We start from the raw sequence: 113808 nt of genomic DNA, 5'->3' as shown, positions 1-113808 counted from the left end.
TGCGCTGCGCATCGCCCTGGCTGGCGTGGCGCTGATGGCCGGCACCGCGCTGGTCAATCTGACGCCACCGAACCCCTACTCGGCAGCGGCGCTGGCGACCTGGCAGCAAGGGCACTTCCTCAACTTCAATGGCTTGACGCGCTGGGTCGCCAGTCTCTGGCCGTTCATCGCCCTGCCCTATCTAACCGCCCTCGGTCGCCGCCTCTAGACGGCAAGCCGGCGCTGCGCCGTGCGCGCCGATCATCGGCCAGCTTTCGCAGGTCAGCCCGGCTGGCGGCGCGCGCGCAGCTGCTTTTGCCACGCCGCCAGCGGCGGCGCCCGCTGCTCGAGATCAGCCGCCAGGCGTCCTTCCAGTTGCTCGAACAACTCGACATCGCTGGCCCCGACCCCGGTCGGGTAGACGCGCTGCAGCTGCAACACCAGGTCGCCGGCGGCACGCCGACCTTGACCGGGAAAGCCCTGCCCAGGCAGCCGATACTCGAGCGGATGTTGCGGGTAGGGCGAGAGTTCGAGCGTGCTCGTGCCGCGCAAGCTCGGCACTTCGATGCCGCCACCGCACAGCAGGCGGTAGATGCTCACCGGCACCTGGCAATGCACATCGCGCCCATGCAGGACGAACAAGGGATGCTTGGCGAAGCTGATTTCGAGGTACAGATCACCCGCCGCTCGCTCTTCGTCGCCTGGCGGCAGCGGCGCCTGACCGGCCAGGCGCAGGCGCTCGCCATCGAGCAGGCCGGGCGGTACAGTGACGGCCAGGGTGCGTGAGCGCTCAAGCCAGCCACTGCCGGCGCAGGCCGGACAAGCGCTCTCGCGCAAATAGCCGCGGCCGCCGCAACCGGGACAAATGCTCGTTCCGCCAGCGCCGCCGCGGCCGACCCGACCGCAGCCGCTGCAGCCTTGGCAGGGAATCGAATTGCGGTGCTGCACCCGGCCACTGCGAGCACAGCTGGCGCAGCCGACACGCTGCCCGAGATCGACCGTCTTGCGGCATCCCAGCGCCGCCTCTTCGAGCGTCAGCGTCAGGCTCTGCGTCAGGTCGTCGCCAGCACGTCCGCCGGGACGCTCAGCGCTCGCCTTGCCGGAACTTGCCGCCGGGCGGCCGTCGGTCGGCGCACTGGCGGCGTGCGCCTGCCGCCATTCGGCCAGGCGCTGCGGATCGAGAAACAGCTCGTAAGCGGCGTGGATACGCTTGAACTCGGCTTCGGCAGTCGCCGACGCGTTGCGATCGGGATGCCAGCGCATCGCCAGCCGGCGGTAGGCTTTCTTGACTTCGGCCGGCGAGGCGTCGCTGGCAACGCCAAGAATGGCGTAAGGGTCGTCACGGATGCGCATGAAATGGTCGGTGCTGGCGCTTGGTGAATCGCCGGAAAGGGCGCCGCAGAACCGACAACAGCGGTGTCAAAAGCGAGCATTCTACCCGATCGGCGAGCACCGCCCCGAGGTCTTGCCGGCAAAGCAGCGGCGCGCCGCCCTGCCGCGCCATCTCCGGCTGGCCGAATCGGCGTTAAAATCGTCCGCCGTAGCCAGCAAACCCGAGAAGGAGCCCCTTCGTATGAGCTATTTCAAGCATCACGTTTTCTTCTGCTGCAACCAGCGCGCACCAGGTGAGACCTGCTGCAACAACCTTGGCGCGACGACGGCGCAGACCTACGCCAAGGAGCGGATCGGCGAATTGAAGCTCAAGGGCGTCGGTAAGGTACGGATCAACAAGGCCGGCTGCATGGACCGTTGTGACAGCGGGCCAGTGCTGGTCGTCTATCCGGAGGAAGTCTGGTACACCTACGTCGACTGCGAAGACATCGAGGAAATCATCCAGGAACACCTGGTGCACGGACGCGTCGTCGACCGGCTACGCATCTGAACGTGAATTCCCCCGCACACCGCGCAGCCCTCAAGATCCAGCACGCCGCGCCGGCAATTGCCGCTGGCGAAATCGTCAACGCGACTTACCCGCCAGGAAAGGCCAAACGATGAAAGTTCAGGCAGAGCAGCTGCTGATCGACGGACCGGTCGGCAAGATCGACGTGCTCATCGAAAATCCCGGCGCGCCACGCGGTATTGCCCTAATCGGCCACCCGCACCCCTTGTTCGGCGGCGGCAATACCAACAAGGTCGTACAGACGCTGGCGCGCACCTTCAACCATCTCGACTACGTCGCGCTGCGGCCGAATTTCCGCGGCATCGGCGACACCGAGGGAACGCACGACGACGGCCGCGGCGAGACCGAAGACCTGCTCGCCGTGCTCGCCGAAGCCAAGTGCCGCTTCGGCAATCTACCGGTCGCCCTGGCCGGATTTTCCTTCGGCGCCTACGTCCAGACGCGCGTCGCCGAAGCGCTGCACGACGCCGGCCATCCGGCGCAACGACTGGTGCTGGTCGGCACCGCGTCGGGTTTCGTCGAAGGCGCGCGCCGCTACCACACCAAGGCCGTGCCGGCCGACACCATCGTCATCCACGGCTCCGAAGACAGCACCGTACCGCTGGCCAACGTCATCGAATGGGCCAAGCCGCTGGAGCTGCCAGTGATCGTCGTCCCCGGTGCCGACCACTTCTTTCACCGTCGCCTGCACGTCATCCGCGAAATCATCACTCGCTCCTGGCGGCACTGAGCGCCGCTGCCGCAGCCACCGCCACGACACCCACCGGCGGCGGCGTCGGCTGGCGCTGAAGGAGTAGAATGCGCGCTGTGACCATTCTGCTCGTCCTCACCACTCTCCCGGATCGATCGTCTGCCGAAGCGCTGGCTCGGGAACTCGTCGAAACGCGGCTGGCGGCGTGCGTCAATATCCTCTCCCCGTGCCGCTCGGTCTACCGCTGGCACGAGGCCATCGAGACCGCCGAAGAGGTGCCGCTGTTGATCAAAACCAGCAGCGAGCGCTACGCCGCTCTGGCCGCGGCGATTCGCCGCCAGCACCCTTACGAGCTGCCGGAAATCATCGCCCTGCCGGTGGTCGACGGGCTGCCCGACTACCTGGCCTGGGTAGCCGACGCGACGCACGCGCCAGACGAGAGGCAGGACACGAACTCATGACGCGCTGGCTGTTTCGCCTGTTGTTGCTGATGGCGATCGCCTGGCCGGCGCACGCCGAAGAGTTCCTCGATCCGGCGGTGGCCTTCAAGGCCAGTGCGCGCGCGCTCGACGGACAGACCATCGAAGTCCGCGTCGAGATCGCCAAGGGCTACTACCTGTACCGCAACAACTTCCGTTTCGCCGCCGAACCGGCGAGCGTCCAACTCGGCACGCCGGTCTTGCCACCGGGAAAAGTAAAGGAGGACCCGACCTTTGGCAAGGTCGAGGTGTACTACCGGCAAGCGCTGATCCGCATCCCGGTCGAACGCAACAGCTCGGGGCCACTGCCGCTGACGCTGAAAGTCACGTCGCAGGGCTGCGCCGACGCCGGCATCTGCTATCCACCGCAAACGCAAAAACTCGGCGTCGAACTACCCGACGCGACCAGCACGCCGCTCACCGCGCCGCCGAGCCCGGGCTTCAGCGCCGACGAATCGGGGCGAATCGCGCAACTGTTCAAGAACGCCAGCTTCTGGCTGCTGGTCGCCAGTTTCTTCGGTTTTGGCTTGCTGCTGGCGCTGACGCCGTGCTGCTTCCCGATGATCCCGATTCTCTCGAGCATCATCGTCGGCTCGGGCCGCAACGGCGCTGCCGTTTCGCACGCGCGTGGCTTCTCGCTCTCGCTGGCCTACGTCGTGGGCATGGCGATCACCTACGCGGCGGCCGGCGTCGCCGCCGGGATGACCGGCACGCTGCTCTCGGCGGCGCTGCAGAATGCCTGGGTTCTGGGTGGCTTTGCGCTGGTTTTCGTGCTCCTGTCGCTGTCGATGTTCGGCTTCTACGAGCTGCAACTGCCGACTTTCCTGCAAAGCAAGGTGTCGGACGAGGCACGCCACCTGCGCGGCGGCTCGCTGCCCGGCGTCGCGGCGATGGGCGCGCTGTCGGCGATCATCGTCGGCCCCTGCGTCGCCGCACCGCTGGCCGGCGCGCTGCTGTATATCGGCCAGAGCGGCGACGCGCTCCTTGGTGGCGCGGCACTGTTCGCGATGGGCATCGGCATGGGCGCGCCGCTGCTCGCCGTCGGCGTCTCGGCCGGCACGCTGCTGCCGCGCTCGGGGCCGTGGATGGAAGCGATCAAGAAGGCCTTCGGCGTGCTCCTGCTGGCGACCGCCGTGTGGCTGCTGTCGCCGGTCATCCCCGAGGTCGCGCAGATGATCGCCTGGGCCTTGCTGCTGATCGTACCGGCGATCTACCTGCACGCGCTCGACCCTTTGCCGGCACACGCCCGCGGCTGGCAACGCTTCTGGAAGGGCATCGGTATCTTCATGCTGATTGGCGGTGCGGCGATGTTGCTCGGCGCGCTGGCTGGCTCGCGCGACCCGCTGCAACCGCTGTCGGTCCTGCGCAGCAGCGCGGCCAGCGCCGAAGCCAGGCACTTGCCCTTCACCCGCGTCCGCACGCTGGCCGAACTCGAAGGCCGGATCAAGAGCGCCGGCCAGCCGGTGCTGCTCGATTTCTACGCCGACTGGTGCGTGTCGTGCAAGGAGATGGAACGTTTCACCTTCTCCGACGCACGCGTTCGCGCCAAGCTGGCGGGCTGGACGCTGCTGCAGGCCGACGTCACCGCCAACTCGGATGACGACAAGGCGCTGCTGCAGCGCTTCAAGCTCTACGGCCCGCCGGGAATCCTTTTCTTCGACGGCAAGGGCCAGGAGATCGCCGGCGTACGCGTCGTCGGCTTCATGAACGCCGACGACTTTCTCGGCGTGTTGTCGGGCTTGAGCCTGTAGGCCGTCAGCCGCGGCGACCCGTGCCGAGACGAGCATTGACCAGCAACAAGCAAGTCATGGCGTTCGCGATTGGCCGGCGACAATCGGCGCGGCACCTTGCGCGCAGGGAAGTTTCTCGGCCAATCGTAGCCAGTCAACATTGACTCTTCGCGAGTCTTCGCCGGCATACCTTATCTTGAGCAGCGCCAGACGCCCCTCGAATTCGATCGCCGAGTAGCCATTTACAACGGCCTCGGCAATAAGAAAAAAGATGTCACGAAATCTCGAAACGGCGTCTTCTTCAACGACACTTGCCAATTCGTCGAAGTGGCCCCAGGTCTCGCCGAAATCTTCGGCATAAATCAGATGAACTTTCGGGCTGCCGAGGATCTCTTCCCGAAGCCCGCTGACATTCGGCCTCAGGAGCGAGTACTCGGCGGACAGAACGATAAACACCTGGCCGAGATGAGCCACATCCAGGTCGAGCAGCGTATTGAATTGCTCGATATCGAAAGGATCGACGAGAACAGGATAGTAAACAAAATCTTTTGCGCCCTCGCGCCTGGTCTGCGCGACGCTCGCCAAGGTAGCGGCTACGAGTGCTGGTTGACCGCCCAAGCTGTAGTGCAGACCAATGAAGCGTGTGCCCGGGTCTTTCTGCATCAGCTCGCCAATTTTTTCCGGATTGCGGTCGCACAGCTCGTAAAAATTATTTGCGTAGCCATTCTTTATTAATATCCTGGCGCTGTCGACGGTGATGCTTTTGCCGCAATCGGAGTCGAACCACAGCATCCCCGGATGCACGAAAACGGTATTTATATTGGACGGATCCAGGTTTGCATGCGGCGTTTCGCATGCTTTGACCACAGCACGGGCAAGCACCAGGGAAATATCCTTCTGCCCGATTTGTGGGGGCGGGCCTTGTTCTGCGGCTTTGTAATACCGACCTGTCGAACACCCATTGAGCAAAATGAGTAGCAGCAAGCGAGCAATAATATTCAAGCACGGCTCCATTGAATAATAGTTCGTTTGCGCCGGGCCCGAGGCCCCGGCTCGGTGTCGTCGAGCGGCGAGGGTGGCGAGCAGGCCGAAGGCGACCAACGCGGCCCCGACGGGGGGATGATTATCGCTCACCTGCGCCCTCGCGCCAGCGCGGAATGGCATCATGGCAGCCGCGTTGCCGCCAACCATCGGCCGCTAGCGGCAGCGACACGGTTTCACAGTCCAACAAATCTCACAGAAGGCAGGCAATGATCAGACACGAACTCGAGTACTTCTTCGGCGCGCTACGCTTTTTCACGCGCTTGCCGGTACCGGCGTGGGTCGGTCACAGCAGCGAGGCGCTGGACCGGGCGGCGCGCTACTTTCCGGCGGTCGGCGTGCTGGTCGGCGCGATTGCCGCGCTGGTGTTCATGGTCTGCGAGCGCTTCTGGCCGACGTCACTGGCGGTGCTGGCGGCGATGGCCAGCTCGATCTACCTCACCGGCGCCTTTCACGAAGACGGCTGGAGCGACATGGTCGACGGTTTCGGTGGCGGCTGGGAGAAGGCGCAGATTCTGACGATCATGAAGGACTCGCGCATCGGCAGTTTCGGTGCTGTCGCGCTGTTGATGCTCGTGCTGACGCGTTTCTACGCGCTGTTCGAGCTCGATCCACGGCTCATTCCGGCGGCCTTGCTCGCCGGCCATGCGCTGTCGCGCTTCGCGTCGACGACGCTGTTGCGGACGCTCGATTACGTCCGCGACGAAGGCAAGGCGAAGCCGCTGGCCACCCGTATCGGCTACCGCGAACTGGCCTTCGCCGGGTCCACCGCCGTGCTGCCGCTGCTCCTGCTGCCGCCCGCGCAGGCGGCAATCGGCTGCCTGTTGGCGGCGCTGGCGACGCTGTGGCTGGCGCGCCTGTTCCGCCGCCAGATCGGCGGCTACACCGGCGATTGCCTGGGCGCCGTGCAGCAGCTCGCGGAAGTCGCTTTCTACCTGGGTCTGCTGTGCAGCTTTTCCTGATCCGCCATCCGCGGCCGCTGCTCGACGCCGGCATCTGCTACGGCCAACTCGACGTCGAGGCCGAGGATCCGCAGCCTCTGGCCGAGCGCCTGCGGCCGCTGCTGCCGGCCGAGACGCCGCTAATCGCCAGCCCTTTGCGGCGTGCGCGCGGCCTCGCCGACGCCTTGCAGCGGCCGCCGCTGCTCGATAGCCGATTGATGGAAATCAACTTCGGTCAATGGGAGGGGCAGCGCTGGGAGCAGATCGACCGCCGCTTGCTCGATGCCTGGGCGGCCGACGTGCTGCACTTCGTACCGCCCGACGGCGAGTCGGTGGCGGCGCTGCAAGCGCGCGTCGTCGATTGCCTGGCAAGCCTGCGCGGCGAACGCGTGGCGCTGGTCACGCACGCCGGCGTGATCCGTTGCGCCCTCGGTCACTGGCTGCAGCTGCCGCTTGCCGAGTGGAGCCGACTGACGCTCGACTTCGGCAGCCTGACGCTGCTTGAAATCGCTCGCGCTGGCAACCAGCAAGCAGCGACCGACGCGCCAATTCCTGCCGCCATCCTGCACTACCACAATCGCTAAAAAAAGCAGCGCGCGCCTGGCCGCCGATCAGCCGCGCGGATGGTGCTGCGCGTGCAGCGTCTTGAGCCGTTCGCGGGCGACGTGCGTGTAAATTTGTGTCGTCGAGATGTCCGAATGGCCCAGCAGCAACTGCACCACGCGCAGGTCGGCACCGTGGTTCAGCAGATGCGTCGCAAAGGCGTGGCGCAGCACGTGCGGTGACAGGCGCGCGGGGTCCATGCCGGCGTGCACGGCGTAGCGTTTGAGCAGTTGCCAAAACGCCTGCCTGGTCATCGCCGAGCCGCGCGCGGTCGGGAACAGGTCGTCGCTCTGGCGCCCGCCGAGCAGCGCCGGCCGGCCCTCAACCAGGTAGCGCCGCAAGCAGTCGCCGGCGACTTCGCCCAGCGGCACGATGCGCTCCTTGGCTCCCTTACCGAAAACACGCAGCACGGCCATGTCGAGATTGACCTCGAAGACCTTCAGTCCGACCAGTTCGGAAACCCGCAGGCCGGTCGCGTAGAGCGTTTCGAGCATCGCCCGGTCGCGCTGGCCGAGCGTCGTCGCCGCCGGGGGCGCCGCCAGCAAGCGATCGACCTGCACTTCGGAGAGCACTTTCGGCAGGCGCGACGGTTTCACCGGCATGGCGATCTTGAGCGTCGGATCGTCGCTGCGCTGGCCGCGCGCCAGCAGGTAGCGATAGAAACGGCGCAGCGTCGACAGGTAGCGCGCCTGTGACGAGGCGCGCAACGTTTGCGACAGCGCCGCGACAAAGCGCATCAGCGTCGCCTGGTCGATCGCGCACAGCGAGCCCAGCTGCTGCGCGGCGAGCCAGGCAGCGAGCTGCATCAAGTCGCTGCGGTAACTGGTCAGAGACGCCTTGGCCAGCCCGTCTTCCAGCCACAGCGTGTCGCAAAAGACGTCGATGGCGGCCAGATCGCCGCGATCGATGAGCTCGCTCGCCTCGTTCGAGAGCGTCTCAGCAGCCTTCATGCGCCAGTAGCCAGCGCTTGACGTCGAGCAGGAAACCACCGTTCTGGCGAGCGAAACCGCCCAGCCCTCCACCGCTGGCGAGGACGCGATGGCAGGGAACGACGACCGGAAACGGGTTGGCACCGCAGGCTTGGCCGACCGCCCGCGGCGCGTTGTGCAGCGCCTTGGCAATGTCGCCGTAGGCGCACGTCTGGTGCGTCGGAATGGCCGCGATCTGCTGCCAGACGCGGCGCTGAAAAGGCGTTCCCGAGGGACGCAGCGGCAGACCGAAGACAAATTCGGCGTCGGCCAGGTAAGCCATCAGCTGGCGCACGCTTTCGCCAGCCAGGGCGTTGCTCGGGGCGACCGCGGCGACCGCCGGCAGAAAGACGATGCGCTCGATCTCGTCATCGTCACAACGCACGCCGAGCGAAAATCCCGGCGCCGCAACCACCGCCTGGTAGTCGGCCGCAGCGCTCGGGGTTGTCAGCTGCCGGAGCGCGTTCAAGACGCCTTGCCGAGCAGCGCCTGCTTCAGGTCATCCTGCGCCGGCTTGTTGCCCAGCCAGATCTTGAGCAGCGCCTGGTAGAAGTCCTCGCCGGCGATGTCCTTGCCGGTCACCTGGCCGTTCACCGTCAGACGAGTACCGCTGTCGGGCAGCCAGTCGATGACGATCGTCGTGCCGCTCCTGGCTTCGCCGATCGCCAGCATGGTCTCGGAGAGTTGCTTCAGACGATCCTTGAGCGCGGCCATTTCGGCTTCGGAATGGTTATTGGCCATGCCTTCCTCGAAGGCGTCGACGAACTGCTTGGCGGTGAGGTCGCGCAGCAAGCTGATGGCGATCCGCTTGGCCCCCCTGGTGGCCAGCACGGCTTCGGCGTCGCCCTGCTTTCTGGGCAGGTAGAGGGCCATCGCGTAGACCTTGAAGAACGCTTTCTTGCGCAAGCCGGCGCCGTTGACCACCAGCTCGGCGCTGCCCACTCGGGTCTGCTCGTCGAACTTGACGCCAGCGACTTCAACAGCGTTCGCCAGCTGGCACGACACGGCGGTAAGGACCGCCATCAGTAAGTGCTTCATCTGCTCTCCTTTCAGTGAAAGTCGCGCGGGCGACTGACAAATCGCACTTCTCCCCCGTAGGGCGGGAAGCAGCGCGCGTCAAGCGACAGCAGGCTGGCGACACCGACCATCCGGGACCAGCCGGCTAGGCGCGCACCTCGCCGTTGCCGAGGACGATCCACTTCAGGCTGGTCAGACCTTCGAGGCCGACCGGGCCGCGCGCGTGAATCTTGTCGGTCGAGATACCGATTTCGGCGCCGAGACCGTACTCGAAGCCATCGGCGAAGCGCGTCGAGGCGTTGACCATCACCGACGCCGAATCGACTTCGCGCAGGAAACGCATCGCCGACGTGTAATTCTCGCTGACGATGGCGTCGGTGTGGTGCGAACCATAGTGATTGATGTGCGCGATCGCTTCGTCGACGTCGGCGACGATCTTCACCGAAATGATCGGCGCCAGGAACTCGGTCGCATAGTCTTCTTCGCTCGCCGCTCGCGCCGCCGCGACGAGATCCATGGTTTCCGGGCAGCCACGAATCTCGACGCCCTGCTGGCCGAGCATCGCGGCGATCGGTGGCAACAGCTGCGCGGCGACTGAACGCGCCAGCAACAACGATTCGGCGGTGTTGCAGGTGCCGTAGCGCTGCGTCTTGGCGTTCTCGACGATCTGCAGCGCTTTCTCCGGGTCGGCGGCGGCGTCGATGAAGACGTGGCAGTTGCCGTCGAGATGCTGGATCATCGGCACGCGCGACTCGGCCAGTAGGCGCGCGATCAGCCCCTTGCCGCCACGCGGGACGATCACGTCGACGTATTCGCGCATCGTGATCAGCTGCCCGACGGCGGCGCGGTCGGTGGTCTCGATGACCTGCACGGTGGTCGGCGGCAAACCAGCGCTGGCCAGCCCCTCCTGGACCAGCGCGGCAATCGCCCGGTTGCTGCGGATCGCCTCGGAGCCACCCCGCAGGATCGCCGCGTTGCCCGACTTCAGGCACAGCGCGGCGGCGTCGGCGGTGACGTTCGGGCGCGCCTCGTAGATGATGCCGATGACCCCCAGCGGTACGCGCATGCGGCCGACCTGAATACCGCTTGGGCGAAACTTCAGGTCGCTGATTTCGCCGACCGGATCGGCCAGCGCGGCGACCTGGTCGACGCCCTCGGCCATCGCCGCAACGCCCTTCGCGGAGAGCGTCAGGCGATCGAGTAGGGCCGGCTCGAGGCCGGCAGCGAGCGCCGCCGCGAGGTCGTCGCGATTGGCCGCCAGCAGCGCCTCGCTGTGGCGTCGGATCGCTGCGGCAATCGCCCGCAGCGCGTGATTTTTGGCGCTGCTGTCGGCGCGGGCAATGGCCCGCGACGCGGCGCGCGCCTGCTGGCCGACGGTCTGCATGTACTGCTCGATGGTCATGACGATATCCTGGATTCCATTTCCCCTGCGCCCGCCCCCTGCGCCGCTGGCACAGCTACTGCGCGCACCGGGCAGGCATCGTCGACGCTCGATCCGGCCCGAAAACACTGGTGTAGACGGGGTAATTCGCGCGACAATAAGCGCTATGCTGCAGTGCGTCGAACGCGGGCTGTGCTGATTATAGCGATCGACCGAATGCACGGGTCAACGGAACCTAGGAAAAGAAATGGACTCACAAGGCTATTCCTCTTTGTCACCTCAGGCGCCCAGGTCAACCATGGAACGAAAACTGATTCTGCCAGCGGAATTGAGAGTCTGCGCAACCTGCAGTTACTGGGACGGCGAGCGCAAGGTCGATAGCGAGTTGCAGGTGGTGGTGGTCGCCGACTGCTGCGAAGGCGAGTGCCTGGTCCAGACCAAAACCTCGCATGGCCTCAAGCACGTCCGCGGCGAAGCCGAGGATTGCCTCTGGGAGCATCTCGCGCCCGACCAGCCGACAGCCGAACTCGTCGGACTCAACGACAGCAAGAGCGCCTGAGGCGACGGCGGCAGGCGCTGCACGCGCCTCAGGCGACGGCGATATTCAAACCCAACCGCCGAAACTCGTTCCACACGTCGCCAGCCGCAAGTCCCTTGATCATCCGGTCGATGCGCGCCGCCTGCGCCAGCGCCGCCCTTGCCCGCCGGCCATCGACGCGCTGCAAAGCGCGTCGCAGTTGCGCCTGCCGAGGACCCCAGACACGCGCCTCCTTGAGCAGCATATCGAGCGGCTGGCGCCGCTCCAGACCGGCGTTGACCTGCGCCAGCGCGCGCACTTCCTCGGTCATCGCCCAGAGCACCAGTGGTGGCGCCTCGCCCTCCTGCTGCAGACCGTCGATGGTGCGCGTCAGGCGCGCCACGTCGCCGGCCAGCAGCGCTTCGCGCAGGCCATCGAGATCGTAGCGCGCGACGTTGAGCACCGCCTCGCGGATCTGCTCGAGGCGCAGCGCGCCCGGCGGGTACAGCACGCCCAGCTTGAGAATCTCCTGATGAGCAGCCAGCAAATTGCCCTCGACGCGCTCGGCGATGAAACGCAGGCTGGCGGCGTCGGCGCTTTGCTGCTGGCGGCCAAGGCGGCCAGCGATCCACGCCGGCAAGGCGGCAAGATCCGGCGCAAGCAACTTGACGGCCACCCCGGCCGTCGCCAGCGAAGCGACCCAGGCGGCCTTCTCCTCGCGCCAGTCGGCGCCGATCATCGTCACCAGCAGCAGCGAATCGGGCGACGGGCGCGCGCAGTAGGCCTGCAGCGCGGCGCCACCATCACGCCCGGGTTTGCCGGTCGGCAAACGCAGGTCGATCAGCTTGCGGCCACCAAACAAGGACATGCTGCCAGCCGCATGGTAGAGTTCGTGCCAGTTGAAACCGGCGATCGCCGCCAGCACTTCGCGCTCGTCGAAGCCGCGCCGGCGTGCCGCGGCACGAATTGCGTCGGCGGCTTCGATGACCAGCAGCGGCTCGTCGCCATGGACCAGATAGACCGGCTTGAGCTCGCGCTCGAGATGCGCCGCGAGCTGCTCGCCCTTGAGCTGCATGGTTGGCGCGCTTAGCCGGCGGCGGCGGCTGGCGGCGGCACCGGCTTACCGGCAGCCAGCCGGCGCATCAACTGGTGCACCAGGTCATTCTCCATATCTCGCCAGAGCAGCGTTTCCTCCTGCTGCTTGGCGAGCACGTTGGAGTCGTCGTAGGTCAGATCGCGGATCAGCTCGATGGTCCCCGGCGGCGCCAGATCAAGTCCCTTGCCGTCGATCACCCGGTAGGTATAGAGATAACGCAGGCGCAACTCGCTGACCCGGCCGGTACCCGAGACCGAGAGAATGATCCGGTCGCGATACTCGGCACCGGGCAGCAGAGTCACCTGGGCGTCGCTGGCGGTGAGCGCCAGACGCGTCGTTCCCGACGAACGAATGGCGCGCTTGAGGTCGGCGCCTACCACCGAATAGTCCGGCATCGCCAGGTAGATGCTCTCGTAGGGCAACGAGTACGAGCCCCGCAACTGGAAGCCACAGCCGGCCAGCAGCACCAGCAACATGGCTAGAGCAAGGGCAGGCAGGGAAGGCTGGGCGGGCGGCAGCGCGACGCGCATCGGAGTAGTCCTTGAAGGTCAGGCGACGATATTGACCAGGCGGCCGGGAACGACCACCAGCTTTCTCGGCACGGCACCGGCGAGGTGCTTGCGAGCTGCTTCGCAGGCCAGCGCAGCGACTTCGATGCTCGCCCGGTCGGCACCCGCCGGCACCCGCAGACTGCCGCGCAGCTTGCCGTTGATCTGCAGCATCAGCTCGATTTCGTCCTGCACCAGCGCCGCCGCATCGACCTTCGGGAAGGACTGCTGGCTGATCGTCTGAGCGGGTCTGAGCGCCGCGTAAAGCGCTTCACAAACGTGCGGCACGATCGGGTTGAGCATCAGCACGACGGCTTCCAGCGTTTCCTGCCTGAGCGCGCGAACGGCGGCGTCGTCGCCGGCGACCCGGGAATACGAATTGAGCAGTTCCATCACTGCCGCGATGGCGGTATTGAACTGCTTGCGCCGGCCATAATCGTCGGCGACCTTGCCAATCGTCTGATGCAGTTGGCGGCGCAGCGCTTGCAGTTCTGGCGGCAGCTCGCCTGCGGTAGACGCCGCGACCGGGCCCGCCGAGACGTGCTCGAAAACGATTCGCCAGAGGCGCTTGAGGAAGCGGAAGCCACCCTCGACGCCAGCGTCGGACCACTCCAGCGACTGCTCCGGCGGGCTGGCAAACATGATGAACAGGCGCGCCGTGTCGGCGCCGAACTGGTCGATCAGCGACTGCGGATCGACGCCGTTGTTCTTCGACTTCGACATCTTCTCGATGCCGCCGACGTGCACCGCCAGACCGTCGGCGCGCAGGCTGGCGCCGACCGCCCGCCCACGCTCGTCGTGGACGGCGTCGACGTCGGCCGGATTGAGCCACTGCTTCTTGCCGTGGCTGTCCTCCCGGTAGAAGGTCGGCGCGACGACCATGCCCTGCGTCAGCAGATGCGCGAAAGGTTCGCCGAGCGGCTGCTCGCCGAACAGACCGAGGTCGCGCATCAGCTTGGTCCAGAAACGCGAGTACAACAGGTGCAGGATGGCGTGCTCGATACCGCCGATGTACTGGTCGATACCGCCCGCGCACCAGTAGGCGACGCGCTCATCGACCATCGCCTGGTGGTTGTCGGAGCAGCAATAGCGCAGGAAGTACCACGAGGACTCGACGAAGGTGTCCATGGTGTCGGTTTCGCGCCGCGCCGGCTGGCCGCATTTCGGGCAACTGCACTCGTAGAACTCGGGCATCCGGCTCAGCGGCGAACCGGCGCCGGTAATCGTGACGTTCTCCGGCAGGACCACCGGCAGGTCGGCGTCGGGGACTGGCACCTGCCCGCAGCTCGGGCAATGAATGATCGGGATCGGACAGCCCCAGTAGCGCTGCCGCGAAATGCCCCAGTCACGCAGGCGGAACTGGACCTTCTTCTCGCCGAGGCCCGCGGCGGCCAGGTCAGCGGCGATGGCGTCGATCGCCGCGCCGCAAGCGAGGCCATCGTAGCGGCCTGAATTGACGCAAGCGCCGCGTTGCTTGTCGGCGTACCACTCCTGCCAGCCGTCGAGCGAAAAAGCCTCACCGGGCACAGCGATCACCGGCTTGATCGGCAAGCCGTATTTCAGGGCAAAGGCGAAATCGCGTTCGTCGTGCGCGGGAACGGCCATCACCGCGCCGTCGCCGTAGCTCATCAGCACGTAATTGCCGATCCACACCTCGACCTGCTCGCCGCTCAGCGGATGGCTGACGAAGATGCCGGTTGGCATGCCCTTCTTGTCCATCGTCGCCAGGTCGGCCTCGGCGACGCCGCCCTGCTTGCATTCGTCGACGAAGGCGGCGATTTGCGGGTCACGCGCGGCGGCGTAGCTGGCCAGCGGATGCTCGGCGGCGACGGCACAGAAGGTGACGCCCATGATCGTGTCGGCGCGGGTGGTGAACACCCACAGCTGGCCGGCTTCGCCGTCAAGCTGGTAGGGGAAGGCGAAACGAACACCGGTGCTCTTGCCGATCCAGTTCTTCTGCATCAGCCGCACCTGCTCGGGCCAGCCGTCGAGCTGCTCGAGGTCAGCGAGCAGTTCCTCGGCGTAGGCGGTGATCTGCATGTAGTACATCGGGATCTCGCGCTTCTCGATCAGCGCTCCCGAACGCCAGCCGCGACCGTCGATCACCTGCTCGTTGGCGAGCACCGTCTGGTCGACCGGATCCCAATTGACGCTTCCCAGCCGCTGGTAGATCAGCCCCTTTTCGTACAAGCGGGTGAACAGCCATTGCTCCCAGCGGTAATACTCCGGCGTGCAGGTGGCGATTTCGCGCTGCCAGTCGATGGCGAAGCCGAGCCGCTTGAGCTGGGTCCGCATGTAGTCGATATTGGCGTAGGTCCACTGCGCCGGTGGAACGTTGTTCTGAATCGCCGCATTCTCGGCGGGCATTCCGAAAGCGTCCCAGCCCATCGGCTGCATGACGTTGTAGCCGAGCATGCCGTGAAAGCGCGCCAGGACGTCGCCGATGGTGTAGTTACGCACGTGTCCCATGTGCAGCTTGCCTGAGGGATAGGGGAACATCGACAGGCAGTAGTACTTCGGCCGGCTAGCGTCCTCGACGGCGCGCGCCGCGCCGCTATCGTTCCAGAGTTGCTGAGCGGCGAGTTCAACGTCCGCGGGCTGATACTTTTCCTGCATGGCCAGTAAGCGTCCAGAAGTGAGCTGAAGCGCGAATTATACGCACCGCCCGCGCCGCTGGCTCGCCGGCGCTTGCCGGCCTCGGGCAGGCGCGGCCAATTGCCCGCTCAGCTGCGTGGATCGGGGGTAAAGGCAGCCGGGAACGCGTCCGGCCGGGGGTCGGGGGTCCAGCGCGGTGCCGGGCGCGGAATGATCCCCTGCGCAAGCAGATTGGCGCGACTGTCGTAACGGATCGTCAGCACCTCGGACGGCGCGTCGCTGGCGCGACGAAACGCCGTGTAGCGGGTCGGCGCGCTGAGGCGTTCGCCGTGACCGGTGCCCAGGCGGCTGTCGGCGAGCTCGCTCTGCGCCTCGTCGGCAGTCGGCGCGGCGGCCTTGGCGGCCGCCTTTGGCGCGGCCTGCCCGGCAGCGCCGCGTTCGCCCGGCGCAACAGGAGCAGCGGCCTCGTTGGCCGCGCCGCGCTGTCGCGGCGCCATCGTCACCGCCGGCTCCGGAGTCGGCACGGCTTCGTGATAGACGGCGACGCCGATGACGCCGACGTTCTGCGGACGGTCGCTGCGGCCGGCGTAGCTGTCGGCGACGCTGGTAAAGTAAAAGGCAGCGACCTCGTCCATGCTCTTGCGCCAACCGGCAATCTCGGCCGATTGCCACGCTGCCAGGACGTAGCCCGACTGTGCCGGGCTGGCGGTCTGGCCATTCAGGGCGTTGACGCCGTCTACCGAAAGCACGGTCAACACCCGGCCAGCGCTCTTGTTGTGCAGCAGCACGGCGTAACGCGTGCCGGGAGTGCCGGCGACGTAAAGCTGACCATGGTGGCGGTAGACTTCCAGTTGCTGGCCGCTACGGCGATCGATGACACTGGCGTCTACCAGTGCGCCGGCGTCGGCGAGGCTCATGCAGCCGGCCAGCGGCAGGGCGGTTAACAGGGCGGCGAGTTTTCTCATGACGGTCTCCTTGAACGAGTAGAAGTGGTGACCGTGTAAACGCCGACGCCAGGCAAATGGGGTTAAGTGACTGGCGAAATTCCTTCGCTGGCGCGCCGCCGGGCAGTCCGGCCGTCAAGCGACCGCCCCGGCAAAAGCAAGTTGGCGGCAGCAAACGGCCGCGAAGTCAGACCCCTACGGGGAGTTGTGCACGCCAAGCGGGGCTGGAAGCCTGCAAAAGGTCCAACCCCGCGGGGCAGGTGAAAGCTGCCCGAGATTCTTCAATGATCAGACGGCGCGCGTTTCGATACGCAACATCCGGTTCACCCCCGACTGCCATAGCTTGGCGACGTTCTGCGCGGCGATAAGGTGCAAGCTCGAGACCCGGCTCTGGTGACGCCATAGCCAGAAAACACAGCTCACGCTCGGCGCGTCACGTACCAGCGAGCAAGCGCCTTCGCTTTCTGCGAGATCAATGAAACGCTCTACCGACAAGCGGTAGTAGTCCGAACTGTCACGGCAGCCAGTCATTCCTTCCGCTTCCCCGGCCGCACGACGCCATAGCTTGAGAGCCAATTCTTCGCTGATGCCGGTTTTGTGGGCGACCCACGGTAGAATTTTTGGTGCTTTCATGATGTTGCTCCTGAGAGTTTGGCGATGCCGAGCGCTGTGACCTACCGACCGAAACCTCATGAGTCCAGTCGTGTTGCAGCGCAGCATCATTATAAGCAATCCCCGACCAAAAGTTGGGGGTTTTCTTCTAGTTTTTTTCTCTCAGGCCATCGGGAAGTGCTCCAGTGGGATCAAACGCTGCGCTTCCGTAGCCTCATTCAGCTTGCGTGCAAACTGTGACGCGACGCGAATTTACAGCCGCTATCTTGGCTAACGGCCTGCAGTAGAACAACTTGAAGCAGCATTAAAACAATCTACTGCGCCGCAACATCTGCTGAGCCTTGATCTGCCACCAGCTTATCAGTAGGGCGTGCCGGACACCGTGCACAATTCCACACCATGCGTGCTGTCGGGATCAGCCACCGCGCAGGTGCCGCGCCGACGATCGCGCTGGCCACGCAATCCAGTCGACTTTGCCGTACGGCAGCGGCCAGCTTCTCCGCCTTTGGCCGGCACCCCAACGATACTGCCAGGCGATGCCGATCAGGTCGGAATTGTTGCCGGTACACGCCACCACGCCGCTACTGCCGTGGAGCTTGATTGGTTTGTGGAAATCAACTGGAAACCCCTAGGGAGCCGCCGAACAGCCAGCTCTGCTGCAGTTCGGAACACTGCCTACCCGCCAGCGTCCACCGCGCTTGAATCCGTAGCCGAAAACCCGGAAATCCAAACCACCGGGTGCGTTGGAGTACCAGCGCGGCTTGGGGTCCTGCGCGTGCGCAAGCGAAAAAGTGCCGGCAAGGGTGCCGACGGCCAGCCCGATGCCGGCGACCGCCGCCATGGCACGGCCGAGACGTCTGCGTCGCTGCCCGAAGCGACGGCTAGAACCCGCAACCCTCGGCAACAAGCGGCAGCAAGAGAACGGTAGGCGCATCCTGGCCACGCCGCCGGATCAAAACGGCGAGCAAAGCATTGTTTCCGCGGTCGACCGCCTGGCGGAAGGTCTACCGGCCAGGCTCTGCAAGAAGTCAGTGCTCGGCGAGCCCGCTCCCTGCCCAGCGAACGATTCCGGCGTGCAAGCCGGCATGCGCACGGCAAGTAAGAGAGGGGTGCTCATGACTTTCATGAGCTTGGGCATCTCGACAGGCCATGATCCTTACGCCAACAAACGCTGCAACTCGGCGACGATCCGCTCGGCCGCTCGCCCATCCCACTTTTCCGGCACGGCGCCCTTCTTCCATTGCCCCGCCATCAGACGCGCCAGCGCAGGCCCCAGCCTGGCCGGGTCGGTACCGATCAATTCATTGGTCCCCACACTCACCGTCTCTGGCCGCTCGGTGTTGTCACGCAGCGTCAGGCACGGCACGCCCATCACCGTGGTTTCCTCGGTGATCCCGCCGGAATCGGTGATAACGCCTTTGGCGTGTTTCACCAGATAGTTGAATTCCAGGTAGGCCTGCGGATCGACATAGTGCAACCCCGGGATCTGGCCTGCCAGCTCGCGCATGTTCTTCGCCGTACGCGGATGCACCGGAAAGACCACCGGCAGCCCCCCCGTACCGTCGGCAATCGCCTGCAACAAGCGCAACAATTGCTGCTCGCCATCGACGTTCGCCGGGCGGTGCAGGGTCACGACGAAATACTCTCCCGGCTGCAAGCCCAGAGCCTCCCAGAAAGCCGGCGGCTGCAAACGCGGCAGCTGTTTGAGCAGCGTGTCGATCATCGTGTTGCCGACGAAAAAAATCCGCTCATCGGCAATCCCGGCGCGGCGCAGGTGCTCGTTGGCCGTCGCGCTGGTCGTAAAAAACCAGTTGCTGATCGAATCGGTCACCACCCGGTTGATCTCTTCCGGCATGCTCCAGTCGCCGGAGCGGATGCCGCCTTCGACATGCGCCACCGGCACGCCCAACTTACGGGCGACGATCGAACACGCCATCGTCGACGTGACGTCGCCAACTACCAGACACAGATCACTGCGCTGCGCGATCAGGGCTTTCTCGTAACGCACCATGATCGCCGCGGTCTGCTCGGCCTGCGTGCCCGAACCTACTTCCAGATTGATATCGGGTTCAGGAATCCCGAGCTGCTCGAAAAAACCGCCGGACATCGCTTTATCGTAATGCTGGCCGGTGTGGATCAGGCGATAGCGCAGCAAGCCCCCCTGGGCCGCAGCTGCCTTAAGCGCACTGATGATCGGCGCGATCTTCATGAAGTTGGGCCGTGCGCCGGCGATGATGTCGATGGTTTTCATGGCTGATCCTTAAATCGTCTGCAAGCGCAGACACAAAACGAAACGTCACTGCAAGCAGCAAAACAATGCGGCAGTCTACCAGTAGTCCACTCCGACCACCCCACCGCCCGGTCGCCACAACCCACTGGATTGCTTCACTGCGTTCGCCATGACGACGACCCAAGTGAGCGACAGGATCGATGCGGACGTGGCCGACGACCAGCGCACGGACGCCATTGATCGCGCCGTGGTGGCTGATTGTTGGAGCCCGCTTGATCGGGCGATCAGCGTCGCATTACGCTCGCTGCATCACGCCAGCTGCAGGTGCGCGGCCGGTACGGCCACAGGCTTTTCACGACCGAGCAGCGTGAGCATGACGGTCACCCGTTCCGTCGCGACGGTGGAAACGATTCCGGACATGCCCTTGAGCGGGCCAGCCGCGATGTCGACGCTGTCGCCGGCCTGAAAAGGGAATTTTTCCTCGTCCATTGCCCGAGCCTGTCGCTCAGTCAGCGAACGAATCGCTGCCAGCGTCGCATCGTCCAGCGTGGCGGGAACCGTACCGAAACTCACCAGTCCGGTGACGCCGGGGGTACTGCGAATCGGCGCGATACTCTGCTCTGGGCGACCGCAGCGGACGAAACAGTAACGGGGAAACATCACCTCTTGCTGCTTCTTCCAGCCACCCCTGGCCTTTTCCCAGCGCGTGAGCATCGGCAGGAAAACCTCATAGCCCTGTTCCTCAAGCTTGCGCACCGCGACCGCCTCGCGCCGCGGCTTGCTCAGGCAGACATACCACGGATTGACAGGAAGGGGCAGGATGGCAGGCACTGGGCGACGGTGGCAGAGCCACCAGGAGGTGGAATGGCAAAGGGACTTCTCGCAGAAGGGTGAGTATCTCCGGATCCCTTATCGATCGTCAATCGCTGTCTTTTCGCGCGGCTGATTCCCGGGCCGCCGATTTACCGATGTGCCCCGAGAAAACGATCGTGATTTTCATTTTTGCGGCGAGCCTCGGCTGCTCTCTTAACGCTCGATGAAATCGGGCTCCCATATGGCGGTTGCCGGGTGCGCATGGCCGAGTCCGACTCATCGGGCAAACGCGGCCTGCTGGCCACCTGGCTGTACAAAGCGACGGCGGCCCAGAGCGCCTTCGGGCAGCACCGCGGTGAATGAACCACAGCATCGCCGCCAGCACGATTGCCGCCAGGATCACCAGCGCGGCGACGGTGTAGGTCGTCTCCTCGGTCACGCCGAGCGCCGGCAGACCACCTGGAGTCGTCAGCAGGTTCCAGACGAAGGCTTTGAAGTGGTATTCGTAAATCCGGAACAGCTGCAAATCGGTGAACAGCACCAGCACGACGACCAGGCTGAGCAGCCAAACGGCCCCGCAGACCAGCGCCAACTGCCACCGCGACACGTCGGCGGCGCGCGGCCGAACGACCATTTCCAGAAGCTGCCCGACGACCACGACCGGCGCCAAGAAGAGCGCCGCCGGCACGCGACCTTGCCCTGCCCTTGAGCTTGTCGTTATGATAACTCGACGACGCATCCCGGTCGGCGCAACACGCCGGCGTCCACCCCGTGACGCCGAGCCATCCATCTTCCGGACAAGGAGTGATTCATGAAACGTTCAATTGCTGTTGTGGCCTGTGTGGTCTTCCCCGCCCTGGCGTGTGCTGCCGAAACCGAGACTACGGTCACCCTGAATCTGGTTAACGGCCAGGGTGTCGGCGCGACCGTCGGCACGGTGCGCATCGTCGAAACGCCGTACGGTCTGGCTTTCTACCCCAATCTCAAGGGCTTGCCGCCGGGTCTGCACGGATTTCATGTGCACCAGAATCCGTCGTGCGAGCCGGCAGAAAAAGACGGCACGGCGATTGCCGCACTGGCCGCCGGTGGGCATTTTGATCCACAGGCAACGAAGCACCACGGCGAGCCGTGGGGTGACGGCCATCTCGGCGACCTGCCGGCGCTGTACGTTGCCGCCGACGGCAGCGCCAGCAACCCGGTGCTGGCGCCAAGGATGAAGAAACTGTCGGAGGTCGCGAATCGTTCGCTGATGCTGCACGCTGGCGGCGACAATCACTCTGATCAGCCGGCGGCGCTCGGCGGCGGTGGCGCCCGCGTCGTCTGCGGGCTGATCGGCGGCTAGCCGGTCCTACCCCACCCCAGGGCCTTCGTCGAATCGACGAAGGCCTTGCTGCGTCAGACGAGCAGCAGGAACTCGCGTACGACGTCGATCTGGGTGGCGTCGAGAAACATCGGTGCGTGCCCGGCGCCCGGGATTTCCACGGTCTGCGGGCGTGGCCCGCGCAAGGCCATCTCGTGCAGCGTGGCGCACGTCAGCACCGTCGACTCGGCGCCGCGAACGACCAGTGTCGGGCAGCGGATGCGGTCGTAGATCGGCCATAGATTGACGTCGCCCAAACTCAGCTCGTGCCGGAACGGGTCGCCGATAGCCGGGTCGTAACGCATCTCGAGACGTCCGTCGGCGGCGTGCTGCAGGCTGACTTCGGTGAGGTGTCGCCACTGCGCGTCGGTCAAGCGGCCAAAAGGCTCGCTGACCAGGCGGACGTACTTCTCGGCGTCGTCATAGGTTTCGAACTTCGGTGCCCGACCGACGTACTCGCCAATCAGCCGCAAGGAGTCTACGGGAATCAGCGGGCCAACGTCGTTGAGCACCAGGCGAGCAATCGGCGAGTCGTCCTGACTGGCGATCCACATGCCTATCAAGCCGCCCATCGAGGTGCCCAGCCAGTGCACCGAGTCGACGTCGAGGCGCGCCAGCAGCACCAGCAGATCGGCCACGTACTGCGGAAAGACGTAGCTCGACGGATCGCGCAGCCAGTCGCTGCGCCCACGCCCGACGACATCCGGGCAGATCACGCGATAGTCGGCAGCCATCGACCGGGCCAGGTCGTCGAAGTCGCGACCGTTGCGCGTCAAGCCGTGTACGCAGACCAGAACTTTCGGATTGTCGGGCTCGCCCCATTGCGTATAGGCCATGCGGTGCAAACCCGACGCCGACGCACAACGTACGTCGCGTTCGACGCATCCCGGCGCTTCGCCGATCAGCCAGCGTGAGACCTCGGCGCGGACGCTCATCGGCCATTTCTCCCTGCAAAGTGCATTTTCTTCAGCCATTCGGCGCTACGGAAAGCGTGCAACTCTAGCACAAGCCCGAGCGCCGAGCGCCGAGGCGGCGCCGAGCCGGCTCGCAGGCAAGCCCCGGAAGGAAACGCACAGCGCCGGCAGCGAGCGCTGGCCACCCGCCGCGAACTTCGATTGGCGCTCCATGGCGATCAGCGACCGCTCGAGGAGTGTGGCCGTTTTACATCGGTGCTCACGAAAAAAACTCGCCAGGGCCTCATCGGTATTGACAACCCCCCCCTGACGTGGAAAACAATAGCTTGAGCTTACAGCACGTTAGCTCAATTAGTTAAAGTTGCTTGTCACTGTCATCGTCGGCGACTTCGTGCAGTTCAGCGTCAAGGCCACCGCAAGAACCGCAGCAGGGTGGCGATTGCCAGACGATCCGCATGAGCACCGCCGCAGACACTGCCATCAAGGAGCGCAACGTATGAACCTGCCAGATCACTCCGCAATTCGGTTCTTTCGTCGTCTTGTCGTGCACGTCGCGAAGCCGCGTTTCTCCGAAACAGACTTTCTCCAACAGCAACTCGCCGTGCTCGAAGCGTATCTGGAACCTTTTCCTTCCGACGAGCGTGACGGCCGCGCGCTGGCATGGATCGAGGCCAATGCCCAGCAATATCGCCAGCAGTGGCAAACGAGACACCCCGCGCAAACGGCTTTCTGGGGCTGACGACAGCGCCAAACAGCGCCAGCTCCCGGTGTGCGGACACGCGACACAGGCGGCACGCACCTACACCGTCACTTTCCCTGCCAGTAGCGGCGATATTCAGCTCGATACGACGAGACAGTGATGCCGTCGGCCAACTTGACGAGAACGGCACCGTCGGCATCGCTGCGCCACAGCCGGCTGCCGGCGTAACGGTCGACGACGTCGGACCGTGGATGCTGGTAGCGGTTTCGGTAGCCCACCGGAATGATCACTTCGCGGGCGCCAACCGCGGCAATGAAGTCGGCGGTCGACGACGTGCCGCTGCCATGGTGCGGCACCAACAGCACGTCGCTGTGCAGCAGCGACGGCCCGCGCGCCATCAGCGCGTGTTCGTCGCGGGCCTCGATGTCGGAAGTCAGCAAGACGCTGCCAAAAGCGTTCGCGACGCGCAGCACGCAGCTCATATTGTTGGTCTTGACGGCCTTGCGCTGGTAGTCGTCGGCGGCCGGGTGCAGGATCGTAAAGCGCACGCCGTCCCACTCCCAGGTCTGACCCGCCACACAGCGCTCACCCGGCAGTTCGGGCAGCGAGCTCAGCGTGCGGGCAATCGGCAGCGCTTCCTGGACGGCGACCAGTCCACCCGAATGATCCTTGTCGCGATGCGTAATGATCAGCGCGTCGAGCCGCTCGACGCCGGTCGCGCGCAGATACGGCACGACGATGCGCTGTCCGGCGTCGGACTCGGCGCTGTACAGCGGGCCGGTATCGTAGAGCAGCGTGTGTTCGGCGGTGCGCACGACGACCGCCAGTCCCTGGCCAACGTCGAGCACTTCGACCCAGGCGTCGCCCGCTGCCGGCCGTGCCGCTGGCCAAAATAGCGCCGGCAACAGCAGGCACAGTCCGAACCACCGCGCCGGAAAACCACGCGGCAACAGCAACCAGACGACGCCGAGCAGCGCCAGCAGCGTCGCCGCCAGCGGCGGTGCCGGTTGTTGCCACAGCGGCCAGCGCGCCAGCCATTCGAGAAAGCCCATCAGGCCGAACAGCAGCCAGTGGTCGACGTACAGCAGTGGCGGCCAGGGGACGATCGCGAAGAGCAGCGCCAGCGGCGTGATCAGGAAGCTGACAACAGGAATCGCCACGGCATTGGCCAGCGGTGCGACCAGCGAGAACTGCTGGAACAGGAGCAGCAGCAGCGGCAGCGTGCCGACGCTCACCGCCCACTGCGTCGCCCCCCAGCGGGCGAGCGCCGCGCGCCAGCCGCGGCGCAAACCGAGCCGCGCCGTACCGACGAAGAAGAGTAGGCCGACGGCCGCGAAGGATAGCCAGAAGCCCGGGGCCAGGACCGCCCAGGGGTCCAACAGCAGGACCACCAGCAGCGCCAGCAAGAGGCTGCGGCTGGCGCCCAGGTTGCGCCCCGACCACAGTGCCAGCGCGACGACGCTGAGCATGTACAGCGTCCGTTGCGTCGGCACCGCAAAACCGGCGAGCAGCGAATAGACGACCGCCGCCAGCCAGCCGGCGGCGATCGCCGCTTTCGGCGCCGGCAGCCAGAGCATCAGCCGCTCGCTGCGCCGCCACAGCCAGCCGACCAGGGCCGCCAGGAGCGCCGCGACCATGGTCACGTGCAAACCTGAAATAGACATCAGGTGTGTGACCCCGGTCTGCCGGAACAAACGCCACTGCGCGGCCGAAATGGCCTGCTGGTCGCCGATCGCCAGCGCCGCCAGGATGCCGACATTTGGCGCCTCGGGCAGAACCGCGAAAAAGGAAGCGCGAATCGCTTCGCGCAGGCGCTCGATGGCGTAGGCCGGCCGCCAGACGAAATCGTCCAGGCGCTGCGCGCCGGCGCCCGGGCGCACGTAGCCGGTGGCCCGCAGATCGCGCTCGAGCAGCCACGCCTCGTAGTCGAAACCATGCGGGTTGGCGTTGCCATGCGGCCTTTTCAGACGCACCGTAAGCCGCCAGCGCTCGGCCGGGCGCAGCGCCAGCGCTTCACGCCACTCGTCGTACTGACGACCCTGGTACCACGCGAGCATGATCCGCCGCGGCACCAGGGCGGCCGCCCCGTCGGCCGACACCGCTGACTCGACGACGAAGGCGAAGCGCTCGCCACTCTCGAAGCGATGCGGCAAGCCGGCGACCACCCCGACCAGCTGCACATCGCGGCCTTCCCATTCTTCCGGCAAGCCGTCGTGCAAGCGCTGGCCGGCGAGCAGCGCCGCCCAGGCGACGCCCAACAGCGCGCAAGTTAACGCCGACCGCGCGCGCTGCGGCAGCTGCGGAGCTGACCGGCCAACCCACAACAATACGCACAGCGCGCCGATCAGCAGGACCAGCAGCGGCCAGTTCGGCAGACTCTCCCGGGTCTGCAGAAAACCGACACCCATAGCGAAGGCAAGAATGTTGACGCGCATGCGGCATTAAACCGGAAAAGCACCGGCGCGCGCTGCTTTCCTAAGCCCTGGCGGGGAACGCGATTGACACGAAAGCGATCGAGGTGGCGTGCGACAGAGCATTGCCGAGCGGCCTCCAGCTCTTTACCTGCGGCGAAATAGCCATCCACCCTCACCTCGTCGGCGGGCGCCGCGCCTTCGCTGATTTCTGGATGGCAATCGACAATCCGTGAAGTGAAGTGATTGTCCGTGGGCGACGTCGGCACCTAGACTGCGCTGTCGACTTTCAATGATTCTCGGCTTGACTGTTGCGCAAGGCAAGGAAGGACGATTGGGCGTGCCCAGCGCGGGCGACGTGACAAGCGAACCGCATCAGCAAGCGGAGAACTCCGTGAAATCCATATTGCGCAGCGTGTTTACGACGGGCCTGCTGGCTCTGCTTGGGCTTGGGCTTGCTCAAGCCCTGACGGTTCACGCGCAGGGCGAAACCCTGCCCGCTGCCCAACGCGAGCCCTTTCGAATCCTGCACGTGATGAGCTTCGACTCGCCGTGGCGATGGACCGATGGCCAATTCGCCGGTTTCAAGGAAGGGCTGGGCAGCGACGTTCGCGCCGAGTACCAGGTGTTCCAGATGGACGTCAAGCGCAACGGCAGCCGCGACGCCAAAGAGCAGAAGGGCCGCGAGGCCAGGGCACTGATCGACAACTGGAAGCCGGACCTGGTCTACACGTCCGATGACGACGCCCAGGAGTTCGTCACTCGCCACTACCTGAACCAGAAACTGCCTTTCGTCTTCAGCGGCGTAAACAAGGAGCCGCGCAAGCACGGCATGGAAGGCGCCAGCAACGTCACGGGCGTCCTCGAACAGGAGCACTTCGTCGAATCGGTGAAGCTGCTGCAGGTGCTCTCGCCGAAAATCAGGCGCCTGGCGGTAATCTCGGACACCGGGCCGCAATGGCCGCCGGTCATCGCCCGCATGCGAGCGTCAATGGACCGCCTGCCCGGGGTGGAACTGGTCGCCGTCGATCAGGTGAAGACCTTCGAGCAGTTCAAGGAGAAGCTCGCCAGCTACTCGACCGTCGCCGACGCCGTCGTACAACTGGGCATTTTCAATCTCGCCGGGACCGACGGCAAGAACGTTCGCTATCAGGACGTACAGAAATGGGCGAGCGAGAACGGCACCCTGCCGGATACCAGTTTCTGGATCGACCGCGTCCATTTTGGCGTTCTCGCGTCGATGACCATCTCCGAGCGCGAACAGGGGCTGGCCGCTGGCCGCCTGGCGCGCGCCATTCTCCTCGACGGCCAGTCGCCGGCGTCGCTGCCCATCAAACCGACGGTCAGGGGCCATCCGGCGATCAATCTGGCGCGCGCCAAACAGCTCGGCATTAGCGTCACGTCCACAGTGCTCCTTTCGTCCGAGGTGGTGACCGGCTACGAGTGGGCCAAGCCGTAGTGCAACTCGGCCTACGCGGCAAGATCCTGCTGATCGCCTCGGCCATCGTCGTCCTGGCCATGGCCGCCACTGTATCGGCCTCCAGCCACATCTTCGCGACGCGCTTGACCGAAGTGCAATTATCGCGGGCGACCGCCATCGCTCGCGGTCTGGCGTGGCAACTCGAACACATCCTTTCGCTGGGAATCGACCTGCACGGTCTGCAAGGCTTCGAGGAGCAGTGCGCGCAGGCCGTGGCGGGCAACGATGGCCTCGCCTTCGCGCGAGTTGCCGACGCCAAAGGCCGCGTAATTTTCCAGAGCGATGCTCAAATGCCCGAGGCAGAACACGCGCAGGCGGCCCTCGCGACAGCACTCGAGTCCGGGAAACTGACCGCCGACGCCCTGGGCGACGGCAATCTCGCCGCCATGGCCATGGTCCCGGATGCGACCGGAAACCGGGTCGCCATCGTCGTCGTTGGTTTTCCCGAAAAACTGATCGACGCCGAACAACAACAACTCATCGGCTGGACGATGGCCGTCGGCGTGCTGGCCATGGCCATCGGCATGGGCATCCTCTTCCTCGCCCTGTCGCGCCATGTCATCAGGCCAATCTCGGCGTTCATCGCCTTCATCGACAGCACACGCCATGGTGGCGAGCGTCGCAGCCGCCTCGCAGCTGTTGGCGACGACGAGCTCAGCGTCATGGTCAGCGGTTTCAACCGCCTACTCGACCGAATCGATGAGCATGAAGAGGAACTGCTGCGCGCGCGCGATGCGGCCGAGGCCGCGAGCCGTGCGAAGAGCACGCTCCTGGCGACTACCAGCCACGAGATCCGCATCCTCCTGGCTGAGGACAGGCTCGTCAAACACGCCGCGACGCAGGCGATTCTTGCCGCCGCCGGCATCGCCGTCGACGTCGCCGACAACGGTGCCGAGGCCGTAGCATTGGCAGCCGGCCGGCATTACGACCTGGTCTTGCTGAGCATGCAGATGCCGGTGATGGGCGGAGTCGACGCGACGCGAGCGCTGCGCGTGCTGGCCGACTACCGCAGTACGCCGATCCTGGCTTTTACGGAGATGGCCGTCGATGACGATCACCAGCGCGGCCTGAAGGCGGGCATCAACGAGTTCATCACCATCCCAGTCGACCCCGAGGCGCTGCTGGCAATCGTCGTCCGCTGGCTACCTGAAGCCTAGCGGATGGACGCTCGGGCCTGCGCAAGGCGACCTCGCCGTGCCGATTGAGATGAAGCGGCCCTGGCGCAGTTTGCCCCCGGCGACACCCCAGCTGGCGCCGGCCACATACGAAAAGCCGAAAAGCACACGCTTGTTGCTGAAAGAACGTGCGATAAACAGGCGCACCGGCGATGCCACCCTGCCCGCCTGCGCAAGCTCCTTCGATTTCCGGAGAAAGCCTCAGCGAACAACGCCAAAGAACGCTTCTCTGGAAATTCGCACCAGCTGGGCGGACACAAGGCCGGCAGGACCTGAAATCTGGCACGTGCTGCCGAACCTGGAAGATGGGGAAATGGACGAAACGCCGAATGCCGGTCGCGAGACCTCCGACCATGCTGCGGCAACGATACTTGTCGTCGACGACGAACCGACCAATCTCATGGTCCTGACGGCAGTCCTGCAACGCCATTTTCGCGTCCGCTCCGCGCGCTCGGGAAGCGAGGCACTGGCGGCGATCAAGACCGGAGTTGTCCCCCACCTGATATGCTCGACGTGATGATGCCGGACATGGATGGCTATACCGTTCTCGCCAAGCTGCGCGAATCGCCGGCCTTCCGCGACGTCCCGGTGATCTTTGTCACCGCTATGGATTCACGAGAAGACGAGCAGCGCGGGCTCGAACTTGGCGCCGCCGACTACATCACCAAGCCGATCAGTCCGGCCATTGTACTGGCCCGCGTCCGCACCCAGATCGAGGCCAAAGCGGCGCGCGACTTGCTGAAAAGAGCCAACCTGCAACTCGTCCACCAAGTGCTGGAAGGCGTGCATGCGCTGGAAGAGGCGCATCTGCAGCTGCTACAGTCGAACAAGATGGCGGCCATCGGCCAACTGGCGGCCGGAGTGGCGCACGAGATCAACAACCCGATCGCCTTTGTCGGCTCGAATCTCGGCTCGCTGGGCGGCTATCTGCAAAACCTCTTCTCGATCATCGCGGCCTACGAGAACGCTGCGACGCTGGCGGCTAGCGACAACGCATTCGACGAGGCGCGACGACTCCGCCGCGAGCTCGACTACGACTACCTGAAGAAGGACGTCGCCGACCTGCTTCGTGAAACCAGCGGCGGTCTCGAGCGGGTACGCAAGATCGTCGTCGATCTCAAGAACTTCTCGCGCATCGACAAGCCCGATTGGCAGTGGAGCGATATCCATGAGTGCCTCGATTCGACACTCAACATCGTCTGGAATGAGCCCAAGTACCACTGCACGGTAAGCAAGAACTACGGCTCCTTGCCGCAGATTCGCTGCCTGCCGTCGCAGATCAACCAGGTGTTCATGACTCTACTGGTCAACGCCGGGCCAGCCATCGAAGGGAGCGGCGAAATCACGATCACCACCGAATGCGTCGGCGATAGCGCGGTGCATATCCAGATCAGCGACACGGGAGTCGGCATAGAAGCACCGGCGCTTGCGTCGGTCTTCAATCCCTTCTACACGACCAAGCCGGTCGGCAAGGGCACCGGACTGGGGCTGTCGTTGAGCTGGGGTATCGTCCAGCGGCATGCTGGCACGATCGAGGCCACCAGCGAAGCGGGCAAGGGCGCGACCTTCACCGTGACGCTGCTGGTGGAGCCGAAGAGTTCGACCTGGCGCGGTCTCGATTCAGCGGCAAGGCCGAAGGCGCATGCCGCTGTCGCCGGCACTGCGGGCACTTATGACGCGCCAAGCAAGACCTCGCTGGGCAGCCGTTCCGACGCCCGCGTCATAGCCCTGGCCGCGCCCGCTTGCGCAACGGCGATGGACCTCGTCGCGGCGGTCTTGTAGAGTGCGCAGCAGCGAGCAGTCGGCCGGCGCTTCTCCGGGCTGCGCAACTGGCGCCGATCAGCTGCCATGTGGTTTCCTCCACCGTCCGGCAAGACCAGCAAAGGACCCTCAATGAAAAGTCATCCTGCCCTCCCCCCGCGTCTATCCATGGCCCTCGCCATCGCGCTCGCCGGTTGCGCCGCAAGCCCGCCCGCATCAACCACGGCCAGCACTGGCACGACCGCCTGCAAAGCGACCAGCGAGCCGGAAATTGCCGCGCTGTTCGAGCGCTGGAATCGCTCGCTGCAAAGCGGCGACACGCAGCAGGTGGTCGCCAACTATGCCGAGGACTCGGTGCTTCTTCCGACCGTGTCGAACAAGCCGCGAGTCAGTGCCGCCGAGAAAGCCGATTACTTCAATCACTTCCTGGCCAACAAGCCGGCCGGCAAGATCGATTGGCGACGCATCGAGATTGGCTGCAACAGCGCGCTTGATAGCGGCCTGTACACCTTCACTTACCGCAGCACCGGCGTGCAGGTCAAAGCGCGCTTTACCTACACCTACAAGTGGAACGGGACGCAATGGTTGATCAGCAGTCACCACTCGTCGGCGCTGCCGGAGAAGAACTGACGGGCAAGGCCGGCAGCCGCTTCAGCCGAGCTTGAAGCGGCGCACCTCGGCGTCCAGGCTTTCCGAAAGGCCTTCGAGTTGCGCCGCCGTTTCGGCCGTGCCGGCGACCGCCGTACAGTTCTCGTCGGCCATCCGCGCCACACGTTCGACGTTGCGTGCGATCTCGCTGCTGGCGACGCTCTGTTCGCTCAGGGCATTCGAGATGTGCGCGACGCTGCCTACCACCTGGCGCGCGTTGTCGCCGATCTCGGCCAGCGATTCGCCGGCTTGCGTGGCCAGCGCGACACCCGCCGCGACGCGACTGACACCGACCTTCATGCTCGCCACGGCGTCGCGCGAACCGCTCTGAATGGCCGCGATCATGCTCGATATTTCCTGCGTCGACCGCGTCGTGCGCTCGGCCAGCTTGCGCACTTCGTCGGCGACCACCGCGAAGCCACGCCCCGACTGGCCGGCACGCGCCGCCTCGATGGCCGCGTTCAAGGCCAGCAAGTTCAGATTTCCTGATCCCGGCCGGGAATGTAGGTAGAATTCCGGAATTGCACGTGGCACTTTATTTTGACGGCCATGATTTTCTTATGGCATAAACCAAGCTTCGCTAGGAGTGCAAGGAGGAGCAGACGTTGAGGCAATCGTGGCTTCCAGGGTTTCCGGATGGTGCGCAGAAAGTGGGAGAAGGGTTGGCGATTCTGGAGAAGGATGGCCAAGCGATCTACTTTGTTGGGGGAGACAATTACTTCTCGCACCCCGTAGGAGACGACGCTGGCCGCAGGTTCGCTCTGACCAGCCTGATGGAGAACGGGCACGTCAAGGCGGTCGAACTGGAAAGGCCACCGCTGTGCATCCCGCACCGCACGCTGATGAACTGGGTGGGACAAAGCCGCAAAGCCGGGCCATCGTCTTTCTTTCGACCGGCGGCGGCGAGCCGGCCGCGGATCATGACGCCGGACAAGAGTGCCGAATGCGCGCGGCTGTTGAGCGAGGGAAAGCGTCCTGCCGAAGTGGCACGGCAGGTGGGCGTCCAAGAGTCGACGCTGCGCAAGGCGATCCGGCGCCAGGGCGTGCCGCAGTTGGCCGCCTTGCCGCAAGAGGCAGGGGAGTTGGAAGCGGCGAGCACCAAGAGTGAGCGCAGCCGGGCGGATGCGGAAGCCGCCGCGGGGATGGGCACCGCCTGCACGCGCGCCGACGAGCGGATCCAAACGGCGCTGGGATTGGCGACCGGTGCGACGACGCGCTTCGAAGCGAGCCACGATGTGGCGATGGGGGGGCTGTTGGCCGGCTTGCCGGCCTTGTGCGCGAACGGGCTACTGACCGGCCTGGATCGCCATCTCAAGCTGCCCCGGGGATTCTACAGCGCCTTGCACATCCTTCTCGTCCTCGGCTTCATGGCCCTGGGGCGAATCAAGCGGCCGGAACATCTGCGACAAACCTCGCCCGGAGAACTCGGCAAAGTCATCGGCCTGGACCGGGTACCGGAAGTCCGCACCCTGCGGGAAAAGGTCCATCTGCTGGCCAAGACGGGTGACCCGGCAGCCTGGATGCGGGATCTCGCGAAGCTCTGGATGGAAAGCGAGCCAGAAGAAGCGGGTTACCTGTATGTCGATGGTCATGTTCGGGTGTATCACGGCGAGCAGGCCAGGCTGTCGAAGCGCTACGTCTCGCGCGAACGCCTGTGCCTGCGGGGCACCACCGACTACTGGGTTAACGATGCCCTGGGTCGCCCGTTCTTTGTGGTTTCGCAGCCGCTCAATGACGGACTCGCCGAGACCCTGCTCAAGGACATCGTCCCCCAACTGCTGGAGATTGTCCCGGGACAGCCGACGCCGGCCGAACTGGACGCCGACCCGACCCTGCACCGGTTTGTCATGGTCTTCGATCGGGAAGGGGCCACCCAGAGTCTCCTCGGCAGACTCTGGAAACAGCGCATCGGCGCACTGACCTACCGCAAGAACGTCAAGGACCTCTGGTCCGAAGAGGTGTTTCAGGAACAGGAAGTCCATCTGCCGGCAGGCGGCAGCACCGGGATGAAACTCGCCATGCGCGAAACCCGACTCGGCACAGGCGATGGCAGCCTGGCCGTGAGCGAAGTTCGTCGGCTGACCCAGACGGGACATCAAACAGCCGTGATCACGACCGCCCGGCAACTCGGAAACACCACCATCGCTGGGCGGATGTTCGCCCGTTGGTGCCAGGAAAACTACGTAAGTATTCGGCCAACCCGTAGTGAGCCAGCGCCGTTGGCGAGGCCGGTTAGCGGCAGAGGATTGATCGGAAGGCTCTGTGAAGGGGATAGAGCCAGATATCCTTGATCGGGAGGATGGGCTTGCTGGTGGGGCACTTCTTGCCTCGGCCGGCGGTTTGGCCGACCTTGATCCAGTTGGCGGCCTGGTAGCAGGTGCCGCGATGGCGGGGGGTCTCGACGAAGGTTTCGAGCAGCACGGGGCGGTAACCGTAGCGCGCCAGCCAGTCCTTGGGCAGTTGCCGCTGCATGAGCGAGAGGATCTTGGAGGCCAGGCCCTTGCACTGGATCCAGGGCAGGATCAGAAAGCGGGCATTGTTCACCACCAGTTGCAGGTTCCTTTGTCGCTGCTCATCGTGCCAACCGATGAATTGCTCGCGCGCGGCGAGTTTCCAGGCGCTGGCGGCGAAGCTGAGCAAGGCGACGAGTGTCTCGCCGGCGAAGACGAAGTAGCGGCTCTGACTGCCGGCCATGGGCGTGTGGCCGAGATAGTGGTAACGAGCGATGTACTCGTTCCACAGACGCGAGTTCGCCGAACCGACGACCTGTCGCACCGAGAGAGGCGGCAGTTCATGCACCGGCTGAGTGAGCAAGGGTTGTGGATCGGTGGCGTGCGTGGGCCGATACTCGGGTTGGCGAGGAGCGGTCCGTCGTGCAGCCGGCAGGGTGAGCAGGCCGTCGGCTTGCATGCGCAGCATGGCCACCCGGCAGGTCATATCCTTCAGCTCACCATTGGGCTTGCGCCAGTCGAAGAGCTCGCACACCTGACGCGAGAGTTGTGCGCGGCTGGCGCCGGGAGGGGCCTCGATCAGGCCGCGGATCGTCTGCAGTTCGTCGGCGGTAAAGTGGCGCCCGCAATAAGGCTTCACGAGCTATCGATGGAAGGTGTCTGATTGACCGGGATGGCACGCATCTGGGCCAGACGATCGGTCGCCATCGCCCAGGGCAGAAAGGCGCTCAAGTCCGCTGGTGGCTGGTTGCCGTTGGCGGCGCAGGCTTCCAGATAAGCCGTCAGCCAGATGCGCGGGTTGATTTTCCACAAGCGCAGCGTCAGCAGCAGGCTGAACATCGTCGCGGCGAGAGCGCCGGACCAGTGACTACCCGACCCATAGAAGTTCTTGCGTGCGACCACCGGCGTACGCTGGGCGCGTTCGGCGGCATTATTGTCCATCGCCACCTCGGGGCGGTCGACAAACACGGTCAAGCCGGACCAATGCTTGTGCATGCTTCGCAGCACCTTGCTCGCCGGCATTTTGAGCGCCGGGTTTGCCAGTTCGCGTTCGCGCTGACTGGCCATCTGCACGATCGCCTGCCGCAAGAGGCGGTCGCGTTCGGCCCACTGTGCCGGGTCGTTACGGACTTCCAGGCGCCGTCCATTCAAGTGGTAGAGCTGAGCGATCTGCTCGACCCAGGCCAGTGCCCAGTCCGCGAGCTCCGGATGGGCGTTGGCCAGTTCCAGGAAATCACGCCGCTGATGTGCCCAGCAGAAAGCCAGAATGAAGTGGTCAAGGACTCGCGCGAGTTTCTTGTAGCCCGCGTAGCGATCACAGATGATGACGCCTCCGGCGCTACCGGAGAGCTCCCGGATCGGCACCGCCGCCGAGCGGCTCGGGTCGAGCACGAAGTGGATGACCGATGGGCCGTGGAACACCCAGAAATACCAGCGATGTCCGACCTTCCCTTCGGTCTCGGCAAAAACCCGCCAGCGAGTCTCGTCCGCGTGCCACTGTTTCTCGCGACGCAGTCGGCCAAGCAGTGCTTCTTCAAGCGGCTCGAACAGCGGCGCCAAGGCACGAAGTCCGCCGGCCACCGTTCCTGCCGAAAGCCTCAGTTGGTGGTCGGACCAGTCTCGTAGAAGCCGATGCGTCGGCTGACCGTACAAGAACTTCGACAGCAGCAAGTGCACCCAAATCGACACGCCGTACTTTCCACGCGGGATCAATCGTGCCGGCGGTGGCGCGGTCAGAATGCCGCGGGCGCCCGGGCACTGACAGGTCCGCCGGTAGCGCCGCCGGCAGATCTTCCGGCGGTAGGCTTTGACCTCGATCTCGAGAACTTCACTGTCTTCTGTGCCGGGAAAGTCGACGTAGCTCAGACCACAGTCCGGGCAATGCGGGCAGTCGATGTCGATGACCTCGATCTGCGTCGGCAAGTGGCTTTCCGGATTCCGCCCGTGACCCGTTGCTCCCGGTTGATGACCTCGACCCCGCGACGACTTCTGGTCTGCTGCCGGGTTCTTCTCGGCTCCCGAAGAGCGTTCTGACTTGCGACCAAACAGGCGTTTTTGCAGATCGCGGATCCGGCCCTGGGCCTGCTCGAGCTCGCTACGCAAGGCCGCCTCACGCGCCGCCGCTTGCTCCGCCGCACGCGCCATTTCCACCCGATGAGCGGCCTCCGATTCCGCCAAACGGACCAGCGCTTGCCGATGTTGGCTGCGCCAGAAGTTGGCCTCCCAACGGAGCTTGATTTCCTGCTCCTTGGTCAACGTCACCAACACCTCGGCGAACGGCGCCACTTGGCGGTGACTTGCCGCCGATCCTCCGCAGATAATGTCCGTAGCCGTGCCCATGCGCCGCATGGTGCCGGATTTCCGCTGCTGTGTCCAGTTCAGATCTCCGGGCTGCCCGCCAATCGCTGACGGAAGCTCGCCCACCAAAAAAACCGGGGCTACGGGTTCACCGAATACTTACAAAACTACTTCGCGTACATGATGGAACATTATGATATTGATGGGCTTATCGAGTACGGAGACGAATCTCTTCCCGGCACTCACCAGGTCGTTAACCCCCGCTGGCGGGAACTCGACAAGGCCGTCAGGCAAACCCGCCAGAGCGAAAGAAAACTGCAGGCCGCAATCGCCAGGACGGCCTTGAACGACGGCGGCGAAATCCAGAAAAACGCCGAGTCTGTCGAAGCACTGCAGGCCGTTCAGGAGGAGCTCAAGCGACTTTGCGCGGCGCGCAAGGCAAGCCCCCGAAAGGTGACGATCGACAGTCTGCCCGAGGCCGAGCGACCGACCCAACTGCCGCCGCTGAACAAGATGCTCTGCGATACCGTGAAAATGGTCGCCTACCGGGCCGAGACCGCCATGGTGGCGCTATTGCGCCGCCACTTGAAGAAGGAGGACGACGCACGTGCGCTCATTCGCGAATTGTTCGTTTCTTCCGCTGACATCGAACCGAACGCGCTAGCCAACACCCTGACCATCAAAATTCACCGGATGGCCAGCCCAGCTCATGATCGCGCTATCGCCGCGCTCCTCGAGGAACTCACCCTGCAAGATTTTCCGCATCCGGAAACCGGGGCAAGAATGACCTTCACTCTTGTCTGAAGTGCCAACCCGGTTTCCTCCGAGATCAGGAAATCTGAAGTTGGTTTGATCGGCGATTTCCTTGATGACGTTTACGATCGCCGAGATTTGTTCGGAGCGCCCGCCCAGCTCGCCGATGATCGACGCCGACTGGTTCACCACCTCGGCAATCCGCTCGATCTCCTGCACCACGTCGGCGACGGCGCTGCTGCCGCCGGCCGACAGCTCGCCGGCGCGATTGGCAATCCGGTTGGCGTCCCGGGCGTTGGCCGAGAGGTTTTCGATAGCCGCCGTCATTTCTTCGACGGCCGCGGCCATGGTCGACGCGGCGTCGCTTTGCTGGTCGCTGCTGCGGGTAATATCCACCGCCGACGCAGCCAGCTTCCTGGTCGCGCCGAGCACCTCGCCGGCGCTGCGCTGGACGTTCTCGAGCAGCGCGCGAAACGCGCCGGTCATTTCGTTCAGGCTATCACCGACCAGCTTCAGCTCGTCGCGGGTGCCGAGATCGACGAGCACGCTCAGATCGCCGGTGGCGATCGTCCGCGCATTGCCGGCCAGGCGATTGATGCTGCCGATCGTCGCGTAGTAAAAGCCGATCGACACATAAACGTAGATCACCAGGATCAGAACGACCAGCGCCGAGTCGATCTGCAGTTCACGCTACGCCGGCTCCAGGCGCCGCTGCAACAGCCCTTCGAGCGCCGGAAAGAGACTCTCGAACATTTCCTTGTAGCCCTTCTCGATGGTCGCCGTGGTCATCGCGAAGTACACCGCCGGCAGCGTATCGTAGCGTCCCGAGACGATATCCTCGCTGACCAGCGTGGTGAACTTCTCGGCCGCGGCGCCCATATCCGTGGCCGCCGCAGCAAGCGCCGCCTGCAGGTCGGGCGTGTAGCGCGAGGTTTTCTCGAGGCTGCGGCGCAGACTGGCGACCGCGACGTTCAGTCTCGCCAGCAGCGCCGTCAGCTCGACTTGTTGGGGCAGCGTCAGGGCTGCTTTGCGGCTCAACGCGCCAGTCCCCAGGGCCCGCAACTGCCCCATGCTATCGAGCGCCGACGGCAGCTCGGCGACGAGCGTGGCGATCAGATACGTCGAGTCGATGTCCGGGTCGTTGGTCAAGGCGTACTGATCGGCGATCGTCTCCTGCAGGTTCTGCAGCGCGCCGATCAGAAGCGTATGGCTGGCGAAGTTTTCGCTGACGACGAGAGCAAGGCCATCCTTCGCTATCGCCGCCCAGCGTTCGACGATCTTCGGCCACGACTCGCTCGCCGCCAGCGGCGGCGGCAGCGTCGCGACGACGGCGGCGAAAGCTACCGTGACTCGCTTCTCTCTGGCGGCACGCCGGTATTCCATACGCTGGTCGCCGTTGAGCACGCCCGACGACAGTCCGCGATGGACCTGCAGCTCATGGATCAGGCCGGCGATCGGCTTGATTGCTTCGATTCCCACCAGCTCCTGCTGCGAGCGGTAGATCACGCGGCTCAGACTCTGGTAGAGGTTCACCGCCAGGACGCTGATCGCCAGCAGCGCCAGGACGCCCATGATCGCGAACTTCGTGGTGTAGCCAAGACGGTTCAGCAGCGCAATGGCCGGGACAAACAGGCGTCGCATGATGACTCTCTCCAGATGGTGCCGCACTTCCGTAGACGGCGCCCGTCTTCGCAACTTGAGGCGCGCCGGTGAGAGAATCTCAGCCGCTGGACGACTGCAGGCGTCCGTCGGTCAGCGTCAGAATGCGTTCGGCACGGGCAGCGATCGCCGGGTCGTGTGTGACGACGACGAAACTCGTCTGCCGCGAGCGGTTGAGCTCGAGCATCAGCTCGAAGACGCCGGCGGCGGTCTGCCGATCGAGGTTGCCGGTTGGTTCGTCGGCCAGCACGCACGCCGGCTCGGTGACCAGCGCGCGGGCGATCGCCGCCCGCTGACGCTCGCCACCCGACAGCTCCGACGGCGTGTGCCGCAGGCGATGGCCGAGGCCGACTTCGCGCAGCACAGCCGCCGCGCGTGCTTGCGCTTCGGCTTTCGGCAGGCGCCGGATGATCAGCGGCATGGCGACGTTCTCCAGCGCTGTGAACTCGGCCAGCAGATGATGGAATTGATAGACGAAACCGAGGTGGCGATTGCGCAGACGGCCGCGTTGCGCGTCGCTGATGGTCTTCAGATCGTTGCCCATCAATTGCACCTGGCCACTGCTCGGCGCGTCGAGGCCGCCGAGCAGGTGCAGCAAGGTGCTCTTGCCCGAACCCGACGCGCCGACGATCGCCAGGCGCTCGCCGACCTGAACTTCGAGGTCGACGCCGAGCAGCACCGGCACGTCGCTGTCGCCCTGGCGATAGATCTTGCTCAGGCCCTGGCAGGCCAGTACGGGCTTACTCATAACGCAAGGCCGCCGCCGGATTGACGCGCGCCGCGCGCCAGCTCGGATAAATCGTCGCCACCAGCGCCAGCACAAAGGCAACGCCGACGATCGTCGTCACGTCGCTCCACTGCAGTTCCGAAGGCAGGTTGGAGATGTAATAGACCTCCTTGGCGAGGAACTGCGTGCCGAGCACTCGCTCGATGAACGGCACCACGACGTCGACGTTGAGCGCCAGCGCGACGCCGCCCGCGACACCGAGGCCGAGGCCGATGAAACCGATCAGTGCGCCCTGGACGATGAAGACCAGCATGATGCTCAGCGGGCTGGCGCCAAGCGTGCGCAGGATGGCGATGTCGGCCTGCTTGTCGGTAACCGCCATGACCAGCGTCGAGACAATGTTGAACGCCGCGACGGCGACAATCAGCGACAGGATAATGAACATCATGTTTTTCTCGATCTGCACGGCGCGGAAGAAATTGGCATGGCTGCGCGTCCAGTCGCTGATGTAGGCGTCGGTGCGCAGCGTGCTGGCCAGCGATCGCGCCACGCGCGGTGCGACGAACAGGTCGTCGAGTTTCAGGCGCACGCCGGAAACCCGGTCGTCCATGCGGTACAGGCGCTGCGCGTCGGCCAGATGAATCAGTGCCAGGCCGCTGTCGTATTCGTACATGCCGACCTCGAAGATGCCAACAACATTGAACGTCTTCAAGCGCGGAATCACCCCGGCCGGAGTGACGACGCCTTGCGGCGCGATCAGTGTCACCCGCTCGCCGACCAAAACGTCGAGCGCGCGCGCCAGTTCGCTGCCAAGGATGATGTTGAAGCTGTCCGGGCGCAGGTCGTCGAGCGTGCCGCTCTTCATGTGCGGACGAAAATCGGCAACGCGGTCTTCCTGATCGGGCAGGATGCCGCGGACCAGCGCGCCGCGGACCAGCTGCCCGTACGACAGCATCGCCTGCGCCTGCACGAAGGGTGCGGCGGCGAGCACGTGCTCGTGGCCGGCAGCCTGCTCGGCGACGACTTCCCAGCCGGCCATCTCGCCGTTGCCGCCGGTGATCTGGACGTGCGAGACGACGGCCAGAATCCGCGACCGCAGTTCGGTCTGGAAGCCGTTCATCACCGACAGCACGACGATCAGCGCCGCAACGCCGAGGGCAATGCCGAGCATCGAAATCAGCGAGATGAATGAGATGAAGTGATTGTGCTTCTTGGCGCGCGTATAGCGCAGGCCAATCAGCAACTCGTAAGGAAGGGCCATCAGCGGCGGGAGATCATCTCAGGGGGTGTGCGAAGCGCCGCAATGGTCAAGGCCGGCAAAGGCGCTATGCTACACTTTTCCGGCAAGCGCTGCCTTGCCGCCGCCAGTACGCGCGCCGGCCCCTCGCTTCAGGCATCCGCCATTCGACCTTCACTCAACCAGCCACTCGCCAAACCGCCATGCAGCTCACCCTTGTCGTCCCCGAACTGATCTGGCCGGAACCCGACGACCCCTATACGCTGAATGACCTGCCCTGCGCCGGTCTGAGCACGCTGATCGCGCGCAGCCGGCTAAGCCGACGGCCGCCGCAGTCGCTCGAAGCGACGCTCTGCGACGCCTTCGGCCTGAGCGAAGGCGCCGCTTACGCGCCTTTCCGCCTGCTCGGCGAAAGCGCCGCGCAGGCGCCGGCCGACGCCCGCTGGTTGTGCGCCGACCCGGTGCATCTGCGCCTTCACCAGGAGCGCTTGATTCTCGCCGACGGCGGCAGCCTGGCCATCGCGCTCGACGAGGCGCAGGCGATCGCCGGCGAGCTCAACCGCCAGTTCGCCGACGTCGGCACCTTCCACGTCGCCACTGCCGATCGCTGGTATCTGCAACTTGCCGCTGATTTCGACGTCGGCGACCTCAGCCACTTCGACGTCCTGCCGCTGTCGCTCGTCACCGGCCGCCGCGTCGGCAGGCAATTGCCGGAAACGCCGCAGGCTCGCGCGCTGCGCCAGTTGCTCAACGAGGTGCAGATGGTGCTGCACGGGCAAGCGGCCAACGAACAACGCGAAGAAAGCGGCCGGCCGACGATCAACAGCCTGTGGCTGTGGGGTGCCGGCGTCCTGCCGGCGGCGCGCGCCAGCGACTTCAGCAGCGTCTGGAGCGAGCAGCCGCTGGCGCGCGGCCTCGGCCGCGCCTTTGCCGTGCCGGTGCAAGCGCCGCCGGCCAGCGCTGCCGAATGGCTGGCGCTGCGGGCCGGCGCGCCGGCCGGCGGCCAGCAACTGCTGCTTCTCGACGCGCTGCAGGGAACGGTGCAGTACGAAGACGCCGACGCCTACCGCGCCGCCCTGCTGAGGCTCGAAGAACACTGGTTTGCGCCGCTGCAAAAAGCCCTCGCCGGCGGCAAGATCAAGCGCTTGCAGCTGCACGCGCCGACCGCCTACGCGACGCTCGCCTGGGACAGCGGCCGCGCCGAGCAGTGGCAACTGTGGCGACGGCCACGCTCGCTGGCGGCGACGGCGCAGGCGCTGGCCCGGGGAGAACCATGACGCGCATCTGCAGCCGCCCGGTCGCCCAGCGCGTCCAGTGGCAACTCGAACAACAGGGCCTGCACCCGCTGCTGGCGCGCATCTACGCCGCACGCGGCATCGTCCTGCGCAGCGAACTCGACTACGACTTCAAGTCGCTGCTGCCGCCCACCCGCCTGACCAACGCCGGCGACGCCGCGGTGCTGCTCGCCGACGCCATCGCCGAGCAGGCGAAGATTCTCATCGTCGCCGATTACGACTGCGACGGCGCAACCGCCTGCGCGGTTGGCATGCGCGCGCTGCGCGCCTTCGGCGCGCGCGTCGATTATCTGGTACCGAACCGCTTCACCTACGGCTACGGCCTGTCGCCGGACATCGTCGACCTGGCCGCACAGAGCAGCCCGCAGCTGCTTGTCACGGTCGACAACGGGATCGCCAGCGTCGACGGCGTCGCCCGCGCCAACGAACTCGGCATCGCCACGCTGATCACCGACCACCACCTGCCGGGCGACGAGTTGCCCGCCGCGGCGTGCATCGTCAACCCCAATCAGGCCGCCTGCGACTTTCCGAGCAAGCACCTCGCCGGCGTCGGCGTGATGTTCTACGTGATGCTCGCGCTGCGCGCCGAGTTACGCCGGCGCGAGTGGTTTTCGGCAGCGACCGGCCGCGCCGAACCGAAGCTCGCAGAGCTGCTCGACCTGGTCGCACTGGGCACCGTCGCCGACGTCGTCAAACTCGACCACAACAACCGCGTGCTGGTCAGCCAGGGCCTGCAAAGAATCCGTCAGGGCCGGCTGACGCCCGGCCTGCGCGCACTCTTCCGCGCCGCCGGACGCGACCCGGCGCAAGCGTCGAGCGTCGACCTCGGCTTCATGATCGGCCCGCGCCTCAACGCCGCCGGCCGCCTCGCCGACATGTCGCTGGGAATCGAGTGCCTGATTACCGACGACGCCGGACGGGCGATGAACATCGCCCAGGAGCTCGACGCGCTCAATCGCCAGCGCCGCGAAATCGAGGCCGGCATGCAGGAGCAGGCGCTGCTGCTGCTCGACAAGGCGGCCGCCGCGGCGACCAGCGACGCCGCTACCCCAGACGCGGCAAGCGGCGTCTCGCTGTTCGACGCCGACTGGCACCAGGGCGTCGTCGGCATCGTCGCCGCACGCATCAAGGAACGGCTGCACCGGCCGGTGTTCGCCTTCGCCCGCAGCGATGCCGACGGCGGTGATGGCGGCGAAATCAAGGGTTCGGGCCGCTCGGTGCCGGGTCTGCACCTGCGCGACGCGCTCGATCTGGTCGGCAAGCGTGCGCCCGGGCTGTTGCTGCGCTTCGGTGGGCACGCGATGGCCGCCGGGGTGACGATCATGGAATGCGAGCTGCCGCGTTTCCGCGAACTGTTCGCGCAGGTCGTAGACGAACTGCTGGCCACCGCCGACCGGACGCGAACGCTGGAAACCGACGGCAGCCTCGAATCGGGTTATTACTCGATCGCCACCGCCCGCCTGCTCGAAGCCGAAGTCTGGGGGCAGGGCTTTCCGGCACCTTTGTTCGAAGACGAGTTCGCCGTCGAGAGCCAGCGCATCCTCAAGGGCAAGCACCTCAAACTGCGCTTGCGCAAGGGCGCGCTAAGTCTGGACGCGATCCAGTTCAACTTTACCCAGGCGCCCGGCAACACCATCCGCGCCGCCTACCGGCTGGCGATCAACGACTACAACGGCGTCCAGACGCCGCAGTTGATGATCGAGCATCTCGAGAACCAGCCGGCGGCGGCGGCCCGCGGCCGAGCCTGACGCACGCGCTCGCTCACAGCTCGTAGATCCAGCTGGCGATCACGAAGTAGTTGAGGACGCCAAAGATGTCGATAGCGGTGGTCACGAAGGGGCCGGTGGCGACGGCCGGGTCGACCTTCAGCCGTTCAAAGATCATCGGCAGGAGAACTGCCAGCAAGGCCGCACCGGTCATATTGACCAGGATCGTCAGGCCGACGACCTCGCCGAGCGCCAGGCTATCGTGCATCAGGTAACCGTAGAGTGCCAGGATGACCCCGTAGAAGCTGCCCAGCAACAAGCCCACACGCAACTCCTTGAGCACCAGCGGCACGGTGTCGCGGACGTCGATCGCGCCGGTCGCCAGGCCGCGCACGGCGACCGTCGCCGACTGTACGCCGACGTTGCCGGCCATTCCCATGACCACCGGCAGGAAGGCTCCGAGCACCAGAACCTCGGCGAGTATCGCTTCGTAGCGCCCGATCACAGCGGTCGCCGCGAGACCGCCGACGAACGCGGCCAGCAGCCAGGGCAGGCGAATCTTGGCAATCTTGAACGCCGACTGGGTGAGCGTCTCCGACTCGTCGGTACCCGCCATCTTGAGGATGTCGCGGGTCGTTTCTTCTTCGATGACGTCGATGACGTCGTCGACAGTGATCATGCCGACCAGCACGTTCTCGTCGTCGACCACCGGAATGGCCAACAGACGATATTTGTCGACCAGCATCGCCACGGTCGTCTGGTCATCATCGGTGGTCACCTTCATGACGCGCCGGTTCATGATCTTGTTCAGCGACGTCTCGGGACTGCTCAGCAGCAGTTGCCGCAGCGACACGACGCCTGCCAACCGTCCGCCCTCTTCGGTCAGGTACAGGTAGAAGACCATCTCGACGTCGTCGTGGCTGCGGATATTCTCGATGGCTTCTTCTACCGTCAGCGTGTGCGGCAGCGAGAAAATATCGCTAGTCATGATGCCACCGGCACTGTCCGGTGCGTACTGCAACAGGCTCTCGACCTCGTCCTTGCTGTCGCGTCCGAGCAAGGCCATCAGTTGCTCGCGCTGATCGTCCGGCAGTTCGCCGATGAGGTCGGCGAGGTCGTCCGGCGGCACGTGCGCCAACACGCCGGCCAGCTTTTCAACCTTCGACTCGGTCAACACCTGCCGCCGCAAGTCGCGCGGCAACTGGCTGAAAACCTCGGCCGCCGACTCGCTGTCGGCAATCGCCGTGAAGATGTCGACGACATGCGACGGGGGTAAATCATCGAGAACCGAGGCCAAATCCGCCGGATGGATCTTGGAAAGCATTTTCTGCAGCGACGCGCGGGCGTCGCGCACGTAGAGTCGGTCGATTGTCTCGACCAAGCGCTTCTTCCTGGTATCGTACACGGCTGCCGCGGTGGGCTTGCTCTCGATGCTGATTTGCATATTTGGTCCCCTTCCAACGCGGCAGTGTACCCGCAGCGACGCGGTCAGTCCATTGTTTTGCTTAGTGTTAACGCGCTGTTGCCGGCAAGCCTATGAAGCCTGGCGCAAGTTGCCACGCAGCCGTGTCGATCGTACGCAATCGCATAGTCAGGCGACCGGCAGCGACGAGCGTATATAATGGCCGGCTCGATCCTCAAGATAGACAAAACCATGGAAGCCGAACAACTCAACATCATCGAAAACCGCCTCGACGACCTCGGCCAACGCGCCACCGAACTGCGGAGGTATCTTTGACTACGATCAGAAATCTGATCAGTTAAAGGCCGTTTCGCTCGAACTCGAAGATCCGAAGGTCTGGGACGACGCCGAGCGGGCGCAAGCGCTTGGCCGCGAGAAGAGATCGCTGGAAAACGTCGTGCTGACGCTGGACCGCGTTGGCGACGGCCTGCGCGACGGCGGCGAGCTGTTCGCCATGGCCCGCGACGAAGACGACGACGAGACGCTGACTGCCATCACCGCCGATATCGACGCGATGGAAAAAGAGGTCTCGGCGCTTGAGTTCCGCCGCATGTTCAACAACCCCGCCGACCCGTTGAACTGCTTTGTCGACATCCAGGCCGGCGCCGGCGGCACCGAAGCACAGGACTGGGCGGCAATGCTGCTGCGCATGTACGTGCGTTACGGCGAGCGCAAGGGCTACGCGGTCGAAGTGCTCGAGGAGTCCGAGGGTGAAGTCGCCGGCATCAAGACGGCGAGTATCAAGCTCGCCGGCGATTACGCGTACGGCATGCTTCGCTCGGAAACCGGAATTCATCGCCTGGTCCGCAAGTCACCTTTCGACTCGAACGCCCGCCGCCACACCAGCTTCTGTTCGGTAACCGCTTACCCCGAAATCGACGACTCGTTCGAGGTCGACATCAACCCGTCTGATCTGCGCATCGACACCTACCGGGCGTCCGGCGCCGGTGGCCAGCACATCAACAAGACCGACTCGGCGGTACGCATCACACACCTGCCGACCAACATCGTCGTCCAGTGCCAGAACGACCGCTCGCAGCACCGCAACCGCGCCGAAGCGATGGCGATGTTGAAGTCGCGCATCTACGAAGCCGAAATGCGCAACCGCCAGGCCGAGCAACAGAAACTCGAAGACGCCAAGTCCGACATCGGCTGGGGCCACCAGATCCGCTCCTACGTCCTCGACCAGTCACGGATCAAGGACTTGCGCACCAACGTCGAAGTCGGCAATACGCAGGGCGTGCTCGACGGCGACCTCGACCAGTTCATCGAAGCCAGCTTGAAGCAAGGGGTATAAGTCGTGAAAAAGCTGCTTTGCTGTATCGCCCTGGCGAGCGCGCTGAGCGCGCCGGCCTTCGCCGCATCGCTGGACCACTACGTCGGCCGGCAACCCGAGGCGCTACTCAAGTCGCAGCCCGAATTCGCCAAGGCCTACCGCAGCGCCACCAAGGGAGTCGAGCTGCCGGCGTGGAGCAAGCGGCTGGCGGCCGGCAAGTTGGCCGAGATTGTCGTCATCGACGCCAGGCGCTACATCCTGACGTCGGCGTGCAGTTCCCGGGCTTGCCTAGACGAACGCCTCTATGTTCTCTTCGACCCGCAAACCAATCTCGCCTGCGGCCTCTTCTACCTGCCACCCGCGAGCGACGACCCCGGCGACGCGCGTACCGCGTTTTCGCGCTGGTACGGACTGCCAGCCGACAAGGCGGCCGCCAAAGCAATCGCCACCTTCCTGCTCGAGCGCGCGGCCAACGACACGCCGAGCCCGGCAGACCCGCCAAAAACCTGATCACCAGATAGCAATCATCATGCCCCACACCGATACTCCCCAGGACGCGTCGCCACAGCACGACGAGAACCGCATCATCGCCGAACGTCGTGGCAAGCTCGCCGAATGGCGGCAGACCGGCAGCGCCTACCCGAACGACTTTGCACGCGAAAACACCGCCGGCCAACTCAACGAGCTGTACGAGCCGAAAAGCCGCGAAGAGCTCGCCGCACTGCCGGTCGAGGTGCGCGTGGCCGGCCGGATCATGCTCAAGCGGGTGATGGGCAAGGCGTCGTTCATCACCCTGCAAGACCTTTCGGGAAGGATCCAGGCCTACATCAGCCGCGACCAGATCGGCGAGGAAGCCTACGCGGCGTTCAAGCGCTGGGACATGGGCGACATGGTCGGTGCCGTCGGCACGCTGTTCCGCACGCGCACCGGCGAACTGACCGTCGAGTGTTCGCAAGTGCGGCTGCTCGCCAAGTCGCTGCGGCCCTTGCCGGAAAAGTTCCACGGACTGACCGACCAGGAACAGAAGTACCGCATGCGCTACGTTGACCTGATCACCAACGAGCAGTCGCGCCTCACTTTCGCCGTGCGCAGCCGCATCGTCCAGTCGATCCGCGGCTACATGGTCGACGACGGTTTCCTTGAAGTCGAAACGCCGATGATGCACCCGATCCCCGGCGGCGCGTCGGCAAAGCCTTTCAAGACCCACCACAACGCGCTCGACATGGAGCTGTTCCTGCGTATCGCGCCCGAACTGTACCTCAAGCGACTGGTCGTCGGCGGCCTCGAAAAAGTCTTCGAGATCAACCGCAACTTCCGCAACGAAGGCATCAGCCCACGCCACAACCCCGAATTCACGATGATGGAGTTCTACGAGGCGTACTCCGAATACCGTCGCCTGATGAACTTCACCGAAGGACTGCTGCGCCACAGCGCGCGCCAGGCGCTGGGCAGCGAGGTTTTCGAATACCAGGGGCGCACGCTCGACTTCGCGAAGCCCTTTGCCCGGCTGACGATCATCGAAGCGATCCGTAGGGACCATCCCGAGTTCAGCGTCGAGCAACTCGGCGACGCCGCCTGGCTGCGCGACAAGTTGAGCGCGATGAAGGTCGAAACTGGCGCCACGGCGGGGCTCGGCACGCTGCAACTGCTGCTCTTCGAAGAGACCGCCGAGGCCGGACTGTGGGACCCGACTTTCATCATCGACTACCCGGCCGAGGTCAGCCCGCTGGCCCGGCGCAGCGACAGCAACCCGGAGATCGCCGAACGCTTCGAGCTGTTCATTGCCGGGCGCGAAATCGCCAACGGCTTCTCCGAGCTGAACGATCCGGAAGACCAGGCGGCGCGCTTTCTCGAACAGGCCAAGGCCAAGGACGCCGGCGACGAGGAGGCGATGTACTACGACGCCGATTACGTCCGCGCGCTCGAGTACGGCCTGCCGCCGACCGCCGGCTGCGGCATCGGTATCGACCGCCTGGTGATGCTGCTGACCGACTCGGCGAACATCCGCGACGTCATCCTTTTCCCGCAGATGCGGCCCGAGTAGGCCGGCCGCCGCGCGCCTGCCGGTCGATGAACCGCCACGCGATCGTCATCGGCGCTGGCCTGGCCGGCAGCAGCGCTGCCGAACGCCTGGCGGCGCGCGGCTGGACGATCGATCTGATCGACGCCGCCGACTCCCCCGGCCGCGGCGCTTCCGGCAATCTGGCCGGCGTCCTGCGGCCGCTGCCGTCGCTCGACGACAACCGCCTGGCGCGACTGACGCGCGCCGGCTTCGAACACGCCTGCCGGCATTTCGCGGCGCTGACCGCCAGCGGCCAAGCACTGCGCTGGGCGCCGACCGGCGTCCTCCATCTGGCGCGTGATGACCGCCACGCCGCGACGCAGCAGCTGGTCGTCGAGCGCCAGCAACCGGCGGCCGACGCGCTGCGCTTCGTGGACCGCGAGCCAGCCAGCCGGCTGGCTGGCTGGCCGGTCGCCAGCGGCGGTTGGTGGTTCCCCGGCGGCGGCTGGGTCGACCCGGCGTCGCTGTGCCGCGCCAACCTGGCGCAGCACGCCACCGCGATCCGCACGCACTACGCCACCGAGGTCGCGCAAATCGACCGCCCGGGCGATCTGTGGCGCGCCTGCGACGCCGCTGGCGCGCTGATTGCCGAGGCGCCGGTCCTGGTCGTCGCCAACGCCAGCGGCGCCAGACGCTTTGCCGTCACCGCGCACCTGCCCCTGCGTGCTGCCCGTGGCCAGGTTTCGCATCTCGGCGCCGCGGCGGCTTCGGCGCCCGCGATCGTCGTCTGCCGCCTCGGCTACGTGACGCCGGCGATCGACGGCGTGCGCTGCGTCGGCGCCACCTTCCGCATCGATGACGACGAAACTGCGCTGCGCGACACCGACCACGCCGAAAACCTGGCCAAGCTCGATTTCATCCTGCCGGGCTACGGCAGCGCGCTTGCTGCCAGCAAGCTCGACGGACGCGTCGGCTTCCGGCCGCTGTCGCCCGACCGCCTGCCGATGATCGGCGCCGTCGGCGACGCGTCGGCGATCGACGCCGACGCGCCAGCGCGGCCGCTTGCCGAAATGCCACGAGTGCCGGGTCTGTACGTGATCAACGGCTTTGGCGCCCGCGGCATCGTCTGGTCGGCGCTCGCCGGCGAACTTCTGGCGTGCCAGATCGCCGGCGAACCGTTACCGCTGGTCGACGAACTGGTGAGCGCCGTCGACCCCGGCCGCTTCCTGCTGCGCGGCAGAAGCCGCCGCGTACGCACTGGCGCAGAGCCATCGAAAAACGACGCCGCCGCCAAGGCGCCTGCGCCCACCAGCCGGGGCCAGCGCGACTAACGGCCGACGCTGGGCGGGTGGCGGACGGCGCGATCAGCTCATGGCTGCCGCTCGATCTCGCCGGGCCGCCAGGTCTTGGCGAACCACGGCTCGAGCGGGCCGTAGAGCCGCAGGATGGTGTTCCAGCTCCTGCCCGGCACGGTCTGAACCCAGTTGCTCTCCTTGCCGGCCGGCGCCGTCGGCCCGAAGAACACGTCTACCGAACCATCCGCATTGACCTGCAGGTCTTTCTTCTGGCTGCTGACACTCGGGAAACGCTGATCGGTCTGGATCATCGAGCGCGTCTGGTTGCTGTACAGGATCACCGACCAGAAGTCCTTCACCGGAATGTTCGGCGGCAGGCGCAGCGTGTAGTTCTGGCCGCCATCCAGAGCCTTGCCGTCCTTGTCGCGTCCGGTCCAGGCGTATTGCGAGCCCTTGCCGACCATCTTCATTTCCATCGCCGGGGTGACGCCAGTGGCCATGAAGAAGAAGAAGTTGGCGCCGTCGAGGTTGAGAACGCCCGGCTCGGTCTGGAAGCGGTAGCCACCGATGAAGGGCAGCTGCCAATGGCTGTCGGCGTAGTAGTAGGCGTCGCGGCCGCGACTGTGGAAGGCGTTGGCACGCGCCGTCGCGTCACCCATCGCGGCGGCTTCGGTGAGAATCTTGTGCATGCGCTCGTCGGGCGCGAAGGGTTTGCCCTTCTCGATGCCGATCGACTGAAAGAAGCCCAGGGTCACGGGATCGAGCGATTCGCTGGGTTCTTCCTGCACCACCTGGTTGAGCAGTTGCCAGTAGCCGAAGCCCGCCGTGCTGACCATGTTGAACGGTTTGCCAGACATGTCGACAAAGTTCACGGGTTTGGGCTTGGCCGCCTCGGCCAGCGGATAGATCCGGGTGTGCTTCTTGACCAGGTCGACGCCCGGCTTCGGATCACCGTCGACCAGGAAGCTGCGCCACGCCAGCCAGATGCTGTAGGTGCGCGGGCGCACCAACTGGTAGCCAGCAGGCAGCTTGCCCTGGTAGCCGGGCGGCACGAACAGATACTTGCCACCAGCGCCCTTGTCGGCGCCGGTGATTCCCAGGTCCACCACCCAGCGGTACCACATGTCGTCGACCAGACCCAGCACCTTGGGCGGCACCTCGACGACCAGCGGGCCACCCTTCAGGTCGAGCCAGAACCAGGTGTAGGGCGTGTTGTCGTTGGCGGTGAGTTCGACCGTCCGCGGATCGACCAACTGCTCCCAGATCGGCACGGTCTTGTTCACCGGGCCCATCGACACGATGGCAGCGCGGTTGGCCGCCTGGTTGACCGCCGGCAGCGCCAGCAGGTAAGCCTGTACGGCGCGCTGGAAGTCCAGGTTGTCGAACAGCTTCTCGGCCGACGCCTGGTCGGGGAAGCCGTCGAAGAAATTCAAGGTGCCCAAGCGGGTTTCCACCTTGTCGGGAGAGGCGACGCCCGGCGGCATCGGCGTCGAGAACTTCAGTTGCGGATCGGCCGGCGCACCGGTGAGCGCCTGCGCCAGCGTCACCTGCGGTGCGACTATCGCCAGGCCGGCTGCGAATATCAGGGCAAGTCGCTGCGCTTGGTACCTGCGTTGGTTCATGGGTGACTCCATTGCTGAATAGAGATTGGATAAACGCGGGGCAGCGCTTGGCGTTGCATGGCGCTCCTTGTCCCTACGGTGGCCGTCGGGGCATCAAGAACTGCCGAGTGCCCCCCTGGCGGAATGGCACTCGTGTTTTGCACCAGCGAAACGAGTCGGCCGTTCCCTCTGCTACGCGGGTCTACCGAGGTCCGGCCGGCAGCCGCGTCATGGCGGCTTGCCGGTCAGCGCGAATGCTGGTAGCGGCAACCGCCGACGCCGCACGGCGCCGGCAATCGCGACGGCTCACTCGCGGGCGGATTCCACTTTCTTCAGGGCTTCCTCGAACTTCTTGATGTCCTCGGGAGACAACTGCGGACGGTCCACCTTGATCGTCAGCTTGTTGAGCTTGGCGGTCAGCGGGAACGGCGGCTTGTAGTCCGCGTCGCTCACGCCGGTGATGGTGTCGGAGCCGATGTCGAAGCTCTCGTCCCATTGCAGAATGATGGGAATCGTCTTTTCCATCCTCTTGGTCGCGACCACCTTGCCATCTACCTTGAAGGTGGTATCCGCGGGTCGGCCGATTCCCGAGAAGTTGTTGTACGCCATCGTGCCCACACCGAGCCCGTCATACTTGGATTCGAACTCAATGGTGTGCTGACCGGGCGTGAGCGCTGTCGGACCCTCCCACTTGACGCGCTCCAGATCGAGCAGGTTCCACAAGAACACCGGCTTGCCCTTGAGCAGGTACATGCCGAAGCCGGCAAAGCGCCCGCCGGAAGTCACGATCATTCCCTCGGCACCGCCTTTGGGAACTGTGATGTCCGCCGTGATCGTGTAGGAGGTATCGAGCAGGTAGGGCGCATCGCCCTGCGGCAGACCGGTCATGGGTTGCGTGTAGACGTACTCGTTGCGGCCGGCGGTGAGGCTCGGACGTGCGGCTGCAACACGGGCGCCGACCGACGCATCCAGTGGCAAGACCTGATACTTCTTCGCTTCCTCCAGGAACAGGGCTCGCATTTCCTTGACCTTGTCCGGGTGCTGCGCGGCGATGTCTTCGGACTGGTTCCAGCTGGTGCTCAGGTCGTAGAGCTGGAAGACCTGATTGTTCAGCGGGTCCGGGTTGGCTGCGGAGAAAGCATCCCACGGCGCACGGTCAACCTTGGTGCTGAGCAACCATCCGTCTTTGTAGATCGCCCACTGGCCCATCATCTCGAAGTACTGGACGGTATGCCTGGAAGGCGCCTTGGCATTTGCCTTGTCGAAGGTGTACGCGTAGCTCGTGCCCTCGATCGGCTTTTGCTTGATGCCGTCCACGACTTCGGGTGCCTTGATGCCGGTGACCTCCAGGATCGTGGGCACATGGTCGATCACATGCATGAACTGATCACGCAGACCGCCCTTGTCCTTGATGCGCGCCGGCCACGACACCACCATGTTCTGGTTGGTGCCGCCGAACCGTGACGCATTCTGCTTGAACCAGTCGAAGGGCGTGTCGAAGGCCCAGGACCAACCGGCCGACATATGGTTGTAGGCCAGTTCGGTGCCCCACGCCTCGTAGAACTTCATCTGCACTTCTACGGGCGGTTTCACCCCGTTGAAGAAAGCGACCTCGCTGAACGTGCCTTCCGGCCCGCCTTCGGCGCTGGTGCCGTTGTCGCCGTTCTGGTAGATGATCAGCGTGTTGTCGAGCTTGCCGAGATCCTCGAAGTGCTGGATCACGCGACCGATCTCGTGGTCGCTGTAGGCAACATAGGCGGCGAAGACCTCAACCTGGCGGATGTAGAGCTTCTTCGCCTCGTCGCTCAGCTTGTCCCAAGGCGTCAGGACGTCGCTGGGCCAGGGTGTGAGCTTCAAACCCTTGGGAATCACGCCGAGCTTCTGCTGATTCTCGAAGATACGCTCGCGCAACTTCTCGTAGCCATCGTCGAAGAGGTGCATGGCGTGGATCTTGTCGACCCATTCCTTGGTCGGGTGGTGCGGCGCGTGATTGGCCCCAGGTGCGTACTTGATGAAGATTGGCTGGCCGGGATCAGTCTGGTGGATCCGGTCCATCCAGGCAATGGCGTCATCAGCCATCGCGGTGATCAGGTTCCAGGAGCTCTCCTTTCCGGTGACCGGCCAGACCTTCGCTTTCGGATCGGATCGATCCATCTTCAGAGTGCCCTCGTGACCGATCCACGGATAGATCTGCGTGGTGTTGCGGAACAGGTTCGGACCCCACTGGTTGGCGTCGCCGCCGACGAAGCCGTAGAAGTAGTCGAAACCCATGCCGGTCGGCCACTGGTTGAATGGCCCGGCCTGGCTGGCTTCGTAAGTCGGCGTGTTGTGGTCCTTGCCGAACCACGACGTCGCGTAGCCGTTGTCGCGCAGGATGCGGCCGATCGTCGCATTGTCCGCCCCGATGACGCTGTTGTAACCGGGGAATCCGGTGGCCTGCTCGGCGATCACGCCGAAGCCCACCGAGTGATGGTTACGCCCGGTGATCAGGGCGGCACGCGTCGGCGAGCACAGCGCGGTGGAGAACATGCGGCTGTAGCGCAGACCATTCGCCGCGATACTGTCCATTGTCGGCGTCGGGATAACGCCGCCGAAGGTGCTCGGAACGGCAAAGCCGGCGTCGTCGGTGAGGATCAGCAGGATGTTGGGCGCACTCTTGGGCGGCACGATGCGTGGTGCCCACCACTGCTTGGATTGAAGCGCGTCGTCCTTGATCACACCGCCGAATTTCGGCTGTGGCGCTGGAAGTTGTGTGCCGCTAATGGTGGTCGTGGCGCTGGGCGATCCCAGCGTTCCGGTGACCTGCTGCGCCGACGCCGGAACGGCGACCGGCAGAGTTGCGAATAAGAGGCATAGTGCCTTGGTCAAGCGACGAATCCTGGACATGATTTTCTCCCGAGTAGCTATACGGTATGGAATATACCAACTTTGCACGCCATGGCGGCTTGCAGTTCCGGACATTTTTTGCCCATACTGGTGCGCCGCGCCAACACCGGCCGCGGCGCACCAGAGCGGTGCACCAAAGTGTACTTATCGGAAGAACTCGCCAATGAAGAACCACCCCGGGTCAGAGGCGCCGCCGTCCGCTTCGCTGTCGACCAGCGGGCCAGGCGAGATTCGTGTCGGCCCGACACTGGCGATCCCGGCCGTCCTCGCCGAGTTGGGTGTCAGTCCGAACGATGCGTTTGCGTGGGCCGGCGTCGATCCAACGCTGTTCGACGATCCTGACAATCGTATCGGCATCGAAGCTCTCGGAGGCCTCCTGGCTGGCTGCGCGGCGCTCAGCGGCTGCGATCACTTCGGACTGCTCGTCGGCGAACGCTTCGAGCTACCGGAACTGGGGCCGCTCGGTGGTCTGCTGCGTCATTCGCCGACCGTTGGCGAGGCACTTCGTGGCCTGCTGCGGTTCTTCCACGTCCACGACCGCGGCGCGGCGCCGCTGCTGCTTGCTGCCGACCCCTCGTGCGTGATTCTCGGCTATTCGGTATTCCACCACGGTCTGCCCGGGCTCGCGCAGATTCAGGACGCCGCGATCAGCATTGGCTACCGCATCCTGGCCACTTTGTGCGGGCCGACCTGGAAGCCGTTGCGCGTCCAGTTTTCACGCAGTCAGGCGGGTGACAGCGCACCGTATCACCAGACATTCCACGCACCGGTCAGCTTCGACGCCAAAATATCGGGGCTGGTCTTCGCGTCGTCGTGGCTCGACAGAACCATCGAAGGCGCCGACGCGACGATCCACGACCGCTTGACCGAGGCGATTCGCGCCGCCGAAGCCAGGGGTCCGGCGAGCTTCGCCGCGCAGGTGGAACGTGCTCTGCCGCAAATGGTGCTGAGCGGCATGGTATCGGGCGAGGCGGTCGCCAGCACATTCGCGGTGCACGAGCGGACTCTTCGGCGGCGCCTGGAGGACGATGGAACGAACCTGCAGCAGCTCATCAAGCAGACCCGCTTCGAGCTGGCAAAGCAGCTCCTGCAGAATACCGAGCTGGCCGTGTCGGCGATCGCCACCGTTCTGGGCTATGACGATCCGAACGCCTTTTCGCGGGCGTTCAGGAACTGGGCACACGCCAGTCCGACGCAGTGGCGTGCGGCACGGTGACGGCGGCCGCCAGCGGCTATCGACCTTGATCCAGTGGCCATGAAAGCAGAAGTGGCGGGATGGGAAAGCACCGAGTCTTGCCTCCCGAGCGCCGAAGGGCCGGCAGGAAAAGCGACTTGCCGGTGCCCTGAATGCAGCACCGGCAAGCCCGGTGCCAGCGACCGGAACAACAGGCACGTTCCGGTGCGGCGCCCAGCCCTCCTCCATCCTCCTCCTTTGCTGTTGACTGGCATCGGCAGGAGCGCCCGACGCGCCTGATGGCCAACGGCCATCCCGTTCGCTATTTTTGTTCCGACGCGAAACGGGTGACTGGCGGGGTTTAAGCAATATTCATACCGTCGACGCAAGCATCTGCTTTATTGCCGCTTCCCATTCCGGCCAGGATGCGACTGTAAAATTTTCCGACACTAGACGGCGCTCGACGAGGCGATTGCTGGGCTCCGCCAGCGGCATTCTGTAGTGCTAAGATGCTGGCCAGCATAAGCACTGCGCAAACCACTCAGGGAGACACTGCATGAAGCTCGAAACGCTCGCCATACACGCCGGCTACAGCCCCGAAGCGACGACCAAGGCGGTCGCCGTACCGATCTACCAGACGACCTCGTATTCGTTCGACAGCACCCAGCACGGCGCCGATCTGTTCGACCTCAAGGTCGCCGGCAACATCTACACGCGGATCATGAATCCGACGCAGGACGTTCTCGAGAAGCGCGTTGCCGCGCTCGAGGGCGGCATCGGCGGGCTGGCCGTCGCCTCCGGACAGGCGGCGATCACCTACGCCATCCAGACCATTTCAGAAGCTGGCGACAACATTGTTTCGGCGTCTACGCTCTACGGTGGCACCTACAACCTCTTTGCCCACACGCTGCCGCAATACGGTCTCGAAGTGCGCTTCGCCGACTACGCCGATCCGGCCAGCTTCGAGAAGTTGATCGACGGCAAGACCAAGGCGCTCTATTGCGAATCGATCGGCAACCCGCTTGGCAACGTCACCGACTTCGAGCAACTCGCCGAGATCGCGCATCGCCACGGCATCCCGCTGATCGTCGACAACACCGTTCCCTCGCCCTACCTCTGCCGCCCGTTCGAGCATGGCGCCGACATCGTCGTACACTCGCTGACCAAGTACATCGGCGGCCACGGCAATTCGATCGGCGGCATCATCGTCGATAGCGGCCGCTTCCCGTGGGCCGAGCACAAGGAGCGTTTCAAGCGCCTCAACGAACCCGACGTCTCGTACCACGGCGTGGTGTATACCGAAGCGCTCGGCGCCGCCGCGTTCATCGGCCGCGCGCGCGTCGTGCCGCTGCGCAACATGGGTGCTGCGATCTCGCCATTCAACGCTTTCCTGATCCTGCAGGGCCTCGAGACGCTGCCGCTGCGCATGGACCGGATCTGCGCCAACACCGAAACGATCGCCGCCTACCTGCAGCAACACGCCAAGGTCGCCTGGGTCAACTACGCCGGCCTGCCCGATCATCGCGATCACGCGCTGGTGCAGAAATATATGCAGGGCAAGGCATCCGGCATTCTCACCTTCGGTGTCAAAGGCACCGACTGCAGCGGCGCCGAAGCCGGCGGCCGCTTCCAGGACGCGCTGCAGCTGTTCACCCGACTGGTCAATATCGGCGACAGCAAGTCGCTGGCCTGCCACCCGGCGTCGACCACGCACCGCCAGTTGGCCCCGGCGGAACTCGCCAAAGCCGGCGTTTCCGAAGAAATGATCCGCCTGTCGATCGGCATCGAGCACATCGACGACCTGATCGCCGATCTCGAGCAGGCACTGGCGGCCGCCTGACGACCGGGCTCGCTGCCGGACGGCGCCACCGGCAGCGGCCGATTCCGGCACGCGGGCCGGCGGGCGACTGGCGCAATTTTGGGGTAGGATGCAAACGTCGCCCCGTGAGTGCCCAGCCCGTCGATGACCGATAGCCCGGACCACCTGCCGCTCGTCGATTTTCGTGCCGATGACGACGAGATTGGACGTTATGCGCTGCTGCTCGATAGCCTGGGCATCGGCTTGCTGGTCTTCGCGGCTGACGATTCTTTACTGCAGCGCAACGCTCGGGCCGAAGTCCTGCTGGGCAACGCGACGGCCATCTGGGAAGAAGAAAACGGCCAGCCACTGGCCGCCGATGATCGCCTGGAAGCGCAGGTACGGCAGACTCGGCAAACCCTCCTGCAGCGGCCGATCGGCATTCGTCGCGGCGAGGGAGCACCACCGATCTGGTGTTCCGCCAGCGCTTTCCCGGTGTTCGCTGCCGACGGCAGCCTGCGGCGCGTGTTGCTGACGCTGGCCGACCTGAGCCGGCACAACTGGCTGGCCAACGAGACCCGCGAACTACCGACGCACGATCCGCTGACCGGCGTTTTCAGCGAGCGCTATATCGCGCTGCTGCTCGACGACGAGGGACGGCGCGCTCGTCGCTACGGGACGCCCTTCGCGCTGGCGCTGGTTGCCATCGACGACTTCCAGGAGTTCTGCCTGGCGCGCGGTGCGCAGGCCGGCGAAAGCGCGCTGGTCGACCTGGCCCGGCTGCTCGGCACGAGCCTGCGCGAATTCGACATGATCGGTCGTTTCGACGGCGACCAATTCCTGCTGATTCTGCCCAACGTCCGCGTCAATGACGCGCTTACCGGTCTCGAACGCCTGCGCGAGGTGGTCGAAACGACGCACGTCAGCGACCCGCTGGGGCCGCTGACGATCAGCGGCGGCGTCAGCGAATTCACCGGCGCCGATAGCGCGGCGCTGATCGACAGCGTCCGCTCGCTGCTTGCCGCAGCGCGCGAATCGGGGTGCAACCGGCTGTGCGTGAATCTCGACTTCTTCTAGTCGCAGGGCGCCCCTACGGCGCACTCACGACAGATGCGGCAGCCCCAGATACTCGCGCGAGCGCATCTCGGTGAGACGACTGGCGGTGCGGAAGAACTCGCTGGCCTGGGTGCCTTCGGTGTAGAGCTGATCGGGGCCGCAGTCGGCAGTAGCAATCAGCTTGACCTTGTGATCGTAGAAAATATCGACCAACCAGGTGAAACGCCTGGCCTCCGAGGCCATGCTGACCGACATCCGGGGAATCGCCGACATCAGCACCGTATGGTAGCCACGAGCCAGTTCGAGATAGTCGTTCTGCGAACGAGGCCCGCCGCAGAGCGACTTGAAGTCGAACCAGATGACCCCGTTACCGCGACGCCTGGTCGGGATCTGCCGTCCGAGAATCTCGACGCTGCCGCCAGCCGCGCCCTCGCCACCGGCCATCGCGCTGAAGTAATCGGCCATCTTCAGTTCGGCCGCGGCATCCGCGGGAAAGTGGAAAATCTCGACCTGCTCGAGCGTCCGCAGCCGGTAGTCGACGCCGGAATCGATCTCCAGCACGTCCATGCGCGACTTGATCGAGGCGATCGTCGGCAGAAAATTCTCGCGCTGCAAGCCGTTTGGATAGAGCCGGTCGGGCGGGTAGTTGGAAGTCATCACGAACACCACGCCTTTCTCGAACAGCGCTTCGAGCAGCCGGCCAAGGATCATCGCATCGGCGATATCGGAGACGTGGAACTCGTCGAAACACAGCAAGCGAACCTCGCTGGCGATGCTCTCGGCAACGCGCAGCAGCGGATCGCTCTCGCCCTTGAGCTGGTTCAGCTGGCGATGGACGCCATGCATGAAGGCGTGGAAGTGCACCCGCCGCTTGCGCCGATACGGCACGGCGTCGAAGAAACAGTCCATCAGGAAGCTCTTGCCACGCCCGACGCCACCCCAGAAATAGACGCCGCGCGGCACCGCGGGCGGTGAGAAGAAGCGCCGCAGCGTGCTGCCGCGCCCGACCTTGAACGACAGCAAGTCGTAGTACAGGCGCTGCAAGCGCTCAGCGGCCGCGCGCTGTGCGCTGTCGGCGGCGAAACCGCGCGACGCGAGCACCTGCTCGTAGGCGTCGAGCATGCCGCGCTCGGGGACTCTGAGAATTCGGTGAGGCATCGGCGTCTTTCCGGTGCGCGGAGACAACTCCTCGCCCCTGACTTGTTGGACGGTGCGGCCGGCAGCCCGTCGTGATCGCCGGTTCTGCCGCGCCTCGCGCCGCTCGCCGCTCGCTGCGGCGATGCCGATATTCTAAACCATCGCCGGGCAAATGGCAGCTTCGGCCGACCGCTAGAGCACTTCCGGAAGCGGCAGCAGGCGAATGCCGGCGGCGAGCAGCGAGGCGCGAATCGCGCTCGCTGCGGCGACCGCCTGCGGGCCGTCGCCGTGCACGCAGATACTGTGGAATTCGGTGCGAATCAGCTGCCCAGCAACGGTCACGATGCCTCCCGCATCGAGCATCCGCAAAACGTGCGCGACACACTCGTCGGCGCTATGCAGAAGCGCTCCGACCTGGCTGCGCGGCACCAGGTTGCCGCTTTCGCCGTAGGTTCGGTCGGCAAAGATCTCGGCAGCAACGCGCAAACCGAGCGCCTCGCCGGCGAACGCCAGCTTCGACAAGGCCGGCGCCAGGAGGATCAGCGATGGATCATGACTGCGAATTGCCGACACCACGCTGGTCGCCAGCGCCGTATCCTCACAGGCCATGTTGTTCAGCGCGCCGTGCGGCTTGACGTGCGTCAGCCGCCCTCCTTCGGCCTTGGCGATGCCGCTCAAGGCGCCGATCTGGTAGATCAGCATCGCTTCCAGCTCGGCTGCCGGGAGTTGCATCGCGCGCCGCCCGAAACCCTGCAGGTCGGGAAAAGACGGGTGCGCGCCAAGGCTGACGCCGGCCGCCAGCGCCCGCCGCACGGTACGACGCATGACCAGCGGATCGCCGGCGTGGAAGCCGCAAGCGATGTTGGCGGTGCCGACGATCCGCAGCAGTTCGGCATCGTTGCCCATTTGCCAGGCGCCAAAGCTTTCGCCGAGGTCGGCGTTGAGATTGATCGTTGCGCTGCTCATTGCTCACTCCTCATGGCGGTCAGCGATCGGGCGCCATCAACGGACTTGCGCATCGACCACACCGCTGACCAGATTGGCGTCGTAGATGGCTTTCAGATCGATCGCTCCGGGCTCGGCGAGCGGCCCGATGCCGGCGATCAGCGCGCGCAGCGCCGCCTCGTGTGCACGCGCCGCCAACTCGGCGGCGGCGACCGAAACCGCGGCAAAGTGCAGCGTCTGCCCCGGCGCCATCACCGCCAGGCGCGGCAGATCGGCCGAGATCACGGTGGCGATCTTCGGATAGCCGCCGGCGGTCTGGCCGTCGGCGAGCAGGACGATCGGCTGCCCCTGGCCGGGTACCTGAATCGAGCCCGGTACGGTCGCGTCCGAGGTGATTTCAACGCCTTTCTCCGGCCGATGCCGGAGCGGCCGGCCCTCGAGGCGAACACCCATGCGGTCGGCAGCGCTCGAAACCTGGTAAGCCTCGCTCAGCAAGCGCGCAATCGACGCCTCGTCAAAATAGTCATCCTGCGGACCGAGAACAACGCGAATCGGCGACGCGTCGGCGGCTGGCGACGCCTTCAGCATCATCTCGTCGCCGCTGCACGCGGCCGCGGTGAGGCGCGCTCCCGGCGCGAGCAAGCGCCCGTCAAGGCCGCCGAGAGCGGCGCGGGCGTCGGTCGAAGCGCTTCCGAGCTGCTGCGCAACGCGGATCCCGGCCAGCGCCAGGTAGCCCAGCCGACCATCGGCCAGCGCTGTGCAACGCAAGGTATCGCCAGGCGCGAGAGTGACGCTGCGCCAGGAATCGACGCGCCGATACTCGTCGGCGGTGCGCAGTTCGGCGGAAAAATGACCGGCCAGCGCGAGCCGTAACGGTGCTTCCAGCGCGCGCACCAGCAGGCCACCAGCGAAGAACTCGATCGCCGGCGCATCTTCTTCGTTGCCGAGCAGGGCGTTGGCCAGACGCAGCCAGCCCGCTGCCAGCGCCCCGGCGCGTGGCACGCCGACCTTGCGCAGACCATTACGACCGAGGTCCTGGATCGACGCCATCGCCCCCGGGCTGACGATTTCAAGGACGGCGCTCATCGCTCGGCAGCGCCGTCGAGCAACAGCCACTCCGGCGGCCGCGGCGAAGTGCGCGCCGCCGCCAGTTCGCCGAGCAGCGCCCGGTACTCGGCGTGCTCGACGGCGCGGAAGCTTACCCGGTCACCGGGCAACAACAGCGCCGCCTGCGGCCAGGTGGCAGAAAACAGCGGCACCGGGCAGGCGCCGATCAGGTGCCAGCCGCCCGGGCTCGCGGACGGGTAGATCGCCGTCAGCGTGCCGGCCGTCGCCACGCTGCCGGCCGGCACGCGCAAGCGCGGTTCGCTGCGACGGGGCCTGGAGAGTACGGCCGGCAGGTCACCCATGAACGGGAAACCAGGCAGGAAACCGAGCATATACACGTCGTAGGTCGCCTTCGAGTGCAGCCCGACCACCTCGGCCGGCGTCAGGCCGCAGGCCGCCGCCAGGTCATCAAGATCGGGCCCGCAAGCGGCGCTCTGATCGCCGTAGCAGACCGGCAATTGCCAGCGACGGCCGTGTGCTACCGACGCCGCAGCGGGCGGCCCGATGGCGGCCCGGATCGTCGGTTCGATTTCGCCACGGGTGGTGCGCAAGGGATCGTAAATGACCGTCAGCGAACGAAACGTCGGCACCGTTTCGACGACGCCGCACAGCTCGCCGCGGGCGACCAACCCCGCCAGCGCTTGATCAAGCGCGGCTACCGCCGCCAGCAGGCGCCGGTCGACGCCGTCGCCAAACTCGACGGTCAGCGCCGTGTCGCCACAATCGAGAATGCGAACGCTCATGCGCCGCTCGCTTCAAGACCGGCTGGTGGACGATGATCGCGGTGACGGCCGCCGGTCGTCGGCGCCGCTACGCACCACCGTGTATGCTCGTGGATGCCTACAAACTGTTCAGCTGTCATCGTCAAGGCCTTGCGATTCGTCCGCACGTGCCCATCGTACAAGAATCGGCGAGCTTGCCCAGCGCGAGCAAAGACTCTCAGTTTAGGCGCGAATCGCTTCGGCCCAGCAATTGGGCGTTTCGTAGAGACGCAGGCGCTCAAGGCGCAGATGATTACCGTAGGTATCGCGATAGACGGCGTCGAGAATCGCAAACGCCCGTTGGGCGAGATTTTCGGCGGTCGGTACGCAGTCGAGCAATACCGTCTTGTGTTCCGGCAGCGACTGCAGAAAGTCGACGATCGGCTGGTCACCGGCCCAGGCCAGGAAGGCGTGATCCCAGGCGTCGACCAGATGCTGCCGGGCGAGATCCTTGATCTCGGAGAAGTCCATCACCATGCCGTTGGCCGGGTCACCCGCCTGCTGGATAATCTCGCCGCCGAGCGTGATCTCGATCGCGTAGCGATGGCCGTGCAGATGGCGACACTGACTCTTGTGGTCGGGGATACGGTGGCCTGCATCGAATTCTAGACGGCGGGTGATAAGCATCGGGAAAAGGCAATGAAATGAGCGGCAATTATAGCACCGGCAATCATCGCTTCCTGGCCCTCGAGACGCGCCTGCAGCTGGCCGAAGCGCGCCACCGAGCGCTGCCCGCGCGCCCGACCGACGCCAACAAAACCGACGCTCGGCTCAGTCGCAGACGCTCACCCGCAGCGGCGTCATCTCCTTGTACAGCAGCGGCAGCGGTGCCTTGCGCGAAATCGTGATGATCCGCGTCCCTGGCGGGTGAATCAGGTGATAAGTCAGATACATGTGCGCGTCGCTGTCGCCGAGGAGCAGTTCGCGCAAGGCCGCGTAACCGGGATGCCCGAGAATGTTCTTCTGGTCGAAGGTTCGCTGGTTGAGACGCACCGATCGCGTGCGAAACTCGAGCTCGGGTTTGTTGGCACCGAGCAGTTCGTGCGTCAGCAGGCGCCGAATGTCGGGCAGGACGACGACGCCGACGGCGTCGGCGCCGACCAACCACTCGACCGCACGACCTTCACCACCAGGGTCGGGGGCGTGCTCGCCGAAAGCCTGGCACCAGCGGGGAATGTAGGCTGAATAGCGTCGAATGTTCTTTTCCATGGCCGGGCCGTTCTATTTTTCCTGCGTTGCCCGGTCGATCAGACTGGCCACCACATCGGTATCTGAAACGAAGCCCTGCAGATCGTTGTTGTCGATCACCAGCACGCTCTTCACCGCATACTGGATCATCAAGCGCGCCAGATAACGGACCTCGAGATGCTGCGAGACCTGCAGCGCCGGCTTCTGCGCGATGTCATAGACATTGAGCAGGTCGATGTCGCCATCGTCGGCGATGACCGCCCTGGCGACGTCGCGATAGGCGATAAGGCCGTGCGCATCGCCAGAATGGCGCTTTTCGACAACCAGCGATTTGACGCCGCGCGCCTTCATCATCATCAAGGCTTCGCGCACGGTCGCCAGCGGGCTGATGGTGATGACGTCCTTCTTCATGATTCCGGCAACCAACATGACTACAGCTCCTTCATCCAATGATCATACTCGGTAATCGACACGGCAGCCGGGTGACGGCTCGAACCGGCTCACATGCCCTCCTCGACTTCACGGCGGAAGAGCTTCATTTGCTCCAGGCCAATGCCAACGACGCTGCCCAGCGCGATCGAAAACGCCAGTCCGCCGCCGGGAAGTTCGAGCTTCATCTGTAGCTTGACCGCCTTGAGGATGCGCATCGCCATTTGTTGTTCGGTCACGCAGAGCAGCAGCGACTCCTTGCGCTCGAGGCCAAGGCCGAGAAAGGTCTTGCGCTCGTTGTGTCGCAAGCCCTTGCCCTTGAGGATGGTGATACCGGCCGCGCCGGCTAGCTTGAGCACCTCGACCGCACGATTCTCGTCCTCGTCCGGGACGATCAGCACAACAGCAGAAAATTTCATGGTGTTCTCTCCTTGGCCTGTTTCCTTGGCGTCAGCAGCAAGGTAGCGATGATGCCGTAGGACATGACGATAATCATTGGTAGCAATGAGGCGAAGGCAATCAGGCCAAAACCGTCGATCATCGGATCGCGGCCCGGCGTCCGTTCGGCGAGGCCAACGCCGAGTGCCGTCACCAGCGGCACGGTCACCGTCGAGGTCGTCACGCCACCGCAGTCGAAAGCGATCGGGATGATGAAGCGCGGCGCCAGCCTGGTCATGGCGATCACCAGCAGGTAACCCGGGATCAGCCAGTAGGCGATAGGCGTGCCGTCGACGATGCGCGCACAGCCGATGACCAGGCCAACGCCGACGCCGATCGAAACCAGGGTCCGCAGCCAGAAGCCCTTGAGCTGACCCAGGCTCACTTCGTCGGCCTTGATCGACAGGGCAATCAGCGCCGGTTCGGCCATGGTGGTGGCGAAACCGATCAGGAAGCCATAAAGGTAGAGCACCCACATCGCCGCGCCGTCCTGCATCAGGCCGCTGGTCATTTCGTCGCCGAGCGGGAACAGTCCGACCTGCAGTCCTTCGTCAAACAGGTACAGGCCGACCGCCACGAAGAGCATGCCGACCGCCAGGCCCTTGGGGTCGGCGAGCGGCCGCCGCAGGATCACGAAACTCGAAAACAGGACGACGGCGATGATCGGCAACAGATTCTTGACCATCCCCAGGAAGTTGCCGAGCAGCGCCCAGGCCGTCAACTGATGCTCGTCGTCGGTGGGCATCAGCAGCACAGCGGTACCATGGTCGGCCGGGACAAAGAACACGATGCCATAGAGCTGGATGACGATCATCGGCGCCAGCGCGCCGAAAGCGATCAGACCGAAGCCGTCGAGCATCGGATTGCGGCCACGGATGGTCGCTGCCAGGCCAACGCCCATCGCTGTCAGCAGCGGCGCCGTCACCGTCGAAGCGACGACGCCACCCGAATCGAAAGCCAGGCCAACGAGTTCGGGCGGCGACAAGGCTGTCAGGCCGACGACGATCAGGTAGCCGGGAATCAGGTATAGCGCGATCGGATGCCCGAGGACGATACGCCAGACGCCGACCATTATCGCCAGGCCGACAGCCAGGGCGGCGACCATGCGCAAGGTCATTGCGCCCATACTACCGCCCGAAACCACCTCGGCTTTGTAGGCGACGGCCATCAGCGCCGGTTCGGCGGCCACCGAGGCGAAGCTGATGCAGAAAGCGAAAGCCATCAGCCACAGAAACGAGCCACGACGAGCAAAATCGAAAGCCATCGTCTCGCCGGCCGGAAAGATCGCCGCGTCCAGCCCTTTGACGAACAATGCCAGGCCAATCAGAACGGCGGCAAAGCCGCCGATCAGCGCGCCCGGGTTATCGGGCATGCGCTGGATGAAAAATCCCTGGAAAATGGCGACGACGATCAGCGTCGGCGCCAGGTCCCGCGCCGCATCTTGCAGGAGTTCCCGGATCAGGCGCAGCAGCGAACCCATGCGCGCCCTAGATCGCGATCGCTTCCCGCAAGGCGGGATTGAGCAGTAGTGGCGGGGTCTGGCGCGGCTGGGTCATCGGCTCTTTAAAAGGTCAGTCGAAGGATAGCCGTCGTCGGCAGGAAGCCAAATCATGCCGCAGATCGCTCCCTACGGCAAGGCTGCCGGCATGAAACCCCCGGAATTCCATGCGCCTCGCCGCTTCCCGACCACAGGTCGCTCGCCAGGCAAAGATGATGCAAAAAAGATATGACAGGCGCGGTGCTCGCAAGCCGCAGCGGCGGCGCCGTCTGGCGACCGCAGGGCCTCGGGAAAATCAGAGCCGGGATGCCGCTTCGCCGCATCGTCGAGGCAGCCAGGTCAGCGGACCGCCGGCCACTCGTTCAAAAGGGCATCTCGGGGAGCAGCGGCCCGAGATCATCCTGGCGGCCAGCCTCGCGCACCAGCCTGGCCGCCAGCCGCGGATCGAAGCCGGCCAGCCGCTCGACGACACGCTCGAAGTCCGGATGACGCTGCGCACGGTGACAAGCCATGCCCCACAGATAGCAGGCCTCGCCGTGCAGCGGTTGCAGTTCGACAGCACGGGCGAAGGCCTCGGCGGCGGCCGCATGCTGGCCCAGACGGGCGTGCGCCAGACCCATGCCGTACCACGCGCAATCGAGCGCCGGCTTGCGCCGAAGCGCTTCCGAAAAGGCGTCGATCGCCGCCAGCGAGCGACCCGCCTGCTCGAGAACGAAGCCGTGGTTGTAGTGCGTGTCGGCGTCGTCCGGGGCCAGCCGCAGACATTCGCTGAACCACTTCTCGGCGAGCGCATGGCGCTGCTGGCCGGCAGCGATACACGCCAGATGCCGTGCCGACCGCAGATCATCGGGCTGGCGGCGAACAGCAATCAGATACTCGGCGAAAGCCTTTTCCTCGCGCTCGAGGAATTGCCAAAGCGAGGCACGGGCATAATGTCGCCAATACTCGAAATCCATCAGCAAGCCCGCCGCTTCCGTAGAAAAAAGTAGCGTCAAGATACCATGAGCCATCCCGACGTGTTCATCGTCAGCATTTTGCGCGCGCTGATCGAAGTTGCGCTTTTCGCGCTGCTCGGTCAGGGGGCGGTCGCGCTGCTGGCCGGTGCCAGGCGGGCGAGCAATCCGATCTATCTGCTGTTCACCACCGTCACCCGGCCGGTGATCCGCGTGACGCGTTGGCTGGCGCCGAAGCTGATTGTCGACCGACACCTGCCCTGGCTGGCGTTCTTCGTGACTTTCTGGCTGTGGATCGTCCTCGCCTGGGTCAAGCGCGTGCTTTGCGAGTCGCACGGATTGGTGGGCTGCTGATAAAGACCGTTCGCGGCGATCCGCCATGCACCTCCATCGTCACCCGACGAGGGCCACGCGCCCCGCCAGAAAAGCCACCGCAATAGCTGACCGTGTCAGCGAGAAAACACGAGTTCATGGGCCACGCTGGATTGATCGGACGTTGACTTCACGGCGAAGTATTTGTCCCCGGACTTGAAAATGAATCGACACCATTGCTCTGTTTTCCTCTTCCATTCCAGAAGGACGCAATACGTGCCATTGTCAGCCAGTTGCCAAGTTCCACGGGCAGTGGCATTTCGTGTGGTGCTCGGATCGCCACGATTGTCCGAGGACGCGAGCAGACTACCGTCGGCAACGTTCTCCCAAAGCCGGGTGGAACCCTGCACGGTTCGGCTTTCCACCTTTGCCCCCGGAAGAAGTGCGTGCAGCTCATCCTTCGATAGCTGCGTCGCACCTCCGGCGTGGAGATCGCTCAGTCGCAAGGCGCTCGATTGCTGCCCGAGAACCTGGCTTGAAGCGCAAACCAGGAGAATGGCGGCGAGGACTGTTCTCATGACTAACGGTCATTGCGTGAGGCGGCTCGCGCCACCCCGGATGATGAAAGAAAATACGAGTGGGTGGAAACGGCAGAGGTCGAGCAATGAGATGGTGGTTGGACCCCGATGCCTAACGTGACCCGCTGAACCGACTCGTACCCCGGATTGCCTCGTAGAGAGCGCACGGTAAAAAGGCCGCAGGGGCAACCCTGCAGGTTGTTTCGGTCAAGCGCCGTTCCCACCCGTTCGTGACTTTACGGGAAAGGAGTAACGGATGGAACTGGCGAAACTGTACAAGCGTGTCGTCGGGCTGGACGTTCATCAGGCGAAGATCACGGCCTGTGCGATCACGGAAGATGAGGCCGGCCAGACGAGTGTCGAGTTGGCCGAGTTTGGTGGTTTCAAGCGTGACCGCCAGGCGATGGCGCAATGGGTGGCCGCTCACGGCGCCGAGATGGTCGTCATGGAGAGCACCGGCATCTACTGGAAGAGTCCGCATGCGGCGCTGGAACAGGTCGGCATCGTCGCGACGGTCGTCAATGCGCGGCACGTGAAGACCGTACCTGGCCGCAAGACGGACTGGGCGGATGCGCAGTGGCTGGCGATGCTGGCGCGAGCCGGCATGCTACGCGCGTCCTTTGTGCCGCCGGCACAGTTTCGGGCTTTGCGCCACGTCGGGCGACAACGCCAGCAGCTGGTCGGCATCCTTTCGAGCGAGAAGAACCGCGTGCACAAGATCCTCTCCGACGGCGGCATTCGTTTGTCGGTGGTGGTGAGCGACATCCACGGCGTCGCCGGGCGGGCGATGGTCAAGGCGCTGATCGCCGAGCACTCTCCCGCCGAGGTGTTGATGCTCGCCGGCAACCGTCTCAAGGCCGACCGTACGGAACTGCTCGACGCGCTCGACGGCGAACTCACCGCCGACCACCGCTTCGTGCTGCATGAATTGATCGCGCACGTCGAGGAGCTCGAACGCCGTATCGATCGTTTCGACCAGTATCTGCTCGATCAACTGACACCCTACCGAAGCACGCTGGCATTGATGCAGACCATCCCCGGCATCGACGCCGTCGGTGCCGCCTTGCTGCTGGTCGAGATCGGTAATGACATGAGCGCCTTCGGCTCGGTTGATCGACTGGCCTCATGGGTGGGCATTTGTCCTGGCAACAACGAGTCCGCCGGCAAGCGAAAGACCGGACGGATACGAAAAGGTAACCCCTGGGTCCGACGCCTGCTTTGCCAGTTCGCGCACGCGGCCAGTCGGACGCGATGTGCTTTCAAGTCCAAGTTCGAGGCGCTTCGCTTGCGACGAGGGCATAAGCGCGCCATCGTCGCCATCGCCCACAAGATTCTCAAAACGGTCTTCCTGTTGATCAGCCGACAGACGCACTACCGGGACTCGGCAACCGACTTCGAAGCCCTATCTGTTGCACGCAACGCCCCTCGCTGGTTGAAGATGCTCAAGAAGCACGGTTTTATCCCCGCTGCCGCCTGAGCTACTCTTCCCGCCTGTTGCTCTCAATGGCATCAAGTGCCAGAGATTCGCTCGCCTTCAGGAGGGTGTTCTTTCACGGTAACTCCTTTCAGGTGATGAGCCCGGATCAAGTGGTCCCCGAGCGTGGCGCAACTCCAATGCCCCGCATCCGGCATCACGGTCCACCAATCACGGCCGGCAGGTGGCGTTGCCATCAAGCACGGAGGCCCCGGAAGTCACTCTTGATTGTAGCCGTCGAGGACCGCGGATCAAGCGCCTTCTTGCATGCCTGGAAACGCCCGGTAGACGTTCCACTCCGGGGCGCTCCGGACTGAGCAAGAAAGCGGCGAAGCCCGGAAGAAACACCGCTGAAACGGCTAGAATCCACTACTGACCTGCTTCCTCGACAAGCGACCGATGTTCCCGACCGAATTCACCCTGACCCTTTGCCCGCATCCCGCCACTCCGGCAGCGGTGATCCGCAGGCTCGAAGTTCACGCCGAACGCCGCGCCGACGGAGGTCTCGATCTGGCCTGGTGTCTGCGCGGCGACATGGCGCGCTTGTCGATCCCGGCGCCGGCGACGCCGGGCTGCGCCGACGAGCTTTGGCAACACACGTGTTTCGAGGCCTTCGTCGGCGTCACCGGCGACGCGGCCTACCGCGAATTCAACTTCTCGCCGTCGGGTCAGTGGGCAGCCTACGCGTTCGCCGGCTATCGGCAACGCGACGAAACGGTGGCGCTGCTGACGCCGCCACAGATCACCGCCCGGCTGTTTGCCGGCCGCCTCGAATTCGAGGCGAGCATGGCGCCGGCGATGCTGCCGGCGACGCCAGCCGGAAGCAGGCTGCAGCTTGCTCTGGCGGCGGTGGTCGAAGCCAGCGACACGGTTGACGGCAGCCATAGCTATTGGGCTCTGCGCCATCCGGCGGCGCACCCCGATTTTCACCATCGCGATGGTTTCGCCATTGCACTGGCGGCGCCGTAAGACGCCGCCTGAAGGAAACACCGATGCCCCCGATCGACTTCGGACTCGACCGCCTGCTCAAGGACCCGCAGCTGCGCAGGCCGCTGCATGGCCGCCGTCTGGCACTGGTCGCCCACCCCGCTTCGCTGACCGCTGACCTGACGCACGCCGTCGACGCGCTGGCCGCGCTGCCCGATCTGCACTTGACGGCGGCCTTCGGACCGCAGCACGGCTTGCGCGGCGACAAGCAGGACAACATGGTCGAGTCAGCCGACTTCGTCGACCCGACGCACCACATCCCGGTCTTCAGCCTGTACGGCGCCGTCCGTCGGCCGACGCCAGCGATGATGGACAGCTTCGACGTGCTGCTGATCGACCTGCAGGATCTCGGCTGCCGCATCTATACCTTCATCACCACGCTGCGCTACCTGCTCGAAGCCGCCGCCGCGCACGGCAAGGCGGTCTGGATACTCGACCGCCCAAACCCGGTCGGACGCCCGCTCGAGGGATTGCTCCTGCGCCCAGGCTGGGAAAGCTTTGTCGGCGCCGGCGTGCTGCCGATGCGGCACGGCCTGAGCATGGGCGAACTGGCGTGCTGGTTCGTCAGCACGCTCGCCCTCGACGTCGAGTGCACGGTGATCGACATGCACGGCTGGGATCCTGAAGCGGCGCCCGGTTACGGTTGGCCGCTTGGCGAGCGGAGCTGGGTCAATCCCAGCCCGAACGCGCCGAACGTCTCGATGGCGCGCTGCTACGCCGGCACGGTAATGCTCGAAGGCAGCACGCTTTCCGAGGGGCGCGGTACGACTCGGCCGCTGGAGCTCTTCGGCGCACCCGACATCGACGCCGGCCGGCTGATCGCGACGATGTACGCGCTCGCCCCCGACTGGCTGCGCGGCTGCCGCTTGCGTGCATGCTGCTTCGAGCCAACCTTCCACAAGCACGCCGCCAAGCTCTGCCACGGCGTCCAGATTCACGTCGACGATGGCTCCTACCAGCACGCCGGCTTTCGACCGTGGCGACTGCAGAGTCTGGCCTTCAAAGCGCTGCGGCAACTGCAACCCGACTACCCGCTGTGGCGCGACTTCGCCTACGAGTACGAACACGAGCGACTGGCGATCGACCTGATCAACGGCTCGCCGCTACTGCGCGAATGGGTCGACGACCCGGCGGCGACGCCGGCCGACCTCGACGCCTTGAGCCGCGCCGACGAAGACGCCTGGCAGCTGACGCGGCAGAAGTTCCTCCGCTATTGACCCCGGCCGACGGCGTTTCAGCGCTGCCGCCCGGGATGCCAGCGCGGCGTATCGCCCATCTCGACATGGACGCCTTCTACGCGTCTGTCGAACTGCTGCGCTACCCGGAACTGCGCGGCCAGCCTGTGGTCATTGGCGGCAGCCGCGACCAACAAGCACTGCAGCTCGCCGACGGCCACCGTCGCTTTACTCGCCTGCGCGATTACGCCGGGCGCGGGGTGATCACCACGGCGACCTACGAAGCGCGCGCACTCGGCGTATTTTCCGCGATGGGGATCATGAAAGCCGCCAGACTGGCGCCGGAGGCGATTCTGCTGCCGGTCGACTTCGCCGCCTATCGCCACTACTCGCGCGTTTTCAAGGCCGCCGTCGCGCAGCTCGCGCCAGAGATCGAAGACCGTGGCATCGATGAGATCTACGTCGACCTGAGCACCCTCGCCGGCGCCACCCGGCCGCTCGCCCAACAGATCAAGGACGCCGTCCGCGCCGCCACCGGCCTGTCGTGCTCGATCGGCGTCGCGGCCAACAAGCTGCTCGCCAAAATCGCCTCCGACCTCGACAAACCCGACGGCCTGACGATCATCGAGCCGGCCGACGTCGCGCAGCGGATCTGGCCGCTGCCGGTGCGCAAGATCAACGGTATCGGCCCCAAGGCGAGCGACCGCCTGGCGACGCTGGCCATCCACACGATCGGCGAACTGGCGCACGCCGAAGCGAGCACCCTGCGCCAGCACTTCGCCGACGGCTACAGCAGCTGGCTGCACGCGGCGGCGCATGGCATCGACGAGCGACCGCTGATCACCTCGTCGGAACCGAAATCGATCAGCCGCGAGACGACCTTCGACCGTGACCTGCATCCGCGCCACGACCGGGCGACACTCGGCGAAATTTTTACGGCGCTGTGCACGCGCGTCGCCGAAGACCTGCGACGCAAAGACCTGCTCGGCCGAACGGTCGGCATCAAGCTGCGCTTTGCCGACTTTCAAACCGTCACCCGCGACCTGACGCTGGCCGCCGCCACCGCCGATCCGCAAGCCATCCGCCGCGCCGCCGGCGAATGCCTGCGCCGGATCCCACTCGACCGCAAGCTGCGACTGCTCGGCGTACGCGTCAGCGCGCTGGCGCGCCGGCGGACGGCGGAAGATTTGACGTCGCCACGGCAGGGCGAGCTGGCGCTGAGCGGGCCGCTTGAGGAGTACGGCGGCTGAGCCGCAACGACACCGCCCGAGTGTTGCCGACACGCTCGCAACGCCCGCGTGAAACCCCTCCATAAATGCTGATATAACTTGAATTTTCCGTGAAAAACTGTCGGAATTTTTTACACTTGCCCGAACGCGACGGCGGTCAGCTTCGCCCAAAAATCGCCACGCCATTGTTTCGTCAACCATTTCACTTAGCGGGCGCAATTCCTGCTTTATGAAACCACGGTCAGCATTTCGAGCACGGCGCCACGAAACGGCGCCAACCCGCTGACCCGCCTGCGAGCGCGCGGGCAACGTTGGATTGGCGGAATGTCTTGATTGGTAAACCTGACTGCCTCATTTCTCATCGCTTGGCAAGCCAATCCGTCAAATGCGTTAGTGACCAACTCAATGGAGGCGAACCAATGACTCATCAGCAGACGTACACCACACGGTAAATTTGTTCTCGTGCCGGGATCAAGGTGATACGTGGCCTGTAGAATTTTTGGTCATGCGCAGGTAGTCGAAGACCAATCGGATGTTGCGGTTGAGGTGGCGCATTTTTTCGGAAATGCTGGTTTTGCCGTCGGAGAAGTGGTGCAGGATTCCGACGGCAAAGCGGCGCAGGCGTGACATGTTCTCGGGTCCGTAACCAGTCCGAATACGGCTACGGTCCTCGTCGTAGTTCCAGTCGATGACGTAGTGACAGCGGTTCTCTATCGACCAATGGCCGCGATTGATGGCGAGGATTTGCTGTGGGCTGGCCTGTTCTGGAGGGCGACTGGTGATCCCGAGAGCGATTTCGTGCGTCCGCTTGCCGCTCTTCTTGTGCAGCACTTCGCGCTCGATCAAGAACACCTGGCCGACATGCGGGAAGTCGAGATAGGCGTTGAGGGCATTGCTGCACCAAATACGCCGAGTCTCGATCCGACCATGGTCAGGTGGCGAAACCGCCACGAAGTCTGCCCCCTTCCGATCCTGGAAGAGGAGCGCGATATCGGCTTGCAGTGTTGGCTGATTGCCTTTGACCGTGAAGTGATAGTGCGCCTTGCGCTCCACCAGGTAGGTCGCCAGCTTGCGCTGTGTCAGTAGCGCGTCGGCGGTGATGTCCTTGCCCTGAATATCGATCGCATCGAGCAGGGGTATGAACATCCCGATTTCATTGGTCTGCTTGAGCTCGTCCCCGCCATTTACGGGCAAGGTGCCGACTTTTTTTGGGTGTGACACACGCCGGTCTGATGCCCGACCACGCTCATGATGTGTGCTTGCTGACCGTGCTCGTCATGGGCATTGCGCATGGTCTTGCCGTCGACCGCCAGACTGGGGTCGTCTTGAGCATAGGCCTTGTTCCACTGCTGACACGCTTGATCGAGCGCCATGGGATCGACACGGATCAGGACGTCACGAATGATGAACTCGCTGGGTACGCGGTAAACGCCCTTCTCGCGACGACAGCGGAAACGCTCGCGTGCTTTCGGTGTGAGGTCTTTGGCCCACCCGGCGATGGCTTTGTAGCCCCGCATTCCGCACAAGACCGCCGCCGTGGCGATGGCCAGAACGGCAGGAAGGGGGTGACGCCTTCCTTGCGCGCGCCGCGGGTCGGCGATGCCGGCAAAGAAATCGGGAAGCGTGCGCATCTGTTCGGCGGTGAGCATCATCCTGGGCGCTCCTGTGCGATAGCGGGGGTTGAGTATCGAGCGGGAAAGTTGGCCGCGAGCGTCCGCCTGCAAGGGGCGAACAAAGACAACTTTGGGCGACGTCGGGTGGGCGCTGTAGCCTTCTCGGGTGCGGCGAAAGCCTTGCGTCAGCCCCAGAGGCGTCCAGTTCGCGGCGCGATAGACGGTCCCCTGGAAGCGCGAGGGGTCCACAAAGGTCTCCAGCAGTAACAGCGGCTTCCCGAAATGCGCCTGCCAATCCTCGGCGACCCGTCGCTCGCACAGCGAGAGCACCTTGGAGCCGAGATTGGGGTAATGCCAATCGGGAAGGATCAGAAAGCGACTGTTGTTGGCGACCAGGCCCAAGCGATCGTACTGATGCCGATAGTCCCAGCCGATCCAGCGGTCACGAACGCCGCATTTCCAGGCCGCCGCAGAGAAACTCAGCAGGGCCGTCCACTTTTCGCCGTAGGTGGCCACGTACCAAAGCGTGTGCCCGATCTTCGCCAGGTCGCCCAGGTAGTGATGCTCTGCCATCAACTCCCGATAGCGAGCCTCTTCGCTCTTGCCCACCAAGCGAACACGCAATGCACCAAGAACGCTTTCCATGCGCCATTTATACGGACTTCCGGCGCAGATGTCCAGGGGGAAGAACTAACTGCTTGATTGCCCGTGCGTTGCCTGAGAGGACAAATCCACCCTGACGTACACCAAGAGAGGCCTTGACTTTCTCATCGCTGCCGTGGCCATGCTATCGTCAGCAACGGCTGTCGCCACAGTGGTCGTTGACATCCCCGCCAGCACCTCCTGGCAGCAGGCCATCAGCGCCGGCAACATCGTCCCTTCGGCGAACGGCGACAACCTGACGCAGGCGGCTCTGGAATTCTACGTTCCCCAAAACGTTCCCCTGGCCGTTGTCGGAGCGACGCTAGCGCCGGATGTGCAGATAAGTGACGGCCAGACGACGATTGACAACACGCTAGCGATGTCATGGGACCTGCCAACGAGCAATGCCCTTGCCATTGCCTGGTGGGACTACCGGTTCGGCACGCCGGTTAACATGCAGACCGGCAGCAGCATGATCCATTTCTCCGTCTATCCACCGCCCGGCGTCTGGGACTTGTCACTCGAACTGATTGATGGCAATGGCCGTTCCCGGGGGTGGTTCCGGTTTGGACCCGCCAACGTGTGGGACACCTTCTGGATCAGCCCGAACTTGGGCTTGCAGAACCCGTTCTCGTTCTACTGGAGCGACCCGCTGTTCGACATCACGCAGGTGGTTGCCGTCCGCTTTGACGAATCCGGGATGTTCAGCCAGCCGTTCCCCATCAACCCGACTGGCATGGGTCCTGCTTGGAATGCCTGGAATAGTCTCAGAATCGAAGTGCCCGAACCGACAAGTCTGGCGCTGATCGGCTTGAGCCTGGCCCTTCTGGGAATCGTCAGCCAGCACAGACGGGCCGTTTGCCGGCGATCACCGACAGACGGCACGTGCTTGCCAGAGAGGCACAACACCAGCGCTTGGCGTGCCCCGGATGATCAGCAGGCGCGTCGTTCCCGCCTGGCTATTCGTCAGCCCGAACACTCGATGCGCATGGAACGCTGACACGCCTGGCGCTGCCCTGCCTGCCCGCAGCGCTGCTCGGTCGGCCGCTAGCAGCCGACACCAAAGCCCCCGACACGAAGGCCCCTATCGGAGCCGCCGTCGTCAGCGTTCGGGAACGCGCCGGTAACCCGCCGCCGTACCGCTGATCTCGCGCCACAGCTCGCTGATCGGAACCCGGTTGCGGGCGGTGTGATCGACCCACTCGGTAGGCACCGCGGCACCGGGATGAAAACGAACACCCCAGATCGGCTCGAAGTGATCGGTACTAACGGTCATTGCGTGAGGCGGCTCGCGCCACCCCGGATGATGAAAGAAAATACGAGTGGGTGGAAACGGCAGAGGTCGAGCAATGAGATGGTGGTTGGACCCCGATGCCTAACGTGACCCGCTGAACCGACTCGTACCCCGGATTGCCTCGTAGAGAGCGCACGGTAAAAAGGCCGCAGGGGCAACCCTGCAGGTTGTTTCGGTCAAGCGCCGTTCCCACCCGTTCGTGACTTTACGGGAAAGGAGTAACGGATGGAACTGGCGAAACTGTACAAGCGTGTCGTCGGGCTGGACGTTCATCAGGCGAAGATCACGGCCTGTGCGATCACGGAAGATGAGGCCGGCCAGACGAGTGTCGAGTTGGCCGAGTTTGGTGGTTTCAAGCGTGACCGCCAGGCGATGGCGCAATGGGTGGCCGCTCACGGCGCCGAGATGGTCGTCATGGAGAGCACCGGCATCTACTGGAAGAGTCCGCATGCGGCGCTGGAACAGGTCGGCATCGTCGCGACGGTCGTCAATGCGCGGCACGTGAAGACCGTACCTGGCCGCAAGACGGACTGGGCGGATGCGCAGTGGCTGGCGATGCTGGCGCGAGCCGGCATGCTACGCGCGTCCTTTGTGCCGCCGGCACAGTTTCGGGCTTTGCGCCACGTCGGGCGACAACGCCAGCAGCTGGTCGGCATCCTTTCGAGCGAGAAGAACCGCGTGCACAAGATCCTCTCCGACGGCGGCATTCGTTTGTCGGTGGTGGTGAGCGACATCCACGGCGTCGCCGGGCGGGCGATGGTCAAGGCGCTGATCGCCGAGCACTCTCCCGCCGAGGTGTTGATGCTCGCCGGCAACCGTCTCAAGGCCGACCGTACGGAACTGCTCGACGCGCTCGACGGCGAACTCACCGCCGACCACCGCTTCGTGCTGCATGAATTGATCGCGCACGTCGAGGAGCTCGAACGCCGTATCGATCGTTTCGACCAGTATCTGCTCGATCAACTGACACCCTACCGAAGCACGCTGGCATTGATGCAGACCATCCCCGGCATCGACGCCGTCTGTTACGTCCGGCCCTAATCCAGACTCCTCGGCCCAAGCTTTTCGAGGTTGAAACGATGGCCGAGTCCCATGCTGCAACCGGAAGAGTGATCCCGGCGGCAACGTGGGATGAAGGCCCTACCGAGGCGGCAGCAGCGGCAACCGCCAAGACTCTTCGGGATCGTACAGATTCATCTGCCGCTGGTGGTAGCGGCGTAGCTGTACGGCATAACGGCTTTCACAAGCGACGGCGAGCTGGTGAAGGAACTGACTGAGCGCGGCAACGCTTTCATCGGAGAGGCCGTCGGGGAATAGCGGCTCGGCAGAGCGGCGCTTCATCGCAATTCCTCGATCGCCAACTGCAACAGATCGTCCGGCAAATGATTCAAACCACGCGGCACCGCCAGGCGCATCGCCGTGCGCAGAATTCGCCCGGCATGCCGCGGCAAGCCCTTGCTCGCTTGGCGCAAGATCTCCAGGCCTGAATCGCTGAGCAGCGTACTGGTACAACCGGCACTCTTCAGGCTGTGCTGGATCAGCAGCGCGAAGCGCTCGCGTTCGAGCACCGGCTTGAGCTGCACGCGCACCTGAATCCGCCCCGCCAGCGCCGCATAAGGCGCCCGCTCCAGCGTTTGCGCCAGTGTTGGATGACCGATCAACCAGACCGCCATCACATCGCGCGTATCGAAGGCGAAGTTGAGGAAGGCCGGCAAATCCCGAAAGAACTCCGGCGGCAGATTCTGCGCCTCATCGATGATCCACACCGGCATCAGCTGACGGCTATCGACCAACTGCAGAATCCGCTCCTTCAGATCGCGCCACAGCTGCGCCCGCCGATACCCCGGCTCGACACCCAGCGCCCGTGCCAGACCGCGATAGATATCCAGCCGACCAAAGTCGGTCTCCGCCTGATAGATCACCTGATAACGATGCGGATTCAGGCCACGGGTCAATTGGCGCAAGGCCGCCGTCTTGCCCACCCCGGGTTCGCCGGTGATCAGGCCGACGCCCGGTGAGTGCAACAACCACGCAAAGCGCTCGGCCAACTGTCCCAGCGTACCGTCATCCCACAGCTCGGCCGCTTGCTTGCCCAGCGGCGGATGCCGCAAACCAAAGTGCTGAAGGTCCACCTCACTCTCCTTCGGGGTCGTAGTACTGCTGATAGATCTGCTCGATCAGATTCGGGCCGCTCGCCCCTTTCTGGGGCGGGCTAGCGCTGCCCTTGCCCCACAATAAGTGCTGGACTTTTCAAGGCGGGTCGGCCATCCTGACGGGATGGAAAAACAACATCAGATTAAACGAACGCTAGCCCAAACGGATTCGATCGAAACGATCTGCAACCTTCTGGGTAGCTCTGGTCATTCTACGCGTTCGGCGTTTGTTGGCGCGGTGTGCGGGCACTTCGGTTTTGTCGACGCGCGCGGGAAAGCACAAACCAGTGGCTGTATAAAGGCGCTGCGGGAGTTGGAACGTGGCGGTCACTTTGTCCTTCCCAGCGCACGGCCGCGGGTGTCGGTCGAAGGCCGCCGACCACGGCGCCTGGGACAGCCGGTCGAGGCGCCGAGCGGTGTACCGGCGCAAGCGGAGGCGGTTCAGGAACTGTCACTACTCCAGGTTGAAACGGTCGATCAGATGCGGCTGTGGAATGAACTGATGCTGAGCGAACACCCACAGGGGGCCGGGCCGCTGGTGGGCGCACAGATGCGTTACCTGATCGGCTCGGCGCATGGTTGGCTGGGCGGTCTGGGATTCGGCGCCGCCGCCCTGCAACTGGCGGATCGGGACCGCTGGATGGGCTGGGACGCGACGACGCGCCGGCAACAGTTGCACCGGGTCGTGGGCATGAGCCGCTTTCTGATTCGGCCGTCAGTCGCTTGTCACAACCTGGCCTCGCGTGTGCTGGGCATGGTTCTTCGTCGCCTGGGCGGGGATTTCCAAACGCAGTACGGGTATCAGCCCTGGCTGGTCGAAAGCTTCGTCGACAGCGCGCATTTTGCCGGAACCTGTTACCGGGCGGCGAACTGGGAGGCCATCGGGCAAACCCGAGGTCGAGGCCGCCAAGACCGCGCGCATCAGAAGAACAAGACGGTCAAAGCGATCTACGCCTATCCCTTGGCGTCGGACTGGCGCAGCCGACTGGGGCTTCCCGAACCGATCGGCCTACCGGCGCTGACGATCGCCGAGGGCCTGGAGGGCAACGCGTGGGCGGCGCAGGAGTTTGCCGGGGCCGCACTGGGGGATGAGCGGCTCAGCCAACGCCTGGTCGATAGTGCCTGCACGCTGGCGGCGATGCCCGGACGCGCGTTCTCCGGCGCGGCACAAGGCGACCGCGCCGCGGTCAAGGGGCACTACCGGCTGATCGACCAGGCCGCTGACTCGGCCGTCACCCTTGAAGCGATCCTGGCACCGCACCGCCAACGGACCCTGCAGCGGATGAAAGCGCAGGCGACGGTCCTGTGCATCCAGGATGGCAGCGACCTCAATTATTCCGGACTCGCGCAATGCGAGGGCTTGGGGGTGATCGGGAGCAATCAGACGGGTGCCCAGAGTCGGGGGCTGCACCTGCATTCGACGCTGATCGTGAGCACCGAGGGCCTGCCGCTCGGCGTTCTGGCGGCGCAGTGCTCGGCGCCGATCGCCACGGCGAAGAACGAGCCGCCGGGGGCGACGCCGGTGCCGATTGAAGAGAAGAAGACCTTCGCCTGGATTGAGGGCTTGCGCACGTGCAGCCAACTGGCCAAAGAGCTCCCCACGACACGCCAGATCTGTGTCATGGATCGCGAGGCCGATTTCTTTGAACTCTTCGATGAGCAGCGCCAACGCGCCCGCGTCGATCTCTTGATCCGAGCCCAGCATGACCGCTGTACCGGCGAGGCCCTGCGTCTCTTCGAGTCGGCCAGACAAAGCCCGGTGCAGGGCCGCTTGAATATCACGGTGCCTCGGCAAAGTGCCCGAGCGAAGAAAAGCAAGCAGAAGGCCCGTGCGCCGCGAAAGCAGCGCTGTGCGGCGGTCGCCTTGCGCTATCGGCGCGTCGATCTACCGCCACCACTCGCACACAAGGGGAAGGCGCCGATCACGCTGTGGGTCGTGCACGTGCGGGAAACCGCTCCGCCAGAGGATGCCAAGGCGCTTGAGTGGTTTCTGCTGACGACGCGCGAAATCACGACCGTCGAGCAGGCACAGGAGTGTCTGCGCTGGTACTGCCTGCGCTGGCGCATTGAAGACTGGCATCGCGTCCTGAAGAGCGGTTGCCGCGTCGAAGCCTTGGCGCATCGAAGCGCCGAGCGATTGCAACGCGCCATCGCCATCCATCTGGTGATTGCCTGGCGGATCATGTTGATGACCCTGCTCGGCAGAGAATGTCCCGGGCTTCCCGCTGACGTTCTATTCTCGGACCTCGAAATCGAGGTGCTCGAGGCCTATGCAAAAAAAAAGACTGCCTCAGCCCAGACAGCTGGGTGATGCCGTGCTTCTCGTCGCTCGCCTGGGTGGCTACCTCGGCCGTGCCACCGATCCGCCCCCGGGACATCAAATCATGTGGCATGGCTATGCCCAGCTTCAGACTCTGTGCGAAGGCTTTTGTCTCAACACGAAAAACTCGTGCTAGCTGAAGATGTGGGGCAAGGGCAGGACTAGCGTCCGCTGGGTCAGACTGGCGTCGTTGGCGCGTGGCATTGGCCAGCGCATCGAGTGGCGTCGCCGCACCGATCGGTTCCCCTTGCTCGTCCTCGACGCCGATCACCGTCTCGGTATGCGGATCGACCACCAGAGACACCGTTTTGCCCGACAGTTCAAAGGGCACCTCGAAGCGTTGTCCCTGATACGATACCGTGCCATCCTTCCTGACCAGTCGCGTGACGCGATGCTGGAACAGGGCATCGAGGCTTGCCGCCAACGGCCCCAACGGACGAATCCTGGACAGGTCCTGCTGGTAACGCGCCAACGGCGTCATGCCGGCGAGACCGGCGTGCGGGCTGCGGTGATAGACCTGTTCAAGCCACGCCCAGAGGCGGGCATTGAGATCGTCCAGGCTGGCGATATGGCGCTCATCGAGTTCGCTGAGAAACTGATCGCGGCAGCGGCGGTGCCAGCGCTCCAACTTCCCTTTGCCCTCGGGCGCGTACGGCCGACAGTGAATCAGGTGGATGCCCAGCCGGGCGCAGATCCCTTGCAGCGTCTCGGCGCGGTAGGCGGCGCCGTTATCGACCACCAGCTTGAGCGGAATGCCGCGTTTGAGCACCGCCTGCTTGAGCACGCCTTCGATATCCAGGGCGGTTTCTCCGGGGCAGAAGGCGCTGTGCGTGAGTAGCCGGGAGGCGTCGTCGAAGAGCGACACGAGATAGCTCTTGGCGAGTTTGCCGTCGATCGGCACGCGTGGGCCGTGCATCACGTCGCCATACCAGATCGCCCCCGCTGTCGCGGCGACGAAGCTGCGTTTCTCCTCGGGCAGGCTGGCCGAGCCGCTGATTCGTGACAGGCCGTGCTGCTGCAGCAGACGGTGAATGGTCGACCGGGCCAGGCGGCCACGGGCGACGGTGCCGGTGGCTTCGAGCAATTGTCGAATCTGGCACAGCGAGCGCCGCGGGTTGTCGCGCTTGGCGGCGAGAATGGCCGCCTGGGTGGCGGCCGGGAGCTTCGATTGCCCGCGGTCGGCGCGCGGCTTGGGCGTCAGGCCGTCAAGCTGGCGGAGGCGCCAGGCGTAGTACCACGCCTGAATCGTCTTCTCGCTCAGATAGCGCCGACGGCTGCCGGGGATGGCGTACTCGCGGCTGGCCAGCTCCCGGAGGAGCTGTTGCAGTTCGCCACGTTCCAGCCGCTCGCGGCTGATCAGGGGACCGAGAACGGACAGGCGAAACAGGGCTTTCGGATCAATCGGGTTCATAACCACTCCTGGTGATAAATCGGAGCGGTGATCAAACCAGAACGGCCGTTCTAATGACAGGAGCAAACTGTGTGGGGTCCCCGCCCGGGCGGGGACCTCACCGTCTGCCGCTCGTTCGGAATCAGTTCATCACGGGACGCTGATCTCCCGATCAAGCCAGGTCATGGCCTGTGCCAGGCCGATCGATTCGAACACCCGGCGCCAGAAAGCGCTGCCGTCGACCGTCCGCCCGAGGTCGGCAAAGCGAGCACGCAGGTGAAACTCGAACAGCAGGCGGCGCTCCTGGAGCCAGGCCCACCAGCGACCGGCGGTGCGCCGCTCGGGCGCCGCGCCGGGTGCGCCGGGGCGATCGGGCGCACCGCTCAGCCGCTGTGCCAGGACCGCTTGCTGCACTGACCAGTCATACCAGCGGCGCGGCGCGATGCACGCCGGCAGACGCGAACACGTCCGCCGACATCCAGAGCAACAGTAGCGGCAGATCGGCACCGGATTGAGTGAATCCTGCCCGGCTCGCCGGTCGGCCTTGCGCTCGTAGTGCCCGTGCTGCCAGAGAATCTTCAGGCCGCAATGCGGGCAGCACGGCGGTCGATACGCTTCGGGGGTTTGCTTGATGGCCTCAAGATGCTGCTCGATCGTCTCGATGCCGGCTACAATTCGCTGCATGGGCTGGGCGCTTTGCTGTGTGGTTTGTCTTGATAACTTCCCACGATAGCAGAGTTGTCCCGGCCCTTCTTTCGTTCACTTCGTCCCAACATCCTTCAGGCAGGCCGCCTTCTTTCGCCCTCGCCGTCCACGGGATATCTCACGCCGTCAGTTCCTGGAGAGCGGCGGACGTAACACCGTCGGTGCCGCCTTGCTGCTGGTCGAGATCGGTAATGACATGAGCGCCTTCGGCTCGGTTGATCGACTGGCCTCATGGGTGGGCATTTGTCCTGGCAACAACGAGTCCGCCGGCAAGCGCAAGACCGGACGAATACGAAAAGGCAACCCCTGGGTCCGACGCCTGCTTTGCCAGTTCGCCCACGCGGCCAGTCGGACGCGATGTGCTTTCAAGTCCAAGTTCGAGGCGCTTCGCTTGCGACGAGGGCATAAGCGCGCCATCGTCGCCATCGCCCACAAGATTCTCAAAACGGTCTTCCTGTTGATCAGCCGACAGACGCACTACCGGGACTCGGCAACCGACTTCGAAGCCCTATCTGTTGCACGCAACGCCCCTCGCTGGTTGAAGATGCTCAAGAAGCACGGTTTTATCCCCGCTGCCGCCTGAGCTACTCTTCCCGCCTGTTGCTCTCAATGGCATCAAGTGCCAGAGATTCGCTCGCCTTCAGGAGGGTGTTCTTTCACGGTAAGCGAGTAGCGGGCGTCGCCGATGACGCTCGGGTCAGCGCTGGCGCGCGCCACCCAACCGGCCGAGAAGTAGCTGAAGCGAGCGAAGTCGCGACGCACGCGTTCGTCGGCAAGCGCCGACGGCGGCAGATCACTGGCCAGCAGCAGATCGACCTTGCTGCCCTCCTGCCAGCGCGTCGCGTCGGCACCGACGACTCGCAAGCGGTCGGTATACAAGGTCTCGCCCGATTGGTAGACCGATCGCCAGAGCAGCTGATTGCCGACCGTCGGGAACATCTCGGCACGATCCAGCGGATGGCCACGCGCGGCCGCGATTCGCTCTTGTACCGCCAGCGCGCGCTCGCGCTGCCAGGCGGCGCCGCCGATGTACGCCAAACTCAGGAACAGCGCCAGCGCCGCTGGCCAGCGCGCGCGCCGGCGCACCGCGAAGACCAGCCCAATCAGCAGGATCAGCGTCAGCAGCGGACCGATGGTGGTAATCCAGTTCCAGGCCACGCGCAAGGGCGAAAACGGCCACAGCAGGTGCGTACCGTAATTGGTGCAGGCGTCAAGCAGCGCGTGCGTTGCGTAGCCGATGGTGGTCGCCGCGACGATCGCTCGCCAGTTCGGGCGATAGCGCTGCTGCGCCAACCACGGCGACGCGGCGACCAGGCCACCGACCGGGATGAAGGCCAGCGCGTGCGTGAAGTGGCGGTGATACTGAATCGCCAGCAAGGGGTCCGCCGAACTCCTGATCAGGATGTCGGCGTCGGGCAGAACACCGCCGACGGCGCCAAGCAGCCACGCCTGCCGGCCGAGGCGCGGGCCGAGGGCGACCTGTGCGGCGCTGGCGCCGAGCAGTGCATGCGTCAAGGGATCCATTGCAGCTCCAGCCAGTGGTAAGGAATGATCGAAGCCGCGGCGGCGGCTATGGCGGGTCGTTTACTGCACCCGCTCCGGAAGCGGCGCGCTGGCAACCGTTGCCAATGGCGCCATGGCCACCAGGCTGGCAGTCGCCAGGGCAAACAGTGCCAGCGTGGCAAGCGTCCGTGTGGCAACGCTCGTCCGGTAGTGATCGGGATCGAAACGCGTCGGCAGAATGAAGGCCGCCAGGCAGCCTCCGAGCAGGCCGCCGACGTGCGCCGCGTTGCCTACGCCACCGTTCGCAAAGCCCATCGAGAGCGCATAGAAAACAAAAAATCCGACCCCGAGCAGCGTCGGTTTGCCAAAGGACTTGAGCAATTTGTCGCGATGCCGGAAGACCGTCACCAGCAGCGCGCCAACGACGCCGAAAACAGCGCTCGAGGCGCCGACGGATACCGCGTACTGGGCGGCAAAAGAGAGATTCAAGGCGCTGCCGAGCAGCCCGCAACCCACATAGATAATGACCAAAAGGCGGGCGCCGTAAATCCGCTCGATGATCTGGCCGACGGCGTACAGCCCGAGCATGTTGATCGCCAGGTGCACCAAGCCGCCGTGCAGGAAGGTGCCGGTCAGCAGCCGCCACCATTCGCCCTGCTGCACCTCGAAGGCCGCGACGCCGCCCCAGGCGACGAGGTTTGCCGCGGGCGTTCGCCAGAACTCGGCGCCAAAGAGTAGCGTCGCCAGCCAGATCACGACGTTGACGCCGATCAGCACCCAGGTCGCCCAGGTGTGTGGCTGCAGCGCCTTGATTCGCTCCTGACACTGTCGGCTCTCGCGGAGTTCGTTAACTTCCTGTGGCTCGCTGGTCGTCGTTGCGCTCTCGCCAGCGAGCGCGCTCAGCGCCAGGCGGTGGTGGCGCCTGACGGCGTCGAGGAGTTGTTCCTGATCAGCAGCCGCGAAGGCCAGCAATCCCAATGTCGGCCGCGCCGGATTGCCCCCCGTCCACGACCGCCGCTCGTCGCGCAAGCCGTCGACCGCCTTGAGGTGAAATGTCAGCAGGCGGCTGCCGTACTTGGCGTCGACGGTGATCGTCTCGATCTCTGTCCAGCGCAGCGCCTTTTCCTTGCCGACAAGAATAGGCGCCGTGATGGCTTCGTCGCCGAGAATCACCAGCGCCTCGCCAAATCGCAGTTGCTCGCGGAAATAGCGCGCTATGGGTAGCGCGAAGAGGAGCAGGATGGCCACGGTAATAAGCGCGTCAGACGACAAGCCGCCGTGTTTCAGGACCGCCACGACAAGTGCCACCAGCAACCCGGCCAGCGCGCAGATCCTGGCTCTCGCCAAAGTGCTGTCGCGGGACGCGAAGAAGCCTTCGCTCGCTTGCTCGGTGCCGAGCCCGGCCGGCGACAATTCTGCGACCGGCGGCTCGCCACCGGCGGCAGACACCGAGGCCGCCTTGGCACCGACGGCTACGGGCGAATCGCCCGCCAACCGCGAATCGAGACCCTGATTACGCTTTGCCGCGTAGCCATCAGGCGCTTTGTCCGTCGTCGCGGTCGCCGACAGTCGGGAATCCGATCCAGACCGAAGCGGTACCAGCGCACCGCACTCGCCGCAAACTTCGGCGTCCGTAAGGTTTTTGCTGTGACAGACCGGGCACGCCCAGCTATGGTCAGACATCGTTCGCTGCCTCTTCAACAAGTTGCCAAAATGGCTGGCCCAGCAGCCGCCTGCAGCCGGGCGATACTACGCGCCCGCGACGAGCGCTGTAAAGCCGTGTGGCGCTGGTGGGCGTGCCGCTTGCCGGCGACGGCTATCGTCGCGGGCGAGAACGGTCGTTGGCCGCATCGTAGGGTTGCCGGCGGTTTCGCGGCGTGTTTCGTGGCCGCTCGAATTTCAGCTCACGACCGCCTGCGGCCAGTGGCGTTGACGGTAAGCCGGTGGCCGCAAGCTATTCCAAAGCCGCCCTGAATTGACTGCCTGGCGTTGCCAATATGGCTCATTGCCGTCCGCGTCAAGCATGACAATCAAATCACAGCAGTGACAGTTGGCCGCTTATCCGCTCTTCTGCAGCCAGGCCGCCACTTTCTTTGGATCAGGCAGACCGCCCGAGTGCACCAGTTGGCCATCAATGACCAGTCCAGGCGTACTCATAACGCCATAGCCGACGATCCTTGCCATGTCCTCAACCTTCTCCAGGTTGATGGCAACTCCCGTCTGTTCGGCCACCTGTTTCACCATCTCGCTGACGGCTTTGCATCGCGCACAGCCGGGACCCAGAACCTTGACTTCTTTCATGATGCTCTCCCTATAGAACGGCATTGAATACGTAACCCACCAACAGGATTCCGCAAGCCACAACGCCGACAAATGTCGCGATTAGGCGCGGCTTCAATGCTTTACGCAGAATAATGATCTCGGGGGCCGACAAGGCGATGACGCTCATCATGAAAGCCAATACGGTACCGAGCGCAGCGCCCTTGCCGATCAGAGCCTCAACAATGGGGATGATGCCCGCCGCGTTGGTGTACATGGGCACGCCGAGCAAAACGGCGGCCGGAACGGCCCACCACACGTCCTTACCCATGAAGGAGGCCATGAAGTCCTCCGGCACGTAGCCATGAATGCCAGCGCCGAGGGCTATCCCGGCAACGATGTAAGGCCATACCTTGCCGACGATTTCCCGGATGTGCGCAAGGCCCGCCTCACAGCGTGCTACCCAGGTCAGGGATTCCCGCTCGCAGCCCCCCGGCCCCCGGTCTGTTCCCGCTTGCATGGCCTGTACCCAATCCTCCAGATGACGCTCCATCTTCATTTGACCGATGACCAGACCAGAGACGATGGCGACCAGGAGTCCGAGGCCGAGATACAGGGAGGCAACCTTCCAACCGAACATGGCAAACAAGAGCGCCAGAGCCACTTCGTTGACCATGGGCGCCGAAATCAGGAACGAGAAGGTCACACCCAAAGGGATGCCGGCAGACAGAAAACCGATGAACAAAGGGACGGCCGAGCACGAACAGAAGGGCGTCACGATACCCAGCGTAGCGGCCAGAAGGTTACCAACGCCTACCCTTTTCCCCGAAAGCAGTGCTCGCGTACGTTCCGGCGCAAAGAACGTTTGAATGACGCCCATCACGAACACGATTCCCGTCAGTAGCAACAGCACCTTCGGCGTGTCATAGAAGAAAAAATGGAGTGCCTCACCAAATGCGGTTTCTCGGCGCAAACCCAGCAGGCGCAAAACGCCATCGGCGAACTCTGTCAGATGGGTGTAGGCAGCCAAGCAAAAAAGAGCGGCTACAGTAACACCAGCAAGCCAACGGAGCGTGCGATTCTGTTCATGGGACGCTTGGGAGGTATCGATTTGCATGACGACTTTCGCTTTTGAGCTCACCTTACTGCGGAAGACGAAGAGTCTGCGCCAAGGATGCACGAACAACAAGAATCACTGCTCGAGTGTTGCTCGTGGCATGAAGAAACAGACGTTCCCCGCTTCATCAAATCAAACCTGGCAGGCTGTGACGAATTGGGCCTGCAGTCGTTTTCATGCGCATTGAATACGAGATTTGGCGGCAGGCAAACATGCTTCGCGCATTCGCCCGTTGTCGCGCCTTGAACGCGACCGATAATCGGGCGCCATCTGGCAGCTCCTTTTCCGACAATCGCCAAAAACCTCTGCCGACCGCGTCCGGCAACGGCGGCACGTGCGTTCGCAGCGACGCACGGGGGTGCTTCGTTCCTGCCGGCGGCTATCGTCAGGTCTGAGCGCGACGGACGTGATCAGTCGACCGCTGCCGCTTGGGAGTCGCCTGCGAAAACGTCGTCGAGCGTCGCCGCGTCGAGCAACTGCAGACCCCAACTCTCGACTTGCGCCGAGCTGGCGCCCGCCAGCCGTTCCGCCACCCATGCCGGCAGCGTGCCAAAACGGCGCGCAAGCTGCTTCTGCAGCAAGGCCGCCTCGCCCTGCTGCAGGCCCTCTTGCCGCCCCTCTTGCCGCCCCTCTTGCCGCCCCTCTTGCCGCCCCTCTTGCAAGCCCTGCTGCCGCCCCTCGCGCAGGCCATCCTCTTTCCACTGTTTGGTCCATTCGTCGACGGTTTCTGCCAGCATGGTGTCGATCTCCTGTAGTTCGTTGACTTCGGGCATTTCCTGCCCGGGCATCAGCCGGCGCAGCACGACGCGGTTGATCCAGACGACGAAGGCGCGGCGCAGGCTCGCATATTCCGGTCCCTGCAAACGCTTCTGCAGCAGTGACACCGCTCGCCGCACGTCCGCCGGCGCACGGCTGCCTTCGAGACGAATGATACCGGCGACCGTGTTCGCCGTGTCGCTCAGTTCGGCGTCACCGAGCGCCGCCTCCTCGAGCAGAAAATAGCGCTGCGCCGGATGATAGGGCCGCAAGCTGGCCGGCAAGGGCTCAATCAGTTCGCTGACTTCGCGGGCCGCGGTCCAGCGACGGCGCCCGTTGTAAAGAACCAGCGGAAAAACCGCCGGCAGCTTTTGCTGGCTGCCGATCTCGCCACTCTTGATCAAATCCTGATACAGCAAGCCGGTATAGACCATGACCCGCAAGGCCATCCATGGATCGACGCTGCTCTGGAATTCGAGCAGCAGGTACACGTAGAGCCAATCGCCGCGGTGGCGCAGGCGCCAGACGATGTCGTCCTCGCGCTCGCGCAGATCGTCGCTGACGTAGCTGGAGGCGACCTTTTCGAGCGTTGCGAAATCAAGCTCGGCGACCCAGTCCTCGGCAACGAAACCGCGCAACAGGTCCTCGACGACCTGGGCGTGCGAAAAGAGCAGCTTGTAGCCCGAGTCGTAGGTCGCGGCAGCGGGCGGTGGCGAGTCGGCAGGCATTGCGTCGATGGCCTCCGGGTTGCAGATCGTTGGTCGTGCGAATGCGCGTTGACGTTCACTTCGGCGTTCATTCTCGCACAGCGCACCGCAATGGGCAGCAATGCGCCGGCTCGCTTGGCCCGCCGCCGACAAGAACAAGCGAGCGCCAGACCTTGCCCCTCTCTCGTCACCAGCCATGAATAAACGCCAGCAAGGAAGCGCACTGCTACGACCCCTGATGGACGCGAGCCGCCGTGACACCGGGCTAAGCCTCGCCGTTCACGACCAACATCGCGACATTTACGATTCGACCGACCAACGCGGCGCGACGAGCGACCTCACGGTGCGCGGCGTGAGCGGTTGGCTGGATCGTGGCTGCGTCGGCGAACCACACGCGCTGTCGCGGCTTCTAGACGCCGTGCGCGCCGACGCCAGCGACCAGCTGCAGGACATCTTCCAGAGACTGATTGACGAACTCGACGGCCAAGGCAGAGCGATCCCAGGCAGCGGGCTTGGTGAACTCGGCGACCCGCGCTGCAAACGGTGTCGCGGCGCACACGGCGACTACCTGCTGCCGCGCCAGGTGGGTATCGCTGCTGGAGCCTACAACGACGAGCGCTGGTGGGAAGGTACGACAGCGCAGGGCTGGCAACACGGCGAAGGAACGACGGAGGGGCCGAGCAGCAACGGCGCGAAGACCGGCAGCAGCTGCATGACGATCCGCAGCGCATCAAAGCTCTGCTTCGGCTGATGCCAGAGGGCGAATTGGAAGCGCGACTCGAAGACTGGTGTCCGGCCGGCAGGCAAACCAAGCCAGTGTGTTGGAACGATCCGGCGCAGCTGAGAGGCGGTCGACAACGAGGCGAAAACGGTCAGCGGCCGGATAAATCGCCGGCAGGCGCGGCAAGCTGCTGGACTGTCGCGTCGCTGCGCTCCTCGTCGCGACCGCCTGAGGAGCCAGGTCGCGATTGTCAACGAGCCGCTTTCCCGCCTTCGCTATTCCGTCGGATAGCCCGCGTCCTCGATGATCTCGCGAATGTCGCTCTCGCTGACCATCGTCGTGTGCTCGATCGTCGCCTCGCCGCTTGCCAGCGAGACGTCGACCGAGCCGATACAAGGCAGGTCCTGAATGGCGTTCATGACGAGGCGCAGGCAGTCGTCGGATTTCATGCCGGTGATCTTGAGGGTGGTGGTGGGCATCGCGGGCTCCTCGTTGCGGGTTTGGGGGGTGCCCGATTGTATGTGACGCCGGCAGGGTCGGCCAAGCTGATGAGTTTGATCACCCCGAAGCAGCGACCAGCACGGGCCAGCCAGCCCCCTACATCGCCTGTGCCAGCGGCAGCGCCAGGCAAAGACGCGTGCCGCCGTTCGGCGACGGCAAGGGTCGCAGGCTGCCGCCGTGCAGTGCGGCGACGCGTTGGGCAATTGCCAGCCCGAGGCCGCCGATGCCGCCGCTGCTGCGCCTGAGCGGTGGGTCGCGCAGCGACTGGCCGTGTTCGAGGCGATGCCGCACTTCTTCGGGCAGGCCGCCGCCGGCGTCCTCGACGGTGATCCGCGCCTGTCGCCCGTCCTGGCTGACGCTGACACGCACCGGCGCGGCGCCAGGGGCATGGCGCAAGGCGTTATCGATCAGGTTGGTCAACGCGCGCTCGATGAGCTGCAGGTCGCCATCGAGCTCAAGTCTCCCGGGCGGCTCGCCGTGCAGGGTCACCGGCGGCGGGTCGCCGTTGACTTCGAATTTCTGCACCGCGTCGGCGACCAGCTCGTCGAGGCGAAAACGCTCGCAGTGCAGCAACTGGTCGGTCGATTGCAGCGCCGCCAATTCGAAGAGCTGCTGCGACAGGCGACGCACCTTGTCGCTCTGCGCCAGCGCCGCGGCGAGCACGCGCTGGCGCTGCCCGGGCTCGGCGAACGCCTTGCCGGCAAGCGCTTCAAGGTGGCCGTGCAGCGCCGTCAGCGGCGTGCGCAGATCGTGCGCGACGCTGGCCATGGTCTCGCGATGCGCGCTCGCCTGTTGCTGCTCGCGCGCGGCCTGCGACTCGATACGTTCGGTCATTTCGTCGAAAGCGGCGCCAATCGCCTGCACTTCATCGCCAGCGCTCGGCAACGAGCGGCGGTCGGCTTCGGCGGCGTGCAGGGTATGCAAGCTGTAGTCGCGCAGGCGACGCGCGAGACGGTGCAGCGGCTGCGTCAGCCGGCGCAGCGTGAAGGCGCCGACCGCCAGCGTCACCAGCAGCCCCAGGCCGGCGACCAGCGCGGTGCTCTGCCAGACGCGACGCTGGCTCAGTTGCCCGGCGACGGCTTCGCGCGCCGGCCCGTCGAGGACGATGTAGAGGTAGCCCGGCGGGCGGCTGTCGCCGGCCCGCGGCGGGAACATCGCGGCGCTGAAGATGCGCGGAATGCCCGAGCCCATCGGGTCGCTGCCGCGCAGCGGCAAGACGGCGCCGCCGAGGAAGGCACGCAGCGGCCGCAGGTCGACCTGCTCCTGCTGCACCATGCCGGGGTCGCCGATGTAGGCCTGCACGCGGCCGTCGGCGTCGAGCACGTAAACCTGAATGCCGGGGTTGACGACCATCAGCATCGACAGCAGCTCGTCGCGCGCGGCGCGGTCGGCCTGGTCGCGGTCGTGCTCGCGGACGGTGATCTCGGGCCAGTGTTCGACGATGTGCCGGGCGAGCCCGTGCGACAGGCGCTGCAGCGACTCCTGCTCGTCCTCGGCGGCGACGTGCCAGCCGAGGACGCCGACCAGCGCCCCGTAGGCGAGCAACAGCAAGGCCATGGTCATCGTCAGCCGCGAGGAAAACGAACGCCGCAAACGCCCCGGGCGCGGCGCACGCCGCGCCGAGCACGCCACGTCACGGCTCACCGTACTCATGGCGAAGTCTCTTCAAAACGATAGCCAACACCCCAGACGGTAACGATGCGGCGCGGCTCGCGCGGGTCGTCCTCGATCTTGGTGCGCAGGCGGTTGATATGCGAGTTGACAGTGTGCTCGTAGCCGTCGAAACCGGCGCCCCAGACGCGGGCCAACAGTTCGCCGCGGCTGAAGGCGCGGCCCGGGTGACGCGCCAGGAAGTGCAACAGGTCGAATTCGCGCAGCGTCAGCGGCACGGCGCTGTCGGCGCGCAGCAGTTCGCGGCGCACGGTATCGAGGCGGAAGGGGCCAAAGCGCAACTCCGACGCCACCGCCGGCGAGGCGCGCAACTGCTCGATGCGGCGCAGCAGGGCGCGCACGCGGGCGACCAGTTCAAGCATCGAAAACGGCTTGGCGAGGTAGTCGTCGGCGCCAAGTTCGAGGCCGAGGACGCGGTGCGCCTCGGCCGAACGCGCGCTGAGCATGATCACCGGCACGTCGGCGTGGCGCGCGCGCAGATGGCGGCAGACGTCCCAGCCGTCGGCGCCGGGGAGCATCAGGTCGAGCAGCACCATATCCCAACGCTGGCGGTCGATGGCCGCCATCGCGCGCAGTCCGTCGGACTCGCGATGCAGCCGGTAGCCGGCTTCTTCAAGGTGCAGGCGCAAGGCGCCGGCGATCGCATCGTCGTCCTCGACAAGCAACAGTTGCTCGTTCATGCGACGACCAACGCGGCGCGCTGTCGGCGCCGGCGCCGACAGCATGTCACGAAGCGAACAAAGCCGGCGCTGCCGTTCACACCGGCACGACAGTCGACGTGGCGCTTCGCTTGTTGCGCCGGCGGCCGACCCAGCCAACGGCAAGCAGGCCGGGCAGCATCAGCGCCAGGCTTTCGGGCTCGGGCACCGCCTGAAAGCTGATGCGATAAATCGGCGTAGCGCTGTCGAGCTGGCTGGCGAAGACATAGTTGGCACCGGTGGTCAGCGTGTCGAAGCCGGCGAGTTGCGTGAAGTTCTTGCTGATTACCCCTCCCTCGTCGGCGTGCAGCCCCGCGTCGCCGACGAACGCAGCACTCGCTATATCGAAGGCTTCGGAGCCGGCGTCCCAGATGTCGTTCGCCGTCTGGACGATCGACGTGATCGCCAGCTTGCCGGCGACGTCGAACAATTGGTATTGCATCGGCGACTCGTTACCGATGAACGAGTCGTTGCTCGGCAGCACCATCGCCGCGAAAGTGAAGTAGCGGTTGATTGCCGAGTCGACCGTGAAGATGCTACTGGTACTGGCACCAGGCAGCAAGACACCGACGACCGGCGCGACGATCGCGGCACGTGTCGAATTGGCATCGGCGGCGGCAAACGCCGCCTGCCATGCGCTGCCATTGCCGAGTTCGGCGAGGGGGGTCAGCGCGGCGCTGGCAGGATCACCGCTGTTGAAGGGATCGAAACTGCCGTTGCCGAAGCCCAGTTGCAATGGCGTGAAGCTGATACTGTGGCTAGGCGCGAGGTTGGTGATGCTGACCTGGATCTGTGCCGCGCCGGCGGTGGCACAGAAGGCCAGCGCGGCAACACCGGCAACCAGGCGGAAAGGAATGGCAAGACGTTCGTGCATCGCGGTTCTCCTCGAGGAAAGAGTCAGATGGGAAATCGAGCCCGAAACCTCGAGCCCGCACGAACGATGATAGGAAGCGCGCGTCCCCGAGTCCTCATGAAAGGATCACCGCGCGGTGAACATTAATGTGAAAGTCGCGCAAGCGACTCACGAAGCTCCCTTCTCCCCTCGCGGGAGAAGGGCCAGGGGGTGAGGCGGGGAATTCAGGGAGCCTGCTCCCTGCCCGGCGAACGATTCCGGCGCGCAAGCCGGAATGCGCACTGCAAGTGGAGGGGAACGGTCATGACTTTCATGATCTGGGGTATCTCAACATGTCATGACCGTTTGCGCCTGAATGTCAACCGCCTGCGCCAGCGAGGCAGGGTGGATTTGTCCTCTCAGGCAACGCACGGGCAATCAAGCAGTTAGTTCTTCCCCCTGGACATCTGCGCCGGAAGTCCGTATAAATGGCGCATGGAAAGCGTTCTTGGTGCATTGCGTGTTCGCTTGGTGGGCAAGAGCGAAGAGGCTCGCTATCGGGAGTTGATGGCAGAGCATCACTACCTGGGCGACCTGGCGAAGATCGGGCACACGCTTTGGTACGTGGCCACCTACGGCGAAAAGTGGACGGCCCTGCTGAGTTTCTCTGCGGCGGCCTGGAAATGCGGCGTTCGTGACCGCTGGATCGGCTGGGACTATCGGCATCAGTACGATCGCTTGGGCCTGGTCGCCAACAACAGTCGCTTTCTGATCCTTCCCGATTGGCATTACCCCAATCTCGGCTCCAAGGTGCTCTCGCTGTGCGAGCGACGGGTCGCCGAGGATTGGCAGGCGCATTTCGGGAAGCCGCTGTTACTGCTGGAGACCTTTGTGGACCCCTCGCGCTTCCAGGGGACCGTCTATCGCGCCGCGAACTGGACGCCTCTGGGGCTGACGCAAGGCTTTCGCCGCACCCGAGAAGGCTACAGCGCCCACCCGACGTCGCCCAAAGTTGTCTTTGTTCGCCCCTTGCAGGCGGACGCTCGCGGCCAACTTTCCCGCTCGATACTCAACCCCCGCTATCGCACAGGAGCGCCCAGGATGATGCTCACCGCCGAACAGATGCGCACGCTTCCCGATTTCTTTACCGGCATCGCCGACCCGCGGCGCGCGCAAGGAAGACGCCATCCCCTGCCGGCCGTGCTGGCCATCGCCACGGCGGCGGCGTTGTGCGGAATGCAGGGCTACAAAGCCATCGCCGGGTGGGCCAAAGACCTCACACCGAAAGCACGCGAGCGTTTCCGCTGTCGTCGCGAGAAGGGCGTTTACCGCGTACCCAGCGAGTTCATCATTCGTGACGTCCTGATCCGCGTCGATCCCACGGCACTCGACCAAGCGTGTCAGCAGTGGAACAAGGCCTATGCTCAAGACGACCCCAGTCTGGCGGTCGACGGCAAGACCATGCGCAATGCCCATGACGAGCACGGTCAGCAAACGCACATCATGAGTGTGGTCGGGCATCAGACCGGCGTGTGCCACACCCAAAAAAAGTCGGCACCTTGCCCGTAAATGGCGGGGACGAGCTCAAGCAGACCAATGAAATCGGGATGTTCATACCCCTGCTCGATGCGATCGATATTCAGGGCAAGGACATCACCGCCGACGCGCTACTGACACAGCGCAAGCTGGCGACCTACCTGGTGGAGCGCAAGGCGCACTATCACTTCACGGTCAAAGGCAATCAGCCAACACTGCAAGCCGATATCGCGCTCCTCTTCCAGGATCGGAAGGGGGCAGACTTCATGGCGGTTTCGCCACCTGACCATGGTCGGATCGAGACTCGGCGTATTTGGTGCAGCAATGCCCTCAACGCCTATCTCGACTTCCCGCATGTCGGCCAGGTGTTCTTGATCGAGCGCGAAGTGCTGCACAAGAAGAGCGGCAAGCGGACGCACGAAATCGCTCTCGGGATCACCAGTCGCCCTCCAGAACAGGCCAGCCCACAGCAAATCCTCGCCATCAATCGCGGCCATTGGTCGATAGAGAACCGCTGTCACTACGTCATCGACTGGAACTACGACGAGGACCGTAGCCGTATTCGGACTGGTTACGGACCCGAGAACATGTCACGCCTGCGCCGCTTTGCCGTCGGAATCCTGCACCACTTCTCCGACGGCAAAACCAGCATTTCCGAAAAAATGCGCCACCTCAACCGCAACATCCGATTGGTCTTCGACTACCTGCGCATGACCAAAAATTCTACAGGCCACGTATCACCTTGATCCCGGCACGAGAACAAATTTACCGTGCCAGCGAGGTGGCTGCACGGACGCCGCTCCGCGAGTATGTCTGGCGGTGCTGGCCGCCGTCAATCGGCAAGGCGACGGCCCGGCACGCTCTTGGCCGGGCGCCGTCTGGCGGGTGCCGTACCACTCACCGCCACAAAGGGCGCCTGCTCGCTGGCAAGGTCTGGCAGCGGTATCGCCAGCGGCACCAGAGCAGGCGTCTGGCGGCGGCGATCGGCTGGCGCCGCCGCCGCCAAGCCGGCGAAGAGCAGGACGTGGCGGACGTATTGCCGTGTTTCGAAGCACGACGACGCGTCACCACAAAGCTCGGCGCTTTCTTTGTCCGCGGCATGGTAGGCAGCGATAATCAGACCCCGGTCGCCGAGAAAGCGCTTGTCCAGCGACGCCAGGTAGGCCAGCGCGGCCCTGACGTTCTGCTCGGCATCGAAGGGCCTGGTGACGCCGAAACGCCGCTGCGTTTCCGGGTCCAGTTGCATCACGCCCTGCGCCTTGTTCGGCGACACGGCGTTGGCGTCGAGGTTCGACTCGGCGAGGGCGATGGCCAGCGCCAGACGCGCATCGACGCCGTATTCGTTGGCCAGACCGCGGATCAGCACGGCGAGTTTCTGCTTGTCTGCTGATTGATGCGCCAGATACGCATCGAGGTCAAAAGCCGCGGTCTTGGTGGCTGCTGAAAAAGCGCCGCAGGGTGCGTCGAGGAGCGCGCTGTCGACGCGTGCATCGTAGTACTTGAGCGCGTCTTGCCGGCCGAGACGCGCCGCCAGCGCCAGATAGGTGTTGGCCAGACCTTGCTGGCGCGCAGCCGGCGGTGCGCTGGCCAGCAGTCGTCCGAGGTGGAAGAATCCGTCGCCACTGGCCAACATCCCGGCATCGCAATAGAGCGCCATGGCCAGTAGCGGATTCTTGCTGATCCCGATGCCCAATTCCGCCGCTCGCCCTTGCTCCAGCGCGGCCAGCACTCGTGGCGCCTGGCGGTCGCTGTCGGCGTACGCCGGCGCGGCAAGAAAAGCCGCCGACAGTAGCCGCCACAATATCCTTAGGAACATGCGTTTTCACCCTGCGTCGCTCTCGCTGCCGCCAGTGCAGCTACTCGCCATGGCGGGCGGGCGATCTCCGTGTCGCGGCCGCGCCTGCGACCGTCAGCAGCAGTGTCGCCGCAGAGGCGACGCAACGGATAGGAATTAATGCACACCGTCAACGAGAAAACAGCGGCGCGCTCTGGTCGGCACAAGGAGCCAGCCCTGGCGTGTCGCCATCGGCCTTGCCCGAGCGGGCGTGTCAGGCGAGTGCGCGGAATCCCGTGGCGCGTTCGCCGTCGGCAACGGACTGGTAGGCGGCAGCGGCCGCTACGCCAGGACGCCGAGCGATCGCCTGGCGGCTGTCGGCGCTGCCTTCAGCGCTACTCGCGGCGCGCTCGCGGGTGGCGAGTTCCAGGCGCGCCACGCTTGCCATCTGAGCGGCCAGCGCGGCGACTTTCTGGTCCTGGGGCGATGGATCGGCGGGGGCCAGAGCAGCAGCGCGAATCTGCAGCGCCTTGGCGATCGTTGCCTTGGGGTCGTCGGCCGGGGAAATGTCAATACTGACTTCGCCGCCGACGGCGTAGCGCTGACGGTCAGGACCGACCTGATAGGTGAAAGACGCGCCACCCGTGAGGCCGGAGCCGGCCGCCATGTGCGCCAGCTCGTGCGTGCGTACCTGGCGATCGGTCGCCTGCAAGGCAGCGATCTGGCGCAAATCGGCAACGGAAAACTCGCTCTCCGAGCCGCCTCCCGTGGCCGCCGGGTCGGCCGCCGTCTCGCTCTGCCGGAGCGCTGGCACCTGGCTGTCGTTCTCGCCGTCGACCGAGCGACCGGGCGCCGCGTCGCGTGCTGGCGGCGGCGGCGAGAAAGCGAAAGCATGCAAAGGGGCAACGCTGTTGATCACCGGAACCTCGATGGCCAGTGGCCGAGATTCAGACTATAGCGCCGACACGAGCAATTCTCCAGCCGGCTGCGCAAGCGCCAGGGCGACGATGCCGCTCACGCCACGGCGCTCGGCCCGCTGGCTAACGCTCTTCGGCTGCAGAACCGGAGGGCTTGAAACCGTACGGGGCGCTCGACGGATAGCCGGCAAAGTCGAGCAGTTCGTTCCAGCTGCCGGCGACAAAACCCGTGGCATTCTGGTGGCCGACGCTGACACTCGGCAGGACGGCGTTACCGCCGAGTTGCCGGCCAAGTTCGCTGAGCTCGTCCTGGCTGGTGATCACACTTTCCGAGAAGGGCACGCCACGACGATTGAGCAGCTCGCGCGCCTGCTGACAGGCGCCACAGCCGGCACTGGTATACAAGACCACCGGGAACTTCTCGCTGGCCCGGCGGGTGGCGTAGGGAAGCCGCTGCGAGTCGGCGATACTGGGGCCCTCGTTGATCACCACGCGCGCCGTTCCTGGCGGCGGCGGCCGATCGGAGATTACGGGAACGCCGGTCTTCGGGTCTGACCAGCGGTACGTCGTCTGGGCGCTGACGACGTTCGTCGCCAGTAGCGCGGCAGCGATGTTGACGACGCGGGCGATGCGCAGAGCAGTGCGCATGGGCGATCTCCTTTCAGGCGGGAATCATGCCACTGTGCCTGAGCAGCGCGTCCACCTGCGGTTCGCGACCGCGGAAGGCACGGAAGTTGTCGATCGCTGCGCGACTGCCGCCAACCGACAGGATGCTGCTCAGGAAACGCTCGCCGGTGCTCGGGTCAAAGGGATTGCCGGCCTCTTCGAAAGCACCGTAGCAGTCGGCCGAAAGAACCTCGGCCCACTTGTAGCTGTAGTAGCCAGCGCCGTAACCGCCAGCGAAGATGTGCGCAAAGCTGTTCGGAAAGCGATGCCACTCGGGCGACACCAGGACCGCCACGTCGCGGCGCACGTCGCCGAGCAGGTCGAGCACGCTGCGCTCGCCGGCCGGGTCGAAGTCGCTGTGCAGCAGTAGGTCGAACAGCGAGAACTCGACCTGCCGCAGCGTCTGCATGCCGCTGAGGAAATTCTTCGCCGCCAGCATCTTGTCGAACAGGGCGCGCGGCAGCGGCTCGCCGCTATCGACGTGGGCGCTCATCGCCTGCAGCACGCTCCACTCCCAGCAGTAGTTCTCCATGAACTGCGACGGCAGTTCGACGGCATCCCATTCGACGCCGTGGATTCCCGAGACAGCCAGTTCATCGACCCGTGTCAGCAAGTGATGCAGGCCATGACCGGTTTCGTGGAAAAGCGTGATCACCTCGTCGTGGGTGAAAGTCGCCGGCCGGGGCTGGCCATCCTTCTCGCCAACCGGCCGTGAGAAATTGCAGTTGAGGTAGGCGACCGGCTTCTGGATTGCGTCGCCGCCTGCCGTCGGCGCGCGCCGACGGCGCGAGACGGCTTCGTCCATCCAGGCGCCACCGCGCTTCGTTTCGCGGGCGTAGAGGTCAAGGTAGAACTGGCCAAGCAGTTCGCCAGCCGGCGTCTCGATGCGAAAGAAACGGACGTCCGGATGCCAGAGCGGCGCCGTGTCGCACTTGAGGCGAACGCCGAACAGCCTTTCGATGACCGTGAACAAGCCGGCCAGGACTTTGTCCTCGGTGAAATACTGCTTCACCTCGTGCTCGGAGAACGCGTAGCGCTGCTGCAGCAACTTTTCTGAAACGTAGCCGACGTCCCACGCCTCCATCGTCTCGAGTTGCAGTTCGCGACGCGCGAAAGCTCGCAGGTCGGCGACATCCTGTTCGGCAAAGGGCCGCGCCTTGACCGCCAGGTCGTGCAGGAAGCCGAGCACCTGCGGTATCGATTCGGCCATTTTTGGCACCAGCGAAACCTCGGCGAAGTTGGCGTAGCCGAGCATCTGCGCTTCTTCCCGGCGGAGCAGCAGAATCTGGCGAATCAGCGCCGTGTTGTCGAGTTCGGCGGCGCCAAATTCCGCGGCGCGCGTGGCGTAGGCCCGATACATCGACGCCCGCAGGCGACGGCTATCGGCGTACTGCAGCACCGGCAGGTAGGACGGCATGTGCAGGGTGAACCGCCAGCCGCCCTCGCCAGCCTTCTCGGCCGCCTCGCGGGCGGCCTGGCGGGCGTCGTCGGGCAGGCCGGCCAGTTCGCCTTCGTCGCTCACTGTCTCGGCGAATGCGTTGGTCGCGTCGAGCAGGTTCTCCGAAAACCTGGCCGCAAGCTGCGACAGCTCCTCGGCGACGGCCTGGAAGCGCGGCTTCTGATCTTCGGGCAACTCGGCGCCGGCGAGCCGGAAGTCGCGTACCTCGTGGTCGACAATCCGCCGCTGCGCGGCCGACAAGCCGGCGTATTCGCTGCTCTCGGCGATCGCCTTGTACTTGGCGAACAGCCGCAGGTTCTGACCGACTTCGGCGTAAAAACGCGAGACCTCGGGTAGCATCCGGTTATAGGCGTCGCGCCAATCGGGAACGTCATTGACCGCGTGCAGGTGACCGACGATTCCCCAGGCGCGCGACAGCGGCTCGAGACCGTCGGTCAGCGGCGCGGCGAAATCGGTCCAGGTCGCGGCGACGTCGTCCATGGTCAGGCGCTCGATCAGCGCGCGGCCCTCGCCGAGCAGCTTGCTGATTGCCGGCTGCACGTCGGACGGCACAATGACGTCGAAGCGGGGCAGACCAGAAAAGTCGAGCAGTGGGTTGTCGTTCGGGGGGGTGGCAGTCATCAGAGGTTCCGTGGTTCGCGAAAAGCAGTCGCCGAGCCCAGCTCGGCGCTGCGTCACTTATTCTACAAGGTCACGATAAGCGTGCCACGAGGCGTGGCCGATCAGCGGCATGAAGATGATCAATCCGAAAAACAGCGTGGCGAAGCTGAGGACGGTCAGCGTCAGGACGATGAACGCCCACAGGGTCATCACCCGCAAATTGGCTTTTACGGCGCGCAGACTGGTGCGCATGGCGGTGACGCAATCGATCTGGCGATCAAGCAACATCGGCACCGAAACGACGGTAATCGCAAAAACGAGCAGCGCCAGCGTGCCGCCGCTGACCAACCAGATGAACAACAGTGGGCGATACTCGGGGTTGGTCGGCACGGCGGCGATCAGGACCAGCAGATCGGGCGCCAGGTGCGGCGCCAGCAGCACGAAGAGCAGCGTCGAAACGCGCTCCCAGCTCAGGCCGATTAGTGCCAGCAGCAATCCCAGCTTGGCCAGCTCGGCGCGGTTCCGCCGACCGGCCGCCAGCGATTCGAAGAAAGCCGTCGACCGGCCGCTCTCGCGTCGCCGGCTGATCTCGTAGAGGCCGCCGGCGAGCAGTGGCGCGACCAGGAAGAATCCGGAAGTGGCGGCGATGAAAAGATGGCCGCTGCGCCAGGCGAAAACGGTGATCACGTCGCCGACGGCGGCGAACAGCAGGCCGAAGGCGATGCTGGCAATCGGGCTGGTGCGTAAATCGCGCCAGCCGGCGGACAGCCAGTAAAAGGGCTGCCCGAGGAAGACGCTGCGCACTTTTGGCGGCGAGATCTTCTCGCAGCGCTCGCCTGGCGTAGCTTCTAGAGGCATGCATTCTCCTTGCTCAAGGGCGTCGACGCGCGCTCGTGCGTCACCCCCGGACGGCGATCATTCACCAAACTTCTCGCCGATCAGGCGCTCGCCGGCCTCGGCATACCTGGCCCGCGTGCCGGCAATCAGCGCCGCTGGCAGGCGCGGCCCCGGCGCCTGTTTGTTCCAGTCCAGAGCCGCCAGATAGTCGCGCACATACTGCTTGTCGAAAGACGGTGGATTGCTGCCGGCACGGTAGCCGTCAGCAGGCCAGAAGCGCGACGAGTCCGGCGTCAGCACTTCGTCGATCAGATGCAGCGTACCGGCGCTATCGAGACCGAACTCGAACTTGGTGTCAGCAATGATGATCCCGCGCGTTGCGGCAAATTCGGCGGCCGTAGTGTACAGCGCGATGGCCGCGTCGCGCGCCTGCGCGGCAATCTCGGCGCCGCTCTTGCCGACGCTGGCCAGCAGGTCGGCGAGCGCGGCCGCGCACTCGGCTTGCGCACGCTCGAAAGAAACGTTTTCGTCGTGATCGCCAATCGCCGCTTTGGTCGCTGGCGTGAATAGCGCTTGCGGCAAGCGGCTGGCGAGCAGTAGCCCGGCCGGTAACTGGATCCCGCAAACGCAGCCACTGGCCTGGTAATCAAGCCATCCCGAGCCGATCAGGTAGCCGCGCACGACGGCTTCGATGGGTAGCGGACGCAAGCGCTTGACGACCAGCGCGCGGCCGCGCACCTGCGCGCGCTCACTGGCCGCAACAACGCTTTCCGGGTCGATCCCGGTCAGCTGATTGGGGATTATTTCGGCGAGCTTGTCGAACCAGAAGCTGGCCAGCCGAGTGAGTATCCGGCCCTTGCCGGGAATCGGGTCCGGCAGGATTACGTCGAAAGCCGACAGGCGATCGCTGGTGACGATCAGTAGTTTGTCGGCGTCAACGGCGTAGATGTCACGCACCTTGCCGCGGCCGAGCAGCGGCAGGCTGGTGATGGTCGATTCGAAGAGAGCGTCGGTCACGTGTTCATCCGGTCCGGCAAAGAGGTGATCGAAAGGAAGTCGAGCTCGGCGATTATAGGACAGATCGTTGCCGGCTCAGTGTCCCCCGTCGGCGCCAGCGTGCCTTCGGCAGCGCAAATGCTCGATGGGGAGCGGCGTGACGACCTTATTCGGCGCCCGCAGCCGCCACAAATCGACGGCGCAGCGAACGGCTCTTGGCGACTCGCCGCCAGGCAAGCCGCCGGTGCCGCTCAAGCGCTGGCCGGCCAGCGAACGCGCAGCGCGCTGCTGCCGGCGGCTCGCGCGCGCCGCCTACTCGCCGACACGAACGATCTTCAGCGTATTGGTGCCACCGCTGTTGCCCAAGGGTTCGCCGGCGGTCAACACGATGAAGTCGCCCTTGACGACGATGCCCTGGCTCATCAGCAGCTGTTCGGCGTCGCGCAGCAGTTGATCGCGGCTATTCGGCTGCTGGTCCATGAACATCGGAAATACCGCCCGGTAAAGACTCATCTTGGTCAGTGCTTCGCGGCGCGGGGTCAAGGCATAAACCGGTACGCCACAGTTCAAGCGGCTCATCCACAGCGCCGTCGATCCCGACTCGGTGAGCGCTGCGATCGCTTTGACCTTGAGGTGGTGCGCGGTCCAGATCGCCGCCAGAGAAATCGTCTGATCGATGCGGGTAAAGACCTGGTTGAGGAATTCGCGCTCGAGCGTCACTTCGGCAGACTTCTCCGCCTCGAGACAGATCCGGGCCATCGCTTCGACCGTTTCGACCGGGAACTTGCCGGCTGCGGTTTCGGCCGAAAGCATCACCGCGTCGGTGCCGTCGAGAACCGCGTTGGCGACGTCGGAGACCTCGGCACGCGTTGGCGTCGGCGAGAGAATCATCGACTCCATCATTTGCGTCGCCGTGATCGCCAGCTTGTTCTTCTCGCGGGCCAGGCGAATCATCCGCTTCTGCAACGCCGGCACGGCGGCGTCGCCGACTTCGACGGCGAGATCGCCACGGGCGACCATGATGCCATCGGACGCGCAGACGATCTCGTCGAGCGCCGCCACGGCTTCGACGCGCTCGATCTTGGCAATGGTCAGCGCGTGCCCGCCGGCGGCGTGCATCAGTTGCTTGGCCATATACATGTCGGCCGCGCTCTTGGGGAACGAGACGGCAACGAAATCGACGTCGATGCTCGCCGCGGTACGGATATCGTCCATGTCCTTGGCGGTCAGCGCGTGCGCCGACAGACCGCCTCCCTGCCGATTGATGCCCTTGTTGTCAGACAGCTCGCCACCGTGACGAACGACCGTGAAGATCTCCGAACCGAGCACCCGCTGCACGTCGAGAACAATTCGCCCGTCATCGAGCAGAAGAACGCTGCCTGCCGACACGTCGCGGGGCAGGTCCTTGTAGTCAAGGCCAACGCGTTCGGCATGACCCATTTCGCATTTGGCGTCAAGAATGAAGGGCTGGCCTTTTTCCAGCCAGATCTTGCGGTCGGCAAATTTTCCGATACGGATCTTCGGACCCTGCAAGTCGGCGAGAATGCCGACCGGGCGTCCGACGCGAGCCGCCGCCTCGCGGACCAGTTGAGCGCGGTCGATGTGATCCTGCGGTTTGCCATGCGAGAAGTTGAGACGAACGACATCGACGCCGGCGTGGATCATGCGTTCGAGCACATCGGCGTCAGAAGACGCCGGACCGAGGGTGGCGACGATTTTGGTATCTCGGGGCATGGGGGGTTCCTATCTTTTTTTTCTTTGGGGTGTGGTAGCAAGTGCGCTTTCCCGACACTGAATGCTGAATGCGAACCAGGCACGTCAGGCCGCGTGCCCGCCGTTGTCTCGGACAGCTTCGGGCGTCGCCGCGTTCAACCGCGGTTTCGCATCCTGCAGGCGAGCGAGGATGACGGCAGTGGCGCTCGGACGCACGCCACAGCGGGACCAACAAACTCTGGGTGATCGGGGATACGCGTCCGACGCGCACTTTGGCGAAAGCGGTGACCGTGGTCAAGGCTTTCCTGGCACGAACGGGAAGAAATGCAGGGAAGAAGTGCACACTCGACCGGCAGCACGGGGTGGAGCACCGGCGCCAGTGCTCCGACGGCAGGAGCGCAAGATCGACTGCTGCGGACAGCGTTAATCCGCCGGACAAGGGCGGCAAGAAGCTGGCAAGCAGGAGGGACCAAGCAGAAAGATTCTGCCAGGAGTGAAATGGGCGTAAGGGGGGGAAATACGAGAATGAGAGGTGCCCGAAGGCACCTCTCGGTAGCTGCTTAGCGAGCCATGACTTTAATCATTTCCAGCACTTTGCAGGAGTAGCCCCACTCGTTGTCGTACCACGAGACAACCTTGACGAAGGTGCTGTCAAGCGCCATGCCGGCGTCGGCGTCAAACACCGACGTGCAGCTCTCGCCACGGAAGTCGGTAGCCACCACTTTATCGGTGGTGTAACCGAGAACGCCCTTCATCGGGCCTTCGGAGGCCGCCTTCATCGCCGCACAGATCGCTTCGTAGGTGGCGTCCTTGTTCAGCTCGACAGTCAGGTCAACGACCGAGACGTCCGAGGTCGGCACGCGGAAAGCCATGCCGGTGAGCTTCTTGTTGAGCTCGGGGATGACTTTGCCGACAGCCTTGGCTGCACCGGTCGAGGACGGAATGATGTTCTCGAGGATGCCGCGACCACCACGCCAGTCCTTGTTGGACGGGCCATCGACGGTTTTCTGGGTAGCGGTGGCGGCGTGCACTGTGGTCATCAGGCCACGCTTGATACCCCAGTTGTCATTCAGCACCTTGGCCACGGGGGCCAGGCAGTTGGTGGTGCAGGAAGCGTTCGAAATGATCGTCTGGCCAGCATAGGTACTGTCATTGACGCCAAACACGAACATCGGCGTATCGTCCTTGCTTGGTGCGCTCTGGATGACCTTCTTGGCACCGGCGGTGATGTGCTTCTGGCACGACTCGGTGGTCAGGAAGAGGCCGGTCGCGTCAACGACGATATCGGCGCCAATTTCGTCCCACTTCAGCTCGGCCGGATCCTTGACCGCGGTCAGGCGGACCTTCTTGCCATTGACGACCAGCGAGGTGCCTTCGACGGCGACGGTGCCCTTGAAGCGGCCATGGACCGAGTCGTACTTGAGCATGTACGCCAGATAGTCGGGTTCGAGCAGGTCGTTGATACCGACGATCTCGATGTCATTCGGGAAGTTCTGTACGGCTGCACGAAAAACCATCCGTCCGATACGGCCAAAGCCATTGATCCCTACTTTGATTGTCATGAAACGGTCTCCTTGAGAAATTACAACACTGATTTCACGGTCGCGACGACATTGCTCACCGTGAAACCGAAAAAGTCGAACAACTGGCCTGCGGGTGCCGACTCGCCAAAACGATCGATACCAATTACAGCGCCTTCGAGGCCGACATACTTCCGCCACAAGCCGCTGACGCCGGCTTCGACGGCCACGCGCGGTATGCCGCGTGGCAAAACTTGTGCATGGTAGGCCGCGTCCTGACGGTCGAAGACTTCGCCGCAGGGCATCGACACGACGCGCACGGCGATTCCCTCAGCGGCCAGCGCCTGGGCGGCGTCAACGACCAGCGTGACCTCCGAGCCGGTCGCCAGCAACACCGCCTGTGGCGCGCTGCAGTCAACCAGAACATAGGCGCCACGCCGCATGCTGGCAGGCAGCACACCGGTCGTCACCGTCGGCAGGTTCTGGCGCGACAGCGCCAGAATCGTCGGGCCATCGTTGCGTTCGATGGCGGCGACCCACGCTACCGCCGTTTCGCTGGCATCCGCCGGACGCCAGACGTCGACGTTCGGAATCAGGCGCAGGCTGGCCAGGTGCTCGATCGGCTGATGCGTCGGGCCGTCTTCGCCGAGACCGATCGAATCGTGCGTATAGACCATGATCTGGCGCAACCGCATCAGCGCTGCCATGCGAATCGCGTTGCGTGCGTAGTCCGAAAAAACCAGGAAGGTGGCGGTATAAGGAATCAGGCCGCCGTGCAGCGCGAGGCCATTGGCGATTGCCGTCATCGCGAACTCACGCACGCCGTAGTACAGGTAGTTACCGCCCTCGCCCTTGCTGACGCCCCGGGAACCTTTCCACAGCGTCAGGTTGGAACCCGCCAGGTCGGCCGAGCCGCCGATCAGTTCGGGCAAACGCGGCGCCAGCGCGCTGATCGCGTTCTGCGAAGCCTTGCGGGTGGCGATGTTTTCGGCCCGGTCGGCGACCTCGGCAAGCATCTGCGCGACGTCGGCGCTCCAGTCGGCAGGCAGCTCCTTGCGCACGCGACGCGAAAACTCGCCCGCCAACTCTGGAAAAGCCGCCTGATAGGTGGCGAAACGCGACGTCCAGTTGTTCTCGAAAACGGTGCCACGCATGTGGCCATCCCATTTCGCGTAGACCTCGTCGGGAATTTCGAAAGGCGCGTGCGGCCAGTCCAGATGAACGCGTGCGGCGGCGATCTCGGCCGCCCCCAGTGGCGCACCATGGACGTCGTGCGTGCCGACCTTGTTTGGCGAACCCTCGCCGATCCGCGTCTTGCAGCAGATCAGCGTCGGCCGCGCAGTTTCGGCGCGTGCGGCCAGCAGCGCCTGGTCGATGGCTTCACTATCGTGGCCGTCGACATCGGCGATCACCTGCCAGCCGTAGGCCGCAAAACGCTGCGGCGTATCGTCGGTGAACCAGCCCTCGACACGGCCGTCGATGGAAATGCCGTTGTCGTCATAAAGAGCGATCAGCTTGCCCAGTCCGAGCGTCCCCGCCAACGAGCAGGCTTCATGCGAGATGCCTTCCATCAGGCAGCCGTCGCCGAGGAAGACGTAGGTCGAATGGTTCACGATCTGGTGCCCTGGCCGATTGAAGTCGGCGGCCAGCACCTGCTCGGCGATCGCCATGCCAACGGCGTTGGCAAGCCCCTGTCCCAGCGGTCCGGTGGTCGTTTCGACACCGGCTGTATGGCCTACTTCGGGATGACCAGGAGTCCGCGAACGAAACTGCCGGAAGTTTTTCAGATCGTCGATTGAGACGTCATAGCCGCTGAGATGCAGCAGCGTGTACAACAGCATCGAACCGTGACCGTTGGAGAGAACGAAACGATCGCGGTCGGGCCATGCGGGATTGCCCGGGTTGTGGCGCAGATGGCGGCGCCAAAGAACTTCGGCAATTTCGGCCATCCCCATTGGCATACCGGGGTGACCCGAGTTGGCTTGTTGAACCGCGTCCATGGCGAGGACGCGAATGACGTTGGTCAGGGCGGTAGGAGCAATGGGCACGATGATTGGCTGATCCGGAGGAGAGGGTTGGAGCGCATGGGCAAATTATCCGCCAAAACAGCAGGCATTGCCACCTCCGCTGGTCAACCAGTAAAAGTGGCTACCAAAGCCGTCGGCCGATGCAACAAGCGCCCGCAGGGGCATTTATTAAGTAATAAAACTTAATCATAATCAGAATAAAGTTTAACTTTTAATTATCTATTGCGCCGCCTACACTGGCTGCACCTGGACTTGCCGCGTGCGCACCATGACCACAGACCCTATCGCCAGCGCCCTGCCGCTGGCCGCAGCCGCCGGAGCAGCGCTGCAGGCCGTCATTTTCGACGTTGACGGGACGCTGGCCGATACCGAGCGCGACGGCCACCGCCGGGCGTTCAATCAGGCTTTTGCGCAGTGCGGTGTGGACTGGCACTGGTCGGTCAGCGCCTACGGCGAACTGCTGGCGGTGACCGGCGGCAAGGAACGGCTTCGTCACTTTGCCACCAGGCACGCAACCGAACTGCTGCGCCGGCGGGGCGGCGACGCCTGGCTGGCCGACCTGCACCAACGCAAGAATGAAATCTACCGGCAGCTGCTGGGCGCTGGCACGATCGGCCTGCGGCCCGGCGTGGCGCGCTTGCTCGGCGACTTGCGTGGCGCTGGCGTGCGTCTGGCAATCGCCACGACGACGACGCGTTCGAACCTCGACAGCCTGCTGCTGAGCAGCTTCGGCGACGACTCGCGTACGCTGTTCGAAGTCATCGGCGCTGGCGACGTCGTCACCGACAAGAAGCCGGCGCCGGCTATCTATCACTGGGTACTGCAGCGGCTGCGACTACCGCCGGTGGCTTGTCTGGCGGTCGAGGATTCGCGGCCAGGATTTCTCGCGGCGCACGCGGCCGGCGTGCCGACGTTGATTACCATCAACGCCTATAGCGCAGACACAGACTGCAGCGGCGCGCTGAGCGTCGTCAGCGACCTCGGTGAGCCCGGCGTACCGGCGCGCTGCCTTGGCGGCCAGCCGCTCAACGACGACGGCTACGTCGATCTCGCGCAGCTGCGCCGCTGGCATCGAACAGCAGCCAGTGAGGCACAGCGCTCGCCGACAAGCGTCCTGGCGGCACACTGAACGAACACGCAACGCCCTCATCACTCTTATCGACACGGAGACAGAATCATGGACCAATCGAATCGTTACGCCGACCTCAGCCTCAAGGAAGACGAGCTGATCAGCGCTGGCAAACACATCCTGGTGGCTTACAAGATGAAGCCCAAGGCCGGCTACGACTATCTGCAGGCGGCAGCGCACTTCGCTGCCGAGTCGTCGACCGGCACCAACGTCGAGGTGTGCACCACCGACGACTTCACGCGCGGCGTCGACGCGCTGGTGTATCTGATCGACGAGGCCAGCGAGGAAATGCGCATCGCCTATCCGCTCGACCTCTTTGACCGCAACGTCACCGATGGACGGATGATGATCGTCTCGTTCCTGACGCTGGTGATCGGCAACAACCAGGGCATGGGCGACATCGAGCACGCCAAGATCTATGACTTCTACATGCCCGAACGCGCGCTGCAGCTGTTCGACGGCCCGGCCAAGGACATCTCCGACATGTGGCGGATTCTCGGCCGGCCGGTCAAGGACGGCGGCTACATTGCCGGCACGATCATCAAGCCCAAGCTCGGCCTGCGTCCAGAGCCTTTTGCCAAGGCCGCCTACCAGTTCTGGCTCGGCGGCGACTTCATCAAGAACGACGAGCCGCAGGGCAACCAGGTGTTCGCGCCGATGAAGAAGGTGATGCCGCTGGTGGTCGACGCGATGAAGCGCGCGCAGGACGAAACCGGCCAGGCCAAGCTGTTCTCGGCCAACATTACCGCCGACGATCACTACGAGATGTGCGCGCGTGCCGACTACATCCTCGAAGCCTTCGGAGCCGACGCCGACAAGGTCGCATTTCTGGTCGACGGCTACGTCGGCGGCCCGGGCATGGTCACCACCGCGCGCCGGCAGTACCCCAACCAGTACCTGCACTACCATCGTGCCGGTCACGGCGCGGTCACCTCGCCGAGTTCGAAGCGCGGTTACGACGCCTACGTGCTGGCCAAGATGGCGCGCCTGCAGGGCGCCTCGGGAATTCACGTCGGCACCATGGGCTACGGCAAGATGGAAGGCACCGCCGACGACCGGGCCATCGCCTACATCATCGAGCGCGACGAGTATCAAGGGCCGGCCTACTTGCAGAAATGGTACGGCATGAAGCCGACGACGCCGATCATCTCGGGCGGCATGAACGCGCTGCGCCTGCCGGGCTTCTTCGCCAACCTCGGCCACGGCAACGTCATCAACACCTCGGGAGGCGGCTCGTACGGCCACATCGACAGCCCGGCCGCCGGAGCCATTTCGCTGCGCCAGGCCTACGAATGCTGGCAAGCCGGCGCCGACCCGATCGAGTGGGCCAGGGAGCACCGCGAATTCGCGCGCGCTTTCGAGTCGTTCCCGGGCGACGCCGATACGCTCTATCCCGGCTGGCGCGATAAACTCGGCGCGCATCGCTAGCAGCCCGGGCGGTCGGGACAGCGGGGCAAGGGTCGCATGGCGGCCGGCGCCCCGGGTCACTGACCCCGCCGCAGATCGACGTAGCGCAGAACAGGGACAGGCAATGACCGACAAGGAGCAGTTCAAGGTTCGCGAAGAACCTTTCTATCAGCCGCAGGGCAAGGAAGTCGCGCTCTACGAGGCGGCGTACGCGGCGCGTCTGCCGGTGATGGTCAAGGGGCCGACCGGTTGCGGCAAGTCGCGCTTCATCGAATACATGGCCTGGAAGCTGGCGCGGCCGTTGATCACCGTCGCCTGTAACGAAGACATGACCGCCTCCGACCTGGTCGGGCGCTACCTGCTCGAAGCCAACGGCACGCGCTGGCTCGACGGCCCGCTGACCACCGCCGCGCGCATCGGCGCGATCTGTTACCTCGACGAAATCGTCGAGGCGCGTCAGGACACGACGGTCGTCATCCACCCGCTGACCGACCACCGGCGCACGCTGCCGCTCGACAAGAAGGGCGAAGTGATCCGCGCGCACGCCGATTTCCAGCTGGTGATCTCGTACAACCCCGGCTACCAGAGCCTGATGAAGGACCTCAAGCAATCGACCAAGCAGCGCTTCACGGCTTTCGAGTTCGACTATCCCGATGCGGCGCTGGAGGTCGCCATTCTGGCCAGCGAAAGCGGCATTGATGAAGCCACCGCCGGCCAACTGGTGAGCATCGGCGCCGCTGCCCGGCGGCTCAAGGGGCATGGCCTCGACGAGGGCATCTCGACGCGTCTGCTGGTCTATGCGGCGACGCTGATCAAGGGCGGCGTCGCGCCCGCCGACGCCTGCCGCATGGCGCTGGTGCGACCGATCACCGACGACCGCGATATCCGCGACACGCTGGATCATGCGATCGACGCGGTCTTCGCCTGAGCGCGGTCGCCGAGTACAGATTCAGGCCATGGCCGCTCCCGACAATCCCGCCGCCCCCTCCTGGGAAGAGCGCCTGCACGGCTACCGCGAGCAACTCGCCTGCGGCTTTCCGCAGGTCGCCGAGGTCTTCGAAGAATGCCTGCGCGAGGCGCTCGTCGTACTTTCCGCCAGCGGCCTTGACGCCTATCTCGATACGGCGCGCTTCCTCGGCGGCATGGGCCGCGGCGTCGAGCCGCCACTGCTCTTCCTCGAAGAATGGCCGGCGATCGCCAGGACACTGGGCGAAGACGCCCTGCCGGCAATCAACGCCAGCATGCAGGCGCTCGGCAAATCGCCGAACGCCAGGGCGATCACACCCTTCCTGCAGACGCTGGCCGCAGTCGCTCGCCGACTGCCTGCAGCGCGGCAAATGCAGCGCTACCTGGACCTGACGCAGGAGTTTACCGAGCGCACGACGGGTTCGATCCACGGCATTCATCAGACCTTCGCCAGCCCCGGCTTGCCCGACTTCTTCGCGCAGGCGCCGACGCTGCTCGACAAACTGTCGATCGGCGGGCTGCGCAAGTGGGTCGACTACGGCATCCGCAACTACGCCAATCATCCCGAACGGCAGCGCGATTACTTCAGCCTCAAATCGGCGGACAGCCGCGCCGTGCTGCAGCGCGAGCGCCACGGCACGCTGCTGGTCGACCACCAGCGCTTGCTCGATCTCTATCTGCGCGGCCTATGGGGCGACAGCGCGCTGCTCGTGCCCTATCCGAGCGACGCCGATCAGGCCGCCCGGCCAGCGCCCTACTACGATGCCGACGGTATTCGCCTGCCGGACGTCCTCGACGATGCGCACGGCGTTTCCGGCATCGACCGCTACCGCGCGACGCTGGCGCATATCGCCGGCCACCGGCGCTGGAGCACGCCGATGTTTGCCGACAACTGTAGCCCGATGCAGCGCCTGGCGATTGAGGTCTTCGAAGACAGCCGCATCGAGACGCTGCTGATGCGCGTCTATCCCGGCCTGCGCCGGACCTTCCTGGCGCTGCACCCGGCACCGCGCGCCGACGCCTGCGACCCGGCAAGCACTTCGTGCCTGCGTCATCGCCTGAGCATGTTCTCGCGCGCGCTGCTCGATTCCGAACACGGCTACCACGACGCCGAATTGTTGAAGTTCGTTGGCCACTTCCACGAGACGATGGCGCAGGGTGATTCGAGCAGCGAAGAAATCGCCGACCTGGCGCTCGCCTACATCGCCCGTACCCGCCGTCAGAGCGACCAGTTGGCCAGCGTCCATTTCGCCGATACCGACGTCGGCTATCGCGACGACAACCGCCACCTGTGGCGATTCCACGAACTCAGCGACGACGAGGAGATGTTCGACGAGCCGCGCCCAACGACAGCTGCTACCGACGTCGACCGCCTGCTGCCGCGCCACTACCGCGAGTGGGATTACCAGAGCCAGAGCTATCGGCCGGACTGGGTCAGCCTCTACGAATCGCTGCACCCGGCCGGCGACGCCGGCGATATCGACCGCCTGCTCGAAAAACACGCCGCGCTGGCCCGCCGTCTCAAGCGCCTGCTCGACATCCTGAAACCGCAGGACAAGGTACGCATTCGCTATCGGGAAGACGGCAGCGAACTCGACCTCGACGTCGCCATTCGCTCGCTGATCGACTTCAAGGGCGGCGCCAACCCCGACCCGCGGATCAACATGAGTCACCGTACCAACGGTCGCAACCTGGCGGTTCTGGTCCTGCTCGACCTCTCGCAGTCGCTGGCCGACAAGGTCAAGGTTGGCACCGGCGGTGGCGAGCAAAGCATCCTCGAATTGAGCCAGGAAGCGGTGTCGCTGCTCGCCTGGTCGATCGAACAACTCGGCGATCCCTTCGCCATCGCCGGCTTCCACTCCGACAGCCGCCATGATGTTCGCTACCTGCACCTCAAGGGCTACAGCGAGCGCTGGGGCGACGCCGTCAAAAGCCGCCTGGCGGCGATGCAGGCCGGCTATTCAACGCGCATGGGAGCGGCCATGCGCCACGCCGCACACTACCTGGCGGCGCAGAAGGCCGACAAGAAGCTGCTGCTGCTGCTCACCGACGGCCAGCCCGCCGACGTCGATGTCCATGACGAACGCTTGTTGATCGAGGACGCCCGCAAAGCCGTCGAGGAACTCGACCAGCAAGGCATCTTCACCTATTGCATCAACCTCGACCGCCAGGCCGACGACTACGTCGGCGACATTTTCGGTCGGCGCTATACGGTGATCGACAACATCGAGCGCCTGCCGGAGCGGCTGCCGGAGCTGTTCATGGCGCTGACTCGCTAGCCCTGACGACAACTCGCGCGCCGAAGCGTGCCGACCGGCGAGCAACGACGCGATGATTGTGGGTTGCACGGTGCTCACCGGCTGCTGGCAAACCCGTTCCGCTGATCACCAGGCTGCGCGGCAGTTGGTCGAGCATCGCCGCCGGGCGCGCGTTTAAACTTCAGTCACTGTCGGCACCATCGGCTAGAATCGGCGCAGCGGCTGCAGGCAGAAATCACGACTCCGGCAAGATCCGACGGCGGTGTTGCCGCTTATGGGATCTTTGCGGCCGCCAACGAAGTCGCGGGCAGATACGGCGCGCGTGGGTGCACCAGAGTTCTTGAAGCAGGCCGCCTGCTGCAGCACACCATCACTTTTCCCGAAACACGGCTGTCAGGCTCGTGCGGCAGTCGCCCTCACGCAAGCGAAAGGAACAGCAATGGCACGAATCGAAAAGGACTTCCTGGGCGAGAAGGAACTGCCGGATACCGCGTACTACGGCGTGCAGACGCTGCGTGGCCTGCACAACTTCCACATTACCGGCATCCCGATGTCGGCCGAGCCGTTCTTCGTCAAGGCCTTCGGCTACGTCAAGAAAGCGGCAGCGCTGACCAACCGCAACCTTGGCGTCATCGATGCCAGGATTGCCGACGCGATCATCGGCGCCTGTGACCGCTTGATCGCCGGCGAGATGGACGACCAGTTCGTCACCGACTTCATCCAGGGCGGCGCCGGCACGTCGACCAACATGAACGCCAACGAGGTGATCGCCAACCTGGCGCTCGAAAGCCTTGGCCACCAGAAAGGCGAGTACGAGTTCGTCAACCCCAATGACCACGTCAACTGCGGGCAATCGACCAACGACGTCTACCCGACCGCGTTCAGACTGGCGCTGATCCTGCGGCTGAGCAGCTACATGGACGCCTTGCGCCGCCTGGAAGACGCTTTTCACGCCAAGGGCAAGGAATTCGAGGGTGTCCTGAAAATGGGCCGCACACATCTTCAGGATGCCGTTCCGATGTCGCTCGGGCAGGAATTCCATGGCTGGGGAACGACCATGGGCGAGGAGGTGCATCGCATCGCCGACGTGCGCCAGTTGCTGCACGAGGTCAATCTCGGAGCGACGGCGATCGGTACCTCGGTGACCGCCGCGCGCGGCTACCCGGAAATGGTCACGCGCTGCCTGTCGGACCTCACCGGCATCAAGCTGATCCTCGCCGGCGACCTGGTCGAGGCCACCTCCGACACCGGCGCCTACGTACAGCTGTCGGGTGTCCTCAAGCGTACGGCGGCGAAACTGACCAAGATCTGCAACGACATCCGCCTGCTCGCCTCGGGTCCGCGCTGCGGCTTCAACGAGATCAACCTGCCGCAGATGCAGCCCGGTTCGTCGATCATGCCGGGCAAGGTCAATCCGGTGATTCCGGAGGTCGTGAACCAGACCAGCTTCCTGGTCATCGGCCTCGACCTGACCGTCACGTTGGCCGCTTCGGCTGGCCAGTTGCACTCAACGTCATGGAACCGGTAATCACCTTCGCGCTGTTTACGTCGATTTCACGATGGAACACGCGGTCAACAGCCTGCGCGTGAAACTGCGTCCGCGGCATCACCGCCAACGCCGAGCACTCGCGCGACATGGTCCTCAACTCGTTGGGCATAGTGACCGTGCTCAAGCAGTCGCTGGGCTACAAGCAGTGCTCT

The 113808-nt window shown here is 64.6% G+C and carries 101 protein-coding genes and 5 pseudogenes (1 of these 106 only partly in view); 44 read left to right on the top strand and 62 right to left on the bottom strand.

The window, feature by feature from the left end:
* A protein-coding gene (locus tag QZ656_RS15925) for a VanZ family protein (protein ID WP_291994317.1) crosses the window boundary here: on the top strand, nt 1-208 show its 3' end. Its footprint begins 929 nt before the window's first position; only the last 208 of its 1137 coding nucleotides appear in the window; its start codon lies beyond the left edge, outside the window; the stop codon is at nt 206-208.
* 53 nt (nt 209-261) lie between these two features.
* On the opposite strand, the gene QZ656_RS15920 is transcribed toward QZ656_RS15925, so the two are convergent.
* Nucleotides 262-1332 carry a DnaJ C-terminal domain-containing protein gene (locus QZ656_RS15920; protein WP_291994316.1) on the bottom strand — a complete coding sequence of 357 codons (1071 nt, stop codon included), beginning with the start codon at nt 1330-1332 and terminating at the stop codon, nt 262-264.
* A 220-nt stretch (nt 1333-1552) separates the two neighbouring features.
* Between QZ656_RS15920 and QZ656_RS15915 the strand changes: the two genes are divergently transcribed.
* The 4 genes from QZ656_RS15915 to dsbD all read left to right on the top strand — a co-directional run bounded on the left by QZ656_RS15915 (nt 1553) and on the right by dsbD (nt 4800).
* On the top strand, nt 1553-1861 hold the full coding sequence (locus QZ656_RS15915) for a (2Fe-2S) ferredoxin domain-containing protein (protein WP_291994315.1): 309 nt from the start codon (nt 1553-1555) through the stop codon (nt 1859-1861).
* A gap of 109 nt (nt 1862-1970) precedes the next feature.
* Complete coding sequence (locus QZ656_RS15910; RefSeq protein ID WP_291994314.1) at nt 1971-2609, top strand: alpha/beta hydrolase; 639 nt, start codon at nt 1971-1973, stop codon at nt 2607-2609.
* Between the two features lie 68 nt (nt 2610-2677).
* A complete protein-coding gene (cutA, locus tag QZ656_RS15905; protein ID WP_291994313.1) occupies nt 2678-3031 on the top strand; it encodes a divalent-cation tolerance protein CutA in 354 nt (117 codons plus the stop codon).
* Entirely contained in the window at nt 3028-4800 is a 1773-nt protein-coding gene (gene dsbD / locus QZ656_RS15900) for a protein-disulfide reductase DsbD (protein WP_291994312.1), read from the top strand. The genes cutA and dsbD overlap by 4 nt, the downstream gene beginning before the upstream one ends.
* Nucleotides 4801-4854: 54 nt before the next feature.
* On the opposite strand, the gene QZ656_RS15895 is transcribed toward dsbD, so the two are convergent.
* Nucleotides 4855-5781 carry a hypothetical protein gene (locus tag QZ656_RS15895; RefSeq protein WP_291994311.1) on the bottom strand — a complete coding sequence of 309 codons (927 nt, stop codon included), beginning with the start codon at nt 5779-5781 and terminating at the stop codon, nt 4855-4857.
* A gap of 248 nt (nt 5782-6029) precedes the next feature.
* Between QZ656_RS15895 and QZ656_RS15890 the strand changes: the two genes are divergently transcribed.
* Entirely contained in the window at nt 6030-6782 is a 753-nt protein-coding gene (locus tag QZ656_RS15890; RefSeq protein ID WP_291994310.1) for an adenosylcobinamide-GDP ribazoletransferase, read from the top strand.
* On the top strand, nt 6767-7345 hold the full coding sequence (cobC, locus tag QZ656_RS15885; protein WP_291994309.1) for an alpha-ribazole phosphatase family protein: 579 nt from the start codon (nt 6767-6769) through the stop codon (nt 7343-7345). The genes QZ656_RS15890 and cobC overlap by 16 nt, the downstream gene beginning before the upstream one ends.
* A 27-nt stretch (nt 7346-7372) precedes the next feature.
* Here the strand turns inward: cobC and xerD are convergent, their stop codons facing one another.
* The 4 genes from xerD to QZ656_RS15865 form a co-directional block, all read right to left on the bottom strand.
* A complete protein-coding gene (xerD, locus tag QZ656_RS15880) occupies nt 7373-8314 on the bottom strand; it encodes a site-specific tyrosine recombinase XerD (RefSeq protein WP_291994308.1) in 942 nt (313 codons plus the stop codon).
* Entirely contained in the window at nt 8301-8801 is a 501-nt protein-coding gene (locus QZ656_RS15875; protein ID WP_291994307.1) for a methylated-DNA--[protein]-cysteine S-methyltransferase, read from the bottom strand. The genes xerD and QZ656_RS15875 overlap by 14 nt, the downstream gene beginning before the upstream one ends.
* Complete coding sequence (locus QZ656_RS15870) at nt 8798-9370, bottom strand: chalcone isomerase family protein (RefSeq protein ID WP_291994306.1); 573 nt, start codon at nt 9368-9370, stop codon at nt 8798-8800. Before QZ656_RS15870 ends, QZ656_RS15875 begins: the two co-directional genes overlap by 4 nt.
* 124 nt (nt 9371-9494) lie before the next feature.
* Nucleotides 9495-10751, bottom strand: a complete 1257-nt coding sequence (locus QZ656_RS15865; protein WP_291994305.1) for a glutamate-5-semialdehyde dehydrogenase — start codon at nt 10749-10751, stop codon at nt 9495-9497.
* A gap of 277 nt (nt 10752-11028) precedes the next feature.
* On the opposite strand from QZ656_RS15865, the gene QZ656_RS15860 reads away from it, so the two are divergent.
* The gene (locus QZ656_RS15860; RefSeq protein WP_291994304.1) at nt 11029-11289 is read left to right on the top strand and encodes a hypothetical protein; all 261 of its coding nucleotides are present in this window, start codon (nt 11029-11031) and stop codon (nt 11287-11289) included.
* Between the two features lie 28 nt (nt 11290-11317).
* Here the strand turns inward: QZ656_RS15860 and holA are convergent, their stop codons facing one another.
* The 8 genes from holA to QZ656_RS15820 form a co-directional block, all read right to left on the bottom strand.
* Nucleotides 11318-12322 (bottom strand): DNA polymerase III subunit delta, encoded by a 1005-nt coding sequence (gene holA / locus QZ656_RS15855; RefSeq protein ID WP_291994303.1) that lies wholly within the window; start codon nt 12320-12322, stop codon nt 11318-11320.
* Nucleotides 12323-12333: 11 nt separating this feature from the next.
* Nucleotides 12334-12873: an LPS assembly lipoprotein LptE gene (lptE, locus tag QZ656_RS15850; protein WP_291994302.1), complete on the bottom strand. Its 540-nt coding sequence runs from the start codon at nt 12871-12873 to the stop codon at nt 12334-12336.
* Nucleotides 12874-12891: 18 nt separating this feature from the next.
* Nucleotides 12892-15507 (bottom strand): leucine--tRNA ligase, encoded by a 2616-nt coding sequence (gene leuS, locus QZ656_RS15845; protein ID WP_291994301.1) that lies wholly within the window; start codon nt 15505-15507, stop codon nt 12892-12894.
* Between the two features lie 107 nt (nt 15508-15614).
* Nucleotides 15615-16451, bottom strand: coding sequence for a hypothetical protein (locus QZ656_RS15840; RefSeq protein ID WP_291994300.1), 837 nt, complete (start codon nt 16449-16451; stop codon nt 15615-15617).
* A 267-nt stretch (nt 16452-16718) separates the two neighbouring features.
* Nucleotides 16719-17063, bottom strand: a complete 345-nt coding sequence (locus tag QZ656_RS15835) for a hypothetical protein (RefSeq protein WP_291994299.1) — start codon at nt 17061-17063, stop codon at nt 16719-16721.
* Between the two features lie 1135 nt (nt 17064-18198).
* Nucleotides 18199-19293, bottom strand: coding sequence for a UDP-N-acetylglucosamine 2-epimerase (non-hydrolyzing) (wecB, locus tag QZ656_RS15830; protein ID WP_291994298.1), 1095 nt, complete (start codon nt 19291-19293; stop codon nt 18199-18201).
* Nucleotides 19294-19581: 288 nt separating this feature from the next.
* On the bottom strand, nt 19582-20103 hold the full coding sequence (locus tag QZ656_RS15825) for a transcriptional activator RfaH (RefSeq protein ID WP_291994297.1): 522 nt from the start codon (nt 20101-20103) through the stop codon (nt 19582-19584).
* Between the two features lie 88 nt (nt 20104-20191).
* Entirely contained in the window at nt 20192-20755 is a 564-nt protein-coding gene (locus tag QZ656_RS15820; RefSeq protein ID WP_291994296.1) for a DUF3413 domain-containing protein, read from the bottom strand.
* Between the two features lie 141 nt (nt 20756-20896).
* On the opposite strand from QZ656_RS15820, the gene sodC reads away from it, so the two are divergent.
* A complete protein-coding gene (gene sodC / locus QZ656_RS15815) occupies nt 20897-21427 on the top strand; it encodes a superoxide dismutase [Cu-Zn] SodC (RefSeq protein ID WP_291994295.1) in 531 nt (176 codons plus the stop codon).
* Between the two features lie 53 nt (nt 21428-21480).
* Here the strand turns inward: sodC and QZ656_RS15810 are convergent, their stop codons facing one another.
* Nucleotides 21481-22380 carry an alpha/beta hydrolase gene (locus QZ656_RS15810; protein ID WP_291994294.1) on the bottom strand — a complete coding sequence of 300 codons (900 nt, stop codon included), beginning with the start codon at nt 22378-22380 and terminating at the stop codon, nt 21481-21483.
* A 475-nt stretch (nt 22381-22855) separates the two neighbouring features.
* Here QZ656_RS15810 and QZ656_RS15805 point away from each other — a divergent pair, with 475 nt between their 5' ends.
* Nucleotides 22856-23098: a hypothetical protein gene (locus QZ656_RS15805; protein ID WP_291994293.1), complete on the top strand. Its 243-nt coding sequence runs from the start codon at nt 22856-22858 to the stop codon at nt 23096-23098.
* A 68-nt stretch (nt 23099-23166) separates the two neighbouring features.
* On the opposite strand, the gene QZ656_RS15800 is transcribed toward QZ656_RS15805, so the two are convergent.
* Nucleotides 23167-25494, bottom strand: a complete 2328-nt coding sequence (locus QZ656_RS15800; protein WP_291994292.1) for a DNA internalization-related competence protein ComEC/Rec2 — start codon at nt 25492-25494, stop codon at nt 23167-23169.
* Between the two features lie 370 nt (nt 25495-25864).
* On the opposite strand from QZ656_RS15800, the gene QZ656_RS15795 reads away from it, so the two are divergent.
* The 5 genes from QZ656_RS15795 to QZ656_RS15775 all read left to right on the top strand — a co-directional run bounded on the left by QZ656_RS15795 (nt 25865) and on the right by QZ656_RS15775 (nt 30516).
* Nucleotides 25865-26929 carry an ABC transporter substrate binding protein gene (locus QZ656_RS15795; RefSeq protein ID WP_291994291.1) on the top strand — a complete coding sequence of 355 codons (1065 nt, stop codon included), beginning with the start codon at nt 25865-25867 and terminating at the stop codon, nt 26927-26929.
* On the top strand, nt 26914-28107 hold the full coding sequence (locus tag QZ656_RS15790; RefSeq protein WP_291994290.1) for a response regulator: 1194 nt from the start codon (nt 26914-26916) through the stop codon (nt 28105-28107). The genes QZ656_RS15795 and QZ656_RS15790 overlap by 16 nt, the downstream gene beginning before the upstream one ends.
* 37 nt (nt 28108-28144) lie before the next feature.
* The gene (locus QZ656_RS15785; RefSeq protein WP_291994289.1) at nt 28145-28642 is read left to right on the top strand and encodes a hypothetical protein; all 498 of its coding nucleotides are present in this window, start codon (nt 28145-28147) and stop codon (nt 28640-28642) included.
* Nucleotides 28642-29907 (top strand): ATP-binding protein, encoded by a 1266-nt coding sequence (locus tag QZ656_RS15780; RefSeq protein ID WP_291994688.1) that lies wholly within the window; start codon nt 28642-28644, stop codon nt 29905-29907. Before QZ656_RS15785 ends, QZ656_RS15780 begins: the two co-directional genes overlap by 1 nt.
* Nucleotides 29908-30054: 147 nt before the next feature.
* Nucleotides 30055-30516, top strand: a complete 462-nt coding sequence (locus tag QZ656_RS15775) for an SgcJ/EcaC family oxidoreductase (RefSeq protein ID WP_291994288.1) — start codon at nt 30055-30057, stop codon at nt 30514-30516.
* Between the two features lie 21 nt (nt 30517-30537).
* Here QZ656_RS15775 and QZ656_RS15770 read toward each other — a convergent pair whose 3' ends face one another.
* On the bottom strand, nt 30538-31008 hold the full coding sequence (locus tag QZ656_RS15770; protein ID WP_366522180.1) for a methyl-accepting chemotaxis protein: 471 nt from the start codon (nt 31006-31008) through the stop codon (nt 30538-30540).
* 188 nt (nt 31009-31196) lie between these two features.
* On the opposite strand from QZ656_RS15770, the gene QZ656_RS15765 reads away from it, so the two are divergent.
* Nucleotides 31197-32825 carry a helix-turn-helix domain-containing protein gene (locus QZ656_RS15765; protein WP_291994287.1) on the top strand — a complete coding sequence of 543 codons (1629 nt, stop codon included), beginning with the start codon at nt 31197-31199 and terminating at the stop codon, nt 32823-32825.
* On the opposite strand, the gene QZ656_RS15760 is transcribed toward QZ656_RS15765, so the two are convergent.
* Nucleotides 32767-33624, bottom strand: a complete 858-nt coding sequence (locus tag QZ656_RS15760; RefSeq protein ID WP_291991652.1) for a DUF4338 domain-containing protein — start codon at nt 33622-33624, stop codon at nt 32767-32769. The two genes, QZ656_RS15765 and QZ656_RS15760, sit on opposite strands and share 59 nt — an antisense overlap.
* Nucleotides 33621-35333, bottom strand: a complete 1713-nt coding sequence (locus QZ656_RS15755) for an IS66 family transposase (protein ID WP_291991653.1) — start codon at nt 35331-35333, stop codon at nt 33621-33623. The genes QZ656_RS15760 and QZ656_RS15755 overlap by 4 nt, the downstream gene beginning before the upstream one ends.
* Before the next feature lie 132 nt (nt 35334-35465).
* Between QZ656_RS15755 and QZ656_RS24165 the strand changes: the two genes are divergently transcribed.
* A complete protein-coding gene (locus tag QZ656_RS24165) occupies nt 35466-36086 on the top strand; it encodes a putative transposase (protein WP_366522179.1) in 621 nt (206 codons plus the stop codon).
* Nucleotides 36087-36521: 435 nt separating this feature from the next.
* Here the strand turns inward: QZ656_RS24165 and QZ656_RS24160 are convergent.
* The 4 genes and pseudogenes from QZ656_RS24160 to QZ656_RS15735 all read right to left on the bottom strand — a co-directional run.
* Nucleotides 36522-36668, bottom strand: a pseudogene (locus QZ656_RS24160) (HAMP domain-containing protein); the annotation flags it as partial.
* 57 nt (nt 36669-36725) lie between these two features.
* On the bottom strand, nt 36726-37676 hold the full coding sequence (locus QZ656_RS15745; RefSeq protein ID WP_291994285.1) for a nitrate- and nitrite sensing domain-containing protein: 951 nt from the start codon (nt 37674-37676) through the stop codon (nt 36726-36728).
* Nucleotides 37677-37755: 79 nt separating this feature from the next.
* Entirely contained in the window at nt 37756-38442 is a 687-nt protein-coding gene (gene lolD, locus QZ656_RS15740; RefSeq protein ID WP_291994284.1) for a lipoprotein-releasing ABC transporter ATP-binding protein LolD, read from the bottom strand.
* A complete protein-coding gene (locus QZ656_RS15735) occupies nt 38435-39682 on the bottom strand; it encodes a lipoprotein-releasing ABC transporter permease subunit (RefSeq protein WP_291994283.1) in 1248 nt (415 codons plus the stop codon). Before QZ656_RS15735 ends, lolD begins: the two co-directional genes overlap by 8 nt.
* A gap of 179 nt (nt 39683-39861) precedes the next feature.
* On the opposite strand from QZ656_RS15735, the gene QZ656_RS15730 reads away from it, so the two are divergent.
* Together QZ656_RS15730 and recJ are read left to right on the top strand one after the other, a co-directional pair.
* The gene (locus QZ656_RS15730; RefSeq protein WP_291994282.1) at nt 39862-40935 is read left to right on the top strand and encodes a hypothetical protein; all 1074 of its coding nucleotides are present in this window, start codon (nt 39862-39864) and stop codon (nt 40933-40935) included.
* On the top strand, nt 40932-42701 hold the full coding sequence (gene recJ / locus QZ656_RS15725) for a single-stranded-DNA-specific exonuclease RecJ (protein WP_291994281.1): 1770 nt from the start codon (nt 40932-40934) through the stop codon (nt 42699-42701). Before QZ656_RS15730 ends, recJ begins: the two co-directional genes overlap by 4 nt.
* A gap of 13 nt (nt 42702-42714) precedes the next feature.
* On the opposite strand, the gene mgtE is transcribed toward recJ, so the two are convergent.
* Nucleotides 42715-44103: a magnesium transporter gene (mgtE, locus tag QZ656_RS15720; protein WP_291994280.1), complete on the bottom strand. Its 1389-nt coding sequence runs from the start codon at nt 44101-44103 to the stop codon at nt 42715-42717.
* A 210-nt stretch (nt 44104-44313) separates the two neighbouring features.
* On the opposite strand from mgtE, the gene prfB reads away from it, so the two are divergent.
* The 4 genes from prfB to mnmC all read left to right on the top strand — a co-directional run bounded on the left by prfB (nt 44314) and on the right by mnmC (nt 48730).
* A protein-coding gene (gene prfB, locus QZ656_RS15715) for a peptide chain release factor 2 (RefSeq protein ID WP_291994279.1) occupies nt 44314-45418 on the top strand; the annotation gives its coding sequence in 2 pieces (ribosomal slippage) (nt 44314-44394 and nt 44396-45418; 1104 coding nt in all).
* Between the two features lie 3 nt (nt 45419-45421).
* On the top strand, nt 45422-45907 hold the full coding sequence (locus QZ656_RS15710; protein WP_291994278.1) for an Ivy family c-type lysozyme inhibitor: 486 nt from the start codon (nt 45422-45424) through the stop codon (nt 45905-45907).
* A 19-nt stretch (nt 45908-45926) separates the two neighbouring features.
* Complete coding sequence (gene lysS, locus QZ656_RS15705; RefSeq protein WP_291994277.1) at nt 45927-47441, top strand: lysine--tRNA ligase; 1515 nt, start codon at nt 45927-45929, stop codon at nt 47439-47441.
* A 26-nt stretch (nt 47442-47467) separates the two neighbouring features.
* The gene (gene mnmC, locus QZ656_RS15700) at nt 47468-48730 is read left to right on the top strand and encodes an FAD-dependent 5-carboxymethylaminomethyl-2-thiouridine(34) oxidoreductase MnmC (protein ID WP_291994276.1); all 1263 of its coding nucleotides are present in this window, start codon (nt 47468-47470) and stop codon (nt 48728-48730) included.
* A 38-nt stretch (nt 48731-48768) separates the two neighbouring features.
* Here mnmC and QZ656_RS15695 read toward each other — a convergent pair whose 3' ends face one another.
* Nucleotides 48769-50316: a DUF1254 domain-containing protein gene (locus tag QZ656_RS15695; protein WP_291994275.1), complete on the bottom strand. Its 1548-nt coding sequence runs from the start codon at nt 50314-50316 to the stop codon at nt 48769-48771.
* A 285-nt stretch (nt 50317-50601) separates the two neighbouring features.
* A complete protein-coding gene (locus QZ656_RS15690) occupies nt 50602-53181 on the bottom strand; it encodes an arylsulfatase (RefSeq protein ID WP_291994274.1) in 2580 nt (859 codons plus the stop codon).
* A 163-nt stretch (nt 53182-53344) separates the two neighbouring features.
* On the opposite strand from QZ656_RS15690, the gene QZ656_RS15685 reads away from it, so the two are divergent.
* The 3 genes from QZ656_RS15685 (at nt 53345) to QZ656_RS15675 (ending at nt 57230) form a co-directional block, all read left to right on the top strand.
* On the top strand, nt 53345-54397 hold the full coding sequence (locus tag QZ656_RS15685; RefSeq protein WP_291994273.1) for an AraC family transcriptional regulator: 1053 nt from the start codon (nt 53345-53347) through the stop codon (nt 54395-54397).
* Nucleotides 54398-54911: 514 nt separating this feature from the next.
* Nucleotides 54912-56195, top strand: coding sequence for an aminotransferase class I/II-fold pyridoxal phosphate-dependent enzyme (locus QZ656_RS15680; RefSeq protein ID WP_291994272.1), 1284 nt, complete (start codon nt 54912-54914; stop codon nt 56193-56195).
* Between the two features lie 123 nt (nt 56196-56318).
* Nucleotides 56319-57230, top strand: a complete 912-nt coding sequence (locus QZ656_RS15675) for a diguanylate cyclase (RefSeq protein WP_291994271.1) — start codon at nt 56319-56321, stop codon at nt 57228-57230.
* 24 nt (nt 57231-57254) lie between these two features.
* On the opposite strand, the gene zapE is transcribed toward QZ656_RS15675, so the two are convergent.
* The 10 genes from zapE to QZ656_RS15625 form a co-directional block, all read right to left on the bottom strand.
* Nucleotides 57255-58367, bottom strand: a complete 1113-nt coding sequence (gene zapE, locus QZ656_RS15670) for a cell division protein ZapE (protein ID WP_291994270.1) — start codon at nt 58365-58367, stop codon at nt 57255-57257.
* 171 nt (nt 58368-58538) lie between these two features.
* Nucleotides 58539-59312 (bottom strand): 5-oxoprolinase subunit PxpA, encoded by a 774-nt coding sequence (locus QZ656_RS15665; RefSeq protein ID WP_291994269.1) that lies wholly within the window; start codon nt 59310-59312, stop codon nt 58539-58541.
* 36 nt (nt 59313-59348) lie between these two features.
* Nucleotides 59349-60377 (bottom strand): biotin-dependent carboxyltransferase family protein, encoded by a 1029-nt coding sequence (locus tag QZ656_RS15660; protein WP_291994268.1) that lies wholly within the window; start codon nt 60375-60377, stop codon nt 59349-59351.
* Nucleotides 60374-61141, bottom strand: coding sequence for a 5-oxoprolinase subunit PxpB (gene pxpB / locus QZ656_RS15655; RefSeq protein ID WP_291994267.1), 768 nt, complete (start codon nt 61139-61141; stop codon nt 60374-60376). The genes QZ656_RS15660 and pxpB overlap by 4 nt, the downstream gene beginning before the upstream one ends.
* 201 nt (nt 61142-61342) lie before the next feature.
* Nucleotides 61343-61786 carry a 6-carboxytetrahydropterin synthase QueD gene (gene queD, locus QZ656_RS15650; protein WP_291994266.1) on the bottom strand — a complete coding sequence of 148 codons (444 nt, stop codon included), beginning with the start codon at nt 61784-61786 and terminating at the stop codon, nt 61343-61345.
* A gap of 144 nt (nt 61787-61930) precedes the next feature.
* Nucleotides 61931-62368 (bottom strand): hypothetical protein, encoded by a 438-nt coding sequence (locus tag QZ656_RS15645; RefSeq protein WP_291994265.1) that lies wholly within the window; start codon nt 62366-62368, stop codon nt 61931-61933.
* 12 nt (nt 62369-62380) lie between these two features.
* Nucleotides 62381-62776 carry a CBS domain-containing protein gene (locus tag QZ656_RS15640; protein ID WP_291994264.1) on the bottom strand — a complete coding sequence of 132 codons (396 nt, stop codon included), beginning with the start codon at nt 62774-62776 and terminating at the stop codon, nt 62381-62383.
* Between the two features lie 71 nt (nt 62777-62847).
* Nucleotides 62848-63195 (bottom strand): transcriptional regulator, encoded by a 348-nt coding sequence (locus QZ656_RS15635; protein WP_291994263.1) that lies wholly within the window; start codon nt 63193-63195, stop codon nt 62848-62850.
* The gene (locus QZ656_RS15630; protein WP_291994262.1) at nt 63192-64694 is read right to left on the bottom strand and encodes a DUF1538 domain-containing protein; all 1503 of its coding nucleotides are present in this window, start codon (nt 64692-64694) and stop codon (nt 63192-63194) included. Before QZ656_RS15630 ends, QZ656_RS15635 begins: the two co-directional genes overlap by 4 nt.
* A 380-nt stretch (nt 64695-65074) precedes the next feature.
* Nucleotides 65075-65722 (bottom strand): tetratricopeptide repeat protein, encoded by a 648-nt coding sequence (locus tag QZ656_RS15625; protein WP_291994261.1) that lies wholly within the window; start codon nt 65720-65722, stop codon nt 65075-65077.
* Between QZ656_RS15625 and QZ656_RS15620 the strand changes: the two genes are divergently transcribed.
* Entirely contained in the window at nt 65714-66019 is a 306-nt protein-coding gene (locus tag QZ656_RS15620) for a hypothetical protein (RefSeq protein WP_291994260.1), read from the top strand. The two genes, QZ656_RS15625 and QZ656_RS15620, sit on opposite strands and share 9 nt — an antisense overlap.
* Nucleotides 66020-66114: 95 nt before the next feature.
* On the opposite strand, the gene QZ656_RS15615 is transcribed toward QZ656_RS15620, so the two are convergent.
* On the bottom strand, nt 66115-66555 hold the full coding sequence (locus tag QZ656_RS15615; protein ID WP_291994259.1) for a hypothetical protein: 441 nt from the start codon (nt 66553-66555) through the stop codon (nt 66115-66117).
* Nucleotides 66556-66811: 256 nt separating this feature from the next.
* Between QZ656_RS15615 and QZ656_RS15610 the strand changes: the two genes are divergently transcribed.
* The 4 genes from QZ656_RS15610 (at nt 66812) to dinB (ending at nt 71441) form a co-directional block, all read left to right on the top strand.
* Entirely contained in the window at nt 66812-68032 is a 1221-nt protein-coding gene (locus tag QZ656_RS15610) for an IS110 family transposase (RefSeq protein ID WP_291991569.1), read from the top strand.
* Nucleotides 68033-68428: 396 nt separating this feature from the next.
* Nucleotides 68429-68998, top strand: a complete 570-nt coding sequence (locus QZ656_RS15605) for a DOMON-like domain-containing protein (protein WP_291994258.1) — start codon at nt 68429-68431, stop codon at nt 68996-68998.
* Between the two features lie 23 nt (nt 68999-69021).
* Nucleotides 69022-70233, top strand: coding sequence for a DUF1343 domain-containing protein (locus tag QZ656_RS15600; RefSeq protein WP_291994257.1), 1212 nt, complete (start codon nt 69022-69024; stop codon nt 70231-70233).
* Nucleotides 70234-70268: 35 nt separating this feature from the next.
* Nucleotides 70269-71441 carry a DNA polymerase IV gene (gene dinB, locus QZ656_RS15595; RefSeq protein ID WP_291994687.1) on the top strand — a complete coding sequence of 391 codons (1173 nt, stop codon included), beginning with the start codon at nt 70269-70271 and terminating at the stop codon, nt 71439-71441.
* A gap of 450 nt (nt 71442-71891) precedes the next feature.
* Here dinB and QZ656_RS15590 read toward each other — a convergent pair whose 3' ends face one another.
* Together QZ656_RS15590 and QZ656_RS15585 are read right to left on the bottom strand one after the other, a co-directional pair.
* Nucleotides 71892-72641, bottom strand: a complete 750-nt coding sequence (locus QZ656_RS15590; protein ID WP_291994256.1) for an ISAs1 family transposase — start codon at nt 72639-72641, stop codon at nt 71892-71894.
* The gene (locus QZ656_RS15585; protein ID WP_291991588.1) at nt 72605-73678 is read right to left on the bottom strand and encodes a Druantia anti-phage system protein DruA; all 1074 of its coding nucleotides are present in this window, start codon (nt 73676-73678) and stop codon (nt 72605-72607) included. Before QZ656_RS15585 ends, QZ656_RS15590 begins: the two co-directional genes overlap by 37 nt.
* A gap of 169 nt (nt 73679-73847) precedes the next feature.
* Here QZ656_RS15585 and QZ656_RS15580 point away from each other — a divergent pair, with 169 nt between their 5' ends.
* A complete protein-coding gene (locus QZ656_RS15580; protein ID WP_291994255.1) occupies nt 73848-74675 on the top strand; it encodes a PEP-CTERM sorting domain-containing protein in 828 nt (275 codons plus the stop codon).
* A gap of 102 nt (nt 74676-74777) precedes the next feature.
* Here the strand turns inward: QZ656_RS15580 and QZ656_RS15575 are convergent, their stop codons facing one another.
* The gene (locus QZ656_RS15575; RefSeq protein ID WP_291994254.1) at nt 74778-74951 is read right to left on the bottom strand and encodes a hypothetical protein; all 174 of its coding nucleotides are present in this window, start codon (nt 74949-74951) and stop codon (nt 74778-74780) included.
* A gap of 243 nt (nt 74952-75194) precedes the next feature.
* On the opposite strand from QZ656_RS15575, the pseudogene QZ656_RS15570 reads away from it, so the two are divergent.
* A pseudogene (locus tag QZ656_RS15570) lies at nt 75195-75992 on the top strand (IS110 family transposase); the annotation flags it as partial.
* A 117-nt stretch (nt 75993-76109) separates the two neighbouring features.
* Here the strand turns inward: QZ656_RS15570 and QZ656_RS15565 are convergent.
* Nucleotides 76110-76310, bottom strand: coding sequence for a hypothetical protein (locus QZ656_RS15565; protein ID WP_291991615.1), 201 nt, complete (start codon nt 76308-76310; stop codon nt 76110-76112).
* Nucleotides 76307-77101 carry an ATP-binding protein gene (locus tag QZ656_RS15560; protein ID WP_291992004.1) on the bottom strand — a complete coding sequence of 265 codons (795 nt, stop codon included), beginning with the start codon at nt 77099-77101 and terminating at the stop codon, nt 76307-76309. Before QZ656_RS15560 ends, QZ656_RS15565 begins: the two co-directional genes overlap by 4 nt.
* A 145-nt stretch (nt 77102-77246) precedes the next feature.
* On the opposite strand from QZ656_RS15560, the gene QZ656_RS15555 reads away from it, so the two are divergent.
* Both QZ656_RS15555 and QZ656_RS15550 read left to right on the top strand, forming a co-directional pair.
* Entirely contained in the window at nt 77247-79433 is a 2187-nt protein-coding gene (locus tag QZ656_RS15555) for an IS4 family transposase (RefSeq protein WP_291994253.1), read from the top strand.
* Complete coding sequence (locus QZ656_RS15550) at nt 79393-79578, top strand: IS4 family transposase (protein ID WP_291994686.1); 186 nt, start codon at nt 79393-79395, stop codon at nt 79576-79578. The genes QZ656_RS15555 and QZ656_RS15550 overlap by 41 nt, the downstream gene beginning before the upstream one ends.
* Before the next feature lie 36 nt (nt 79579-79614).
* On the opposite strand, the pseudogene QZ656_RS15545 reads toward QZ656_RS15550, so the two are convergent.
* Both QZ656_RS15545 and QZ656_RS15540 read right to left on the bottom strand, forming a co-directional pair.
* A pseudogene (locus QZ656_RS15545) lies at nt 79615-80853 on the bottom strand (DDE-type integrase/transposase/recombinase); the annotation flags it as partial.
* A gap of 129 nt (nt 80854-80982) precedes the next feature.
* Entirely contained in the window at nt 80983-81516 is a 534-nt protein-coding gene (locus QZ656_RS15540) for a DUF6431 domain-containing protein (RefSeq protein ID WP_291991888.1), read from the bottom strand.
* A 181-nt stretch (nt 81517-81697) separates the two neighbouring features.
* Here QZ656_RS15540 and QZ656_RS15535 point away from each other — a divergent pair.
* Nucleotides 81698-82120 (top strand): annotated as a pseudogene (locus tag QZ656_RS15535) (transposase); the annotation flags it as partial.
* Nucleotides 82121-82152: 32 nt separating this feature from the next.
* On the opposite strand, the gene QZ656_RS15530 reads toward QZ656_RS15535, so the two are convergent.
* The 5 genes from QZ656_RS15530 to QZ656_RS15510 all read right to left on the bottom strand — a co-directional run bounded on the left by QZ656_RS15530 (nt 82153) and on the right by QZ656_RS15510 (nt 87900).
* Nucleotides 82153-83061 (bottom strand): metal-dependent hydrolase, encoded by a 909-nt coding sequence (locus QZ656_RS15530; protein ID WP_291994252.1) that lies wholly within the window; start codon nt 83059-83061, stop codon nt 82153-82155.
* A 60-nt stretch (nt 83062-83121) separates the two neighbouring features.
* Complete coding sequence (locus QZ656_RS15525) at nt 83122-84723, bottom strand: rhomboid family intramembrane serine protease (RefSeq protein ID WP_291994251.1); 1602 nt, start codon at nt 84721-84723, stop codon at nt 83122-83124.
* 375 nt (nt 84724-85098) lie between these two features.
* Nucleotides 85099-85341 carry a thioredoxin family protein gene (locus QZ656_RS15520; protein WP_291994250.1) on the bottom strand — a complete coding sequence of 81 codons (243 nt, stop codon included), beginning with the start codon at nt 85339-85341 and terminating at the stop codon, nt 85099-85101.
* A gap of 10 nt (nt 85342-85351) precedes the next feature.
* Complete coding sequence (locus tag QZ656_RS15515; RefSeq protein ID WP_291994685.1) at nt 85352-86416, bottom strand: permease; 1065 nt, start codon at nt 86414-86416, stop codon at nt 85352-85354.
* A 410-nt stretch (nt 86417-86826) separates the two neighbouring features.
* On the bottom strand, nt 86827-87900 hold the full coding sequence (locus tag QZ656_RS15510; protein ID WP_291994249.1) for an Rpn family recombination-promoting nuclease/putative transposase: 1074 nt from the start codon (nt 87898-87900) through the stop codon (nt 86827-86829).
* A gap of 217 nt (nt 87901-88117) precedes the next feature.
* Between QZ656_RS15510 and QZ656_RS15505 the strand changes: the two genes are divergently transcribed.
* Entirely contained in the window at nt 88118-88630 is a 513-nt protein-coding gene (locus QZ656_RS15505) for a hypothetical protein (RefSeq protein WP_291994248.1), read from the top strand.
* 245 nt (nt 88631-88875) lie between these two features.
* On the opposite strand, the gene QZ656_RS15500 is transcribed toward QZ656_RS15505, so the two are convergent.
* From QZ656_RS15500 to QZ656_RS15485, 4 genes are all read right to left on the bottom strand, one after another.
* Entirely contained in the window at nt 88876-89079 is a 204-nt protein-coding gene (locus QZ656_RS15500; protein WP_291994247.1) for a heavy-metal-associated domain-containing protein, read from the bottom strand.
* A gap of 118 nt (nt 89080-89197) precedes the next feature.
* Entirely contained in the window at nt 89198-90754 is a 1557-nt protein-coding gene (locus tag QZ656_RS15495; protein WP_291994246.1) for a HAMP domain-containing sensor histidine kinase, read from the bottom strand.
* The gene (locus QZ656_RS15490; protein ID WP_291994245.1) at nt 90751-91452 is read right to left on the bottom strand and encodes a response regulator transcription factor; all 702 of its coding nucleotides are present in this window, start codon (nt 91450-91452) and stop codon (nt 90751-90753) included. The genes QZ656_RS15495 and QZ656_RS15490 overlap by 4 nt, the downstream gene beginning before the upstream one ends.
* 76 nt (nt 91453-91528) lie before the next feature.
* Nucleotides 91529-92344 (bottom strand): spondin domain-containing protein, encoded by an 816-nt coding sequence (locus QZ656_RS15485; protein ID WP_291994244.1) that lies wholly within the window; start codon nt 92342-92344, stop codon nt 91529-91531.
* A 453-nt stretch (nt 92345-92797) separates the two neighbouring features.
* Between QZ656_RS15485 and QZ656_RS15480 the strand changes: the two genes are divergently transcribed.
* The gene (locus QZ656_RS15480) at nt 92798-93871 is read left to right on the top strand and encodes a Druantia anti-phage system protein DruA (RefSeq protein ID WP_291994243.1); all 1074 of its coding nucleotides are present in this window, start codon (nt 92798-92800) and stop codon (nt 93869-93871) included.
* Complete coding sequence (locus QZ656_RS15475) at nt 93835-94584, top strand: ISAs1 family transposase (protein ID WP_291992873.1); 750 nt, start codon at nt 93835-93837, stop codon at nt 94582-94584. Before QZ656_RS15480 ends, QZ656_RS15475 begins: the two co-directional genes overlap by 37 nt.
* Nucleotides 94585-94670: 86 nt before the next feature.
* Here QZ656_RS15475 and QZ656_RS15470 read toward each other — a convergent pair whose 3' ends face one another.
* From QZ656_RS15470 to tkt, 9 genes are all read right to left on the bottom strand, one after another.
* Nucleotides 94671-95654, bottom strand: coding sequence for a lytic transglycosylase domain-containing protein (locus QZ656_RS15470; protein ID WP_291994242.1), 984 nt, complete (start codon nt 95652-95654; stop codon nt 94671-94673).
* A 232-nt stretch (nt 95655-95886) separates the two neighbouring features.
* Entirely contained in the window at nt 95887-96531 is a 645-nt protein-coding gene (locus QZ656_RS15465) for a putative metalloprotease CJM1_0395 family protein (RefSeq protein WP_291994241.1), read from the bottom strand.
* Between the two features lie 121 nt (nt 96532-96652).
* Nucleotides 96653-97177: a glutaredoxin family protein gene (locus tag QZ656_RS15460; protein WP_291994240.1), complete on the bottom strand. Its 525-nt coding sequence runs from the start codon at nt 97175-97177 to the stop codon at nt 96653-96655.
* Nucleotides 97178-97190: 13 nt separating this feature from the next.
* The gene (locus QZ656_RS15455; RefSeq protein WP_291994239.1) at nt 97191-99275 is read right to left on the bottom strand and encodes a M3 family metallopeptidase; all 2085 of its coding nucleotides are present in this window, start codon (nt 99273-99275) and stop codon (nt 97191-97193) included.
* A gap of 57 nt (nt 99276-99332) precedes the next feature.
* Nucleotides 99333-100112: a DUF2189 domain-containing protein gene (locus QZ656_RS15450; protein WP_291994238.1), complete on the bottom strand. Its 780-nt coding sequence runs from the start codon at nt 100110-100112 to the stop codon at nt 99333-99335.
* A gap of 57 nt (nt 100113-100169) precedes the next feature.
* Nucleotides 100170-101108, bottom strand: a complete 939-nt coding sequence (locus QZ656_RS15445; RefSeq protein WP_291994237.1) for a phosphoribosylaminoimidazolesuccinocarboxamide synthase — start codon at nt 101106-101108, stop codon at nt 100170-100172.
* Between the two features lie 291 nt (nt 101109-101399).
* The gene (gene pyk, locus QZ656_RS15440; protein WP_291994236.1) at nt 101400-102821 is read right to left on the bottom strand and encodes a pyruvate kinase; all 1422 of its coding nucleotides are present in this window, start codon (nt 102819-102821) and stop codon (nt 101400-101402) included.
* Nucleotides 102822-103360: 539 nt separating this feature from the next.
* Complete coding sequence (gene gap, locus QZ656_RS15435; RefSeq protein WP_291994235.1) at nt 103361-104362, bottom strand: type I glyceraldehyde-3-phosphate dehydrogenase; 1002 nt, start codon at nt 104360-104362, stop codon at nt 103361-103363.
* 20 nt (nt 104363-104382) lie between these two features.
* Nucleotides 104383-106368 carry a transketolase gene (tkt, locus tag QZ656_RS15430; RefSeq protein ID WP_291994234.1) on the bottom strand — a complete coding sequence of 662 codons (1986 nt, stop codon included), beginning with the start codon at nt 106366-106368 and terminating at the stop codon, nt 104383-104385.
* A 247-nt stretch (nt 106369-106615) separates the two neighbouring features.
* Here tkt and QZ656_RS15425 point away from each other — a divergent pair, with 247 nt between their 5' ends.
* The 5 genes and pseudogenes from QZ656_RS15425 to QZ656_RS15405 form a co-directional block, all read left to right on the top strand.
* On the top strand, nt 106616-107476 hold the full coding sequence (locus QZ656_RS15425) for an HAD-IA family hydrolase (protein ID WP_291994233.1): 861 nt from the start codon (nt 106616-106618) through the stop codon (nt 107474-107476).
* Nucleotides 107477-107524: 48 nt separating this feature from the next.
* Nucleotides 107525-108904, top strand: a complete 1380-nt coding sequence (locus QZ656_RS15420; RefSeq protein ID WP_291994232.1) for a ribulose-bisphosphate carboxylase — start codon at nt 107525-107527, stop codon at nt 108902-108904.
* A gap of 103 nt (nt 108905-109007) precedes the next feature.
* Nucleotides 109008-109811 carry a CbbQ/NirQ/NorQ/GpvN family protein gene (locus QZ656_RS15415; protein WP_291992128.1) on the top strand — a complete coding sequence of 268 codons (804 nt, stop codon included), beginning with the start codon at nt 109008-109010 and terminating at the stop codon, nt 109809-109811.
* 28 nt (nt 109812-109839) lie between these two features.
* Nucleotides 109840-112128, top strand: a complete 2289-nt coding sequence (locus QZ656_RS15410; protein ID WP_291992129.1) for a VWA domain-containing protein — start codon at nt 109840-109842, stop codon at nt 112126-112128.
* 418 nt (nt 112129-112546) lie between these two features.
* A pseudogene (locus QZ656_RS15405) lies at nt 112547-113808 on the top strand (aspartate ammonia-lyase); the annotation flags it as partial.

This window comes from Candidatus Accumulibacter sp. ACC003, from assembly GCF_907163085.1.
Classification (GTDB): Bacteria; Pseudomonadota; Gammaproteobacteria; order Burkholderiales; family Rhodocyclaceae; genus Accumulibacter.
Note: the sequence above shows the minus strand (reverse complement) of the source record. Positions and strands in the feature narration are given on the sequence as shown.

Bases quoted from the DNA above. Each gene is read 5' to 3' on its own strand.
- QZ656_RS15540 (WP_291991888.1), bottom strand. From the start codon at position 81,516: ATGCAGCGAATTGTAGCCGGCATCGAGACGATCGAGCAGCATCTTGAG.
- QZ656_RS15630 (WP_291994262.1), bottom strand. From the start codon at position 64,694: ATGGGTTCGCTGCTGCGCCTGATCCGGGAACTCCTGCAAGATGCGGCG.
- QZ656_RS15420 (WP_291994232.1), top strand. From the start codon at position 107,525: ATGGACCAATCGAATCGTTACGCCGACCTCAGCCTCAAGGAAGACGAG.
- QZ656_RS15685 (WP_291994273.1), top strand. From the start codon at position 53,345: ATGAAGAACCACCCCGGGTCAGAGGCGCCGCCGTCCGCTTCGCTGTCG.
- QZ656_RS15615 (WP_291994259.1), bottom strand. From the start codon at position 66,555: ATGAGAACAGTCCTCGCCGCCATTCTCCTGGTTTGCGCTTCAAGCCAG.
- gap (WP_291994235.1), bottom strand. From the start codon at position 104,362: ATGACAATCAAAGTAGGGATCAATGGCTTTGGCCGTATCGGACGGATG.
- QZ656_RS15865 (WP_291994305.1), bottom strand. From the start codon at position 10,751: ATGACCATCGAGCAGTACATGCAGACCGTCGGCCAGCAGGCGCGCGCC.
- QZ656_RS15910 (WP_291994314.1), top strand. From the start codon at position 1,971: ATGAAAGTTCAGGCAGAGCAGCTGCTGATCGACGGACCGGTCGGCAAG.
- dinB (WP_291994687.1), top strand. From the start codon at position 70,269: ATGCCAGCGCGGCGTATCGCCCATCTCGACATGGACGCCTTCTACGCG.
- QZ656_RS15800 (WP_291994292.1), bottom strand. From the start codon at position 25,494: ATGCGCGTCAACATTCTTGCCTTCGCTATGGGTGTCGGTTTTCTGCAG.
- QZ656_RS15735 (WP_291994283.1), bottom strand. From the start codon at position 39,682: ATGGCCCTTCCTTACGAGTTGCTGATTGGCCTGCGCTATACGCGCGCC.
- holA (WP_291994303.1), bottom strand. From the start codon at position 12,322: ATGCAGCTCAAGGGCGAGCAGCTCGCGGCGCATCTCGAGCGCGAGCTC.
- QZ656_RS15775 (WP_291994288.1), top strand. From the start codon at position 30,055: ATGGCCCTCGCCATCGCGCTCGCCGGTTGCGCCGCAAGCCCGCCCGCA.
- QZ656_RS15500 (WP_291994247.1), bottom strand. From the start codon at position 89,079: ATGCCCACCACCACCCTCAAGATCACCGGCATGAAATCCGACGACTGC.
- zapE (WP_291994270.1), bottom strand. From the start codon at position 58,367: ATGCCTCACCGAATTCTCAGAGTCCCCGAGCGCGGCATGCTCGACGCC.
- QZ656_RS15890 (WP_291994310.1), top strand. From the start codon at position 6,030: ATGATCAGACACGAACTCGAGTACTTCTTCGGCGCGCTACGCTTTTTC.
- QZ656_RS15415 (WP_291992128.1), top strand. From the start codon at position 109,008: ATGACCGACAAGGAGCAGTTCAAGGTTCGCGAAGAACCTTTCTATCAG.
- pxpB (WP_291994267.1), bottom strand. From the start codon at position 61,141: ATGAGCGTTCGCATTCTCGATTGTGGCGACACGGCGCTGACCGTCGAG.
- QZ656_RS15860 (WP_291994304.1), top strand. From the start codon at position 11,029: ATGGAACGAAAACTGATTCTGCCAGCGGAATTGAGAGTCTGCGCAACC.
- QZ656_RS15410 (WP_291992129.1), top strand. From the start codon at position 109,840: ATGGCCGCTCCCGACAATCCCGCCGCCCCCTCCTGGGAAGAGCGCCTG.
- QZ656_RS15585 (WP_291991588.1), bottom strand. From the start codon at position 73,678: ATGGAAAGCGTTCTTGGTGCATTGCGTGTTCGCTTGGTGGGCAAGAGC.
- QZ656_RS15485 (WP_291994244.1), bottom strand. From the start codon at position 92,344: ATGCACGAACGTCTTGCCATTCCTTTCCGCCTGGTTGCCGGTGTTGCC.
- QZ656_RS15805 (WP_291994293.1), top strand. From the start codon at position 22,856: ATGAACCTGCCAGATCACTCCGCAATTCGGTTCTTTCGTCGTCTTGTC.
- QZ656_RS15455 (WP_291994239.1), bottom strand. From the start codon at position 99,275: ATGACTGCCACCCCCCCGAACGACAACCCACTGCTCGACTTTTCTGGT.
- QZ656_RS24165 (WP_366522179.1), top strand. From the start codon at position 35,466: ATGGAACATTATGATATTGATGGGCTTATCGAGTACGGAGACGAATCT.
- QZ656_RS15730 (WP_291994282.1), top strand. From the start codon at position 39,862: ATGCAGCTCACCCTTGTCGTCCCCGAACTGATCTGGCCGGAACCCGAC.
- sodC (WP_291994295.1), top strand. From the start codon at position 20,897: ATGAAACGTTCAATTGCTGTTGTGGCCTGTGTGGTCTTCCCCGCCCTG.
- QZ656_RS15780 (WP_291994688.1), top strand. From the start codon at position 28,642: ATGATGCCGGACATGGATGGCTATACCGTTCTCGCCAAGCTGCGCGAA.
- QZ656_RS15640 (WP_291994264.1), bottom strand. From the start codon at position 62,776: ATGTTGGTTGCCGGAATCATGAAGAAGGACGTCATCACCATCAGCCCG.
- QZ656_RS15840 (WP_291994300.1), bottom strand. From the start codon at position 16,451: ATGAGAAAACTCGCCGCCCTGTTAACCGCCCTGCCGCTGGCCGGCTGC.
- QZ656_RS15450 (WP_291994238.1), bottom strand. From the start codon at position 100,112: ATGCCTCTAGAAGCTACGCCAGGCGAGCGCTGCGAGAAGATCTCGCCG.
- QZ656_RS15665 (WP_291994269.1), bottom strand. From the start codon at position 59,312: ATGAGCAGCGCAACGATCAATCTCAACGCCGACCTCGGCGAAAGCTTT.
- dsbD (WP_291994312.1), top strand. From the start codon at position 3,028: ATGACGCGCTGGCTGTTTCGCCTGTTGTTGCTGATGGCGATCGCCTGG.
- QZ656_RS15835 (WP_291994299.1), bottom strand. From the start codon at position 17,063: ATGAAAGCACCAAAAATTCTACCGTGGGTCGCCCACAAAACCGGCATC.
- QZ656_RS15470 (WP_291994242.1), bottom strand. From the start codon at position 95,654: ATGTTCCTAAGGATATTGTGGCGGCTACTGTCGGCGGCTTTTCTTGCC.
- QZ656_RS15495 (WP_291994246.1), bottom strand. From the start codon at position 90,754: ATGAGTACGGTGAGCCGTGACGTGGCGTGCTCGGCGCGGCGTGCGCCG.
- QZ656_RS15480 (WP_291994243.1), top strand. From the start codon at position 92,798: ATGGAAAGCGTTCTTGGTGCATTGCGTGTTCGCTTGGTGGGCAAGAGC.
- mgtE (WP_291994280.1), bottom strand. From the start codon at position 44,103: ATGCAAATCAGCATCGAGAGCAAGCCCACCGCGGCAGCCGTGTACGAT.
- pyk (WP_291994236.1), bottom strand. From the start codon at position 102,821: ATGCCCCGAGATACCAAAATCGTCGCCACCCTCGGTCCGGCGTCTTCT.
- QZ656_RS15520 (WP_291994250.1), bottom strand. From the start codon at position 85,341: ATGAAAGAAGTCAAGGTTCTGGGTCCCGGCTGTGCGCGATGCAAAGCC.
- mnmC (WP_291994276.1), top strand. From the start codon at position 47,468: ATGAACCGCCACGCGATCGTCATCGGCGCTGGCCTGGCCGGCAGCAGC.
- QZ656_RS15690 (WP_291994274.1), bottom strand. From the start codon at position 53,181: ATGTCCAGGATTCGTCGCTTGACCAAGGCACTATGCCTCTTATTCGCA.
- lysS (WP_291994277.1), top strand. From the start codon at position 45,927: ATGCCCCACACCGATACTCCCCAGGACGCGTCGCCACAGCACGACGAG.
- QZ656_RS15530 (WP_291994252.1), bottom strand. From the start codon at position 83,061: ATGGATCCCTTGACGCATGCACTGCTCGGCGCCAGCGCCGCACAGGTC.
- QZ656_RS15810 (WP_291994294.1), bottom strand. From the start codon at position 22,380: ATGAGCGTCCGCGCCGAGGTCTCACGCTGGCTGATCGGCGAAGCGCCG.
- QZ656_RS15600 (WP_291994257.1), top strand. From the start codon at position 69,022: ATGCCCCCGATCGACTTCGGACTCGACCGCCTGCTCAAGGACCCGCAG.
- QZ656_RS15635 (WP_291994263.1), bottom strand. From the start codon at position 63,195: ATGAAATTTTCTGCTGTTGTGCTGATCGTCCCGGACGAGGACGAGAAT.
- QZ656_RS15915 (WP_291994315.1), top strand. From the start codon at position 1,553: ATGAGCTATTTCAAGCATCACGTTTTCTTCTGCTGCAACCAGCGCGCA.
- QZ656_RS15680 (WP_291994272.1), top strand. From the start codon at position 54,912: ATGAAGCTCGAAACGCTCGCCATACACGCCGGCTACAGCCCCGAAGCG.
- QZ656_RS15645 (WP_291994265.1), bottom strand. From the start codon at position 62,368: ATGGAAAAGAACATTCGACGCTATTCAGCCTACATTCCCCGCTGGTGC.
- QZ656_RS15490 (WP_291994245.1), bottom strand. From the start codon at position 91,452: ATGAACGAGCAACTGTTGCTTGTCGAGGACGACGATGCGATCGCCGGC.
- QZ656_RS15675 (WP_291994271.1), top strand. From the start codon at position 56,319: ATGACCGATAGCCCGGACCACCTGCCGCTCGTCGATTTTCGTGCCGAT.
- QZ656_RS15605 (WP_291994258.1), top strand. From the start codon at position 68,429: ATGTTCCCGACCGAATTCACCCTGACCCTTTGCCCGCATCCCGCCACT.
- QZ656_RS15510 (WP_291994249.1), bottom strand. From the start codon at position 87,900: ATGCCTGCCGACTCGCCACCGCCCGCTGCCGCGACCTACGACTCGGGC.
- QZ656_RS15620 (WP_291994260.1), top strand. From the start codon at position 65,714: ATGAGCCATCCCGACGTGTTCATCGTCAGCATTTTGCGCGCGCTGATC.
- lptE (WP_291994302.1), bottom strand. From the start codon at position 12,873: ATGCGCGTCGCGCTGCCGCCCGCCCAGCCTTCCCTGCCTGCCCTTGCT.
- QZ656_RS15575 (WP_291994254.1), bottom strand. From the start codon at position 74,951: ATGACCGTTAGTACCGATCACTTCGAGCCGATCTGGGGTGTTCGTTTT.
- QZ656_RS15625 (WP_291994261.1), bottom strand. From the start codon at position 65,722: ATGGCTCATGGTATCTTGACGCTACTTTTTTCTACGGAAGCGGCGGGC.
- QZ656_RS15525 (WP_291994251.1), bottom strand. From the start codon at position 84,723: ATGTCTGACCATAGCTGGGCGTGCCCGGTCTGTCACAGCAAAAACCTT.
- xerD (WP_291994308.1), bottom strand. From the start codon at position 8,314: ATGAAGGCTGCTGAGACGCTCTCGAACGAGGCGAGCGAGCTCATCGAT.
- QZ656_RS15610 (WP_291991569.1), top strand. From the start codon at position 66,812: ATGGAACTGGCGAAACTGTACAAGCGTGTCGTCGGGCTGGACGTTCAT.
- cutA (WP_291994313.1), top strand. From the start codon at position 2,678: ATGCGCGCTGTGACCATTCTGCTCGTCCTCACCACTCTCCCGGATCGA.
- QZ656_RS15870 (WP_291994306.1), bottom strand. From the start codon at position 9,370: ATGAAGCACTTACTGATGGCGGTCCTTACCGCCGTGTCGTGCCAGCTG.
- QZ656_RS15555 (WP_291994253.1), top strand. From the start codon at position 77,247: ATGGAAAAACAACATCAGATTAAACGAACGCTAGCCCAAACGGATTCG.
- leuS (WP_291994301.1), bottom strand. From the start codon at position 15,507: ATGCAGGAAAAGTATCAGCCCGCGGACGTTGAACTCGCCGCTCAGCAA.
- recJ (WP_291994281.1), top strand. From the start codon at position 40,932: ATGACGCGCATCTGCAGCCGCCCGGTCGCCCAGCGCGTCCAGTGGCAA.
- QZ656_RS15695 (WP_291994275.1), bottom strand. From the start codon at position 50,316: ATGAACCAACGCAGGTACCAAGCGCAGCGACTTGCCCTGATATTCGCA.
- QZ656_RS15660 (WP_291994268.1), bottom strand. From the start codon at position 60,377: ATGAGCGCCGTCCTTGAAATCGTCAGCCCGGGGGCGATGGCGTCGATC.
- QZ656_RS15460 (WP_291994240.1), bottom strand. From the start codon at position 97,177: ATGCGCACTGCTCTGCGCATCGCCCGCGTCGTCAACATCGCTGCCGCG.
- QZ656_RS15920 (WP_291994316.1), bottom strand. From the start codon at position 1,332: ATGCGCATCCGTGACGACCCTTACGCCATTCTTGGCGTTGCCAGCGAC.
- QZ656_RS15755 (WP_291991653.1), bottom strand. From the start codon at position 35,333: ATGCGGCGCATGGGCACGGCTACGGACATTATCTGCGGAGGATCGGCG.
- QZ656_RS15505 (WP_291994248.1), top strand. From the start codon at position 88,118: ATGGACGCGAGCCGCCGTGACACCGGGCTAAGCCTCGCCGTTCACGAC.
- QZ656_RS15515 (WP_291994685.1), bottom strand. From the start codon at position 86,416: ATGCAAATCGATACCTCCCAAGCGTCCCATGAACAGAATCGCACGCTC.
- QZ656_RS15565 (WP_291991615.1), bottom strand. From the start codon at position 76,310: ATGAAGCGCCGCTCTGCCGAGCCGCTATTCCCCGACGGCCTCTCCGAT.
- queD (WP_291994266.1), bottom strand. From the start codon at position 61,786: ATGCTTATCACCCGCCGTCTAGAATTCGATGCAGGCCACCGTATCCCC.
- QZ656_RS15745 (WP_291994285.1), bottom strand. From the start codon at position 37,676: ATGCGACGCCTGTTTGTCCCGGCCATTGCGCTGCTGAACCGTCTTGGC.
- lolD (WP_291994284.1), bottom strand. From the start codon at position 38,442: ATGAGTAAGCCCGTACTGGCCTGCCAGGGCCTGAGCAAGATCTATCGC.
- QZ656_RS15550 (WP_291994686.1), top strand. From the start codon at position 79,393: ATGCAAAAAAAAAGACTGCCTCAGCCCAGACAGCTGGGTGATGCCGTG.
- wecB (WP_291994298.1), bottom strand. From the start codon at position 19,293: ATGAAAACCATCGACATCATCGCCGGCGCACGGCCCAACTTCATGAAG.
- QZ656_RS15425 (WP_291994233.1), top strand. From the start codon at position 106,616: ATGACCACAGACCCTATCGCCAGCGCCCTGCCGCTGGCCGCAGCCGCC.